This is a genomic window from Planotetraspora kaengkrachanensis (assembly GCF_016862895.1).
GTDB lineage: Bacteria > Actinomycetota > Actinomycetes > Streptosporangiales > Streptosporangiaceae > Planotetraspora > Planotetraspora kaengkrachanensis.
Map to the genome: position 1 here is coordinate 1 of NZ_BONV01000006.1, position 115,343 is coordinate 115,343.

The window sequence follows — 115,343 nt, forward strand, 5'->3', positions numbered from 1 at the left end:
GCACCGTAACCGGTCCGCTACAGATCTCGAACAGAATTTCTATCCGTTCGCTGTGGGCGAGCACGCCGCACGACGTACGAGCGAACATGACCGAGTCGGGATCGCCCGGCCGGGCCGTACACGGGCCACAACGGATCCATGTCAGCGGGCGCGGCGACTACGCAGACGGGGACCGGCCGCCGTATCGGGGCGGCCTATACATGCGGCTGTATGCGCTCAACGTCAGTGCCTGTACACCGCGATCTCGTGTGGCGACCGTTGCCCATCTGATTCACGGGCGGAGGCATCTCCTCCGCCGGTCAGCCGGCCTCTCCGCGTGCACAGCGGAGTGCCTCACGGATGACCGTGACGGGATCGTCGAGGTGATAGATCCTCTCGGAGGGTTCGATGCCGTCCAGGAACTCCTGATAGCGCACCGCGTACACGAGATGGCCGAGCGGCTCACCGATGGTCAGCGCGCGGGCGGGATCGCAGCCGGGAACCCGGGACGTCCAGGCGTCGATCCACGCGCGGGTGGCGACGGGCCGCTTCTCGGCGGGCAGGAAGTCACGGACCCGCAGGCCGTCCAGCACCGGATTGCCGAGATACGCGTCGGCGAAGTCCATCACGACCGGAGGGCCACCGTCGCTGCGCCAGTTTCCCGGGTGGAAGTCGCCGTGCACGATCGTGTCGGGCAGTCCGCACTCGTCCAGCAGCGGCCACCGTTCGACCAGGCCACGTGCGATTCGCAACTCGTCGGAGGTCAGCTCACGGGCGACCGCGCCGTCGAGAAGCGCGCGCACCTGGTCGACGATGACGGGCGTGCGCCGGTCGCGCAAACCGGCCGGGAGCCCGTCCGCCTGCCCGGCCTGCCCGGCGTGCCCGGTGAGCCCGGCGCGCTCGGCCGATTCGTCCAGTTCGGCCAGCGCGGCCTGTGCGGCGACGAGACGGTCGACGGCGCTGATGATCGTCTCGGGGGAGGCCTGCCAGCAGTCCTCGCCGGGCAGGTGCTCCAGCAGGACCCGCCCCCCGCCGGCGGCTATGACCGCCGGGACGAGGCCCGGGTCCGCGCGGGCGAAGGCGGCGATCACGTCGGCCTCGTCCGCGGCGAAGTGCGGTGTCGTCTTCAGCCAGACCGGGCCCTGCGCGGTCGGCAAGCGGAACAGCCCGGCGAGATTCCACGTCTTGTACTGCTCGACCGGCCCCGTGACCGGTCGGCCCGCCGCTACCAGAGCGTCCGATGCCCAGCCGAGGGCCTCCCGCACCCCCTCGATCGCGGCCCACGGCGAACGCAGATCCTCCGGGCTCGTGAGGACGGCGTGATCGACGGGCGACGGGTCCAGCAACCCCGCTGCCGGCCGTTCCAGCACTTCGACGTGGTACGTGACATGTCCGCCGCGGCCGCCTTCCCCTCCGTCGACGTGCAGCAGTCGCAGCACGAAGACCGGGACCCCCAGCACGCGGCGCACGTGCGCGACGACCGGCTCCACCTGCGACCACCAGGGGACGCTCACCGGGAACGGCCCGAGCACGCCGAGCCACTCCTCGTCCGCGGTCACCCAGGCGGTGACGGTCCGTTCCATCCCGCCAGTCTGAACGGCCCCCGGCGGGCGGGCGACCCATTATTCGGGGGAGCCATCTCATTCGGGGGAGCCGTCAGACGTCGGCCCTTCGCAGGTGTTTGGTGTCCACCCGATGGCCTGCCTGCTCCAGGACGGTGACGGCCTCCTCGATACGCGGCTCGGGCACCAGGACCAGATCGGCGTGGAACGTCGAGGCGACGAACACGGGGACGTCCGCCTCGGCCAGTGGTCCAACGACCGCCGCCAGCGTGCCCGAGACGTTCAGTCCCTGTGCCTCGCCGTACAGGCCGATCCACCGTTCGCCTGAGCCCGTCGGCCAGGTCTCGCGTACGACGGTGAGGCCCTCCGGGGCGCGGACGAGCGCGATCCAGTCGTCGTCCTCGGGGAATGTGGCCTGCGGCAGATGCTGGACCACGAACACGGACGGCACGACGCCCAGGTGCTGGGCAGCGGGTGAACTCATGGACGGTGTGTACCACAGACGCCGAACTTCCAGGATTTCTGCAGTCCACGCCAGCTGCGATCGTCTGGGGCCGCGGCCCTGCCGCTCATAGATCTGATTAATCCGCGTCTGGTATGTACGGATATAAGCATATTTATCCGATCTAACGAGGCGAAGTTTCAGATAATTGGCAAAACCTTCTTCTATTCGTCCGAGACTTGGGTGCATACTCTCCTCCGATAGAACAGATCTATCCGTGTGAGGAGTGGGCGATGGCGGCAGGCGCGGGCAAACTCGGCGATGAGCGTGGTGACCCCGACCGTTACCGTCCCGGCTATGAGCTGGTCGCGGAGCAGTTGCTGGCGTACATGGCCGAACACGAACTGCGGCCCGGTGACCGGCTTCCCACGGAGAAGGGGCTCGCCGAGATCCTCGGTGCGACCCGCAATGTGACGAGAGAAGCGGTCAAGGTCCTCGCCGCGATCGGCAGGCTCAGTGTGCGTAAGGGGGCCGGCATCTTCGTCGCGTCCTCAGGGGCGCCCACCGGGCTGACCGATGAGGGGCTGGGGTATTTCCAGCCCACCGACCTGCAGCAAGTGGTGATGCTCCTGGACTACCGCCAGTTGATAGAGGGCGAGACCGCCCGGCGCGCGGCGACCCTCGCCACGCCGATCCAGGTGCGTTCGCTCCGCGGTCACGCCGAGCAGTCCGCCGTGGCCGCGGGCCAGGCCGACGCCAAGGGCTTCGCCGATGCGGACGCGCTCTTCCATGACGCGGTCGGCGCCGCCGCGCAGAACGTCTTCCTCCAAGCCGCCGTCACCAACATCCGCCGGTTCGCGATGCAGTCAGACGTGCTTCTGTTCCACGGCGAGGCGCCCGGATCGCTCGAAGTGGCCGGGGCGCAGCACATCGGCATCGCCGACGCCATCGCGGACGGTGACTCCGAGACCGCCGCGAAGCTGATGATCGCTCACGTTGAGACCACGCGTGACCAGTTCGAACGCCGGATCCGCGACCGCCTGGTCACCCGCACATAACCCGGATCCCCTGGGATCATCCACGCCGTTCCATCCGGCTCAGTTCCGTCCTCCGTCTTGGGTGACGGCCGCCTGATCACCCCTCCTGTTCCCGCATGCGTCCGATTGGGAATTCATGTCGAGATTATCCGCGTCACTTCGTGCTGCCCGCAGAGTGTTCACCGCGGCGGCCGGGCTCGCGCTCGCCGTCACTACGCTGGTGCCCGCGGGTGCCGCGTCGGCCGAGCAAGCGCATTCAGCGGACGTCACCCTCTACGTCTCGCCCGTCACCGGCCGGGACGGCAACCCCGGCACCAAGGCCAGGCCGTTCAAGACACTCGAAGGTGCCAGGGACCACGTCCGGAGCATCTCGCGGAAGGCGCGCGGTGACATCGACGTCGTGCTGGCCGACGGAACCTATCCGCTCACCCGCACCTTCACGCTGACCAGCGCCGACTCGGGCCGGAACGGCCACCGGACCACCTACAGGGCCGCGCCCGGCGCCCACCCGGTGATCAGCGGAGGCACTCAGGTGCGCGGATGGGCGTTGTCGGATCCGGCGCGCAACATCTACAAGGCCCATGTCGGCGACATCGACACGCGCCAGCTGTACGTCGACGGCGAGTTGGAGACGCGCGCCCGTGACCGCGACAACCCGCCGGGCTTCTCGAAGACCGCGACCGGATACGCGATCATCGACCAGAGCCTGCAGCACCTGAAGAACCAGCAGTACATCGAGGTCGACAGCCGCTGGGGCTGGATGCACTACCGCTGCCCGGTGCAGAGCATCACCGCCACGGCGATGACGATGCAGCAGCAGTGCTGGCACAACGCCAACCTGCATGAAGGCCAGGAGATCCAGACCCCGAGCTGGCTGGAGAACGCCTACGAGTTCCTGGACACCCCGGGCGAGTGGTATCTCGACAAGACCACTGGCGACCTCTACTACATGCCGAAGCCGGGCCAGGACCTGGCCACCGCGACGGTGACCGTACCCCGGGTGCAGGATCTGGTCGACCTGAACGGCGACATCGACGACCCCGTGCGGAACATCGGCTTCGAAGGGATCACCTTCTCCTACGCGACCTGGCTCGAGCCCAGCGGGCCGGACGGCATGGTCGAGGGACAGGCCGGCTTCCGCATCACGGGAACCGACAATCCGAACTTCGACTCGACCCGGCTCAAGTGGGTCAAGACACCCGGCGCGGTCAACGTCACCTACGGCCACGACGTCGAGTTCACGGACAACACCTTCACGCACCTCGGCGCGGTCGGGCTGAACCTCAACACCGGCACCCAGGGCACGCTGATCAACGGCAACGTGTTCAAGGAGATCGCGGGAACCGGCCTGCAGGTCGGCGGCACCGACGTGATCGACGCGCACCCCGACGACCCGCGGTCCATCACCAAGGACAACACGGTCACCAACAACGTCGTGACGAACGTGGCCGACCAGTACGGAGGCTCCCTCGGCATCTTCGCCGGCTACACCGATCACACGGTGATCAGCCACAACAAGATCTACGACCTGCCCTACAGCGGGATCTCGCTCGGCTGGGGCTGGGGCCTGACCGACAAGGGCGGCGACACCAACTACCCGGGCAACTCCGGCGTGCCGATCTGGGACACCCCCACGACGGCGAAGAACAACGTCATCACGGACAACCGGATCTACGACATCATGAAGCGCCAGGCCGACGGCGGGGCGATCTACACGCTGAGCTCCAACCCGAACAGCGTGGTGTCGGGCAACTACATCTCCGGCGTGCCGTCGCCCGCCTACGGGGCGATCTATCACGACGAGGGCAGCCGCTACTTCCACACGACGCGGAACGCGTTCTGCGACGTGGCCTTCCAGTGGATGCTCATGAACCACGGCCTGAACATCGACGCCGAGTACAACTTCACCACGCAGCCCCAGTATTCGACCCAGTTCAACACCCTCGACTCGACGGTCGCCGACAACACGACGGTCGACGGCTGTCAGCAGTTGCCCGCCTCCATCGTGGACAACGCCGGCCTGGAACCGCAGTACCGTCACCTCGACCCGGACCAGCCGTCCGGCGACCGCTCCGCTCCGTCGGCGCCCAGCAAGCCTTCCGTGGTGACCGCCTTCCCCACGGTGGCCGACCTGAGCTGGGCCGCGTCGACGGACGACACCGGCGTCACCGGTTACTCCGTCTACCGCGACGGCAAGCTCGTCAGCGCCTCGAAGAACCCGCAGACGCGCGTCACCGGCCTGACCGCGGGACAGAAGTACACCTTCACCGTGACGGCGCGCGACGCGGCGGGCAACGAGTCCCGCAAGAGCCGGGCGATCACCGTGACGATGCCCGCGGGGACCGATCTGGCGCTGCACAAGCCGGTGACCGTCTCGTCGTACTCGGAGCCCAACGTGCCGGACCTGGCCGTCGACGGTGACCTGTCGACCCGGTGGGCACAGGGCCTCGGACTGCCCGACCCGTCATGGATCCAGGTCGACCTCGGTGCGCAGCACGACATCAGCGGCGTGATCACCACCTTCGAGAAGCAGAGCGGGTACAAGTACCGGCTCGAGGCCTCGACCGATCAGAGCCGCTGGGTGACGATCGACGATCACACCGCCGCGAGCACGACCACCTCGGCCGATTACACGTCGCTCACGCAACCGATCGCCGGGCGTTACGTACGCCTGACCGTCACCGGTTCCAACTGGAACGGCGGCAGCATCTACGAGTTGCAGGTTTACGGGACGCCCCTGCCGTCGGGTGCCGACACGCAGGCCCCGGTCCTGTCGGGGAAGCCGACGGCGAACGTGCTCCTGCCGGGCACGCTCGACCTCAGCTGGCCCGGCGCCACCGACGACGCGGGCATCGCGGGCTACACCGTCACCCAGGACGGCAAGCAGATCGCGCTGACCGGGCAGGCGACGCTGCGCGTCTCCGGGCTCGCCCCCGCGACGCCGTACACGTTCTCGGTCATCGCGCGCGACGCGGCAGGCAACGAGTCGGCGCCGATCCTGCTGACGCTGACCACACCGGCGGACGACGACCTGGCCCTGCACAAGCCGGTGACCGTGTCGTCGTACTCGGAGCCGAACGTTCCTTCGCTGGCCGTCGATGGTGACCTGTCGACCCGGTGGGCGCAGGGCCTCGGACTGCCCGACCCGTCGTGGATCCAGGTCGACCTCGGTCAGGCCACCTCCGTGAAGAGCATCGTGACGACGTTCGAGCTGACCAACGGTTACAAGTACCGGCTCGAGTACTCGGTCGACGGGACGGCGTGGTCGACGTTCGACGACCACACGGCCGTGGCCACCACGGAACGGGTGAACACCGCGTTCGCCCCGGCCCCCGTGCAGGCGCGTTATGTACGGCTGACCGTCACCGGTTCGAACTGGAACGGCGGCAGCATCTATGAGCTTCAGGTCTACGGCAGCTTCTGAAGCCCACCCGGGGCGAACGGCGCCCCTTGAACAGAGAGTCAGTATGAAGATCACACATGTTGAGGTCCACCGGATCCATGTCCCCGCGGCCGACCCGCCGTTCCGCTGGCGGCACGGGCTGGGCGGCAGCGCCCCCGCGGGCGAAGGTGCGGTCCTGCGCATCGGCACCGACGAGGGCGCGGAGGGCGTCGCCCTGTTCGCCCGCCCGGGCGCGGCGGTCATGCTCGACGACCTGGCGGACCGCGTGTTCCGCGAGGAGCTGATCGGGCAGGACCCGTTCCAGCGTGAGTGGCTGTGGCACCGGGTGTGGGAGTTGGACCGGATCCAGGAGCTGCCGCTGCCGACTCTCGGTCTGATCGACATCGCCTTGTGGGACCTGGCCGGCCGGGTGGGCGGGCAGCCCACCTGGCAGGTGCTCGGCGGGTTCCGGACGGAGATCCCGGCGTACGCGTCGACGTCGACTTTCGCGACCACCGAAGAGTTCCTCGACGTCGCCGATCAGTGCCTCGAACTCGGATACCGGGGCATCAAGCTGCACGCCTGGGGCGACGCCGCCCGGGACGCGGCGCTGTGTGTGGCGCTTCGTGAGCACGTCGGACCGGATGTTCCGCTGATGTACGACGGTTCGGCCGGCTTCGACCTGCCGGATGCGATCCGGCTCGGTCGTGCGCTCAGCGAGGCGGACTACCTCTGGTACGAGGAGCCGATGCGCGAGTTCAGCATCACCGCGTACCGGCAACTGGCCGAAGCTGTGGACGTCCCCCTGCTGGTGGCCGAGACCTCCGACGGTGCGCACATGAACTCCGCCGACTTCATCAAGGCGGGCGCGGCGACGTTCGGAGTGCGCACGAGCACGACGCTGCGCGGCGGCATCACCGGCGCGATGCGCACGGCCCACCTGGCCGACGCATACCGGATCCGCGCAGAGGTGCACGGTTCGGACATCCCGAACCACCACCTGTGCATGGCGATCTCGAACACCACCTATTACGAGTCGCTCGTGACCGCGCGCACCGTGGTGCGAGAGCGGCACGTCGACGCCGCGGGGCTGGTGCACGCTCCGCAGGGGCCGGGCATCGCCCTGCCCGCCACCCTCGACTACGGGCCTGAGCTGCGGCGATTCGTCGAGCCGGGCGCCTGACCTCCCCCGTAAGACCCAGAAAGGCGGCCCCCAATGAAGTCACCCGAGTCATCGAAGCCGAGCGCGCGGCGCCTCCGGTCGCGCAGCGCCTTGGCACTGCTGTCGCTGGCCACCGCCGCGGTTCTCGCCGGCTGTGCCAGCGCCGAGCAGTCGACCCCCGCGGCCAGTGCGTCACCTGCCGGTTTCCAGCCCGTCGCGCAGACCGACGGCTCGCAGATCACGGTATGGGCGGACTCGACCCGGCTCCCCGCCGTGCAGCAGTACCAGAAGTCGCACCCCGCGGTGAAGATGGACATCGTCACCTACGACGGCAGTGCGAACGGTTCGACCTACCTGCAGACCAAGGTTCAACTGTTCGACCGGACCGGAAACGGCTGGCCGGACGTCGTCTTCGGCAGCCCGACGGACGTCACGTGGGCCTCCCGGCCGACCGGCCCGTCGGCCACGGCCTTCGCCGCCCCGCTGGACCAGAACCTCGTGCCGAAACAGACGCTCGACGGCTTCGCGAAGGGTTCGCTCGAACCGTGCCAGGCGAACGGCCACACCTACTGCATGCGTAACGACATCGCGCAGGTCGTGCTCTGGTACAACAAGGCGCTGATGGACAGGTTCGGCTATGAGGTGCCCACCACCTGGGAGCAGTACGAGGCGCTGGGTGAGAAGGTCGCGAAGGAACACCCCGGCTACCTGGTCGGCTCGATCGGAGACACGAACTCGCAGGAGTCCTACTTCTGGTCGAGTAAGTGCCCGGCGTTCAACCTCGTGGGCCCGGACACGCTCAAGGTCGATCTGGCTGACGCGAACTGCACCCGGATGGCGACCCTGCTCGACAAGCTGATCGCCGCCAAGGCGGTGACCACGCAGGGTTTCTTCAGCCAGGGCTTCGCGAAGGAGGGCGGCGGCAAGGTCCTGATGGCCAACGGCCCGTCCTGGTACGGGCAGTACCTGTTCAACTCCGCCTTCAAGGTGCCGGCCGGGCAGATCGCCGCGGCGGCACCGCTGACCTGGGAAGGGGAAAGCGACGGGGCCACCGGCAACGTGGGCGGCGGGGTCTGGATGGTGTCCTCGCACAGCAAGAACCTGAAGGCGTCAACCGACCTGGTCACCTGGCTCACCACCTCGGATGAGAACCAGGCGAACGCGCCGACGTACCCGGCCTACGTCCCGGCGGCGAAGGCGTGGCTGGCGAACCCGGTCAACAAGGAGTACTTCGCGACCGACATCGGCGACGTCTTCCAGAAGGCGGCCGACCTGGTCTGGACGGGCTGGTCGAACACGAGGTTCAGCGACGCCACCGCCTGGTCGAGCGTGGTGCTGCCGGCGTTGACCGAGGGCAAGACTCTCAGCGAGACGCTCCCGCAGTGGCAGACGGCGATCATCGACGAGGCGAAGTCCGTCGGGTACACGATTGCGGCCAAATGACCAAGGTGATCACCGGGCGCGAAGCTGTGCCCTCCGCCATGCCGGTTCCCCGTCGCGCCACCGCGCGGCGGGGAACCGGCCTGGCCGGTTACCTGTTCGTCTCCGGCTACGCGATCCTTCTGCTGGCCTTCGGGGTCTTCCCCACGGTGTACGCGTTCTTCCTCGCGCTGACCAATGACCGAGGCCAGTTCACCGGGTTGAACCAGTTCGTCAAGGTGGCGCAGGACTACCGGTTCGGGCCCGCCTTCCTCAACATCCTGCTGTACCTGGTCATGTGGCTGCTGTCGCTGGTGGTGCTGACGGTCGTCGTGGCGGTGGTGCTGCGCGGCCGGATGAGGCCGAGGCTTTCCGCGATCTTTCGATTCCTGTACTACCTGCCGGGTGCGCTCGCCGGAGTGGCGAGCGTGCTCGTGTGGCTGTTCATGCTCGACCCCGCGGTCAGCCCGGTGTCGTGGCTGCTGAGAACCATGGGCTTCGACAACTTCGCCGCGGTGTTGTCGCCGGGAGATCTGCCGGTGATTCTCGTGCTGATCGCATTCTGGACCGGCGCCGGTGGCTGGATCGTGGTGATGTACGGCGCGCTGAACAACATCCCCGACGAGGTGCTTGAGGCGGCCCGGACGGACGGCGCCGGCCCATGGAAGACGGCGTGGCACATCCAGATTCCGATGATCCGCAAGTGGATCGCGTACATGGCCATTCTCGCCTTCGCCGCCGGCACGCAACTGTTCGTCGAGCCGCAGCTGCTCCAGACGGCGAGCCTCGGCCGGGTCAGTCCGACGTGGTCGCCCAACCAGCTCGCCTACGTCTACGCGTTCCAGCACGGCGACTTCAACGGTGCCGCCGCGATCTCCATCTTCCTGCTTGCGCTCGGGCTGATCTGTGCCGCGCTGCTGGTGACCCGCTCCGACCTGTTCAAGGTGGACGAATCATGACGAACACCTCTCCCGTATCGGCGGCCCGGCGCCGCCGGTCGTCGTTGGTGCCGAACCTCATCGTGATCGTGCTGTTCGCGGCGCTGCTGCTGTTCTTCATCGTGCCGGTGATCTGGCTGCTGCTCGCCCCGACGAAGACGGCGAGCGAGTTGATCCACGATGGTCCGCTGTCGTTCGGGTCGCTGGCCGATCTCAGTGCGGCCTGGCGGCACCTGATCGCCTTCCAGGATCATGCGCTGTTGGTGTGGCTCCGCAACTCCGCGGTCTACTCCATCGGGGCGCTCGTCCTCACCATGGCCACCAGCATTCCCGCCGGATACGCGCTGGCGCTGACAAGGTTCCGCGGGCGGAAGACCCTGCTCGCGATCACGCTCGTGGTGATGATCATGCCGTCGGCGAGCCTGGTGCTGCCGATCTTCCTCGAGCTCAACGAGCTGGGGCTGATCGGCACGGTCTGGTCGGTCATCCTGCCGTTCTCGTTCTACCCCTTCGGCGTCTACCTGGTGTACATCTACTTCGCGACGAGTCTGCCGAGGGAGATCCTGGACGCGGCGCGTATCGACGGATCTTCGGAATGGCGGCTGTTCACCCGGATCGCGCTGCCGCTGGCGAAACCGGTCGCCGCGCTCGTCGCGTTCTTCAGCTTCGTCGGGAACTGGAACAACTTCTTCCTTCCATACCTGGTGTTGCCGAACAGCGACCAGTTCCCGATCCAGGTCGGGCTGAACCAGCTGCTGTCGTCCACTCCGTCGTTCAACCCCGTGGCGGGCGCCGGCCTGAACATCACGAGCCCGGAACTGGCGCTGGCGATCATCATCGCCATCGTGCCGGTCCTGGTCCTCTTCCTGTTCTCGCAGCGCGCTCTGGTCTCCGGCATGCTCGCGGGTTCCACCAAGGGATGACCCGGAAGAGGGGTCGGGCCGTTCACGGATGCATCGCGGACGTACGATCGCCGCGCTCGCGGTGTCGTCATCTTGTTCGGTGCTTCAGCGCTCGATGCCTTTCAGGATCACCTCGTCGAGCACGATCGAGGCGGTCGGCTGATCTGACCTGTCGTACTGCCCGGCCGTGACGGCGACCACGAGGTCCAGGATCGGCGACACGTAGACGCGCTGGCCGCCGTTGCCGAACCCGCCGATCCACGTGTCGCCCACGTACCACTGGTAGCCGTAGTGGAAGCCCTCGCCGATCCGCACGTGCGGGCGCAGCGTCGTCGCCAGCCAGGAGCCGGGCACGATGTCGCGGCCACCTTCGAGCACGAGCCGCCCGATCGTGAGGAGGCCGTGAGGGGTGAGCCGCAGCCCGGAGGCGGCCACGGCCACCCCGTCCGCGCCGGTCGACCACTCCGAGCACGTGATCCCGAGCGGCTCGAAGAGCCTGGTGCGCGCGTAGTCCTCCAGCGCCAGTCCGGTGCCCTTCTCGATGAGCCGCGCCACCAGCGCCGAGGCGCCGCCGCAGTAGGACCATCGGGTGCCGGGCTCGTCCACGATCCGCTGCCCCAGGACGTGGCGCCAGCGGTCGGGGGCGAGTTCCATCGCGATCTCGCTGTTGGCCGCACTCGTGTACGGGACGTCCTCGTTCCACTCCAGCCCGAGCGTCATCGTGAGCGCGTGCTCGACGGTCAACGCCGCGCGCCGGGGGTCCTCCGCGAGGTCCGGATACTCGGCGAAGTGCCGCAGCAGCGGCTCGTGCGGCTCCGGCACCCGGCCGTCGGCCAGGGCGATGCCGTACAGGAGGCCGACGACGCTCTTGGTGACCGAGCGCATGTCGTGGAGCGTGTCCGGTGTGAAGCGCACATGGCCGAGAGGCTCGTTCAGTTTGAAGTCCGCCCCTTCGCCGTAGTGCTCGAGGACCACCTGTCCGTGATGGAGGGCGACCACGGCGTGGAGGTCGGGTACTCGATTCCGTTCGACGGTCAGGGCGAGGAGGTCGGCGAGGGGATGGATGCTCATGGTCCTCTTCTACGGCCTGCCACCGTGTCAGGGCCAACCGGCCGGACGGGCGCGGCGACCCGATGGAACTCCTGCGGGACGCCCGTTCGTCTTTCTCGACGATCGAGGTGGCGCGCCGGCAAGCGGATGGGGACGGAGGGTGAGTGCCGGGATCGGCCCGCTACGCTAACCTACGCAAGCGTAGGTTACGAGACCGTAGGTTGCAGATCCGGAGGCCTTACATGCCGAGCACGTCTCGCCCGCTCACCCAGACGGAGCTTCTCATCGAGCTTGAACCCGTGGTCGGGCGAGAGCTGGACCGGCACCTCGCAGTGGCCAAGGAGTGGTTCCCCCACGAGTACGTCCCATGGAGTGAGGGCCGGACGTTCGACGGGATCCTGGACGGCGAGGCGTGGTCGCCGGAGGACTCCGCGATTCCCGAACCGGCTCGTGTCTCGCTCGTCGTCAACCTCCTGACCGAGGACAACCTGCCGAGCTACCACCATGAGATCGCCACGACGTTCGGTAGGGACGGCGCGTGGGGCACCTGGGTGCACCGGTGGACGGCGGAGGAGGGCCGGCACGGGGTCGCCATCCGCGACTACCTCACCGTCTCCCGGGCCGTCGATCCGGTCGCACTGGAGCGGGCCAGGATGACCCACATGCAGAACGGCTTCGCGACGGAGTACGAGGGCATGCTGCGGCAGTTGGCCTACGTCTCCTTCCAGGAGCTGGCCACCCGCGTCGCCCACCGGAACACCGGGAAGGTATCGGGCGACCCGGTCTGCGAGAGGTTGCTCTCACGGGTCGCCGCCGACGAGAACCTGCACATGCTCTTCTACCGGAACCTCCTCGCCGCCGCGTTCGAACTGGCCCCGTCGCAGACCATGCGCGCCGTCACCGATGTGGTGACCTCGTTCCAGATGCCGGGCCAGGGCATCGAGGGCTTCGCCCGCAAGTCCGTGACGATCGCCATGGCGGGCATCTACGACCTCCGCCAGCACTGCGACGAGGTCCTGGCGCCGGTGCTGCGGCAGTGGAGGACCTTCGAGATCGAAGGTCTCGACGCCGAGGGTGAGCAGGCTCGCGGGGAGTTGTCGGCCTTCCTCGACAAGCTCGAAGTGGCCGCGACCCGCTTCGAGGAACGACGGGACGCCCGGCGGGCGAAGTCGGAAGCGGCGGTGTAGCCGAAGCCACTACGACTCTTCCGGATCGGTCCCGGGCCGCGTGGCGAAGGACACGACATCTTCGATGCACGGGTCGTAGCCGTCGGTCGTGTCCACGGCCAATGTCGGGACAGGCAGAGAGATGGGGACCCACGATTCGATCGGGCGCTCACCGTCGGCGATGGCCCGGAGCAGGTCCTGATCGGCGTGCGCGGCCCGGTGCACCTCCTGTGCGGCGCGGAGGGCGATCCGTTCATGGGCGACGTCCGCGCCGACCGTGCAGCGGATGACCCGGATCGCCGCGACCTCGGCGAGAGGCGTCAGGTTCGGCCGCCACAGCTTGTCCTGAAAAGCCGCCTCGGCGACCACGGTCACGCCTGCGCGCAACAGGGTCGACAGGACGTCGAAGAACACCGTGAGCGTCCGCAGGTTCAGCGGGTCGCCGGTGGTGGGCTCGAATCCGGGGGTGGCGTGCGCCATCCCCTGCTTGATCTCGTCGCGGCAGACGGCCGGGCAGCCGACCGACCGGGCGATCTCATGCGCGAGTGTGGTCTTCCCGCTGCCCGGGGGACCGCTCACCACGATCAGCGTGGGCGACGTCACCGCCGCACTCTCGCACTCCGGCGGCCTCCGGGGAAGCCCGGGCCCGTGTCCGCCACTTCCGCGGCCGCTCGTCCGCCGAATGTCGTACGCCTGATGTAGTCATGGAACGTGAGCGTTTCCCTGACCTGGCCGCAGGTCCTCGCCTGGCGGCTCGAGCGTCAGTTCGCGGGCGGCACCGGCTCCGACGCCGTGTCCGTCGTGCGCAGGCTCTGCGGCGTGCAGAGCCAGGTGGCCTCGTCGGCCGAGCTGGCGGTAGCCGTACGGCAGGCCGATCCGCGGCCGGGCGAGATCGAGACCGCCCTCTGGCGGGACGGCACGCTCCGCAAGACATGGCTCATGCGGGGCACCCTGCACCTGGTGCCCGCCGACGAATTACCGATCTATTGCGGCGCACTCCGGTCCCTGCGGTTCTGGGAGACGGGAGTGTGGCAGCGCGGCCACGGCGTCACCGCCGCCGAGATCGGCGCGATCATCGAGACGGTTCCGCAGGTGCTGGCGGATCGGGCTCTGACGCGTGACGAGCTGGTCGAGGCGATCATCGAGTCCACCGGCGACGCCCACCTGAGGGAGGCGCTGACCTCCGGCTGGGGGATGTTGCTCAAGCCGTTGAGCTTCCTCGGCGAGCTCTGCTACGGCCCGCCGCGCGAGGGCCGGGTCACTTTCATGGCGCCGGGCATCGTGCCGCTTCCCACGGAGGAGGCGGGCCCCCTGCTGGTGCGGTCCTTCCTCGGCGCCCACGGGCCGGCCACGCCCGAGATGTTCGACGCCTGGCTGTTCCGCGGCAAGACCCGCAAGGCCGTGCTGCGCGGCTGGTTCCGTGATCTCGGCGACGACGTCACCGAGGTGGAGGTCGAGGGGCGTCCGATGCTCGCGCTCACCGAGCAGGCCGGCGCGCCGGCCGCCACTGGCCCGTCCGACGAGGTTCACCTTCTCCCGGGGTTCGACCAATACATTATGGGCGCGCCACGCGACCTCGAGCCGCTGCTGCCGCGGGCGGCGAAGGCCAAGGTCAGTCGAGCCGCAGGCTGGATCTCTCCCGTGGTCGTCTTCCAGGGGCGGGTCGCCGGGGTGTGGGAGGCCAAGGGAGGCGAGATAGTCCACGAGCTGTTCGAAGACGTGCCGACCGCAGCGCTGGCCCGTGAGACGAGCCGCGTCGCGGCCCTGAGGCCGCACGGTGACCCGCGGTGACCCGCGGGACCACTGAGCCGGCCGCGAGGCCGACGGGAGGCGGCGGTGGAGCCTTCCGGTGGAGTTTCCGGTGAAGCTTTCCGGTCGAGCTTCCGGTGGAGAGCTTTCTGACATGTCGCACCGGGAGCGTCTCACGGCTCACAGCGCCGTCTCCACGTCCCTGGCTCTGCTCGGTGACCGTGAGCTGCGGGAGTGGGTCGACGCGGCGATCCCGATCGGTTCCGGCATCGGCGGGACGTCGGCGCTGCTGGAGGTCGCCGGGAGTCAGGTCTTCGTGAAGCGGGTGCCGCTCACCGACCTGGAGAGACGGCCGGAGAACATCCGGTCCACCGCGAACGTCTTCGGACTGCCCACCTTCTGCCAGTACGGCATCGGCGGGCCGGGGTTCGGCGCCTGGCGGGAGCCGGCCGTGCACACCATGACCACGAACTGGGTGCTCGCGGGACAGTTCGACGGGTTCCCCCTGATGCACCACTGGCGCGTGCTGCCGGACAGCCCGCCTCCCCCTCCCGCGGAGCTGGCCGACGTCGAACGAGCCGTCGCGTACTGGGGAGGGGGGCGTGAGGTCCGGCACCGGATAGAGGCCCTCCGGCAGGCCTCGGCCAGTGTCGTGCTGTTCCTGGAGTACATCCCGCAGAACCTGCACGAGTGGCTGGGAACACGGATGCGCGCCGGCGGACAGGCTGCGGACCAGGCCTGCTCGCTGGCGGAGCGCGGCCTGGAGGCCGGCATCTCGTTCATGAACTCCCGCGGGCTCCTGCACTTCGACGCGCACTTCGAGAACATCCTGACCGACGGGCGGCGCCTCTATTTCGCGGACTACGGCCTGGCGCTGTCCTCCCGGTTCGATCTGTCGCGAGACGAGATCGGCTTCTTCGACCGGCACCGGACGTACGACCGGTGCTACGCGGTCACGCATCTGGTCCACTGGCTGGTCACCGCGTTGTTCGGGCACGGAAGGAAGGAACGCGACGAGCTGGTGCTCGCGTACGCCGAGGGCGAGCGGCCCACGGGCGTCCCGGACCAGGCCGCGGCGATCCTGGCCCGCTACAGCCCGCTCGCCGCGGTGATGGCGGACTTCTATCTCAAGCTCCAGGAAGAGAGCAGACGGACGCCGTACCCGCTGGAGGAGATCGAGCGGGTCATCGCCGCCCACGACCTGTTCAACGGCCACCGATGACCCGTTCGTTCGAGCGATTCAGCCGAGCGCCTCAGTAGCCGGTGTTCCGGTCCAGGGTGACCCGGCAGGCCAGATGGAGGGCGAGGCGGTCGTCTGGGTTGCTCAGGTCCACGGTGAGCAGCTCCTCGATCCGGTGCAGACGCGCCGCGACGGTGTTGCGGTGCACGCCGAGGGTGGCCGCGGTGTCGGCGGCGGACCCGCCGGCGTCCAGGTAGGTGGAGAGCGTGGCGACGAGCTCTCCCGGCTGCGACTCCAGCGGGGCGAGCAGCCGGGTCGCGGTGGGAGCGAAGGTCTCGGTGCTCGCCCAGGCGACCAGCAGCTGGGCCAGGCCGAGACGGTCGATGTGCACCAGGCGCCCGGTCTGGGGGCGGCCGCGGGCGAGCCTGGCCGCGTCCCACGCCTCGGCGAGGCTCCGGGTCAGCCCGCCGGTGTCGGGGTGGCCGCGGCCCACGCCGATCGCGCAGTCGAACCGGCCGGCCAGCCGCTGCCGGACCCGGCGGAGGGCGGCGAGCAGGTCGCGGCTGGCGTCCTCGTCCGGTTCCGTCCTGCTGGTCGTCCAGGCCGACCAGCCGTCGCCGCGTTCCACCACGGTGACGTCGATCCGCTCCGCGGCCACGGCGGACGCCACGGCGTCGGTGTGCCCTAGAAGGTCGACCTGTCCCAGCGCCGCGATGTGGAAGGCCACATGCCAGCCGTCCAGGCGCCAGCCCAGTTCGGCCGCCCGCTCGTGCGCGGAGCCGCCGCTGTCCAGCCTGCCCTCGAGGAGGTCGCCGAACAGCCCCGCGCGCAGCCGGGCGTCCCGCTCGAGGACGACCCGGCGGGTGGCCTGCCAGCGCTGGACGGCGAGCGTCCCGAGCTGGAGGACGTCGCGGACCGTGAGCGTCCAGGCGGCCGGCGCGTGCCCGAGCGCGGCGGCCATCCAAAGGTCGGCGGTCCCGCTCGGCGTTCCCGGCACGGGGACGGCGACGATGGTGTCGCCGTCCACGGCGAGGATCTGGGCCACCGGCACGTGCGGATCGAAGTCGGGCGGCAGCTCGACGGACGCGCGCGTCGTGGTGATCGGGGTGCCGTCGGGACCGAAGACGGCCACCGGCCGGTCGAGGACTCCGCTGAGGGCCCGGGCGACGTCCTGGGGGCCGAGCAGGCGGTGACTCAGCGCCCTGTGGGCGCGCCGCAGATGATCGGCGGCGTCAACGGCGGGGGAGTGCACGAACGCCGCGGCCTTGCCCGCCCAGAGCAGCGGCGGCGTGCCGACGCCCAGGATCGGCAGGTGCAGGTGCCGCGCGAGCCTGCGGCTTCCGTCCAGGGGCGTCTCGCCGGCGGGGTCGGGGAAGGGCACGGCGAGAGCGGCGGCCTGCTGGTCGTACAGGCGGCGGATCGTGGCGTCCAGGCGCCAGCTGCTCAGGTAACCCGCGGGAATCGCCGGGCACAGGGCGATCTCGCCCGGCTGGACGGCCCCGGTCCCGGCCGGGTCGATCAGCGTGATGCCGGTGACGTGCCGATCCAGGTCGTCGTCTCCGGACAGCGGCGTCGCGGCGAGGTGCGGGTGCCCGATCAGCTCGCGCAGGGTCGGCGCGGCGTCCGTCATGACGTCTCCCGCAGCGGGACCGGGTCGACGTCGAGCCCGAAGGCCCGGGGCGCGACGACGTCCACGGCCTCGGGACGCCACCAGAACGGTGGGCCGGGAAGATGCAGCGCGACGACCTCTGCGCCGCCGCGCACGGTGTCACACGAGATGGGCAGACCACTGGTCCGGTCGAGCACGCACAGGATGTCGGGGGTGGAGGCCACGGGCCGGCCGTCGACGAGGGCGAGCAGGTACTCGTTCTCCATCTCCAGCCGCACGAGGGTGCCGTCCAGGCCGCCACGTATGATCACGGACCCGCGGCCGAACCCCGCAGCCGCCCGGTGCCTGACGACCTCGATGACGCGCCCGGTGACCAGGACCCGGGCGCCGAGGGACGCCGCCGCCTCGCGTGGATCGGCGGTTCGCGTCCAGGCCGCGTGCCTGGCACCGAGCCGCAGGGCCCGGCTGAGCGTGCCGAGGATCGTCACGCGGTCAAGCAGCGCCACCGGCAGCGGCCGCAGCGCGATCGCCGCCCATCCGCCGAATTCGGTGAGCGCCGACCGGACGATCCGCTCCGCCGCCTGAGGGGACAGCGAGTCCAGCATGAGCAGCCGGCCACCGGAGTCGCCGATGGCCAGGGGCGTGAGCGGTTCGCCGAGCGCCGCCACGGACATCTGGTCGAGCCGCGGCAGCGCCCGCCCCTGCAGATCCGCGTCGATCACCGGGAGGCCGAGCTCGGCCGCGGCGACGAACACGACGATGCCGTTGACCCCGCCCGCCTCGATCGCGATCAGCCCGGCGGGTCCGATCCCCGTCCGGTTCACGATCGTCTCCAGCACCGGCGCCCATTCTCCGCCGGACGGCAGCCTCTCCGTGAACGCCGACACCGCGCCGACGATCCCCACGGGGAGGACGTGGCCACCGGGGACGGCGTCGCCGCTCAGCAGCTCGATCCGATCGCCCGCGAGGCTCCGCCGGAGCAGGCGGGCCGCCGTGTCCGTCTGCCCGCCGCCGCCCGACCCGAGCAGCGTGGCGCCCCGGGCGAGGTGGTCGACGTCCGGCTCACCGAGGTAGCGGATTGGCATGCACTCAGAGTGACACGAGATCCTCCACCGGCCGGAACTCGACGTCGAGACCGAACGCGCGGGGCCCGAACACGGCGAGAGCCTCCGGGCTGCGCATCAGGTCCGGGGTGCTGATCCCGACGACGACGGCCCGCTGGCCGTACCGCAGCCCCTCGGTGGTGATCGGCTCGCCCGAGTCGGCCTCGAGCACGCAGATCAGGTCGGGGACCACGCACCGGACGTCGCCGTCGGCCCGCGCGACCAGGTTCTCGTTCTGGAAGGTCAGTTCGAGCCTGCCGCCGCCCTCGAAGGCCGCGAGCGTGGCGCTGCCCCGGGCGAACCCGGCCACCGTACGCCGTTCGACGTCGACGACCTTGCCGCGGAACAGCACCCGGACCTTGTCGTAGAGGGTTCCGGACATCGTCTCGGCGAGCGCCTCGACGGGGTCGCGGTGTTCCTCGCGCGCGGTGCGCAGGGCCCGCCCGATCCGCAGCCCCAGGGTGAGCGTGTTCGGGACGGCGGTGCGTTTGACGTCCGCGCCGGTCATCGCGTACTCGGCGATGTGGGCGACTCCGCCGAGCCGGATCGCTATCCCGCGGGCGAGCCACTCGAGGCGCTTGTTGTCCGCGCCCGTGTCGATGACGACGGTCTCGCCGTTCTCGCCGCCGATGGCGAGGGGCGACCCCGGCACGCCGTACACGGAGAAGGTCTCCATCTGCAGTTCGGGGAACGCCCGGCCCATGCCGTCCGCGTCGACGACGGGCAGGCCGGTGCGGGCGGCGACGAGCAGCGGCATCATCGAGTTGATCCCGCCGCACTCGATCGGCATGGTCGCGTCGGCCCGCCGCCCCAGGTGCTCTTCCAGGGCCCGCAGGGCCGCGACCGCCTCGTCGCCCCTGGGGATCTTCTCCACCATCACGGTCGGGGCGCCCATCTGCGCCGTCGGGATGACCACGTCGTCGTCGCCCAGCTCGGCGGGGTCGAGCACGGTGATCGTCCCCGGGCCGTCGCGCAGCGCCTGCTCCACGAGGAGCCGCCCGATGTACGGATCTCCTCCGCCTCCGGTGCCGAGCAACGCGGCCCCGCGGGCCAGGTCGGCGAGATCGGCGATGTCGAGGGTGTAGCTCACGTGAGTGCTCCAGAGCCGACGCGGACGGTGTCGTGGTCGTAGCCGAAGTACCGGGGCCCGACGAGTTCCAGCCCTTCGGGGGAGTGCCAGCGGGGATCGCACGGCGCCGCGATGACCCGCACCCGCTGGCCGTACCTGAGCGTCTCGGTGGTGACGGCCGTGCCGGCCTCGGCGTCGAGCACGCAGATCAGGTCGGGGACGGTGGCGACCACGGTGCCGTCGCGGACGGCGACGAGGTGCTCGTTCTGGAACCGCAGCAGGAACCGCTCACCGGAACTGTCGTTCAGACCTTCCAGCGTCGCCTCGCCGCGGGCGAAGCCGCCCTCGGTGCGCCGGCTGACGTCCACGACCTTGCCGTTGAACAGTTCGGCTCCGCCCAGGTGCCCGACGACGGCCGCGACCGGGTCGCGGTGTGCGGCCCGGGCCTCGCGCACCAAGCGGCCCAGCTCGCCGCAGAGGGACAGGGTGCCGGGGACGAGCGCCTCGCGGGCCTGCGCCCCGGTCATCGGGAAGAGGCTGATCATCGCGGAGCAGCCCATGTCGATCGTCGCGGACCTGGCGAGGCGTTCCGCCCAGTGGTTGTCCACCGTGTCGAAGATGCCGCGGTTGCCCTTCTCGTCGGCGATCGACATCGGGGTGGCGCCGATCCCGTACAACGTGGGCATCACCATCTGCAGCTCGGGGAAGGCCCGGCCCATCCCGTCGGCGTCGATCAGGGGAAGCCCCAGCTGGGCCGCGGCGACGACCGGAACGAGCGCGTTGACGCCGCCGGCCTCCGCGCACACCAGGTGCGTGGGCGACTTGCCCAGGTAGGAGGCGAGGGCCTGGACGGCGAGCGACGCCTGCTCAGTGGAGGGCACCTTCTCCAGCATCACCGTGGGAGCGCCCATCATGGCGACCACCACGGTTACGGCGTCGTCCGGGACGTCCTCCAGCGGGACGAGCCGGGCCGGGCCGTCGGCGCGGACGGCCGCGTGCGCGAGCAGCCGGCCGATGTGGGGGTCCCCGCCGCCGCCGGTGCCGAGAATGGCCGCGCCGACCGCGATGTCCTCCAGGTCCGGACCCGTGATGAGCCGCTCAGCCACGGTCGGCCTCCAGCTGCAGGTCGCCGACCGCCTTGACCCGGATCCGGGTGGCGTTGCCCGGCAGGTACGCCAACGGCACCTCGTCCACCTCGACCACCCGGACGCTGCCGGGCTTGGCCCCGGAGGCGACCGCCTTGTCGACCGCCTCCTGCTTGGCGTCGTCCAGCACCGACTGCCGTTGGCCGGGCTCCACCGGGAAGATCCGGTCGACCTCTCCGCCGATCTGGGCGATGGCGGCGCCGATGGCGTTGGCGACGGCGAAGTGCTCGGGCCGGTGCACCGGCCCCGAGTCGCCGATCTCGTCCGGGAGCAGGATCGACCCGCCGCCGACCGCGACCACGGGAAGCGGTTCGGGGGAGGTGCGGATGCGCTCGATGGCGTCGCCGATGTCGCGGCCGATCCGGAGCAGCGCCGCCTGCACCAGCGACCGGTCCAGCTCCTTCACGAGGGAGGGGTCGCCGATCGCTGCCCGGCCCGCGGCGACCGCGACGTCGGTCGCGGTGAGCGTGGTCCCGCCGAACACCAGGGCCTCCTCGGAGAGGCGGTAGCCGACCGAGTCCGGCCCGACCGTCACCGTCCCCTCGCCGCGGATCCTGCTGCCTCCGCCGATTCCGAGGCTGAGCACGTCGGGCATCCGGAAGTTCGTGCGGATCCCCGCGACGCTCACCTCGGTGGTGGCCTCGCGCGGGAAGCCGTGCTGCAGGACGCCGATGTCGCTCGTGGTGCCGCCGACGTCGACCACCGCGCACGACTCGACGCCCGACAGGAAGGCGGCGCCGCGCATCGAGTTGGTCGGGCCCGAGGCGAAGGTGGCGACGGGGTACCGGCGGGCGAAGTCGACGTCCATCAGGGTGCCGTCGTTCTGGCTGAGATAGAGCGGAGCGCTGATGCCGGCGCCCTCGAGGGACTGGGCGAGCCCGTCCACGATCTGGGTGGCGAGTTCGCGCAGCGAGGCGTTGATGATGGTGGCGTTCTCCCGCTCCAGCAGCCCCATCCGGCCGATCTCTGACGAAAGCGAGACGGCGATCGCGGGCAGCTGCCCGGTGAGGATGTCCGCGGCGCGCTGCTCGAACTCGGCGTTGACGGGGGAGAACACGCTCGAGATGGCGACGCTGCGGATCCCGTGCCGGTCCAGTTCCTCCGCCACCCTCAGGATCTCGTCCTCGCGCAACTCGGAGATGTGGCGCCCGTCGAACTCGTGCCCCCCGTGGCACAGGTACGGCCGGCCCGCGATGGCCTCGACCAGCCGCTCAGGCCAGTCGACCATGGGCGGCAGTGACGCCGTGGCGGGCAGCCCCAGCCGCACCGCGGCGGTCGGGGCCAGCCGGTCGGCCTCGACCAGCGCGTTGATGAAGTGCGTCGTGCCGATCATCACCGCGTTCACCGCGCGCGGGTCGAAGGCCCGCTGCCGCTTCAGCTCGGCGAGCGCGGTGTTGATGCCGCTGGTCACATCACGCGTGGTCGCGGTCTTGACCGCGGCGAGGACGGCTTGGCCGTCCATGAGCACGGCGTCGGTGTTGGTGCCGCCGACGTCGATTCCGATCCGCATTGCAGGTCCTTTCAGGCGGCCGAGGGCGCGGACGCGGCTGCCTGCCGGTCGTCGGCCGTCTCGGTGTGCGCGACGCCGTAGCCCCGGATCAGGCCGAGCCGGCCCACCACGGCGTACAGCACGAACGCGACGATCAGTGAGTTGATGCTGGGCAGACCCCAGGTCACGAACTTCCCGACCAGGCTCGCGACGAGCCAGATCATGAGGGTCGCCGGCACCCAGCGGGGAGCCTGGGGCGGCACGCCGTCCGCGGCCTTCGCGTCGTCCAGGTCACGGCGCCAGGTGCGCACCACGAAGTATTCGGCGATCATGATGCCGGCGATCGGTGGGAAGGCCACGCCGAGGATCGTGAGGAAGTCGGTGAAGCTGTTGAGGATGCCCGCCGCGGCCAGCACGCTGCCGACGAGGCCGATGAGCAGGGTCACCACGGCGCGGTTGACCTGACGGCCGAAGACGGTGCCGACGAAGTTGACCAGGCCGAGCCCGGAGGAGTACAGGTTCCAGTCGTTGATCTTCAGCGTGCCGACGACGATGACCAGGACCCCGACCCATCCCACCGTGGAGGTGATGATCGTGATGATGTCGGCCGACTTGATCGCGTGCGCCAGCAGTACGCCCACCAGGCCGATCACGTACTCGCCGAGCGTGATCCCGAGCAGGGTCTGCTTGACGACGTCCCCGACCGACCGGTTGAACCGGGTCATGTCCGGGGTGATCACGGCGCCGACGATGAACCCGCCCGCGACCAGCGTGGTTCCCTGCAGCAGGGACAACGACGGGCCGGCGGGGGCGGCCGACGCGAGTTCGGTCAGCGAGCGCTGGGACAGTTCGCTCCCGACCGACCAGGCGACCAGCAGGACGAACGCGGGGACGGTCAGGTAGGCGGTCCAGGCCATCGAGTGGAAGCCCTTGACGACGATGGCCGTCACTCCGAGCCCGAACAGCAGGGACCAGGCCCACACGGGCAGCCCGGGAAGCAGTTGGTGCAGGCCTTCTGCCGACACTCCGGACTGGATGCCGAACCAGCCGACCAGGCTGATTCCGATGGCGAGGCCGATCAGCGCGGACCCGGCCTGGCCGAAGCCGCACCACCGGGCGAGCATGGAGGTCGTCAGCCCCTCCCGCATGCCGATGACGCCGAGCGCGATGGCGACCAGTTCGAGGATCACGGCGCCGAGAGTGATCGCCCAGAACGCGTTCCAGAAGCTCATCCCGAAACCGAGGGTCGCGCCGAGGAGGAACTGGCTGAGGGCGGATATCTGGCCGAACCGCTGGACCGCGACCGATACCCAGGAGTACCGGGCACGGGCGGGCACGCGGGATATGGCGTAGTCGTCGGTGCCGAGTGAAGAAGCCATGATTGCCTCCGAGGGGGGCGAAGCGCTTTCGCCAGGCCAGGGCGGGTGGTGCCCTGAGCGTAGGAACAGGCTCAGCCCTCGTCACGGTGCGATCGGCACAACCCGCAGCCGGTGAGTGTGCACTGTGCACAGAAGACAGGGGGTCGTGGAGCCGCGCCGAACCTCGGTTCGTCGACCTTCATTTCTACAGCACGGAATGTCCGGTTCGGTTCGCGCGGTCTCTCTGCAGGCTCCGCGCAGCTCTGGAGATGGCCGACCTCGATCGCAACATGCGTGCGGTGACCGAGGGCCGGGGCGCGCCGTTCCCCGGCCCGTGAACACCGGCTTCAGCGCTGGAGGAGCCGGGCCGTCTCGTCCCACAGGCGGCCCGCATCGGCCGTGTCGAGCGCGTACGGGGCGACGCCGCGCAGGCCGTCGCCCGGCCCGGTGACCACGTCGGCCTCGTTGCAGTCCTCGAAGTAGCGACCGGTCACCCCCTGGACATGGGGGGAGGCGGCCAGCAGGACGGAGGTGGCCGCGCCCTGCTGCGGGGTCTTCCAGCCCGGAGGCAGGTCGAGGCGGCGGCCCTGCTCGTCCATCGCGCCCACGTAGCGCAGCTGGGCGTCGTCCAGATGCCGTTGAAGGTTGGTCATGATGCCGCCGGGGTGGAGCGCGTTGGCGGTGATGCCGTGGGCGGCCCACTTCGCGGCCATGGCGACGGTGAACAGGATGGCCGCCGTCTTCGACTGGCCGTAGGCGGACCAGGCCTCGTACGTCCGGGAGGTGAAGTGGATGTCGTCGAAGACGACGGGGGACATCAGATGGGCGGCGGAGCTGACGACGACGACCCGGGCACCCCGCGCCGCGGCGAGCGCCTCGTGCAGGCCCAGAGTCAGGGCGGCGTGACCGAGGTGGTTGGTGGCGAACTGCGTCTCCCAGCCTTCCGGGGTCGTGGTCCGCTCAGGCAGGGCCATCACTCCCGCGTTGTTGACCAGGATGTCCAGCGGGCCGCTCCAGCCGGCGACGAAGGCGTCGATGGTGGAACGTTCCAGCAGGTCGAGGGTGACGACGCGGACGTCGTCGCGGCCTGTCGTGGAGCGGATGTCGGCGGACGCCCGCTCGCCGGCGGCGATGTCGCGGGTGGGCAGTGTGACCTGCGCGCCGGCGGCGGCCAGTGCGCGTGCGGTCTCCAGGCCGATCCCGGACGTGCCGCCGGTGACGACGGCCCGCCTGCCGGACAGGTCGACACCGGCGATCACCTCGGCGGCGGTCGACTTCGCGTCGAAGGGAGTGGTGATTCTGGGCATGGCTGTACTCCATCAGTGGACATGTGTGGTGAAAGCGCCGTGAAAGGCGGGGGGAGCGGCGGCGCCGAGGCGTGAGAGTGCGCGAACGCGGGTGCGGGTGCCTAACGCGTGTGCGTGTACGAGTGCGAGTGCGGGTGTGTGAACGCGGGTGCGTGAACGCGTGTGCGGGTGCGAGTGTGCGGGTGTGTGAACGTGCGTGCGGTCAGCCGCCGCGGCTGATCAGCCGAACGGCGCGCCCGACCCGGTCGCGGAACTCGGCACGGTCGGCCGAGGTCTGCTTCCAGGTCAGGGCGGCGGAGAAGAGGAGGTCCATGACGTCGTCGGCGCTCAGGCCGGCGGTGAGCACGCCGGGTGGGGTGAGCGACTCGACCTGCGCGCTGATGGTCGCCCTGGCCTTCTCCTGGTAGTCGTGGAACATCGAGCCCAGTTGCGGCCCGCTGTTCTCCAGCAGTTCGCTGAGGTCCCTGGCCACCTGGGTCTCGACGTACTGCCCCATCAGCGCGTCCAGCGCGGCGACGGTCCGCTCCTCGAAGCCCAGCGTCTCGTCGGCGAAACACGCCTCCATGGCCTGCTGGGCTCGTTCCATGACGCCCTGCATCGTGGCGCGGTACAGCTGTTCCTTGTTCGGGAACAGCAGGTAGAGCCCCGGCCGGGAGATGCCCGCCGCCTTGGCGACCTCCTCCATCGACGTCTTCTGGAACCCGTACCTGCTGAACAGGCCGAGGGCGGCCGTGAGGACGGCACTGCGCTTGGGGTCGTCCTGCTCGATCTCCGAACTGCTCACGTCTAACAGATTAGACAACGAGCAGAAGTTTGTCTAATCCGTCAGCGGGGCCGCCTGCAGCCTCGAATCGGGATTCGGCACATGATCCTTTGCTAGCGCGACGGGAACATGCCGGACATCTGGCCGTAACTGATCATCTATACGGTCGCGGCATCACCCCTCAAGGAGCATGTGGTGCGCAAACTCCGCCTCGCCCTGGCAGCTCTCGTCTCCCTGTCCCTCGCCGTCCCGCTGACCCCGACGACCGCCGCGGCCAAGACCCGCCGGCCCCCTGTGCTCGACCTGGAGAAACTCACCGGCGCCCAGGCCGAGGCCATGATGGCCAAGGGACAGCTCACCTCCGTCGAGCTCACCAAGGCCTACATCGACCGGATCGAGGCGCTGAACAAGCGCGGTCCGGGGCTGAACGCCGTGACGCAACTCAACGAGGACGCGCTGCAGGAGGCGGCGTGGGCCGACCGGATGCGTGCCAAAGGAAAGGTCCTCGGGCCCGCCCACGGCCTGCCCATTCTTCTGAAGGACCTCGTCGACGTCACCGGCATGTACACCTCGGCAGGCAACTACTCGCTGCGCGACTCGTATCCGGCGACGGACGCGGGCATCACCAAGAAGCTGCGTGAGCGCGGGGTCGTCATCCTCGGCAAGGTCGGCCTCTCGGAGTTCGCCAACAGCTTCGGCAGCCAGCCCTCCGGCTTCGGCAACCTCACCGGGCAGGTACTCAACGGCATCGACGCCGACCAGAACCCCAGCGGCTCGTCGTCGGGAACCGGTGCGGCCATGGCCGCCGCGATGGCCACGCTCGGCATCGGCACCGAGACGTCAGGCTCGATCATCAGCCCGTCGAGCACACATAGCCTCGTCGGGCTCCGGCCGACCGTCGGGCTCGTGCCGGGGTACGGCATCGCGCCGATCAGCGCGTCGCAGGACACGGCGGGGCCGATGGTCCGCAGCGTGTCGGACGCCGCGATGACGCTCGCCTCGATCGCCGGGCCCGACCCGGACGGCGACGCCGAGTACCGCGCCATCTTCGGACCCGACTACCTCGCCACAGGCGTCATCCCGGCGCTGCCCGCGAAACTGCCGGACTACATGAAGGCGCTCGACCTCGGCTTCGTCAAGGGCAAGAAGATCGGCTTCAACGGCACGCTCACCGACGGCAGCCCGCTCAAGATCGCATATGACGTGCTCACCGCGGCGGGCGCGATCATGGTTCCGCGACCGACGACCAGTGTCGGCACGCTGCCGAGCCTGCCCAGTGGATATGAGCAGCACAAGACCATCGACGAGTACTACGGGCGGCTCGGCCCGCAGGCGCCGATCAGGTCGCTGGCCGACGAGGTGGCCGACAACCAGGCCAACGCGCAGCAGGCCCTGAAGTTCGGCAACAACAACCACCTCAACGCGCTGGCCGCCGACATCACCCCCGGCGGGGCCAACGAGACCGCTTACCGGGCGAACCTGCCCGTACGCAAGGCCGCCTGGCACAAGGCCATCGACGACATGATGACCTACACGAACTCCGACCCGGCCCAGCCCGCCGACCCCGTGATCGCGATCCTCGGCAGCGTTCCGAACGGGCCGCAGGCCGGGTATCCCTCGATGACGATCCCCATGGGCTACGCCGCCACGACGCGCCGCGCGCTCAACGTACAGATCCACGGCGGCGCGTACGACGAGTACGACCTGATCGGCACCGGCTACGTAATCGAGCAGGCCACCAAGCTGCGGCAGACGGCCGGTTCGGTCAACCCGAGCATGTACCGCTGTGCGAGGACGGTCCCGGCCGAGCCCTTCGCCGGGCGCGGTCACTGCAACCCCGACTACGACACGATCATGCGGGCGCTCGGCCACGCGCCGAAGCCGCTGCCGTTCTCCCTGGAGACCGAGTCGGCGCGGAGCCTGAGCGCCCGGCTCGCCGCCGGCACGCTGACCTCGGAAGAGCTGGTCAAGGCCTACCTCTACCGGATCGCGCTGACCAACGCCGAGGGACCGGCCACCCAGGCGGTCCGCGCCGTCAACCCGGATGCGCTGAAGGAGGCCCGCGCGATCGACCGGGAGCGCGACAAGGACAGGAAAGACAAGAGGGACAAGAAGCAGCGCGGCCCGCTGTTCGGCCTTCCCGTCCTGCTGAACGACGGGTTCGACGTGGACGGCATGGCCACGACGGGCGGCTCCATCGCGCTTCAGGACCGCAAGCCGTACGGCGACTCCACCGTGGTGGCCAAACTCAGGGCCGCCGGGGCGATCATCCTCGGCAAGACGAACGTCTCCGAGCTGAACGGCGTCTTCGACGCGAACATGCCGAAGGGCTACTCCTCCCTCGCCGGGCAGGTGCTGCTGCCGTCCGACACCGACAAGACCCCGGCCGGTTCGTCCGGCGGTTCCGCCGCGGCGACGGCGTCCGGGCTGGCGGCGATCACCGTCGGGATGGAGACCTCGACCGACTCCGCCCAGCTGCTGGCGCCAGCGGACGCGGCGGGCGTGGTCGGCCTGAAGCCGACGGTCGGCCTGGTCAGCCGAGCCGGCGTCCTTCCGGTCGCCCGGTCGCAGGACGCGCCCGGGCCGATCACCCGCACCGTGTACGACGCCGCGAGCACGCTCACGGCGATCGCCGGACCCGACCGGTCCGACCCGGCGACCGCGGGCGCACCCGTGAAGGACTACGCCAAGGGGCTGTCCACGACCGCGCTCACGGGGAAGCGGATCGCCGTCGTGGCGAGCACGGCAGCGCCGTACCCCGCGACGGTGTCGGCCCTCCAGGCACTGGGGGCCACGACGACGCAGGTGACGGTCGGCTCGCCGAGCCCCGACCCGGCGAGCGTCGTGACGCGTGAGTTCGAGCGCGACCTGAACGATTACCTGGCCGACGGCAGGCGCGGTCCCGGAGCCCGGTCGCTGCAGGGCGTCATCGACTACAACGACGCCAACCCCGTGGAGGGACTGAAGTACCAGCAGGGCCAGCTGCTGTCCGCCCAGGCCGTCGACCTGTCCGATCCCGCGGCCGGCGCGGCCTACAAGGCCGACCTGGACGCGGGCAGGGCGTCCAACCGGGCGGTGATCGACGGCATCCTCACCAACGGAACGCCCGGCGACCCGTCGGACGACTTCGACGCCGTCGTCGTGCCGACCGGCCACGCGCTCGTCGGTTACGCCGACCGCGCGGGCTACCCGGCGCTGACGCTGCCGGCCGGGTACGGTGCGACCGCCAGTTCGGCGGGCCACAACCCGATCGGCGTCACGCTCGTCGGCACGGCCTTCAGCGAGACGACCCTTCTCGCCGACGGCTACGCCCTGGAGCAGGCGACGAACGTCCGCCTCGCCCCCAGCTCAACCAACCCGAGCATGTGGCGGTGCGTGCCCGGCAGCACGTTCTTCACCGGGGAGCTGTGCAACCCCGGTGACCGCCTCCTCGAATTCCGTTCCGGTCACTGACGTCGACTGACCGTAGAGGTTGAGGGGCCCGTGCCGGACGACGGCGCGGGCCCCTCGCGTTGTGGCCGCAGGCCATCCGGGGCCGGGTCAGGCGGCGCCTACGTATGAGGACGCCGCCCGCGACAGCGGGGACTCAGCCGTTGGCAAGGAGTTTGTGCAGGTGACGGACTTGCTCCTCGACCTGGAAGGGGCCGCCGCCCTCGTGGTTGTTCCACGGCCACACGGTGATCTCCTTGGGCCCCTGCCAGTGGTTGTAGCCGCCGAACACCGTGGACGGCGGGCAGATGTCGTCCATCAGCGCCACCGAGTACAGCGCGGGCACCCGGCCACGGGCGGCGAAGTTGAGGCCGTCGAAGTACGAAAGCGTGCGGAACACCTGCTCGGGCGTGCCGCGCTGGGAGGCGAGGAAACGGACGAGTTCCTGGTAGGGGTCACTGCCCGTGATCTCCACGGCCCGGCGGAAGTGGGTGAGGAACGGCACGTCGATGAGTGCGGCCCGCACGTCGGTCCGCAGCGCGGCGACGGCCTGGGCGATGCCTCCGCCCTGGCTGACGCCCGAGACCACGATCGCCCGGGGGTCGACCGCGGGGTGTCCCGCCGCCACGTCGACGGCGCGCACCGCGTCGGTGAAGACCCGCCGGTAGTAATAGGTGTCGGGGTCGAGGATCCCCCTGGTCATCATGCCCGGCACGTGCGGGGCGCCGCCCGCGTGCGGGTCGGCGGTGCTGCCCGGGTTCTGCAGATGCGCCGCACCCTGGCCGCGGGTGTCGACCACGAGCGTGGCATAGCCGGCCGACGGCCAGATCAAGTGATCGTGGGCGAAGCCCCGCCCTCCGCTGTAACCGATGTACTTCACCACGCACGGCAGCGGGCCGTCCGCTCCGCGCGGGACCAGGAACCAGGCGTTCACCCGGTCGCCGCCCCAGCCGGAGAAGGCGGTGTCGTAGACGTCGACGGAGGTGAGGGGGAGGTCGTACGGCGTGAACACGGGGGCCAGGTCGTGCTCCGCGGCCTCGGCGAGGGTCCGGGACCAGAAGGCGTCGAAGTCCGCGGGCTCGTCGCGTTCCGGGAGGTAGTGACGGAGCTCTTCGAGGGGCAGGTCGAACAGCGGCACAACGATCTCCAAACGTTAGACGTGTCCGGACATTTCACCCCATCGCCTGCTGCGAACGCCATCCCGGGCGCGCGGATCGTGTGTCGTTCCCGGCCTGCGGGCCGGTGGCATGGGCGATCCTGTCGGCAGGGGGACGCGGCCCCATGTCGATCTCGGTCGGGCAGGGGCATCTGGGCGTTCGCAGTTTGCGAAAGGAGCCTAGGGGTGTTTTTCGGGCCGCTACGCTCCGTTTGGGGGCGATGTGAACGCCCAGGTTGGAGGGCCTGGTGGTAGAGGACGGAGCGCAGATCCTCGCGTCGGCGAACGGATCCGCGTCGGCGAACGGATCAGCGTCGTCGGGCACGGCGGTCGGGCGGGTGCTCGGCACTCAGGCGGCGTCGCCGCTGTCGTTCTGGATCGGCGTCGAACCCGGACAGGCCGTGCAGCTCGACGAGGTCGTCATCACGCGGCGGGATGTGCCGGGGCACGGTCCCGTGCTGATGGCTGGGGTGGTCACGACGGTGGAGGCGCGGCACGAAGGCGCCAGCTACGACTCGGACGTGTTCCTGATCGCCGACGGGACGCTGCCGGCCGCCGTGGTCGAATGCGCCGAGGTCCGGGTCACGCGGGTCGAACCCGAGGTCTTCGTGCCCCCCTCGCCGGGAGCGGTCGTCTACCGGGCCCAGGCCGCCGATCGTGATCAGGCTCTCTACTTCGACGTCATGGACCGCCGCATCCCGATGGGGCTCGGGCGGGACGGGCACCCGATGTACGTCAACTTCGACTTCCTCGACGGCACGCGCGGAGCGCACGTGTCGATCTCGGGGGTCTCGGGTGTGGCGACGAAGACCTCCTTCGCCACGTTCCTCATCTATTCGATCTTCAATTCCGGGGTCCTGGACGCGGAGGCGGCCAACACCAAAGCGCTGATCTTCTCGGTCAAGGGCGAGGACCTGCTGTTCCTCGATCATCCCAACGCCCGGCTCGACGAGGCCGCCACGGGCATGTACGGCAGGCTCGGTCTGCCCGCCCGGCCGTTCCACAGCGTCCACGTGTTCGCGCCGCCGCGCCCCGGCGACCCCAACGGCGTCCCGCACGTGTCCTCACGGACGCAGGGGATAAGCGCCTTCTTCTGGACGTTGGCCGAGTTCTGCCAGGAGGAACTGCTCCGGTTCGTCTTCGCCGACGCCGACGACGAACGTGCCCAGTACTCCCTCCTCGTGGGCTCGGTCGCGGCCCGGCTGCAGGCGTGGGCGGCTCCCGCCGGCGACGGGGGAGCGGTCACGATCACGCCCCCCGGAGGGAGCGGTGTCACCTGCCGCACCTTCGCCGACCTGGTCGATCACATCGCCGACCAGCTCACCGACGACGGAACGCGGTCGACCTGGGCGGGCGCGCAGGTGCCGCTCGGAACGGTGAACGCGTTCCTGCGCCGTCTCCGCGGCGCCGTACGCGCGCTGTCGCCGATCGTCCGCGGCGACCTCCCGCCCGGGCGGCGGCACTCGATCAGCACCTCGGACGCGCAGGTCTCGATCGTCGACCTGCACAACCTGCCCGAGAGGGCACAGCGGTTCGTCGTCGGCGTGGTCCTGCGCGGCGAGTTCGCCCGCAAGGAGAGCAGCGGCACGGCTCGGCCCCTGCTGTTCGTCGTGCTCGACGAGCTGAACAAGTACGCGCCGCGTGAAGGCGACTCACCGATCAAGGAGATCCTGCTCGACGTGGCCGAGCGCGGCCGCTCGCTGGGGGTGATCCTCATCGGCGCCCAGCAGACGGCCTCGGAGGTAGAACGGCGCATCGTCGCGAACTGCGCCGTCCGCGTGGCCGGGCGGCTCGACCCCGCGGAGGCGTCGCGTCCCGAGTACGGCTGGCTGCCGGCGATCTCCCGGGAGCGTGCCACCATCGCCAAGCCGGGCACGATGTTCGTCGCCCAGCCCGAGATCCCGGTGCCTCTCGCGGTCACCTTCCCGTTCCCCGCATGGGCGACGCGGCCGTCCGAGGCGGATCCCGCCCCCACCGGCGCCGCCCGTCGCACGGTCGCCGACCCGTTCGCCGGGCTGCCCGGGGCCGACGACGACATTCCCCCTTTCTGAAGGAGCCGGATGAAAATCCTGCACACCGCCGACTGGCATGTCGGCAAGGTGCTCAAGGGCCGACCCCGGATCGACGAACACCGCGCCGTGCTGCGGGAACTGGTCCAGGCGGCCAGGGAGGAGGACGTGGACGCGGTCATCGTGGCCGGCGACGTCTTTGACACCTCCGCTCCCACGCCGGAGGCGCAGTCCCTGGTGATGCCGACCCTCATGGCGTTGCGTGAAGAGGGACGCGACGTGGTCGTGCTCGCCGGAAACCACGACAACCCGCACCTGTTCGACGTCTACCGGCCGGTGCTCGGGGCGCTGGGCATCCACGTCGTCGGCACGTTCCGGCGGCCCGACCAGGGCGGAACCCTGTCGTTCACGGCGCGCTCGGGCGAGCCGGTGCGGTTGGCCGTCCTGCCGTTCCTGTCGCACCGGTACGTCGTCCGCGCGGCCGAGGTCCTGTCGGGTACCGCCGCGGAGCACAATCGCGACTACGCGGAACGGGTCGCCATGTTGATCGGCGCCCTCACCGGGGGCTTCTCCGCCGACACCGTCAACCTGGTCACCACGCACGGCACGCTGCCCGGCGGAAAGCTCGGCGGCGGCGAGCGCGAGGCACAGTCGATCTTCTCCTATTACTTCGAGGCGACCGCCTTCCCCGCATCGACGCAGTACGTCGCTCTGGGGCACCTCCACCGGCGTCAGCAGATCCCCGGGGCCTGCCCGATCTGGTACAGCGGGTCTCCGCTCGCGGTCGACTTCGGGGAGGAGCGCAACAGCCCCGGGGCCCTGCTCGTCACGGTGGAGCCGGGCCGTCCGGCGATGGTCCGCGACCTCGCCGTCGACTCGGCCCGCGCCCTGGCCACGGTGAGAGGCTCGCTGGACCGGCTCGAGGCCATGGCGGACGAGCTCGGCGAGGCCTGGCTGCGCGTCGTCGTCGAGGAGAAGCCCAGGCCCGGACTCGCGGAAGCGGTCCGGGAGATCCTGCCGAACGCCCTGGACGTCGACATCGACGAGCGCTTCCGCCCGACGCGCGCGCAACGCAGGGGAAACGCGGACGCCGGGTCTCCGCGCAGTCCACGCGAGCTGTTCCGCGACTACCTGACGGACACGGGCAGGGATGACGCCGAGGTCGCCGCGCTGTTCGACCGGCTCTACGACGAGGTGACGAGCTGATGCGCCCCCTGCGGCTGCACCTGGACAACTTCGGCAGCTTCCGTGAGGCGGTCACGGTCGACTTCGCCGATGTGGACTACTTCGCGCTGGTCGGACCCACGGGAGCGGGCAAGAGCACGATCATCGACGCGATCTGCTTCGCCCTGTACGGCACGGTCCCGCGCTGGGGCAAGGAGAACGTCATCTCCCACGCGCTGGCGCCCTCGGCGACCTACGGCAAGGTCGCGCTGGTCTTCGAGTCCTCCGGACGCCGCCATGTCGTGGTGCGGTCTCTGCGGCGCGACGCCAGGGGCACGGTGCACACCAAGGAGGCCAGGCTCGACGAACTCGACCCCGGCGTGCCTTCGACCGCCGAGCTCACAGAGATGCTGGACGCGGTCGTGCGCCCGGTCGCCGAAGGAGAGGCGGTCGGCGACGAGGTTCAGAAGATCACGGGTCTGGAGTACAAGTTCTTCACCCAGTGCGTGGTGCTCCCGCAGGGCAAGTTCGCGGAGTTCCTGCACGCCCGCCCACGCGAGCGGCAGGACCTGCTGGTGCAGTTGCTCGACGCGGAGGTCTACGAGCGCATCCAAAAGCGCGCCGGGCGTGAGGAGGACCTGGCCAGGCAGGCCGCGGAGTTCGCCAGAAACGAGCTCTCCGGTCTCAGCGGCGCCGGCGAGGACGACGAGCGTGCCGCCGTCGAGCGGCTCGACGCGCTGCGCGCCCTGCGCGACCGCATCCAGGGCGACCTCGACACGCTGCGCGCCAATGAGGAATCGCTGCAGAGGAAGATCCGCGACCGGGACGCGATCGCGGGAAGGCTGGCCACGCTCACCGGTCTCAGCATGCCCGGCGACGTCCCGACCCTGGCGGGGGAACAGCGCGAAACAGAGGAGCGGGTCGCCGCGCTCGGCGTCGAGGTCGGGCGCATGGAGGCCGAGGAACAGCGTGCCGACGACGAGCTGACCGCTCTGGGAGACAAGTCGGCTCTCGTCGCCGCGCTGGCCGCCCTCGACGAACAGGCCCGGGGGAGAGCCGAGCTCGCGCAGGCCGAAGCGCAGTCGGAGGAGGCGCAGGCCACGCTGGAACGGCTCGCCGACGAGGCGGGGCAGGCCGACGCGGCGCTGGCGGAGGCCGAGCGCGCCTGGGAGGCGCTGCGTGACGCCCATGCCGCCGCGGCGCTCGCCGGGAGACTGGTCGTCGGAGAGCCGTGTCCCACCTGTCTGCGCCCCGTCATCGACCTCCCCCGGCACGCCGCCCTGTCCGATCTCCACACGGCGGAGCATGAGGTTCAGGCCCGCAAGAAGCACGCGGCCCAGGTCACCGCCCGGCACCGTCAGGCCGAGAACGACACCCACCACTTCGCGAAGCAGGTGCAGATCTGCCGTGCACGGCTGGCGGAGTCACCCCAGGTCACGCAGGACCGAGCCGATCTCGAAGCGGGCCTGATCGCCTGCCAGAAGGCCGAGCTCCGGGCCGCCGAGTCCAGGAAGAGCACACGGGAGATCCGGGCGAAACTGGCCGAAGCCGAGCGGCGCGCAGGAGAGTTGCGGAACAAGGCCGATCTGTCGTGGCGTCACCTGGACGCCGCTCGCGACACCGTCGTGGCCTTCGGCGCACCGCCCCTGGATCGGAAGGATCTCGGGCGGGCGTGGGCCGACCTGCTCGCCTGGCGTGATCAGGTCGTCGTCCGCGAGCGGGACGCCCTGGCCGTACAGGATGGGGAGATCGACGACGGGGGCCGGCGGCTGGACGGGGAACGGGCCGCGCTGCTGCGGCGGTTGGCGGAACACGACGTCGCCGTTTCCGGTGCGGTCGCACCCGGCGCGATCGGCGAGTCCGTGACCGCCGCCGTCACTCAGGCGGGAGCGCGGCTGGACCGGGTCAGGGAGAACCGCGAACGTGCCAGGCACCTGACCGAGTTCGCGGCCGCGAAGGAACAGGAGGCGAGGGTCGCCCACGAGCTCGCGCTCCGGCTGCGTGCCGACGCCTTCGAGCGCTGGTTGTGCTCCGAGGCGCTCGAATTGCTGGTCGCCACGGCCTCCGGCACCCTGCGCGACCTGACCGACGGGCAGTACGAGCTGACCGTGAGCACACGCGGCGACATCGAGGTCATCGACTACGGCGAGGCGGGGATGCGGCGCAGCGCCCGGACGCTGTCCGGCGGGGAGACCTTCCAGGCCGCGCTGGCTCTCGCGCTGGCCCTGTCGAGCCAGGTGGCGGGGCTGTCGGCCGCGGCCGCCCGCAGTCTCGACTCGATCTTCCTCGATGAGGGGTTCGGCACCCTCGACCCCGCCACGCTGGACACGGTCGCCACGACGCTGGAACGCCTGGCCTCGAGCGGGAACCGCATGGTCGGGGTGGTCACGCACGTGCCCGCACTGGCCGACCGGGTACCGGTCCGTTTCGAGATCACCCGGGACGCCAAGGGATCGCATCTGACGAAGGCGGCGCAGTGAGCATCGCGATCGGACACGGCGGGTTCACCGTCGACGCGTGGGACCCCGGGTACTCGGCGGCGCTGGCCGCCGACGCGCTCGCCGAACTGGGCGCGACGAGCGCGGAGCTCGACCTGGACGTCGAAGTCCCCGCCGCCGACTGGCGTCCCGTCAGTCCCGCCCCTGACGCCGCGCCACCCGCGGTGATGTCGATAGCCGATGGCGTCCGCCGCATCGACGCCCGCGTCTGGAGCCACGACGCGGGGGTCGTCCCGCCCTCGCCGGGCATCGCCGCCTCCTACGCCGCCGGGATCGTCCGGTGCACACCCGGCGATGGCGCACCCGCGCAACTCGCCGCCGTCGAGGTGCGCCGATCTCTGTTCACCGCCTCGCCGTACGCGTCGGACATCAAGACGACCGCCGGCGTCTATCGAGTGGAAGCCGCGGCCGACGACTCGATGGACGGACTTTCCCTCGCTCTTCAGCAGCGGCTCACCGAGCTCGAAGTGGATCTGTCGATTCGCGCCCGCGCCGATGACGCCGGTGCGGACGACCTGCTGCTCGTCGACGGGCCGCTCCGCGGTCGCACCCACCTGCCGCGGACCGTGGGCTACATCAAGACGCACCACACGGCCTATCTCCCTGCGCCCCAGGCCGCCGTGGTCTCCGCGCTCGGCCCCGGGCAACGCACGCCGGTCTTCCTGATGGGTACCAGCTGGCGCCGGCACGCCTGGTATGTGGCCCTGCCGGTCCGATCGGCCGCGCCCTGGGCGGGGGTCGTGCGGTGTGAGGGCGGCGCGGACATGAAACCGGACGAGGCGGTGCGGCTCGCGGACTCGGTCACGCTCGCGCTGCCGTCCCTCGCGGGCGTGGATTACAAGGACCCGCGCGCCCCCCAGAACCTCGTTCCCATCGGCGGACTCGAGAAGCTGCTGCGGCACCGGCTCGGCGATCCCCGTCTGCTCTACCGATCCCTGCGCGCCGCCGCCGACCGCTGAAACCTCCGGGGGTCCAGGCAAGGCCCGCACCGGCCGTACCTCGCGCATGTGAGATCCATTGACACCGGATGGCCTCAGCAGTACGTTGCGCCACATACCGGACGGTCGGTACGAACGGAGTGGGAGCGCCATGAGCTTCAACCTCGCCACGATCCTCCGCGAATCGCGGCAGTCCGACCCCGGCAAGACCCTCTGTCACATCGGCGAGCTGAGCTTCACCTACAGCCAGGTCGACGAGATGTCCGGACGCGTCGCCGCGAGTCTGCGCGGCCTCGGGCTGCGGCCCGGCGACCGGGTGGCCGTCCATCTGCCCAACCTCCCCGAATTCCTGTTCAGCTACTTCGCGATCCTCAAGGCGGGCCTGATCATGGTTCCGCTCAACCCGCTGCTGCACGCGTCGGAGATCGCCTACCACCTGGAGGATTCGGGCACGCGCCTGCTCGTCACGTTCGCGTCGATCGCGGAGCAGGCGGCCAAGGCCGCCGGGCCCATTCCGATCTACGTGGTGAGCCCGCCCGGCGACGACGAGCGCCCCGAGGGGACCCTTCCTTTCTCTGATCTGTACGCCGCGGCCGACACGGGTGAGATCGAGACGACCGACGCCGACGACACGGCCGTCCTGCTCTACACGAGCGGAACGACCGGGCGGCCCAAGGGCGCTGAGCTCACCCACTTCCAGCTCTACATGAACTGCACCGTCGGCGGAGAGCTGTTCGGGTTCCGCGACGACGACATCGGCCTGGCGGTCCTGCCGCTGTTCCACGTATTCGGACTGTCCAGCGTCCTCAACGTGGCCGTGCGGTTCGGCGGGACGATCGCGCTCGTGCCGCGCTTCGAGATCGGGGCGGTCGTCGACGCCCTCGAACGGCACCGCTGCACGATCTTCTCGGGCGTACCGACCATGTACTTCGCCCTGCTGCAGGCCGACACCTCGGGCCGGGACCTGACGTCCCTGCGCGTGGGGGTCTCGGGCGGGGCGGCGATCCCCGGCGAGATCATCCGGGCGTTCGAGGAGGAGTTCCCCGGCGTCGTCATCCTGGAGGGGTACGGCCTGTCGGAGACGGCCAGCACCACCACGTTCAACATCAGCGCCGAGCAGCGCAAGGTGGGCTCGATCGGCAAGCCCATCTGGGGAGTGCAGACGATGATCGTGGACGAGGAGGACCGGCCCCTGCCGTCCGGACCCGGTCACGTCGGCGAGATCGTCGTGCGCGGCCACAACGTCATGAAGGGCTACTGGAACCGGCCGGAGGACACCGCCGAGGTGTTCCGCGGCGGCTGGTTCCACACCGGCGACCTGGCCCACGCCGACGACGACGGCTACCTGTTCATCGTGGACCGCAAGAAGGACCTGATCATCCGTGGCGGCTACAACGTCTACCCCCGCGAGGTGGAAGAGGTTCTGTACACCCACCCGGCGATCGCCGCGGCGGCCGTCATCGGCCGTCCCGACCCGCGGCTCGGCGAGGAGGTCGTCGCCTGCGTGACGCTCCACCCGGACGCGGCCGTCACCGAGCAGGAGGTCGTCGCCTTCTGCCGGGAGCATCTCGCGGCCTACAAGTACCCACGGGAGATCCGTTTCCTCGACGCCCTGCCCATCGGTCCCACCGGCAAGATCCTCAAGAAGGAGCTGCGCGCATGAGCCTCGTCAACACCGTCCAGGGCGCCGTTGACACCGCCGAACTCGGCCGGACCTACATGCACGAGCACATCTTCGTGCTCACCGCCGACGTCCAGGTGAACCACCCCGGCGAATGGGGCGACGAGGACGAGCGGGTCGCCGACGCGGTAGCCAGGCTGCGCGCCCTGGCCGCCCAGGGTGTCAAGACGATCGTCGACCCGACGGTGATCGGGCTCGGCCGGTACATCCCCCGGGTCCAGCGGATCGCCGAGCAGGTTCCGGAGCTCAACATCGTCGTGGCGACCGGGCTCTACACCTACGACAGCGTCCCGTTCTACTTCACCTACCGCGGTCCCGCTCTGAGCGCGATGCTGGGCACCGACTTCCCGGACCCGATGGTCGACATGTTCGTCGCCGACCTCACCGACGGCATCGCCGGCACCGGCGTCAAGGCCGGGATGCTCAAGTGCGCGATCGACCACGAGGGGCTGACGCCGGGCGTCGAGCGGGTGATGCGCGCCGTGGCCCGCGCCCACCAGGCCACCGGAGCGCCGATCACCGTCCACACCCATCCGGGATCCCGGACCGGGTTCCTGGTCAAGAAGGTGATGTGCGACGAGGAGGGCGTCGAGCCGTCCCGCATCGTCCTCGGGCACAGCGGCGACACCACCGACTGCGATCAGCTGGCCGAACTGGCCGACGCCGGGTTCGTCCTCGGCATGGACCGGTTCGGCATCTACACGGACACCACTCTCGAGGCGCGCGCAGACACCGTGGTCGAGATGTGCCGCCGCGGCTACGCCGACCGCATGGTGCTGTCGCAGGACGCGTCCTGCTACATCGACTGGATCGACCCGAACGTGATGCCGTTCCTGACCCAGTGGCACTACCTGCACCTCGGCGAGGACGTGCTGCCGTACCTGCGTGACAAGGGCGTGGCCGACGAGCAGATCGACACGATGCTCGTGGACGTGCCGCGCCGATTCTTCGAAGCGTCCTGAGTTCCGGTTCTCGGGGGAGACAACCCAGGGAGTCCAATGTGACTGTTTCGACACCCACCGACGACGCCGCCACACCAGGTCTCGCGGGGCGGCTGTGGCACCGCGACCTGGCGCACTACCCCGAGACCCGCCGACGATACGTCTATCTCGCCATCGTGGTCGTGACCACGATCGTCCTGTACTACCTGCTCTACATCCAGTACGCCGTCGCGACGTCGATCATCACGCACTTCGGGATGACCTTCAGCTATTTCATCTGGCTGTCGGTCGTCGGCAACGCCGTCGGCGCGTTCTCGTCGCTGCTCGCCGGGCTCGCCGACCGCTGGGGGCGCGCGAACCTCGTCGTCTACGGCCTGCTGGTCGCCGGGGTGCTGGTCCTGGTCCTGCCGAGTTCGCCGGACAAGAACGTCTACCTGGTGCTGTTCGCCGTGCTCAGCTTCATCGAGGGCATCGTCCTGGTCGCGACCCCCGCGCTGATCCGCGACTTCTCCCCGCAACTCGGCCGCGCCACCGCGATGGGCTACTGGACGATGGGCCCGGTCATCGGAAGCCTCGTGGTCACCAGTGTCACCAGCGCGACCCTCGGCAGCTCGACCTGGCAGGACGAGCTGCGCTACTCCGGGATCAGCGCCCTGGTGGTGTTCGTCGTGGCGCTGTTCGGGCTGCGTGAGCTGTCGCCGCGGCTGCGCGACCAGGTCATGGTCAGCATGCGCGACCGCGCCCTCATCGAGGCCCGCGCCCGGGGCATCGACGCCGGCCGGCAGGCCTCCGGGCACTGGCGGCAGATGCTCCGGCTGGACGTGGTCGGCTCCGCCTTCGCCATCAGCGTCTACCTGCTGCTGTACTACGCGGCCGTCGGCAACTTCGTCATCTACTTCTCCTCGACGTTCGGCTACAGCGAGCAGCGCGCCAACGGGCTCGCGAACTGGTACTGGGCGGCCAACGCCGTCGCGCTCGTCCTGGCCGGGCTGCTGTCCGACCGGCTCGGCGTGCGCAAACCGCTGATGCTCATCGGCGGCATCGGCTCGGCCGTCATGACCGCGATCTTCGCGACGCTGGCCACCCACCCCGACACCGAGTACGCCACCTTCGCCGTGTTGTTCGTCGGGATCGGCGTACTCGGCGGTCTGACCTACGCCCCCTGGATGGCGAGCTTCACCGAGACCGTCGAGAAGCACAACCCCGCCGCGACCGCGACCGGTCTCGCCGTCTGGGGATGGATCCTGCGGGTGGTCGTCGCCGTGTCCGCGGTCTTCGTGCCGATCGTGGTCACCTCCGTGACCCCGATCGTGGAGCACGGGGCCGAGGTGCAGGCCGCGCAGGCGCAGGCGGGCCCGGCGCTCGCCATCGTGAACGCCCATCCGCAGATCTTCGCCGAGCTGGCCGAGCACCCGGCGGACGCGGTTCCGCCCGACCTCGCTGCGCGGGCGGCCCAGGAGGTGGGCGCCGCCGACCTCGCCGTCGTACAGCAGGCGGGGCCGCAGCTCGCGATTTTGCGGGAGCACGGAGCCGAGGTTCAGAAGGCGGCGGAGGAGGGCCCCGGCCAGTGGCAGACCTGGTGGTGGGTGTGCCTCGCCGGCCAGATCGTCTTCCTGCCGTTCATCTTCGTCATGACCGGGCGCTGGAGTCCCCGGCGGGCCCGTCAGGACGCGGAAGAGCACGAGCGCGCCGTCGCGCGCGAGCTGGCCGCCCTCCGATCCGAGACCTGACCGCCCCTTCCGCCACCCTTCCGCCGGCCGGGGCACCCCGGCCGGGGGCCTGGCGGGCGATCTCTTCAGTACGGCGGGAACGGCATCTCCAGCGTGGGAACCGCCGGAGCCTGATTGAGTTTTCGTTTCTCATGATCTCGGGCGGGGCGACCGCCCGTGAGCAGGGCACGGAAACGGGTCGAGGCCTCCCCGCCGGCTGCCGGGGAGGCCTCGGTCACATCGTTACGGAAGCAGCGGCGGGGTCGTCGCGACCCCGCCGTAGTACGGGGACTCCGCCTCGGCCTTGGCCTTGGAGTCCGTGTCCTGCTTCTGCTGCGGCAGGGCGTCGTTCTCGCTCTTCTGGAACGGCGTCACCACCAGGGTGAAGTCGCGCAGCAGGTACTGACGCTGGTGCTGGTGCTGGCGCTCGTGCTGACGCGCGCGGTTGTGGTTCCAGTTGTGGTTCCGGTTCCGGTGGCCACGGCCGCCGCCGCCGCCGCAGCCGCAGCCGCCGCCGCCGCCGCCCATGACGGTGGTGGCGTTGGCGGTGCCGGCGGTGACAGCGGTACCGAGGGCGACGGCTCCGCCGGTCAGCGCGGTGCTGATGGCGAGAACCCCGACGAGGCTCTTGAAGTTGGGCATTTCATTTCCCCCTTGAAAGGACTTGCCCTATGCGCTGACATTTTCCAAATAAACTGGAAAATGCTTATCTGGCGATCCTTGGTGGATCATCCCTGCATTGTCTTGTTTTCCTCGCCACCTGTGTGACAAACGGTGTTCGGCGGCTTTTGCGCACTGCTTATCTCTTTATTGACGGAGTTAAACCGCTAGAGAGCGTTTTGTAGTGAATTGCTGATTATGCACCATTTGTCATGTCGGAATGGGGAGGATATGTCTTATTCGGTTATTTCGTCTTCGTCGCCCGGGGCGGCGGAATCCTCGCCTCCGCCGAAGGTCTGGAGGTCGTAGGGAGACGCAGAGCGCAAAGACCACCCCGCAGTACGGGGGTCCCGAGCGGGCGAGAGGGGCCGGGGGAGCGGGGCCGGGGGAGCGGGGCCGTACGGGCAGGAGAGGCCACAGGGCGAACCGGCGGAGCCGGAGACGGTGCGACGGCTTGGGCGCCGGACGGATGGCCCGCCGGGTCGGTTCGGGTGGCGGCGCGCGGTCGGTTCGGGTGGAGGCACGGGTGGCTGCGCGGGCGTCGGGTGGCGGCGCGGGTGCCTGATCGGGATCGATGCTTGGAAGGCGCGCAGGGTCATGTGGCGGGTGGAGTTCAGGCCCGGGTGCGCGGGACGGGGAGTCGCCGGGGGGCGGTGTCGGGTGCTCCGGGCGGGCCTCTCGGAGGGTGCCGAGGTCCCGTCGCTCCATCGGAAGTCCGGGGACGCGAAAGCCGACCGCCGACGGGTCGAAACATTGATCGTCGGCGGCCGGCCTCGTGGGCGATCCGGGAAGGACGGCGTGAGCCGTCAGGCCGGCCCTCCCGGATGCGACCGGGTACGGCGCGTCACGGCTCGAGCGTCAGCTCAGACCGGTCACCGGGGCGTGCCGCTGCCACGGAGTGGTGTGGTCGTTGCTCGCCTGGAAAGGTGTCACGATCAGCGTGAAGTCACGCAGCAGGTGCTGGTTCTGGTGCTGGTGCTGACGGGTGTGCTGCCGCTGGTGGTTGAAGTTGCGGTTGTGGGTGCGGTGTCCGCGGCCCCATCCGCAACCGCCCCCGCAGCCGCCGCCACCGCAACCCATGACGGTGCTTGCGCTCGCGGTGCCGGCGGTGACGGCGGTGCCGAGGGCGACGGCTCCGCCGGTCAGCGCGGTGCTGATGGCGAGAACCCCGACCAGGCTCTTGAAGTTGGGCATTTTTCCCCCGTGAAGGTTTGATTCCCTACGCTTCGACGCTTCCCAATGATGTGGAAAATGTCCGCAAGGCAACCCTTTTGTGAGTGTTGCCTGCTTTGTCTAAATTTCCAGGCCGAGCGTCGGATAAACGGTGATAACAGGAGATTGGCACAGGCTTATCTCTATATTAACGGCTTTCGACCGATCTTGATCATTTTGACATATAATGTCGCTTATGTCTGCTTTGAATATGTATGCATATGTGCGATATGCCCGATTCCAAAAATGGTCGGGAGTTGTCGCCGTCCGCTGTCATCCGGCGGCCGGACCGCGTGCCTCCAACGCATTTCGCGGTCGCCTCGGCGGGTGAGGCCGGTCGGCGGCGGCCACGTACGCCGCCCGCACGGTGTACGCCCACGGGAGGTCGGCACCTCCGGGGCGGCCCCGGCAGGGCTCGTCCGCGTTCCGGCGTAAACACCATCCCGATCAAGGAGGTGTCCGGGTCGGCCGTGCCGGTCGGTTCATCTGACGTCGTGTTGTGAGCGTCCAGGCCGGGCGGCGCGCCCCGGCACGGTCCGCTCTGAAATCGTCGGATTGTCCATCCCGCAACTATGAAGCCCCATGCCGCCGAGGACGGGACGACCTATAGCGTCACCCTCACACAGCGGGTCATCTCCCTTTGAACAACCCTGCGGCATCCGATGGAGCACTGTTGAGCGACGACGTACGCCCCCTCCCCGAGGCGCACACAGGCCCGGTGGGCACGGGCGCGGTGAGCGCCCTGATCCGTGCCGCGGGCACGGGCGTGGGGCTGACCGTCACCTGGCAAGGCGAGGTCGTCGTGGACGACGTTCCGCTCGGGTTCACGGTCGACGGCGCGGACCTCGGCGTCGACGCGGAACTCGTGCACGTCTCCGACCGCACGGTGGGCGACCGGATCAGGCTCCGGTCCGGCAAGGCCGTCGGCGACCACGACTACGAGCACCACGAGCGCGTTCACACCTTCCGCGAGGCCTCAGGCGTCGAATGGCAGGTCATCCTCCGCACGGCACGCGACGGCGTCGCGATCCGCTACGCGATGCCCGCGCTCGACGGGACGGCCTGCGTGACGGCGGACCGCACCGCCGTCACGCTTCCCGCCGGGTCGAGAAGCTGGGTGCTCGACTACCAGACCTGGTACGAGACGCCTCGGTGCGGCGCGGACGCCGCCGAGCTGCCGAGCGGCGCCTACGGCTTCCCGTACCTCGCCAGGCTCGACGCGGCGACCCACCTCCTGATCACCGAATCGGGGATCGACGGTCGCTTCTCGGGTGCCCACGCCGAAGTGGGCGGCCCCCTCGCGGACGGCGGCCGGACCCTGCGGTTCACCCTCGCCGACGACGCCGTCGAGGTCACCCGCGGGATCGTCACCCCGTGGCGCGTCTTCCTCATCGGCGGGCTGCCCGAGCTCGTGTCCTCCCTGTTCGTCGAGGAGCTCGCGCCGGCCGCCGCGCCCGAGCTCGAGGACGCCGAGTGGGTACGGCCCGGCCGCGCGGCCTGGTCGTGGTGGTCGGACTTCTACTCGGGCGCGCAACTGGACAAGCAGCGGCACTTCGTGGACGTCGCCGCCGACCTCGGCTGGGAACACCTGCTCATCGACTGCGGATGGGAGGAGACCTGGGTCCCGGAGATCGTCGCCTACGCGAGCCGGCGCGGCATCCAGGTGCACCTGTGGACCATCTGGCGCGACCTCAACAGCCCGGAGGACCTCAGGAGGCTGGCGCTGTGGCGCTCGTGGGGCGTCGCCGGGATCAAGGTCGACTTCATGGAGTCGGAGTCCAAGGACCGCTACCGCTGGTACGACACGATCCTCGCGGAGACCGCGCGGCTCGGCCTCATGGTGAACTTCCACGGATCGGTCATCCCGCGCGGGTGGGCGCGCACGTTCCCCCAGGTCATCGGATACGAGGCGATCCGCGGCGCCGAATACTACGTGTTCTTCGAGAACCAGGCCCTCACCGCGTCCCACAACGTGATCCAGCCGTTCACCCGCAACGTCGTGGGCGCGATGGACGCCACGCCGGTCGCGTTCGGCGCCGCGAACCGCACGACGAGCGACGGTCACGAGCTCGGGTTGTCGGTGGCGTTCGAATCGGGCATCACCCACTTCGCCGACCACGTCGACGCCTACGTCTCGCGGCCTCTCGCCGCCCGGTTCCTCGCCGAGCAGGCACCGGTCTGGGACGAGACGGTCCTGCTGACGGGTGACCCCGACAGCCACGCGGTCGTCGCCCGCCGCTCCGGCGACAGGTGGTTCGTCGGCGGCATCGCCACCGGTGAGGCCCGCGCCGTCCGCGTGCCGCTCGGCGCGCTGGGAGCGGGCCCCGACGCCCAGGTCTGGGTCGTCGGCGACGCGGCGCCGTCCACAGACGAGGTGCCCGCGACCGGACTCGCGGAGACGACCACGTCCGCGAGCGACGCGATCGAGGTGACGGTCGCCAGGGACGGCGGCTTCGCCGCGATCGTCGCTCCCGCGGGCACGGACCTGTTCAGGGCCGTGCCCCGTTCGCGGCACCCCGCGCCGGTCGTGGACCCGCCCGTCGCCGAGATCGGAGCGGACGGGACCGCGTCGCTGACGACCGACCCCGACGCCCGGCTGCGCCTGCCCGCGGGATGGTCCGCCGAACGCGTCGGCGAGGCCGGCTGGGCCGTACGTCCCGACCGTTCGCTGCGGCCCGGGCGGCTCGGCGTCGTCACGGTCGAGCGGGACGGCGACGGCGTGGTCCCCGTCGTCGCGCACGCCCGGGTCGTGCGGCCCCTGACCCCCGGCGAGCACGCGCTGCCGGACCTGCCGATGATCGCGTTCGTCAACGACGACGGCCCCGTCGAACGCGACCAGTCGAACGGCGCCGGCAACCCCGGCGACGGCCGACCCCTGCGCGTCGCGGACCAGGAGTTCGAACGCGGCCTCGGCACGGCGCCGTACTCCGAGGCGCTGTTCCACCTCGGCGGGCGCGCCGAGACGTTCATGGGCGCCGTGGGCGTCGACGACGAGTCGGCCGGGCGCGCCAGAGTCGGCGTCCTCGCGGACGGCGACGAGATCTTCACCGCCGTCGTCGAGGCCGGCAAGCCCGTCACGGCCTTCTCCCTGCAAGTCCGGGGTGTACGGACCCTGTGCCTGCGCAGCGAGGCCGTGGCTCCTGACGACGCCGGCGTTCACGTCGACTGGGTCGACACCACGGTTCACGTCACATCCGTCAGCGGATGACCCCCCGGTGCCGGTCCCGCACGACCGGCACGCAACACGATCAGAGGAACACCATGAAGCGCAAGTGGATCGCCGCCACGGCAGTCGCCGTGACGGCCGGCCTCCTCACCGCCTGCTCGGGCGGCTCCGGGGACACGCCGAAGAACGAGAAGGTCACGCTCACGTACGCGAACTGGAGCGAGGACCAGAGTCCCGCCATGAAGCAGATCGCGGCCGAGTTCGAGAAGGCGAACCCGAACATCACCATCAAGGTGCAGACCCTGCCGTGGCCCGAATACTGGTCCACGCTTCAGGTCGGCGCCGCCGGCGGAACCGCGCCGGACGCGTTCTGGATGCTGGCCGACCACTTCCGCGAGTACGCGAAGGGCGGCCAGCTGCTCGACCTGACGGACACCATCACGTCCAACAAGATCGACATGAACGTCTACCCCAAGCCGGTGTCCGACTCCTACACCTACGAAGGCAAGGTCTTCGCGCTGCCGAAGGACTTCGACACCAACGGCCTCTGGTACAACAAGGCGCTCTTCGACGCGGCGGGCGTCAAGTACCCCGATGACACGTGGACCTGGCAGGACGTCCAGGAGGCGGCCAAGAAGCTGACCGACCCCAAGAAGGGCGTGTGGGGCATCGCCGCGCCGATCGACGCGCAGGGCGGCTTCTACAACACGATCCTGCAGGCCGGCGGCAACATCATCAACCCGGACGGCAGCGCGTCCGACTTCGCGAGCCCGGCCGGGATCGCCGGTCTGAAGTTCTGGACCGACCTTCAGGCGGCGGGCGAGTCGCCGACGCTGAAGCAGCTGTCGGACACCGAGGCGGTCTCGATGTTCGAGAACCAGAAGGTCGCCATGTACACCTCCGGCGCCTACTGGGCCCTGCGGTTCTACAAGAACCCCGACCTGAAGGACAAGGTCGACGTCGCGCCCCTGCCGCAGGGCGTCAAGCGCGCCACCGTCACCAGCGGCATCGGCAACGCCGGATACGCGGGGAGCAAGCACCCCGAGGAGCTCAAGAAGTTCCTCGCCTTCCTCGGCGGGACCAAGGCGGCCGAGATCCAGGCGGCCACCGGAACGGTGCTGCCCGCCTACCAGGGCACGCAGAAGCCGTGGCTCGACTCGATGCCCGAGTTCCACCTGCAGGTGTTCATCGACGCCATCGACTACAGCGTCCCGCTCCCGGTCGCGGGCAACGCGTCCGAGTGGCAGGGCCTGGCCCCGCAGTTCCTGACCCCGGCATGGGACGGCAAGAAGCCCGTCGAGCAGGCGGCGAAGGAATACCAGGACGCCGTCGACCAGGTGCTCGCCAAGAAATGACGACAGTCGCGACGAAGCCCGTGCGGCGGCCGACCGGCCGCCGCACAGGCGTCAGCAAGCCCAGCGGATGGTGGGGGCTCGCGTTCATCGCCCCCGCGACGATCGGCCTGATCGCGCTCTACGCGTGGCCGTTCGTGTCCACGCTGCTCAAGAGCTTCCAGGACGTGCCCGCCTTCGGGCCCGCCACCTTCGTGGGGCTGGACAACTACACCACGCTCATCGGCGACGGCGACTTCTGGAAGGCGTTCAGGAACTCGGCGCTCTACACCGTGATCATCCTGCTCGGCATCCCGCTGGCCGTCGTGCTCGCGTCGCTGATCGAGCAGGTCGGCCGAGGCCGCGCGATCTACCGGGTGCTCTTCTTCCTGCCGGTAGTCACCCTGCCCGTCGCCATCGGCATGGTCTGGCGCTTCATCTACAACGGTGACTTCGGGCTGCTCAACTACGTGCTGTCGTGGTTCGGGATCGACGGCCAGTTCTGGGTGGCCGACCCGCGGTTCACGATCTACGCGTTCGGCGTCGTCGGCATCTGGATGGGCCTCGGCATCAACCTGATCATCCTCGGCGCCGGCCTGCAGGCCATACCGAAGGCCCTCTACGAGGCCTCCTCCCTGGACGGCGCCGGCCGGGTCAGGCAGTTCTTCCACATCACCGTGCCGCTGCTCAGCCCGAGCATCTTCTTCGTGACGATCCTCAGCGTGATCTCCGCCCTGCAGATGTTCGACCTGCTGTTCATCATGTTGCGCGGGGTGAACAACACGGCCCTCACCGACTCAAAGACGATCGTGTACCTGTTCTACGAGAAGGCGTTCGTCCAGTTCGACCAGGGCTACGGCGCCGCCATCGCGATCGTGCTCCTCATGGTGATCATGATCGCGACGGCACTCCAGTTCCGTCTGCAGAGATCCTGGGTCTTCTATGGCTGAGTCCACCGTCCGCCGCACGTCACGCGCCCGCCGAGGGGGCAGGACAGGCTCCACCTGGCCGATCCACGTGCTGCTCGTCATCGCGGTCGTCTTCATGGTGGTGCCGTTCGTCTGGCAGCTCCTCACCGTCTTCAAGACGACCGCCGAGGTGACCAGGATCCCGCCGACGATCCTGCCCGCGGATTTCAGCCTGCACTCGTTCGAGACGTTCTTCTCGACCGTGCCGTTCTGGTCGATGTTCGCCGTCTCCGCCGGGTCGCTGGTCCTTCGGGTCGCCGGCCAGATCGTGGTGGCCGCGCTCGCCGGCTACGCGTTCGCGCGCATCCCCTTCCGCGGCAGCAAGGTGCTGTTCGGGCTGTTCATCGTCATGCTGATGGTGCCGAGCCAGCTCTTCCTCATCGGCCAGTTCCAGCTCATCCGCGACCTGAAGCTGCTGGACACCCTGCCGGCGCTCGCCATCCCCGGCCTGTTCTCGGCGTTCGGCACGTTCCTGATGCGGCAGGCCTTCCTCACGATGCCGGGCGACTACGAGGAGGCGGCCCGGCTCGACGGCGCCAACACCTTCCAGGTGTTCTGGCACGTCATGCTTCCCATGGCCCGGCCGATGCTCGCCGCACTCGCGGTGCTGACCGGTCTCTACTCGTGGAACGACCTGCTGTGGCCGCTCATCGTCTCGCCCTCCGGGGAGAACCGGCCGCTGCCGGTGGGCCTCGCCGGATTGCAGGGACAGTTCGGCACGGACTACCCGACCCTCATGGCGGGTGCGCTCGTGTGCTCGATACCTCTCGTGATCGTCTTCCTGGCGCTCCAGCGCCAGTTCTTCGCCGGCATCGCGAGCAGTGGACTCAAGGGATGACAGGAAAATTGAACGACGCCAGCCACACACCGATTCATCTGCGCTCCGGAGGCACCAGCCTGGTCGTCGCCGTCGACGGGGGACGGCTCCCGCGCATCCTGCACTGGGGGCCGGATCTCGGCGCGCTCGGGGACGATGCCCTTGCCGACCTGCGGCGGGCGGCCCTTCCCGCCATCGGGGACAGCGCGGTGACCTATCCGCAGCCCGTCCCGATCCTCCCGCAACTGGCGGAGGGCTGGCTCGGCCGTCCGGGCCTGGTCGGCGACACCGGCGGCCGCCGCTGGGCCCCGAAGTTCCTGGACGCGACACACGAGGTCGTCGACACCGGCGAAGGACCCGTGCTGCGCACCACGGCGCTCGACCCGGAGTACGGCCTGACCGCCGAATTCGAGATCCAGGTGCTCGCCGCGAGCGGGCTCGTCCGCCAGCGGGCCACAGTAAGGAACGACACGGCGGAGCCGTACCGGATCGACTCCCTCGAACTGGCTCTGCCCGTGCCGCCGGAGGCGTCGGAGATCCTCGACCTCACCGGTCGCTGGGCGCTCGAGCGGGTCCCGCAACGGCGGCTGTTCCACGTGGGGGAGTGGGTCAGGGCCTCGCGGGGCGGCAAGCCGGGGCTCGAGCACACGATGCTGCTGGTCGCCGGAGAGGCCGGGTTCGGGTTCCGTGAGGGCATGGTGTGGGCGACCCACCTCGCGTGGAGCGGCAACCAGGTGCTCGCCGCCGAGCGGACGCCGGCGGGCACGCGGCACCTCACCGCGGGCGAGGTGCTCCTGCCCGCCGAGGTGGTGCTGGGCCAGGGCGAGTCGTACCGGAGCCCCTGGCAGTACGGCTCCTGGGGAACCGGGCTCGACGATCTCGCCGCGCGGTTCCACCGGCACCTGCGGTCGCGGCCGCGGCACCCCCGCTCGCCCCGTCCCGTGGTGCTGAACACGTGGGAGGCGGTCTACTTCCACCACGACCTGGACACCCTGACCGCGCTCGCCGAACGCGGGGCGCAGGCCGGCGCGGAGCGGTTCGTCCTCGACGACGGATGGTTCCTGGGCCGCCGCGACGACACCAGTTCGCTCGGCGACTGGACGGTCGACCCGGACGTCTGGCCCGACGGCCTCGGACCGCTCGTCACCCGGGTGCACGACCTCGGCATGGACTTCGGGCTCTGGTTCGAACCGGAGATGGTCAACCTCGACTCCGACCTGGCCCGCGAGCACCCCGAATGGATCTTCGACGGCGGGCACGGACCCGGCCTCGCCTCCCGCCACCAGCATGTGCTGGACCTCGGGCATCCCGGCGCGTACGCGTACCTGTTCGAGCGGATGAGCGACCTCATCGGGACGCTCGGCATCGCCTACATCAAGTGGGACCACAACCGGTACCTGCTCGACGCCGGCCACACGCCCGACGGCCGGCCGGGAGTGCGCAGGCAGGTCGAGCAGGCCTACCGGCTGATGGCGGAGCTCAGGGCCGCCCACCCCGGGCTCGAGATCGAGTCGTGCGCCAGCGGCGGAGGACGCGTCGACCTCGGCGTACTCGAGTTCGCCGACCGGATCTGGCCCAGCGACTGCAACGACCCGCACGAGAGGCTCGAGATCCAGCGCTGGACGGGGCTGCTGGTGCCGCCGGAGATGCAGGGCACGCACATCGGAGCCGCCGAGTCGCACACGACGCACCGGACGCATCCGCTGGACTACCGCGCGGAGAAGGCGCTGTGGGGGCACCTCGGCGTCGAGGTGAACCTGCTCGAGGCCGACGACGAGACCCGCGCCGCGCTCGCGCGGTGGATCGCCTTCCACAAGGAGCACCGGGCGCTGCTGCATTCCGGCGAGGTCGTCCACGCGGACCTCGCCGACGCGGCGCTCCGCCTGGAGGGCGTCGTGGCGGCCGACCGCGGTGAGGCGCTCTACGCGTTCAGCGTCGTCGAGCGGCCCTCGACGTGGCCGCCGGGGCGGATCCGGCTGCCCGGGCTCGACGACGAGCGCCACTACACCGTCGAAGCCGTCCACCCCGGCTCCCCGCCGGCGGCCGGAGCGGTGCTCCCGCCGTGGCAGCGGGAAGGAGTGACGCTTCCAGGGCGCGTGCTGCGACTCGTCGGCATCGAGGCGCCGTCCCTGGACGTCGACAGGTCGGTTCTGCTGCGGGTCGTGAGCGCGTCGGCGACGTGACGAGGAGAACGCGACCGCCGCGGAGGGAGGAGCCGCTCCCGGGGGCTCACCCCTTCGCGCGGTTGCGGTACTCGGTCGGGCTGGCCTCGTGCATCCGCTTGAAGTGGCGGGAGAAGTAGAACGGGTCGGGGTAGCCGACCTCCCGTGCGATCTTCGCCACCGTCGCGTCCGTCGTGTCGAGGAGGTTGCGTGCCTGCGCCATCCGCAGCGCGGTGTGGTGCGCGAGCACGCCGCCTCCGGTGGCACGGCGGAACAGCGCGCTCAGATGAGAGGGGGAGACGCCGACCAGGGCGGCCAGGTCGGCGACCCGGACAGTTCTGTCCAGCCGTTCGGCCAGGTAGGCCATCGCGCGCTGCAGGGGGTCACCGGGCACCGGCATGGTGCGGTCGACCACGATCTGGGTGAGAAGTTTCCACGCGGCGCCGGCCGCGCCCATCAGGCTCGCCGGCGAATGATCCCGTTCAAGTATGGTCACGATCTCGTCGAGCAAGGCGATCGCCCGATCGAGGCGGCCGATCGGGATCACGGGTCTGGACGCGCCCGCCCCGATCTCCTCGATGAGCTCCGTCAGGTCGGCGCCTCGTAAGTGGCACCACCAGATCGTCCAGGGATTGTCGGCGGACGCGCCGTACGCGTGCGGGACGCCGTGGGGGATCACCAAGGCCGTGTTGGCTCCGACGCGGTGCTGCGCCCCCCCGACGTTCGCCCACCCCGTGCCGGCCGTGCACAGGATGAGGATGGTCTCCTCGATGCCGCCCAGCCTTCTCATCAGGTGGTCCGCGGCGTTCGGATAGTAGCCGGTATCGGTGACCATGAGGCGTCTCGTGACCGGGCGGGAGCTCGCCTCGGCGACGACCCGGCGCGGCACGACGGTCAGCCGCTGGTTGCGGAAGCCCTCCTGCATCGGCATCGACCCAGTATGGCAGAAACCAGCGAATCGTCCAGGTGACGGCGAACATCGAACATTCCCCGTCGTCACCCGCGGGTGTTGACTTGGTCGCGACGTACGACGACGACGCCCGGCCTCACCCGTGCTCATGGGAGAGCGTTCCCGGGCGTCACTCACCATCGGGGACAACGTGCAGACAATGGGACGCGGACTGCTGTCCGGAAAGGTCGCCGTGGTGACCGGCGCGGCCTCGGGCATCGGCGCCGCGGTCGTGGACCGGTTCCTCGCCGAGGGCGCCGACGTGCTCGCCGTGGACGTCGCCGCGCAGACCTCCGACCGGCCGGGCGCGCTGGCGGTGACCGGCGACGTGTCGCAGGCCGCCACCTGGCGGCGGATCGCGGAGACCGCGCGCGCGGAGTTCGGCCGGCTGGACGTGCTCCACAGCAACGCCAGCGTGGTGGTCCGGGCGCCCGCACACGAACTGGCCGAAGACGACTGGGACCGGCAGATCGCGGTCAACCTCAAGGCGGCGTACCTGGCGGCCAACGCCTGCGTCGGGCTGCTGCGGGAGAACCGGGGCGCCGTCGTCCTGAGCTCCTCCGTCCACGCGATGTTCGGCCTGCCCGCGCATCCCGCCTACGCCGCCGCCAAGGGCGGCCTCGTGTCGCTCGGCCGCCAGCTCGCGGTGGAGTACGGCCCGGACGTGCGGGTCAACACCGTCCTGCCAGGGCCGATCCTCACCCCCGCGTGGGACGGGATCGGCGAGGAGGACCGCCTGCGCAGCGTGGCGGGCACCGCCGCCGGCCGTTTCGGCCGGCCTGACGAGGTGGCGGCCGCGGTCACCTTCCTCGCCTGCGCGGAGAGCTCGTACATCACCGGAGCGTGCCTGGTGGTGGACGGCGGGTGGAGCGTGATGAAGGACTCCGCCTGACCACGCCTGACCACGCCGCCGAGGCACACGCCCTGATGGGAGAGCCGATGTTTTCGATCCCGCTGCGACCCCGCTTCGACCTGGGGATGGGCGGAAGGTGGACGTCCCTCGCCGGCGGCGGCCGCGAGTGGCTGTGGTCCCGTCCCGACCCCGAGCGGGCGACGGTGGTTCCCGGTGTGGCGTTCGTCGACGCCGGCGGCCTGGAGGAGTGCCTGCCCACGGTGCGCGGCCTGCCCGACCACGGCGACGTGTGGAGCCGCGCATGGACCGGCTCCGCCGCCGAGAGTTCCGTACGCGGTGCAGGCTTCGAGCTGCTGCGGAAGGTGGCGGACGAGGCCGGGACCGTGGTGGTGACCTACCGACTGGCCGCCGACCCCGGGCACGCGTTCGTCTGGGCCGCCCACGCGCTGCTCGACCTCGGTGAGGACGCCCGGCTCGTCGCTCCCTCCGAGACCCCGGTGCGGGTCTTCCCCGAGGCCGCGCCGATCCTCGGCCGTCCCTGGCCCACCGGCGCCCCCTACGTCGAGGGCCGCTGGCCGGAGCCGCTCGGCCTGCCTCTCGACCGGTTCGGGCCGTGCGACGGCACCGCGGTCGGAGCGGTGCTCCGGTGCGATGCCGTACGCGTGACGGACGGCCCCGACGTGCTCGACCTGCGCGTCGAGGCCCCCGGAGAGGTCCCGGTCTCCGTCGCCCTGTGGCGCAACCTCGGTGGTTTCCCCGATCACGCGCCGTACCGCAGTGTCGGCGTCGAGCCCATGCTCGGCGCGGTCTTCGACCTGGCCGAAGCGGGACTGGGAGACGCCGCGGTGGTCCCGGCCTCCGGCGAGCTGACGTGGCGGCTCGTCCTGGCCGCGGGACGGCTGGGCGGCGACTGAGCGGCGGCCGACGGGGACACCCCGGGTCACTGGAAGAGGTTGTTGACCTCGGTGTTCACGGCGGGAAGCGCGGTGGAGGCGGTGGCCTTGCCGAGCATGACGCTCTCGTAGGCGGCCAGGACGAGTTGCTCGACCTTCGCGGCGTTGTCGGTGATCGGGTAGAGGAAGGTGCCCTGCGGGTCGTTGGCCTCCTCGACGAACGCGCTGACGTCGCGCCCCGCGGCCTTGTGCGCGGCCATGGCCTTGTCGGCCGAGGTGGTGATCGCGGGGAAGACCACCGCGTTCTGCGCGATCAGGTCCTGGCACTCGGCCGAGCCGAGGAAGCTGACCCACTTCCAGGCCTCGTCCTTGTGCTGGGTGCCGGCGTAGATCGAGTCGGCCAGGCCGTTGATCATCGTCTTGCGTCCCTGCGGGCCGACGGGGAGCGGCGCGAAGGCGAAGTCCTTGCCCCAGCTGGAGATGGTCCAGGAACCCGTGGTGACCATGGCGGCCTTGCCCGCCTCCATCATCGGGGTGACGCCGAGCTTGCCGGCCTGGTCGTAGGGCGGCATGTAGCCCTTCTTGATCAGCCCGGCGTACCAGTCGATCGTCTCGGCCAGCTTGGGGTCGTCGTAGTTGTACCGGGAGCCGAAGGGGTTCTTGTCGGTGAAGACGAAGCCGTCACTGGCCGCGAAGTGGCTCCACTGGCCCTGGCCGTAGGCGCCGCCCCCCGTCTCCAGAGCCAGGCCGTAGGTCTTGACGTCATTCTTGTCGAAATCGGGGTCCAGGCCGTTGCGGCCCTTGCCGTCGACGGTGAGCTTGGCGACCGCCTTCTCGAAGTCGCCGCCGTCGGTGGGGTTCCACGTCCAGGTGGCGAACTCCGCCGGGTCGATCCCGGCCTTCGCCACCTGCTCGGTGTTGTAGACGACCGCGATCGTGTCCCAGTCCTTGGGCAGGCCGTACCTCTTGCCGTCGCGCACCCAGAGGTCGGCCAGGCCCTTCTGGTAGATCGACAGATCGAGCTTGTCCTTGTCGACGTACGGCTGGATGTCCAGGACCTGGTTGTTCGCGGCCAGTTCGGGATAGCGGGACAGGTGGTCGGTGAACACGTCGGGCGCGTCGCCCGCGACCAGCTTGGCGGTCAGGTCCGTCCAGTACTGGTCCCAGCCGGACTGGGTGATCTTGATGGAGATCCCGGGGTTCTTGGCCTGGAACGCGTCGGCGCACTGCTGGTAGGCGGGTTGCTGCCGGTCGTCCCACAACGCGTAGGTTAGCGTGACCTTCCCGTCGGCCGCGGGAGTCTCCGAGCCGCCGCCACCACAGGCGGCGACGGCGAGAGTGCTGAGGGTGAGCATGGTCGCGAACAGCGTGCGACGGGAGGTCTTCATGGTCTCTCCAGGGGGTTACTTGATGCCGGTGAAACGGATCGAATCGACCAGTCGGCGGCCGAAGAGGATGAGCAGCAGGAGGACGGGCAGGACGGCGAGGGTGGCGCCGGCCATGAGGCCGGCCCAGTCGGGGGTGGCGTTCGGCGTCTGCTGCTGGAAGATCGCCATGGCCGTGGTCAGCACCCGGACGTTCTCCTGCTTGGCGACCAGCAGCGGCCACAGGAACTCGTTCCAGGTCTGCACCGCCGTGATGATGGCCAGAGTGACCAGGGGGCCCCTGTTCATCGGCACGACGACCTGCCAGAAGATGCGCCAGCGGCTCGCGCCGTCGAGCCCGGCCGCCTCCTCGATTTCGCCGGGCACGCTGAGGAAGAACTGGCGCAGGAAGAACACCGCGAACGGCGTCATGAAGAAGTACGGCGCGACCAGACCCCAGAAGGTGTTGACCCCGCCGAGGCTCTTGATGAGCACGAAGTTGGGCAGGACGGTGAAGATCGGCGGGATCATCATCGTGCTGAGGAACAGGTAGAACAGCACGTCACGGCCGCGGAAGCGCAGGCGGGCGAAGGCGTAGGCGGCCATCGCGCTGAAGGTGACCTGCCCGGCGACGACGGCCGCGGCGAACACCACCGAGTTCTGCAGGTAGCGCCAGAAGTCCATGCTGGCCGAGGTGCCGCCTGCGGCTCTGGCCTCCTCGGGTGAGGCCAGGCCGAGGATCCGCTCGAAATTGATCATCGTCGGGTCGTCGGGAAGGAGCGAGTAACTGCCGTTGAACAGGTGCGCGTTACCGGTCAGCGCCGTACGGACCATCCACCAGAAGGGGAACAGGGTGATCGCGAGCGCTGCGAGGAGACCCGCCCAGGCGAGCAGGCGGGCTGGGTTTTTCCGCATGGTTCCGCCCTAGGCGAGATCTGAGGTCGAGGCGCGCAGCAGCCGCATCTGCAGCAGGGTCAGCGCGACGAGGAGCAGGATGAGGAAGACCGACATCGCCGAGGCGTAGCCGAATTCGAACTGCGTGAAGGCCTTCTCGTAGATGTAGTAGTAGATGACCCTGGACGCGTTGACCGGCGAGCCCTCCGTGGTCACCGCCACGGTGTCGAAGATCTGGAACGAGCCGATCAGCGAGACCACGAGCACCAGCGCGAGCACGGGGCGCAGCAGCGGCAGAGTGATCCGCTGGAACGTCCGCCATTCGCCGGCGCCGTCGATCCTGGCCGCCTCATAGAGGTGCCTGGGGATGAGCTGCATGCCGGCGAACAGCAACAACGCCGTGTAGCCGACGTGCCGCCAGGTGTTGATCGAGGCGATGGTGAGGATGCTCTGGTCGGGGCTGAACAGGAAGCCCTGTTTGGCCAGCCCGATCTGCTCCAGCACGTGGTTGACGAAACCGACGTTGGTGTCGAGCAGCCACATCCACAGCAGCGCGATCGTGACGTTCGGCACCAGCCATGGCAGCAGCACCATCGCCTTGATCATGACCGACCTCGTCAGCCGCTCCATCAGGACGGCGAGGCCGAGGGCCAGCACGGTCTGCGTGGCGACGTTGAACACGACGTAGACGCCGGTCACCTTGAGCGCGTTCCAGAACACCTGGTCGCTCAGCACCTCGCCGTAGTTGTCCAGCCCGACGACGGCCGGGTCGGACAACAGGTTGTAGTCGGTGAAGCTGAACCACAGGCCGCGCACGGTCGGCACCAGGTAGAAGACGGCGAACCCGATCAGCGCGGGCGCGAGGAACACCAGTGCGATCCTGCCGTGGCCACGCTGCCACGACGGCCCCGCCCGCCGCGCCGTACGGCGTCCGAGCGGCCGCGCCAGGAGGGTGGCGGCCATCACGCCTCCTCGCAGATCTCGATGTCGAGGCCGGCCTCGCGGCACTCGGCGACCGCCTGGGCGTCGGCGGAGGCGCCGGTCAGCAGGAGATCCGCCTCGTCGATCGGGCAGATGGGAGCCAGCTCGACGCGGCCCACCTTGGAGCCGTCGGCGACGAACATCCGGCGGCCCGCCGAGTTGATCATGGCCTGCTTGAGCTCGGCCTCGGGCAGGTTGAGGTTGGTGAAGCCGGTCCTGGGATGGATTCCGTTGCAGCCCAGGAAGAGGGTGTCGGCGTTGATCTGGGCCAGCATGCTCACCCCAAGCGGGTTGACCAGCGAATGTTGCAGCGGGCGGAGGGTGCCGCCGGTGACGATCACGGTGAAGCGGGGGATCGCCCGTTCCAGCTCCAGCGCGATCGACAGGCCGTTGGTGAAGATCACCACATCACGCAGGTCGGCGCGCTCGACGAGTGCCCTGGCCACCGCCATCGTGGTGGTGCCGGCCTCGAGGATCACGCTCTCGCCCGAGGTGATCAGCTGCGCGGCGGCCCGGCCGATGAGCGTCTTCTCCGTGGCGGAGGCGTCCATCGCGTCCTCGAACGACGACTCGATGAGGCCGCCGGCCCGGCTGGCCGGCAACGAGCCGGGCCGCGCGTCGGCGAGTGCGCCGCCGCGCACCCGTTTGAGCCTGCCCTGCTTCTCCAGGAAGTCGAGATCGGCGCGGACGGTGACCCTGGAGATGCCGAACGCCTCGGCCAGATCGCCGATCCGGACGAACGTGCGGTCGGCGACCAGGGCGGCGATGCGCTCGCGGCGCCCTTCGGTGGGGACGCCCTCAGGCTCGGGAACCATGGCCGCCATGCTGCTAACACTTTCCAAATCTTGTCAATCGGCAATTTGTAACGCTTCCGAAACGCAAGATCCTTTCCCTTTGGAAAGGATTGCTTTCCCATTGACAAGCTCGCCCGTGTTCCTCACCATGAGCGACGTCGGACGTCGTGAAGGGGAGAACGTGACACTCGGGGCAACGGTCAGACTGCCGGTCGAGGACGGCGAGTACTGGTGGGGCGGCGCCGCGGCGGACGGCATCGAGATGCCGTTCACCGACGGATACCGCGCCGACCTGCGCGACCTGGGCGGCAACCAGGGCATGCCGATGCTCCTGTCCAGCAAGGGGCGCTACGTCTGGTCGGATCGCCCGTTCGCGATCGAGATGTCCGGCGGCGAGCTGCTGCTGCGTGCCGACGTGGCCGCGGGCATCATCGTCGGCGGCGGTCACGGCGACCTGCCGGGGGTCTACCGGCAACTGGCCGAGGACCGTTTCCCGCCCGACGGGCGGATGCCCGACCCGCTCCTGTTCACCGCGCCGCAGTACAACCTGTGGATCGAGACCCTCTTCGAGCCGACCCAGGACAACGTGCTCGCCTACGCCCAGGCCGTGCTCGACAACGGGTTCCCGCCCGGCATATTGATGATCGACGACCGCTGGCACGAGGAATACGGCCAGTGGACCTTCCACTCCGGCCGCTTCCCCGACCCGGCGGCGATGGTGGCCCGGCTGCACGAGATGGGCTTCAAGGTGATGTTGTGGCTGGTGCCCTACGTCACCCCCGACTCGCTGGTCTTCCGCAGACTGCGCGAGGAGGGCCTGCTGATCCGCGACCGCCGCGGGCGGCCGGCGATCGGCGAGTGGTGGAACGGGTTCGGCGCGGCGCTCGACCTGCTCAAGCCCGAGGCTCTGCGGTGGCTCTCCGGAGAACTGAGACGGCTGCGCCAGGACGTCGGAGTGGACGGGTTCAAGTTCGACGGAGGTGAGGCGGCCTTCTACGCCGACCTCGGATGCCCGGATCCGCAGGCGTACACGATCGCCTGGAACCGGTTCGGCCTGCCGTACCCGCTCAACGAGTTCCGCGACGCTTGGCTCGCGGCGGGGCTGCCGCTGGCCCAGCGCCAGCGCGACAAGCACCACGCATGGGAGGGCCGCGACGGGCTGGCCAGCCTCATCCCGAACGCCCTGGCGCAGGCGCTCACCGGGCACGCCTACACCTGCCCCGACATGATCGGCGGCGGCGAGTACCAGTCGTTCGGCAGTGCCGACTTCGATCCCGAGTTGTTCGTCCGCTACGCGCAGGCGTCCGCGCTGTTCCCGATGATGCAGTTCTCCGCCGCGCCCTGGCGGTTGTTGTCCGCCGAGCATCTGGAGCACTGCAGGTCGGCCGCCTCCCTGCACGAACGGTTCGGTCCCGAGATCCTCGCGCTGGCCAAGGACTCGTCCCGTACGGGCGACCCGATCATGCGGTCGCTGGAGTTCGCGTTCCCCGGACAGGGCCACGAGCGGGTCGCCGACCAGTTCATGCTCGGCCCCGACCTCCTGGTGGCGCCCGTTCTGGTCAAGGGCGCCACCTCACGCGAGGTCGTGCTGCCGCCGGGCGACTGGCAGGCCGACGACGGCACCCTCCTGCACGGACCCGACATCGTGACCGTCACCGCGCCCCTGTCGCGACTGCCCTGGTTCCGCCGCCAGGGCTGACGGTCACGATGTCGATCCGCAGAGAGGCGGCGCGCGGCCGGGAGGTCACACGGGGGTGTCGCCGCGGGCGTTGTTCGGCGTGCCGAGTCCCGCCTCCCGCGCCCGGACGATCGCCGTGGGCCGGTCCACGACTTGTAACTTGGCGAAGATGCTCGACACGTTGTTGCGGATCGTCTTCTCGGTGAGAGCCAGCCGGGCGGCGATGACGGCATTGGAGTGACCTGCCGCGATGAGGTCGAGCACGTCGCGTTCGCGGGAGGAGAGTGCGGCGAACGGATGGGCCCCGCCGCGCGGGCCGGTCGCGAAGAAGTGCGCCATGCGCGTGGCGAGGGCGGCACCGAAGATGGCCTCACCCGCGGCGACCGAGACGATGGCGCGGACGATCTCGTCCGGGGCCGCGCCCTTGAGGATGTAACCGCGGGCGCCGGCGCGCATCGCGGCGAAGACGGAGGTGTCGTCCTCCAGCATGGTGAGCATGAGGACGCCGATCGCGGGCTGCCCGGCCAGGATGCGGCGCGTGGCCTCGACACCGCTGGTGCCCGGCATCCGGATGTCCATGAGGATGACGTCGGGCTGAGTCTCCGCACAGATCGCGAGGGCCTCCTCGCCGTCTCCGGCCGCGCCGGCGAACTCGAGGTGCGGGCTCTCCTCGACGAGCGTGCGCAACCCGGAGCGGAACATCGGGTGGTCGTCGGCGATCGCGACGCGGATCGGCTTGTCGGCGGTCATTCAGGCTCCAGCGGGATCGTGGCACGGACCAGGGTGCCGGTGGGGGTCAGCCGCTCGATCGTGCAGACGCCGCCGAGTTCGGTCGCGCGTTCCCGCATGGACGAGATGCCGACGCCGGCCCGGAACTCGCGGGGAAGCCCGGCGCCGTCGTCGGCGATCTCCAGATGCAGGGCGCCGTCGATGTGCACCCGGACCGTGCACGTGGCGGCGCGGGCGTGGCGGGCGGAGTTGGTCATCGCCTCCAGGGCGATCCGGTAGGCCGCGACCTCCACGGCCGCGGGCAGGGCCGGCGACCGGTCAGGGCCGTCGACCGTGATTCCGCCCAGCACACGGGCATGTTCGTGGAGCGCGCCGACGAGGCCGAGCTCGTCCAGCGCGGGTGGGCGCAGGCCGTAGACGAGCCGGCGCACCTCGGCGACGGCCTGCTGGGTCTGATCGGTGAGCTCGTCGAGCTGACTCGTCGCGGCGGCCGGGTCCGTGGCGAGATGCCTCCGCGCGCGTTGCAGTCCGAGGACCACGCCGGCCAGCCCCGGCCCCAGACCGTCGTGGAGGTCGCGCCTCAGGCGGCGGCGTTCCTCTTCGGTGGCGGCGACGAGCCGCTCGCGGGAGCGGAGCAGATCCGCGGTGACCGAGACGGCGTGCCCGGCCGCTGCGATCTGGCGCGCGATCCCGGCGAGCAGCCGCCGCTCCTCCGCGGTGAAGGGTCCGCCCGCCTCACGAGGCTCCGCGATGAGGGTTCCGATGGTCTCGCCGGCGAAGACCAGGGGGAACTCCTCGGGGCGCGTGCCTGCGGAACGGCCGGCGGCCGCGACGGTCTCGTCGCCGATCTCGACGGCCACGTACGGGAGGCGCAGCACCTCCCGTACGGTGCGCGCGACCGCGGGGAGCACCTCGTCGGAGGCCGCGGCGTCCTCCAGCCGGCGGCCGAGCCGCACCAGCGCCTCGTAGGGGCGGTCGCGATAGCCGTAGACCAGGCGGTTGGCCGCCCGCTGCAACAGGTCGCGGAGGGGCAGCGCCACCAGCACGGCGACCGCGACGGCGACCGGATGGCTCACCGTGTCCGACGCCAGTCGCTCGCCACCGGCCGCGACTCCCAGGTACAGGGCGATCACCGAGGCGGTCAGCGTGCCGTACACCAGGGTTGTGCTGACGACCAGGCGGGCGTCGAACAGGCCGTACCGCCGGATCGCGATCCACGCGGTCACCGCGAGGCTCACCATGGCGACCGCCTCGTACGGCAGTGCGTTGATGCTGTTGTCACTCGCGACGCTGATGGCGATGCAACTCCACCAGGACGCCGCGATCAGCCAGGCGGCCGGTGTGACGAGTGCCAGAGCGGCGGCGTCGGCGGTGCCGGCGGCTTTGTGCCGGCGGAGGTGGACCGACAGCGCGGTCAGCGTGGCGAGCGGCGCGATCAGGATGATCGTGCCGCCGAGGCCCTGTGCGAACGCGCCGGCGGGACCCGGCAGGCCGGTCGGGTTGTCCTGCCCGGGGTAGTCGAGCAACCCGGGCGCGAAGAGCGTCGAGGCCAGTTGCGCACCGATGACCGCGGCGCAGCCCCACGACACGGGGCGCCAGCGGCGGGAGGGCAGGCGGCCGTCCGGGAACAGCAGGAGGCCGAAGGTCGGCACGAGTGCCACGGCGAACACCCAGGGCCAGCCGTCCAGCCAGCCCGCCAGCCGAGCACCGGGCAGAGGGACGCCGTGCGCGTACGCCGCCTGCGAGTAAAGGTACGCCCCGACCACCAGCGGCATCGCGATTCCGGCGGCCAGGAGGATCCAGCCGACGGCGTTGGACGGGTCGGCCCGGGCCACCGCGCCGCCCACGATCGGCACGGAAAGGAAGCCAACCGCGATGGCCGCGAGCACCAGGTCCAGCACCTCGTACCGGTAGAGCAGCGCGACGGCCACCGCCGCCAGGGCCAGGAGTCCGGCCATGGCGACGGCGGCTCGGGTGATCGCGACGAGAAGTCTGGATCGGTTCATCGAGATCCATTCATACGTCGAGCGACGCGCCCACGCATCCTCAGGTGGCCCTGAGGGTCGTCGCCGCGACCGGTCCTCCCGCCGCCGCGGACACGCCGGTCCCAGGGAGACCTGTGCGGACCAGGGCCACCGCGCATGCGCCGAAGGCCACGACCAGCAGGGCGTAGCCGGCGGCCGCCAGCGCGGACGTCCCCGAGGCCTGTCCCGCGATCTCCGCGACCGGCGACACGCACAATGCCACCCCCGCCCACACCGGCACGGCGCGGGCCCGGGTGAGTGCGATGCCCAGCAGGATGAACCCGACCGCATGACCCAGCAGGTAGGCCACCAGCAAACCGCTGACCAGCCCGTTCGCCTGGTAGGCCGCGACCAGGGGAGCGCTTCCCGCCTGGTCGGCCCGCAGGGCGGCCTCGTAGTAGAGGGCGTCGCCCGCCACCAGGACGATCGCGCCGAGCGATGTGAGGAACGCCAGCACCGTTCCCGCGGCGGCGAGCCGGGACCTGCCCGCGACCGCCCCGACGTACAGGACGGCGGGGACCACCAGGAGGACCGCGAGGTCCAGCCACAACGCGAGCCGCATCTGCGGCAGGTGCGCCGCGACCTCGCGGATCTGGTCGGCGGCGGCGGCGTCGCCGCCCAGGACCGGCGTCACCAGATACTGCGCGAGTTGCCCGACAGACCCCACCAGCAGGCAGGCGACCCCTGCCGCGACGCGCCACCTCGAATCAACCATGCCGCGCTCCCTTCACGAGTTCTCGCACCGAGGACCGGTGCAGCAGAATCGTGGCGTCCGGCGTGATCCCGGAGACAGAGACCGGCGTCCCGCGTGGCGGGGATTTCGGGACGGGAGCGCACGACGGTGCGCCCCGGTCCGACTCCTTCGTGGTGACGCCGGGGTCCCGCGTCACTCCGGATCGCGCCGGGCGATCAGGTGAGCTCCTGCACCGCGCGCGCGGCCTCGTCGATGGCGGCGTGGGTGTAGCCGAAGGCCCCGGCGTCGGAGTTGGCGATGGTGATGTTCCCGAACGGACGGCGGGCGCGGACGAACGGCTGCTCGGCGACCGGCTTGAAGATCACCGGGTCGGCGATGGAGTTGTACTCGTACGCGTACCCGTGCGACCAGCGGTTCACGGTGATCGCCATGATGTCCTTGGCGGCGCGGAAGCCGCTCGGGCCGAGCGCGCGTTGCATGAGGTCGCGGATCTCGCGTTCGAAGTCGCCGAAGGACGTCTCGAGCAACTGGCGGCGCCCGGCCCTGTGCTGGTCCCGCGTGATCGGCAGGCCTGGCTGGTTCGGCGTCTTGGAGAGTGAGACGACGATCGGCTCGTCCGACTTGCGGGCCGACGCGTATTTGCCCTGGTGGGTGTTCGTGGGGAGGGAGCAGCTGTCCCAGAACGTGTCGTACGGCGTGATGCGCGAGATGCCGGCCCGTTCCCAGGCCCGCCAGTCACGGAGTGCGACCCTGGCGTAGACCAGCGGCACCTTGACCCCGTAGCGCATGGCCTCGACCTGGGCGGCGGGGAGCCCGGGAACGATGTAGGAGGCCACGCTGTTCCAGCAGGCCATGACGACGTGTGATCCGCTCACCCGGTACGTCCTGCCGCCGCTGACGTATTCGACGTCGACCGGCCCGCGGGTGCCGCGCCGGTGACGCACGTCGGTGGCCATGGCGTTGAGCCGGATCCGCACGTCGGAGCCGGCCTTGTCGAGCCTGCCGTAGTCGCCCTGGGCTGTGATGACGCTCTCCATCGTCTGGTGTCCGGAGAAGACCCCGGGGACGAGCCGCGACACCAGCAGCCGCGACACGGTGGCGCCGCCGTCGGGGAAGTAGTAGAGCTCCTCGTCGGTCGTGGTGAGCGACATCGCGGGGGTGCGCCCGATGCCGTTGTACGGAGTCGGCTCGAGCGCGAGCCCCCTGAACCCGGGTAGGCCGGTTCCCCAGCAGTCTCCGGCGGGGACGGCCTCGATGCCGGTGCCCCACAGTCCGTGCGTGCGGCGCTGGTAGAAGACGAGCGCCTCCTCGCCGACGCCGACGTGGCGGCGCAGGTAGTCCGCGTAGCTGATCCGGGCGAGGCGCTGCTTCTTCTCCGCGTCGCTGAGACCGGGGAAGTAGTCCTCCGTCGTGTTCTCCACCTTGAGGATGTCCGCGCGCGCCGCCTCCGACAGCGGCAGCCGGGCGATCAGCGTGCTGAGCGGTTCGGTCGCTCCGCGCGTGACCAGTGTGTCCGCGCCGAAGTTCTCCTCGGGGAAGAAGTAGCCGGTGCCGAGCCCCTGGGAGGTGTAGTAGCCGGTGTCGACGCCCTCGGCGAGTTTCGCGAAGTCGATGCCGAGGTCGTCCATGAGGCTCAGCGATGGGGAGTTCCAGGTGTCGGGGCTGTCGAGGTTGACCATGCCGCCGTTGCTGAGCAGCGTGCGGCCCCTGACCCGGAACTCGTTGCGGTGCTGGTGGCCGCCGAAGTCCGCGAGGGCTTCGAGAACCAGGATGCGGGCGCGGGAGCCGAAGGCCTTCCGGTAGAACCACGCGGCGGCCAGGCCGCTCACGCCGCCGCCCACGACCACCAGGTCATAGTGTTCACGCAGGTCACGAGCCGGCCCGGGGTCGGCGCCGCCGAAGGTGACATCGTGGCCTACCGACCTCGCGGCGTCCGTCTGGCCGACGATGCCGTTGCTGGTGGGCGGATACGGGGAACCGCCGCCGTGGCCGGTGGACGCGTGCGCCGCGCCCCCCGGCAACGCGGCCAGCGCCGCCGCGCCGCCGCCCACCAGCATTCCGTTCAGAAGGTCCCGCCGGGTGATTCCCCGCTTCATGCCCAACTCGTCGTCGGTGAACTTGGCCACGTGCACCTCACCATGTCGTGATGATCGGCGGATGCTGCGGACGCTAGAAGCACACAACGACCGAGTCAATGAATCTTTCGAGACATCCGTAAATGACGACGAAATCCGTATTTCGGAGCGTTGAGAACGACGGATAACCAGGGTGACGCCCGGCTTGACCATTTCTGAGGTGCGAGGTACACGCGCGAGCGCGAGGGGCCCCTGGGGAATCAGTGCGGTGCCCGGGTGCCCGGGTTCCGGTACGCGCCGAGTGTGACGCCGATGCCCGCGATGAGCGCGTCCAGCCCGGTCTCGTATCCGTCGTCGAGCGAAGGATCGGCCGCGAGCTCACCCGCGAGGGCCCGCAGCAGGGGCAGTTCCGCCGTCTGTTCCGGGGGCGGCGCGAACTCCGGCTGGCCGGCTTCGAGCGCGGCGCTCAGCATCAGGTTCTCGGCCGACAGGAAGATCTGCCAGGCGAGCCCGAGGGGCCAGCCGCATTCGGTCAGGCGCCCGAGCATCGTCTCGTACCCCCGCAACGTCGACTGCCTGGTGGCGGCTCCGAGGGCCATGAGGCCGATGGCCCTGGGATGGCGGGCCATCGCGCTGAGGGCGCCGTCGACGTAGCCGCGCAGAATCCGCTCCCAGTCACCGGATTCGATGTCGGCCAACCGGGTCTCCACGCCCGTCCAGATCTCCGTCGCGATCCGATCCCTGACCGCCTCGAGCAGGGAGTTCTTGTCGGCGAAGTAGTGGTACAGGGTCGGCCCGCGGACCCCGAGCTCGGCCGCGAGCCTGCGGGTGGACAGCGCCTCGAGCCCCTCCGCGTCGATCAGGGCGACCGCGGCCTCGACGATCTGGCTGCGCGTCCGCTCCGAGTGATTGGGCCGTGGCATGGGTCTATTATCGCGGCCCCCGTTTCTCTATCATCGCTAAAGAAATGAGGTGGATCATGCCCGAACGATCCGACGACGAACTGGGCATGCGGCGCCCCATCAGCCGCCGCGACTTCATCGACGGAGTGGCGGTCGCGGTGGGCGCGGCCGCACTGGGTGGTCTCGGCGCAGGCGCGGGCGTAGCCGCGGCCGACACCGGGAGGGAGGCGGGGGGCCCGTATCCGCCGGCGCTCCAGGGGATGCGGGGCTACACGAACGACTCCATGACCGTGCCGCACAGGCTCCGCGACGGCACGTTCTGGACGGACGCGGGTGAGCCACGCCGTACCGGCGAGGAGTACGACCTGGTGGTGGTGGGCGGCGGCATCAGCGGACTGTCGGCGGCCCGCTTCTACCAGCGGGAGTTCGACCGGGACGCCCGCATCCTGATCCTCGACGCGCTCGACGACGTCGGGGGCCACGCGCGCAGGAACGAGTTCCGCGCACACGGGCGATTACTCATCGGGTACGGCGGCTCGCAGTCGCTGGAGTCACCTTCGACCTTCAGCCGCGAGGCCCGGTCGCTCATCGAGGACGTCGGGATCGAGGTCAAGCGCTTCAAGAAGTACTTCGACTCCGGCTTCGACACCAGGCACGGGCTCGGCAGGGCCCTGTACTTCGACAAGGAGTCATGGGGACGCGACCACTTCGTGGCCTACCGGCCAGGCACGGAGTACGCCGAGATCCTCAAGGACGCCCCCATGGCGGGCCGGGCCAAGACCGACCTGAGCAAGATCTACGACGCCCCCGAAGACTGGATGCCGGGGCTCACCGACAAGCAGAAGAAGGACCGGCTCGCCCGCATCACCTATCGGGAGTACCTGACCGAGCACGTGCGGGCGCACCCGGACGCCGTCAAGTTCCTGCAGACCACGCCCAACGGCAACTGGGGGTACGGCGCGGACGCGGTCGGAGCCCTCGACGCCTCCATCGAGTTCGCCGGCTTCGACGGCCTCGCGCTGAACTGGGACGAGCCGGACCGGCGGCTCGCACCGACCGGTCAGAAGCTGTGGACCTCGGAGGACGACTACATCTACCACTTCCCCGAGGGCAACGCCGGCGTCGTACGTGCGCTGGTCCGCACGCTCATCCCTGACGCGCTGCCGGGGCACGGGATGGAGACCATCACGACCAGCCGGCTGCATTATGACCGGCTCGACCGGAAGGGCGACCGGGTCAGGATCCGCCTCGGCGCTCCGGCCGTCCGCGTCAGGCACGTCGACCACGCCCGGCGGGTCGAGATCGCCTACGTCCAGTCCGGCGACCTCCGCACGGTCCAGGCCCGCCATGTGGTGCTGGCCTGCAACAACCAGATGATCCCGTACCTGACCGAGGAGATCTCCGCCGAGCAGCGCGCGGCGCTGCGGTACGCGGGCAAACTCTCCCTCGTCTACGCCAACGTGCAGGTCCGCGACTGGACGGCGTTCGACAGGCTGAAGATCTCCAGCGTCCGGTACCCGACGATGTACTGGGGGAGCGCGGGCCTGGACTTCCCGGTCAGCATCGGCGACTACCGATTCCCCGACGATCCGCGTGAACCGGCGATCCTGCACCTCGCCAAGACGATGTGCAAGCCCGGGCTGCCGCCGCGCGAGCAGGGCCAGGCAGGCCGGCGGGAACTACTGGCCACGACGTTCCAGGACATGGAGCGGGCGATCCGCGACCAGCTCGCACGCGCCCTCGGGAAGGGCGGGTTCGACCCGGCCCGCGACATCGAGGGCATCACGGTCAACCGCTGGTCCCACGCGTACGCCTACGAGTACGGACTGCCCTGGGACACGTTCTGGCCCGACGGAGAACTGCCCAGTCACGTCGCGCGCCGCAGGTGGGGCCGCGTCGCGGTGGCGAACTCCGACTCCGCACCCCGCGCGTACGTGGACTCGGCGATCGACATGGCCTACCGCGCCGTCCGCGACCTGGCGGGAAAGCCGAGCGACTCGGTCTCCCGCGGCGTGGACGGCGTCGCACCGTAGCCGGCATCCCAGGCGAGCATGGAGGTCTCTGGTGAGAAAACCGCTTCGTCCGCTTCATTCGCTTCATCCACGGATCGCGTACCGCGGCCGCGGCGACACGGTCCGGCGGCGGCTCCTGATCACGGCGTCCGCCGCGGCCGTCGCGCTCAGCTCGACGATCCTGCCGGGCTCGCTCGCCCTGGGCGAGTCAGGCCACGACACGGTGTCCGACACCCCGTTCGGGACGCCGACCGACGCCAAGCCCGACCCGGGCCGCTCCATCACGGCCGTGCGCGGTGACCGCGCCAGCAACTGGGCCGAGCAGACCGGCTCGGAGGTACTGGCACGGCACGGCATGGTCGCGACGAGCCAGCCGCTCGCGGCGCAGGCGGGGCTCGACATCCTCAAGCGGGGCGGGAACGCCGCCGACGCCGCGGTGGCGACGGCCGCGATGCTCGGCGTCGTCGAGCCCTACAGCGCGGGCATCGGCGGTGACATGTTCATGCTCTACTACTCCGCCAAGGACCGTCACCTGTACGGCCTGAACGCGAGCGGTTGGGCACCGCGCTCGTGGACCCCCGACTACTTCAAGAAGCTCGGCTACGACGCGGACACGGGCGTGCCCCTCTACGGAGTGCACAGCATCACCGTCCCGGGGGCGGTCGACGGATGGGACCAGCTGCTCAGTCGCTTCGGGACCATGGACTTCGACCAGGTGCTCAAGCCCGCGATCACGACGGCAGAGCAGGGTTACGGCCTCACCGAGCGGATCCACCGCGACTGGGAGTACATGGAGGAGGACCTCGCGCAGGATCCCGACTCGGTCAAGACCTTCCTCGTCGACGGGAAGGCGCCCCCGCTGTACAGCAACGTGCGCAACCCTGACCTGGCGAAGGCCTACCGCACCCTGGCGAGCCGTGGGCGGGACGCGTTCTACAAGGGGCCCATCGCGGACGCCATCCTCGCCAAGGTCAACCGCCTGGGCGCGAAGTGGATCCCGTCCGACCTCGCCGATTTCCGTTCGGAGTGGGTCACGCCGATCTCCACGACGTACAAGGGCTACGAGGTCTTCCAGACGCCGCCGAACTCGCAGGGCTTCGCCACACTCGAAATGCTCAACATCGTCGAGCAGTGCGGCCCGCGCCTGGGCTACGACCTCGCGGCGCTCGGCCCGCGCTCGGCGACGTTCTGGCAGGTCCTCGTCGAGGCGAAGAAGCTGGCCTTCTCCGACCTCGAGGCCTACAACGCCGACCCGCGGTTCGCGCGCGTCCCGCTGGAACGGCTGCTCTCCAAGCAGTACGCCGCGTCGTTGTGCGGCAAGATCTCGCTGACCGAGGCGCGGGCGCCGGAGATCAAGACCGTCCACCACGGTGACACCGTCTACCTCACCGTCGGCGACCGGTGGGGGAACATGGTGTCGTTCATCTACAGCATCTACGACTACTTCGGGTCGCAGATCACCGTGCCCGGGTACGGCTTCCCGCTGCAGGACAGGGGCAACCTGTTCTCCCTGGACCCGGCGAGCCCCAACGTGGTCGCACCGCGCAAGAGGCCGTTCCACACGATCATTCCGGCCTTCGTCATGAAGGACGGCAAGCCGTTGCTCGCGTTCGGCACGATGAGCGGCGACGAACAACCGCAGGCCCAGGTCCAGGAGATCGTCAACATGGTCGACCTCGGGATGAACGTGCAGGCCGCAGGGGACGCGGCGCGGTTCCACCACGACCAGGCCACGGACGAGCTCGATCTCGAGTCCGGCCTGTACGACCTGGTCGGGGAACAGCTGGCGGCGTTCGGGCAGAAGCCGGTCCGCGCCAACGGCGACCTCATGGGCGGTTACCAGGCGCTGCTGTTCACCCCGGATCCGACCGCCAAGCCGCCGCGGGGCGGCGGGATCGAGGGCGATCCGCCCGTCAACGGCATGTACCGGGCGGGCTCCGACTTCCGGAAGGACGGGCAGGCGGTCGGCTGGTAGGTGCTAGGTCAGCCTCTCGACGACGGTGGCGTTGGCGAGGCCGCCGGCTTCGCACATGGTCTGCAGCCCGTATCGTCCGCCGCTGTCGGCGAGCGCGTGGACGAGGGTGGTCATGAGCCGGGCTCCGCTCGCGCCGAGGGGATGGCCGAGGGCGATGGCGCCGCCTCGGACGTTGACGCGTCCGAGGTCGGCGCCCGTCTCCCTGGCCCAGGCCAGCACGACGGAGGCGAAGGCCTCGTTGACCTCGAACAGGTCGATGTCGTCCAGCCCGAGCCCGGCCCGCAGCAGGACCTTGCGCGTGGCGGGGACGATCGCCGTCAGCATGTACAGGGGGTCGTCGCCCGCGACGGCGAAGCTGTGCAGGCGCGCCAGCGGGGTGAGCCCGAGTTTCGCGGCGATCTCGCTGGTGGTGATCATCACCGCCGCGCTGCCGTCGTTGATCTGGCTCGCGTTGGCGGCGGTGACGTTCCAGGTGATCTGCGGGAACCGCCGGGCCATGTCCTCGTCGTAGTAGGCGGGCCTGAGGGCGGCGAGGGTCCGCAGGTCGCCGCCCGTGCGGATGCCCTCGTCGCGGTCGAGCCCGGCGAGCGGCGCGAGCTCACGCTCGAACAGGCCGTTCCCGGTCGCCTTGGCGGCCCGTTCGTGCGAGGTGAGGGCGAACTCGTCCATCTCGGTCCGGCTGAGGTTCCACCTGGCGGCGATCAGCTCCGCGGCGACGCCCTGCCCGACCAGGCCGTCGGGGTAGCGGGCGGCGAAGGCCTCGCCGTACGGGTCGGCGGCGCCCGCGAGGTTCGCGCCCATGGGGACGCGGCTCATGGATTCCAGGCCGGCGGCGACGACGATGTCGTACGCGCCCGCGATGACGCCCTGAGCGGCGAAGTGGACCGCCTGCTGACTGCTGCCGCACTGACGGTCGACGGTCGTCGCGGGCACGGACTCGGGGAAGCCCGCGGCGAGAGCCGCGCGGCGGGTGACGTTGGCCGCCTGCTCCCCGGCCTGCGTGACGACGCCGCCGATGACGTCGTCGACGAGAACCGGGTCGATCCCGGTGCGGTCGACGATCGCGCGCAGGCTGTGGGCGAGCAGGTCGACGGGATGGATGCCGTGCAGGCTCCCGGTGGCTCTGCCCTTGCCGATGGGAGTGCGGACTGCTTCGACGATGACGGCGTCTCTCATCGGGCCGCCCTTTCCTGATGTGTGCTCGACAGTGGTGGCGCCGGCGCCTGGACGGGCGCGCGGCGGGTGGAGATCCCGAGTGCGGTGACGGCCGACAGGAGGCCGACGGCGGCGACGATCCACCAGGCGGTCCGGAACACCTCAGGAGATGCGGCGGCATCCGTGCCCGAGCCGAGGATCGCGACGAAGGCGCTGACGCCGACGACGGTGCCGATCTGCCGGCTCATGTTGATCACCGCGCCGCCGGTGGACGCGGAGTGAGGCGGCAGCGCCGCCGTGGACGACGTGAGGATGGCCGGAATCGTCAGGCCGACGCCCACGCCGGCCACGAGCCATCCGGGAAGGACTCCGGCGGCGTAACCGGATGTGGAGCCGACGCCTGCGAGGATCGCGACGGTGCCCGCGGCCCACAGGAGGGCGCCGGCCGCGGCGGGGTAGGCGGCGGGAACGCGGCCGAGCAGACGCTGCCCCCCGACGGCGAACAGCGGCACCATGAGCGGGCCGGGAGCGATCGCGAGCCCGGCTTCGACGGCGGTGTAACCCCAGACGTCCTGGAGCCAGACGACAAGGGCGAGCAGCCCCGCGGCGAACGAGGCACTGAACAGCGCCATCGCGGCGTTCGCCCAGGCGAACGTGCGCACCCGCATCACCGTCGCGGGGATGAGCGGGGCCGCGCCGCGCCTGCTGTCCCACGTCAGGCCGGCGGCCGCCGCGACGCTCACGAGCAGGCACACGATGGTCGGCGGGGCGCCCCACCCCCAGGAGCCTCCTTCGACCAGCGCGAGCGAGAGCGCACCGGCCCCGACGGCGGCCAGCAGGGCGGCGACCAGGTTGACGCGCCCGCCCGACGCGTGACCGCCTGCGGGTATGGTCCGCGCGGCCACGATGAGGAGGACGACGCCGATCGGCGCGTTGATGAGGAAGACCCATCGCCACGACAGCTCCACCAGCAGGCCCCCGATGACCGGTCCGAGTGCTGAGGCGATCGCGCTGGACGCGGCCCACAGCCCGACCGCCAGTGCCCGTCTGCTCGCGGGCGCCGTCCGCACGAGCAGTCCGAGGCTGGCGGGTGTCAGGGCCGCCGCGCCCACGGCCTGGGCGACCCGGGCGGCGAGGAGCATCGGAAGGCCGGCGGCGACGGCGGCGATCACGCTCGCCAGCGTGAACAGGGACAGGCCGAGAAGGAACACCCGCTTCGCGCCGACGGCGTCCGCCCAGCGCCCGAGCGGGATCAGCAACGCGGCGTAGACGATGGAGTAGCCGTTGAGGACCCAGCTCAGATCTCCCAGGGAGCTTCCGGCGAAGTCGCGCCCGATCGCGGGGAAGGCGAGGTTGACGACGAAGACGTCCAGGGCCGCCATGAACGGGGCGCCGCACAGCACGGCGAGAAGGAGGAGGAGGGGACGCCGCTCCGCCTTCTGACTTGATGATCCCATAGCCAGACCATAACAGCCTGGCTATGGGATGGGCCAGCCAGGGATAGGATCGGCCTCATGGCGATGACTTTCGAGGGGCTCCTCGCGGACAGATCGCGCTGGCGGACCGACGACTGCTCGATCGGCAAGGCCATGGACCTGATCGGCACGCGGTCGGCCGTCCTGCTGATCCGGGAGGCGTACTACGGGACGACGCGGTTCGACGACTTCGTCGAGCGGGTCGGCATCACCGACGCGGTGGCGGCCGCGCGCCTGAAGCAGCTCGTCGCCGCGGGCGTTCTCGAGAAGCGGCCCTATCAGGAGCCGGGGAAGCGGACGCGTTACGAGTACGTCCTGACTCGGATGGGCGAAGACCTCCTGCCCGCCGTCCTCGCCCTCATGCAGTGGGGCGACACCTACCTGCAGCCTTCGGGCGGGCCGCTCACGGTCGTGCAGCGCGAGACGGGGTCTCCCGTCACGATCCGGCCGAGGAGCCGGTCCGGAGACGACCTCGGCCTCGACGATCTCGCCATCGTCTCCAACGATGACTGGGTCGCGGCCCGCCGGGAGGCGGCTCAGTAGCGGGCCGTGCTCTCCAGCAGGGGCGGATAGGCGAAGGTCCGCTGCCCGTCGACGGTGGCGCCCGAGTACTTCAGCATGGGCGCGACCTGGCGGTTGAGCTCGGCGGGGAAGTTCAGCGTCGGAGCCGACACCTCGTCGAGGACGGCGGTCTGCTCCTCCGTCAGGCGCACCTCCAGACCGGCGAGGTTCGCCTCGAGGTGGTCGAGCCGCCGGGGCCCGATGATCGTGGAGCTGATGCCGGGGCGGCTCTGCACCCAGGCGAGGGCGACCGCGGCGGAGCTCGCGCCGACCTCCTCGGCGACGGCGGCGAGCGCCTCGATCACCGTGAACTGGGCCTCGCTGGGTGCTCCGAGGACCGCCGAGCGCCGGGTGCCGGCGGGGACGCCGTTCTCGCGGGTGTACGCCCCGGACAGGTAACCGCTCTTGAGCGGGCTCCAGGGCAGCACGCCCATGCCGGCGTCCTGCGCCAGCGGGATGAGCTCGCCCTCGATCGTGCGCTCCAACAGGGAGTACTCCATCTGCAGGGCGGTGATCGGCGTCCAGCCGCGCAGCAGTGCCATCGTGTGCGCCTTCGCGGTGAACCATGCGGGGGTGTCGGAGAAGCCCACATAGCGGATCTTTCCTGCGGAGACGAGGTCGTCCAGCGTACGCAGGGTCTCCTCCACGGGCGTCGACCAGTCGTGGTTGTGCAGCCAGTAGAGGTCGATGTAGTCGGTCCGCAGCCGGCGGAGCGAATCCTCCACCTGCCCGAGGATCGCCTTGCGGCCGGCGCCGCCGCCGTTGGGGTCGCCCAGGTGCAGATTGCCGAAGAACTTGGTCGCCAGTACGACGCGGTCGCGCAGTCCCGGGCGCCGGGCGAAGAAGTCACCGACGATCTTCTCTGAATGGCCGTTGGTGTAGAAGTTGGCGGTGTCGACGAAGTTCCCGCCCCGATCGAGATAGGTCTGCAGGATCTTCTCCGACTCCTCGACGCTGCAGCCGAACCCACCGTCCTCGCCGAAGTTCATCGCCCCCAGGCAGAAGGGGCTCACCTTGAGTCCGGACCGGCCGAGGCTGACATAGGAATCGAGCGGCATGGATGTGCTCCTGTGCTCAGGTGTGAAAATCAGACGCTTCGAGTAAAGCGCGATGACCTGCGAAGACGTTAGATCGATCCTGCCCGTGCCTTGCACGATCCTCGCGAATTCGCCAGGGCCGCACGTTTCATGATCAGGTTACGTGCGTGTGCCGGCTGAGCTGGGTCCCACTCAGCGCCGGCTGGCAGACAACCTGGCCAGGGCGTCGTCGGATGGGGTGCCGGGCTCGGCATGTGCGACAAAGAGTCGCTGGCCGGGGGCACCGTCGATGGAGAACGTCGCATGCCAGAGAGTCAGATCGCCGACGCGATGATGGTGGTAGCGCCCTATCTGATGCGGTTTGACCTGTATTTCATGACTTTCCCATATTCGGCGAAAGTCCTCGCTTGCGAGCGATAACTCCTCCACCAGGGTGAGAACCGATGGGTCGCCGAGGTCCGCACCGACCGCAGCGCGCATATGGGCGACCTTGAACCGTGCCTCCTGTTCCCAGTCGAGGAAGAATTCGTGTGACGCCGGGTTGAGGAAGGTCAGTCGAAGCAGGTTGTCGCTATCGGACAAACCCTCGAGAAAGGCTGTGGTCGCGGCGTTTTGCACGAGCATGTCCAACCGGCGGTTCACCACAAACGCCAGGGCATGCTCCCAGTTGTTCACGAGGCGGAGAACGGACGGGGAGACGCGGTCGGCCACATGCGTACGTCTGAAACTTCCTCGCGGTGAACGGGCAAGCTCGTACAGGTGTGCTGTGGCCTCGTAGTCAAGGCCGAAGACCTCGGCCAGGGCGTTCAGCACAGCATCGGAGGGGCTGCGTTCCCTTCCCTGCTCCAGTCGCATGTAGTAGTCGACGCTGACTCTTGCCAGCATTGCGACCTCGTCGCGGCGCAACCCTGGCGTGCGGCGGCTGCCCGCACCTCGCGGTAGCCCCGCCCGTTCGACGGTTGTCGCCTCCCGTCGGGCACGGAGGAACTCACCTAAGAGGTTCTCCACGCCAGACACAGTAAGAAGTTCCATGGCAAGGTATGGCAAAGCGGATATCTACCGTTCGGTAACTTGCGGGAATGGGTTCGATTCTCGTGAGCGATCTTCCGGGGCCATGGCGGGCCCTTGGTTGTGAGCTTCGCCAGGTGCCCGTGCTCGCCGACTGGTCATGGTGTCCAAGGCACCAGGACGCCGGCGGGCACGGGCGTGGTTTGTTCGGCGCTCACGACCTTGCGGACGAACGCCCGCGCCACTGGTCGCCGTGTACCTAGATCACGGAATGGCCGAGTACGTGGCCGTCGGGATGCTTTCGGCCTCCGCCTTTGCCTTGGAGTCGGTGTCCTGCTTCTGCTGCGGGAACGCCTGGTTGTCCGACTTCTGGAAAGGGGTGATGATCAGCGTGAAGTCACGCAGCAGGTGCTGACGCTGGTGCTGGTGCTGACGCGCGTGCTGCCGCTCATGATTCCTGTTCCAGTTGCGGTTGTGGTTCCGGTGGCCACGGCCCCAGCCGGAGCCGCCGCAGCCGCCGCCGCCGCAGCCCATGACGGTGGTGGCGCCGGCGGAGGTGCTGGTGACAGCGGTGCCGAGGGCGACGGCCCCGCCGGTCAGCGCGGTGCTGATGGCGAGAACCCCGACGAGGCTCTTGAAGTTAGACATACTATTTCCCCTTTTGAGAACTTTACCTTTGCGCTTACTTTCCCTGATGATTTGGGAAACATGCTTATGGCGACGCTTAGTGCGCCATAAACGCATTGCCTTATTTTCCGTGCCATGTGGTCGACAAACGACAGTCGATGGCTTTTGTTATTCGCATATCTCTTTATTGACCGCGCCGACCAATAGTGGGCGCTATTGATGCGAAATGCACTTTATGTCGGATATTGGGCAGGTGGTGCCGTCGGCGATGTCCGTGCGGAGGGCCCAGGCGGCGGCGAGTGAGTGATCTTGGTTCTTCGCCGGAGGCGTGGGTGCGATGCCTCGCGCGGTACGGGCCGTCCCTGGACGAACTGCGTTCCCTGACCCGCCCCACGCCGGGCGTCCTTCCCGCGCCGTCGGCGGCGTCCTGCTGTATGCGGTCGAGCGGCCGACTCCTCCCACGACCACCGTCACGGAGCCGACGCTCGCCGTGGTCGCCCAGGGCGCCAAGCGCCTCAACCTGGGAGACCAGATCTACGACTACGGTGCGGCGAACCGGACGCCCAAGGCGCCGCCGGTCAGGCCCGGGCGGGGCCCTGCGGGAAGTCCCTGCTGACCGCGATCCCGTGGGCGGCGAGCTCCACCGCCAGCCAGCCTGGTTCGTCGGGCGTGACCACCGGGAGGATCCTGCGCCCCAGGTCGATGACGAACGCGGCCTTCTTCCCCGGCCGGCGCGCGTCGAGGTTGAACCAGTGCACGAAGTCGCCGGAGCCCCAGATCCGCAGGCTTCCGTGGGAGAGCGGCCTCCAGCTCACCCCCCGGATGCCGGAGAGCGGGATCCGCTTGGCCCAGCCGAACGGGAAGTAGTACCTGTTGATGATCAGCTCTGCGTCTGTACACGTCACAAGGCCGTCGTCGTACACGGAAGCAGAATAGGACGCCCCTCGTGCGTCACGGCGACCTGGCTGGGGCGGTGGTCATGGGCGTTCGCCGGGCTGGTTGATCACGCGGCCCGGGTTTCGGGGTGTCCCGCTGAAATCCTGATCCCGCCGCCGGCGGGTTCAGCCGACTGCGGTACGGGAAGCCGGGCCGGCGATGGACATGGATGTCGTGTCGACCGGCACCGCCGGAACGCGCAGCAGGCGGGCGGCCCAGCCGGGCAACCACCAGTTCCACCGGCCGAACAGCGACACCGTGGCCGGCACCAGCAGGCTGCGGACCACTGTCGCGTCGAGCAGAATGCCCGCGCCCAGTCCGGTCGCCAGGATTTTGATGTCGGTGTCCGGCGCCGTGGCCAGCGATACAAAGGCAAGGAAGAGGATCAGCGCGGCGCTGGTGACCAGCCGTCCGGTGCGACCGAGGCCTTCGACGATCGCTGTGCGGGTGTCCGCGGTGCGGTCGTACTCCTCCCGCATCCGGGCGAGGATGAACACCTCGTAGTCCATGGACAGCCCGTAGAGGAATGCGAAGCCCATCAGCGGTACCCAGAAGGTGATCGCGCCGGTTGCCGGTACCCCCCAGATGGCGTGTGAGCCGTGGCCGTTCTGCCATACGAGGACCAGCACTCCATAGCTGGCGGCCAGGGACAGCAGGTTGAGCACGACCGCCTTGAATGCCAGCAACACTGAGCGGAACGCCCTGGTCAGCAGGACGAAGGTGATCAGTCCGATGAGTGCGAGCAGCAGCGGGAACGGTCCGTAGAGCACGTTTTCGGCGTCCTCCTCCAACACGCCCAGTCCACCCGCCTGCGCGCCAGGCACCTCGTGCAGCACATCGCGTACCCGGGTGATGGTGGCCTTACCGGCGTCGCTGCTCGCCTCGTCGCCGGGGAGCACGACCAGCAGTCGCGTCGCGGCCTGGCTCCACGCGGGGTCGGATGGCGCGACCGCCGCGTAGGTGCCGGGCAGGCCGTCCAGCGTCGACGGTGGCTGTGTGCCGGCGGGGATGAGCACTTCGATGGGGGTCAGCACGCCGCTGGGTATTCCGGCCCGGGTCAGGTCGGCCAGTCCGGCTGCGGCGGACGGCCGGGCCGAGCGAGCGAGCGCGTCGCTGTGGGCGTCGCCGAGCTTGATGTCCGAACCTGCGACGGCCAAGCCGCCGAGGACCAGCAGCGCGCCGGCGGCGGCGAGCCATCGGGCGCGGACGACGCCACCGGCCCACGCCCGCCAGGCGCGGCCGGCCGACTCCTCCCGGCGGACCCTGGGCCAGTCCATTCGGTGCCCGACAGTGGCCAGCAGCACCGGCAGGAGGGTGAGGGTGACCAGCACGCTGACCAGGGGGACGAGCATCCCGCCGTATCCGACGCTGCGCATGAAAGGTACGGGTAGAACCACCAGCGCGATCAGCCCGATGGCCACGGTCACCCCGCTGAACAGCACGGCCCGCCCGGCACTGGCCATCGCGCGGTGTACGGCCTCGTCGCCGGAGTAGCCGTGGGCCCGCTCCTCCCGCCATCGGGTGACCAGCAGTAGCGAGTAGTCGATGGCCACGCCCAGGCCGATCAGCGCGACCAGGAACTGGACGATGAAGCTCACGTCGGAGACGTGGGTCAGCGCGAGCACGATGAGGAACGTGGTGAGGATCGACACGGACGCCACCAGCAGCGGTACCAGGGCCAGCAACGAGCCGAAGACGAAGGCCAGCACCACGAGCGCACCGACCCCGCCGATCAGCGTCTCGGTCAGAACACTGCTGCCCGAGCCGGTGCCGTCCACCGTGGACAGCTCGCTGATTCCGGTCACGTGCACCGTCGCGCCCGCCGGGAGGACGCTCGACATCGCCCGGGTGATCTGCCCGCCGTAGTCGGGTGGTGTGGACGCGCCACGGGCGGGCGGTGTGAAGATCAGCCCGAAGACGGTCCGCCCGTCGGCGCCGACGAACCGGTGGTCGCCGGTGGAGGGATAGGACACCACCCGCATCCGCGTGATGACGGCCGCCGCTTTGAACGCCCGTTTGACCGCCGGGTCGTCGGCGGTGGTTCCGTCGGGGAGGACGACCACGGGAACCAGCGGGTATGCACTGGCTCCGGTGCCGTACGCGGTCAGGATGGCGTGGTTCGCCTTGTCGCCGGCCGCGTTCGGAAAGGAGAAGTCATGGGAGAGGTGGCCCGACAGCCGGCCGGTGGCCGCGCCACCGGCAAGGAAGAGCACGAGCCAGGACAGTGTCACCGCCAGCTTGTGCCGCAGTACGAAGCGAGAGAAGCGGGTGATGGCCGGGCTGCGGGCTTCGGCGCCGGTGTTCATGCTCGCGACGCCCCGGGGTGGACGGCCTCGTTCGGCCCGTCGTTCAACGCATTGTGGCGCTCATGATGGTCGACCCGATGGTGGCCTTGGAAACTGTTCCGGGGATCGGCCTGATGAGTGTCGAAGGTGACCGGCATCGCATCTCCTTTGTTGATGGCATAGGTGGGCAGGGCGTCGATGGACGGCCCGGTGGCCGGGTGCGGTGGCGTGCGGTGTCCGATGGTCGGGTCAGTTTCCGATCGAGATCGCGGCGTTGATCGGGTCGTGGTCGACCAGGCAACGCAGGATGCAGTCGGCGAGATCGGCGCGCGAGACGCGCATTCCGCCGCGTACGTTGCGGTCGACGGCGCTGCGATAGGCGGCGGTTCGGGGCCCGTCGGTGAGCATCGGCGGACGCACGATCGTCCACTCCAGATCACTGGCGCGGACGACGTCCTCCATCCGGCGCTTGTCGGCGATGGTGTGCTTGAGCACGTTGCCCAGCATCGGTTTGAGGATCAGGCGGGTCAGTGGTCCGTCGCCGTCGGTGGTGAGGGTGCCGGCGCTGACCACGACGAGTCGTCGCACGCCTTCGGTGTGCATGGCCTTGATGACGCTGAGCGTGCCGTCGGCGCAGACGGTGGTCGGCACCCGCCCGTCACGGGAGCCCAGCGCCGACACCACGGCGTCACGCTCGTGGATGGCCGGGCCGATCGCGACGGGGTCCATCACCTCGGCCTTCAGCACCGTCAGGCGGGGATGCGTTTCGGTGAGCCGGGCCGGGTCCCGCACCACCGCGGTGATCTCATGGCCCGCGTCGCAGGCCTGCCGGATCACGTGACCGCCGGTGCCTCCGGTCGCCCCGAAGAGGGTGATCTTCATGTCTTTTCCCCTTTCGAACCGGTGGAGCTGTAGACGCGGCACGCCGGCTCGGGTCTCCTCAACGGATGACGAGTCCCCAGCCGGCGCTCCACCCGCGCCGTCCGTGTGATGAGTCACGATGTCGGTCGCAAGCGGTCACGGTCGTCAGGCGGAGGAAGGCTCTGCCGCTACCACGGGCGGCGTAGGCCGGCGGAAACCGCATCCGGTCAGGGATGTAGCACTGTGCCCTGCCGTGCGTCTGGTGGTTACGAGCTCACTGCGGGTGTGGTCGCACCGGGCGCGCTGAGGGCCGCGAGCAACGTCGCCGCGATGATCCGCGCCGCGTCGCCGGTGTCCAGCTTGCCCGCGGCGCTGTCTTCGGCTGCGGCATGCATCAGGCTGAACACGACGGTGACGAGCCACTCCTCGGGGAGGTCGTCGCGAAAGACGCCGGCCCGTCGCCCGCGGTCGATGATCGTCTGGATGCGACGCAGGATCCGGTCGTGGACGGCGCGGATCCGTTCTGCGGGAAGTTCGTGCTGGGCGGCCTGAAGCACGGACCGGAACTGGTGGACGATCTGCCATGAGGCGCCGACGAGCCGGGTCAGCGCCTGGCGTGGGTCACCGGCCATGTCGATCGTGTCGAGAGTGGCGTCGGCCTGCTCCGCGGTGCGCGTCAGCACCGCGTCGACGAGGTCTGCGCGGGTGCTGAAGTGCCCGTAGAGCGTGACCCGGCCGACACCGGCCGCCTTGGCGATGTCGGCGACGCTGGCGTCGGCGTCGCGGGAGAGAAGCAGCACGGCCGCGTCCAGGATGGACGCGATGTTGCGCCGGGCGTCGGCCCGCCGCTCCGTGAGCGGCGCCGCCGCGCGCTGCGCGGACCTGGGCCTGCCGCCGGCGCCGCGCGGAGTGGCTGCCATTCCTACTCCTGTGAGCTGATCGCCGAGTAACTCGAACAGTGTAGTTCATGTTCCGCACCTGTGTTCTCGTCCCGTAGGCGGCGTGGAAGGAGCGTCGGAAATGTCCGGCCCTCCTGGTGGCCATGTACTGCTTCGCCATGGCTTGAGTTAATTCGAACAATGGTGTACGAGTTAGTACTACCGTTTAACCCGAACAGACATGTTCAAGTTAGTCCTACGGGGGCCGATCGCGTACGCGGCGGCCGTTGACACAGAGGAGGGAACAGGCCATGGCGGCTACGTCACCGTCGCCCATCTCCAATGATCGGGAGCACACCGAACCGCCTGACGCGCGGCGGTGGTGGCTGCTGGGACTCTTGAGCGTCGCGCAGTTCATGCTCGTTCTCGACGTGACCGTCGTGAACGTGGCGCTGCCCGACATCGGCGTCGACCTGGCGCTGCACCGGGGCGTCATGCCGTGGGTGCTGACGACGTACACGTTGGTCTTCGGCGGTCTCATGCTGCTCGGCGGCCGCGCCACGGACATGTTCGGTGCTCGCCGGGTGCTCCTCAGCGGTCTGGCGATCTTCATCGTCGCGTCCTTGGCCAGCGGACTCGCGGCCGACGCGGGGATACTTCTGGCCGGCCGTGCGGCGCAGGGAATCGGCGCGGCGTTGATGTCACCGGCAGCGCTGTCGGTGGTCACCACGACCTTCGCCGGCAAGGACCGGGCAAGGGCGCTGGGCATATGGGCGGCGATCGCCGGTGCGGGTTCGGCCCTGGGCGTGATACTCGGCGGCCTGCTGACGTCCGGCCCGGGCTGGCGGTGGGTGTTCTTCATCAACGTGCCGGCCGGGCTGATCGTCCTGGCGCTGACGCCCATGGTGATTCCCGCCAGGTGGCGACACCGGTCCAGGCCGGTCCAGGTGGATGCGGCCGGGGCGCTCTCGGTCACCCTCGCCACCGGCGCCGCCATATACGGGCTGGTCAACGTCGGCGGACACGGTTGGCTCGCGGTGTCGACGCTCGTGCCGTTGGCCGTGGCGGTTCTGCTGTACGGGGTGTTCGTACTGGTCGAGCGCGTGGCCGTCGCACCGCTGATGCCGTTGCGGGTGCTGACCGGTCGTCCGGTGGTGGCCGGGGTGATGCTGATGCTGGTCGCCACCGGCCTGTTGGTGGGCGCGTTCTACCTCGGGTCGTTCTACCTCCAGCGTCTTCACGGCTACAGCGCCGCGGGGACCGGTCTGGCCTTCTTGCCGATCGCGCTCGGCACGATCATCGGGGCCCACGGCGGCAGCCGGGCCGTCACGAAGCTCGACGGGCGCGTGCTCGCCGCCGGCTCGTTGGTGGTCGCCGCGCTCGGTTCCGGGCTGGCGGCCGCTGCGGGCGGCCCGGTCGGTCTGGTCGCCGGGCTCAGCGTGTCGGCGATCGGCGTCGGCGCCGCGCTGGTCACGGCGGTCACCGCGGCGCTGAGCGGGGTCGCCCCCGACGAGGCGGGCACGCGTTCGGGAATCGTGAACACCTTCCACGAACTCGGCGGCGCATTCGGGGTCGCCGTCCTGTCCAGCGTCGCCGTCGCCGGCGTGACCGGTGACATCAGCACGTCCGGCGTCACCCACGCCTTCACGGTGAGCGCTGTCGCGGCCGTGGCCGCGGCCGTGCTGGCCGCGATCATCGTGCCCGCGGGAGTCGCGCCCGCCGGTGCGATTCCGCACGCCCACTAGTGCCACGCGCCGGCTGCGCACCGCCTACCTGGCCACCCATGCCCATGAGCGGTGTGAACGAACACAGAGCCCACCCGCACGCAGGCGAATCGACGGCACATCGGCCTGAACCAGCAGATGAGGAGAACAAGGATGACTGTCCACCGCTCGACGCAAGGTGCCGGCGGCACGATGACGCCCCGAGGCCGCCTTCGTCAAGGCGATACCGAGGACGACACTCGGCATGTACGGATGATGGTGAAGATGACCGCGATGATCGGGGGGCCGCTCTTCCTGCTCACCGTCATACTGCATCCGGCGCGCGACGGGCATGCCATCGCGGCGCATGCCGAGTGGTACGCGTTCACCCATTCCATGGAAGCGATCAGCCTGCTGGTGCAGGCGACCTGCCTGGCCGGTGTTCTGGCTCTGGGCATGCGCGGGTTCGGTCCGCGAGGACTCGCGGCGCTGTACACGGCTCTGGTCGGGACCATTTTCTGGTTCGGTCTCATCGTCTTCGACGGCGGCCACAACCCGGTGGCGGCCAAGTACGCGCCCGAGATCGTGCACACGTCCGCGGATCTCGACATCGAGGGCGGCATCATTGTGCTGGCGGCCAACGTCCTGTTCCCTTTGGGGTACGTGCTGGTCGCCCTTCTGCTCAACCGGTACGGCCAGCGGTGGACCGGTCTGCTGCTGGGATTCGGTGGAGTGGTGTACGCGCTCGGTGGCACTGCGGCGCTGTTCGGCTTCGGGCCGCATTCAATGATCACATCGCTTTTCGAGATCGTCGGTGCCGCACCGTACGCGCTCGGATACGTCCTGCTCGGCAGCACCTTCGGGCGGGGCCGGCACCTGTCCGGCGGAACAGCGCCTGTGTGAGCGCGAGTAGGAGCGGCCGGTCACGCCAGAGCGCGCAGCGCCGCCAGAGTCCTTTCCCCACCTGGGTCGTCGGGGACGCTGGCGGCCACCATCGCCACCTCGTCGACGCCCGCGGCCGCGTACTCGGCCAGCCGGGAGCGCATGGTGGCGTGGTCCCCGACGAGCCCGATCGCCGCGACCAGTTCCCGCGGGATCTCGGCGAGTAGATCGCGCGGGTGTGGGCGGGTTCTGGCGAACCGCACCAGGTCCTCGAAGCCCGCCTCGGCGAACATCTCGCCGTAACCGGGGGCGGCGAGATAGGCGACGACGGCGCGGCGGATCTGCTCGATCGCCGCGTCGGACGGGTCGACGGCCGCGGTGACCCAGGCGGCCACTCTCGGCACGGCGCGGTCCGCGCGCTTGGCCTCGTCCCGCATCCGGTCGACGAGCGCGGCCGCCGAGCGCGGGGTGATGAGGTTGAGCACCATCCGGTCGGCGTGGAGCGCCGCGGTGCGCACGGCGGACGGGCCGAACGCGGCGACGGTGAGCTCGGACTCCGGAGCGGGCAGTCGCAGGTGGTAGCCGCGGGTCCGCACCACCTCGCCCTCGAACGTGGTCTTGTGCCCGTCGAGCAACTGCCGCAGCGCCACCGCGGACTCCCGCAGGGCAGTGCCCGCCCGGCGCCGGTCACGGCCGTGCCAGTCGGCGACGACGACGTCGCTGGACGTGCCGACGGCGACGCCGACCGCCCTGCCGGTGAGCCCGGCCACCGACGCCACGCCGCGCGCGATCGTCATCGGGTCGCGGACCGACACGGGCAGCGGGCCGATGGTCAGCGAGATCTGCCCGGTGACTTCGGCCACCCTGGTGGCCAGGGCGAACGCGTCGTAGGTCGCCATCTCGCCGATCCACAGCTCGCCGTACCCGAGCCGGTCGGCGACCTCGGCGGTGACCAGCGCCTCCTCCGGCGGCCGGTCCTGCCAGTAGCCGAGAGACACGGATAGCCGGGGGATCGTCATGCGACACGCTCCAGGACGGCGGTGGTCATCGAGGTAGCCCGGACGGGCGCAGTTGGTCGGCGCGCACCCAGGTGGCGTGGAAGCCGCTCGGAACGCGCTGCGGGAGCAGCACCCGCCCGACGGGGCCCGCGGCGATGTCCTCCGCGTCGAAGACCGCCACTTCCGCCCGTCCCTCGCGTTCGTCGTTGATGAAGCTCACGACGTAGCCGTCGGTCTCGCCGGTTGAGCCGTCACGGGGGGCGAACGGCGCCTCGGCGCCCCACCTGCCCGGTCCGAAGAAGTGCTCGTGCTTGGCCCCGGTGACCGAGTCGAACCGGACCAGCCCGTCGAAGAGCAGGGTCTCCTCGGTGGCCAGGTGCATGACGTAGGAGTACCGGTGCGGCCTGCTCGTCACGCGCGTGTCGACGCTGGGGAACTCGATGTTGTCGTCGTCGAGTCTGCCCTCCGTCGTCCTGCCGGTGACGAGGTCGAAGCGGTAGCGGTAGATGTGGGCGTCCAGCCGCAGGTAGGCGAGCATCTGGGCCAGCGGCGACCTGAACGTGGCCTTGTGCTGCGGATTCTTCACGCGGCACACGTCGAGCACGATCTCGTCGCCCTCCTCCCACGCGTTGACGACGTGGTAGATGTAGCAGGGCTTCGCCTCAAACCAGCGGATCGTCGTCCCGTCCCCGTGTCGGGGGATGACGCCGAACCGCGAGGGCAGTGAGCGCTCGAAGCAGATGCGGTACTTGCCGGCGGCGCGGGCCGCCTGGTCCTGGATCAGCGGCAGGTCCATCAGGATCGAGTGGTTCGCGGTGATCGCCATGTCGTGGGGCAGTCGCGGCCCCGGCAGTTCGATGTCGGTGACGTGATCGACCGTGCCCCGCGACCCCACCACCCCGTAGCGCATGTACGGCGGCTGCGGGCCGTAGTCGAACCAGAACAGCTCGCCCGTCGCCTCGTCGACCTTGGGGTGGGCCATCATGTCGCCGTTCAGGGTGCCGAGGAAGTCCTCCGCGCCGATCGTCTCCAGTGAGAGCGGATCGACGGCGTACGGCGAGCCGCAGAGGTACCACGTCGCCAGGACCCTGCCCCTGTGGAAGATCACATCGGTGTTCGCCGAGTCCTTGAGCCCGAGGCCGTGGCCGTTGCCGAACGGGTTGTCCCCCGGGTTCTCCATGACGCCGGTCCACAGGGCGCGGCCGGCGGCGGACTCCTCGTGGAATGCCTGCGTGCGCACGTAGCGGTTGCGGTAGCGGACCCGGCCGTCCTCGAAGTGCACCGCGTGGATCATGCCGTCGCCGTCGAACATGTGGTACCTGCCTGGCGCGTCGAACCGCCGGTTCGGCCCGTTGCGCAGGTACACGCCGTTGAGGTCCCGGGGGATCTCGCCGACGATCTCGAGGTCGTCGGCCGTGATCTCATCCTTCACCGGCGCGAACACGCCCATCAGGTAGGGATTGGGCTCGTGTCCGCCTCCGGCGTCCCTGGCCACCGCGACGGGCCTGTCGGCGAGCGTCATCGCGCCTCCTGGAGTCCTTGCCCGCAAGCTACTGTAAAAGAAGCCAGTTCTCAACGCCCTACCATGTGACCCCTCAGGGCGGACCGGTGCGGAGGTGCGGCATGGGCATGGCCGGGGCGCCTTCCGGCGGCGTCGGGCAGGCACTGCTGGCGATCGGCGACCAGTGGGCGTTGCTGATCCTGCAGCGGGCCTTCCTCAAGCACACCCGGCGCTTCGCCGAGTGGCGCGACGAGCTGGCCGTGTCGGAATCGGTCCTGGCCGGGCGCCTGAAGGAACTGGTGGCCGCGGGCCTGCTCGAGCCGTCCCCGTACAAGGGGGAGGGGCGCGCCCGGACCGAGTATCTGCTGACCCCCCAAGCGCGCGAGCTGTGGACGTTCCTGATCGCGATCTGGTCGTGGGAGCGTGTGTGGGTCGACCGGCCTGAGGGTCTGCCCGACCTGGTGCACGAACGTTGCGCCAGGCGCGTCGGCGCAGAGCTCGGCTGCGCGGCGTGCGGGAAGGCACCGCTGACCACGCGCGACACGCGGACCAGGGGAGGCGGGGCCGGTACGTTCGCTGACGTCGCCGTGCATCGGCTCCACCGGCGCACGGCCCGCGGCCACGCCGCCCGCGACCCTCTGTCCTACTTCCCCGAGACGCTGGAGATCCTGGGCGACCGATGGAGCACCGTTGTCATGGCGGCGGCGTTCCTCGGGGTGCGGCGGTTCACCGAGTTCGAGAGCCGCCTCGGCGTCGCCCCGTCGATCCTGAGCGACCGGCTGAGCCGCTTTCGCGAGCTGGGCGTCCTCGGCCGGCCCGAAGATCCCGGCGGGAGCCGCGAATACCGGCTGACCGACAAGGGCAGGGCGTTCTTCCCGGTCTTCGCCTTCCTCGTCGACTGGGCCCAGCGCTGGTACGCCGGCCCGCCGGAATCCAAGATCACGATCATCCACTCGGCCTGCGAGAAGCCGTTGGTCCCGTTCCTGCGGTGCGGCGAATGCGGTGAGCGGCTGGTTCGCCAGGAGGTGCACTTCGACCTGTAGCGGCCGGCGCTCCCCGGCATGGGCGGCCGGGGAGCCGCTCTGCGAAACCGCACCGGGTCCGGAAAGCCTCGGTGTCAGGTTCTGTAACAGAAGTCAGGTTCTCCGGCGCCTCGGTGGTCGGCTCATTCGCTCGAACGCCTGACCTTGAGCACGTTGTCCGTCCGCGTGGCGAGGCTCCCGTCGGGGGCGGTCTGCAGCCGCTCGTGTTCCTCGCAGAGCAGGACCTCCCACCGGCCGTCCGGGAGCCCGAGGGACTCCAGGACCTCCTCCGGCGTCGGAAGCACCACGTGGGCGTGGTCGTGCTCCCACGGGGGAGGCCCCGCGTGCCCGACGATCAGCAGCGTGCCCCCGGGCGCGACGGCGTCCGCGGCGTTCCTGAGGATCCGCTCCCGCGGCATCTCCGTTGGCGAGTGCAGGAAATGGGCCGAGACGAGATCGAACTCCCCTGAGGGGAAGGACACGCCGAGGTCGTGGTGCCGCCAGTCGACGAGGTCGGCGACCCCCTCGGCCTCCGCCTGCCGGGCGGCACGGTCGAGGACGACGCGGGAGACGTCCGTCGCGGTCACGCGCCACCCCTGACGGGCGAGCCAGATGGCGTCGGCTCCCTCGCCGCATCCGAGGTCCAGGGCTCGGCCCGGTTCGAGTCCGGTGACCTCGCGGACCAGGATGACGTTGGGATTCCCGCTCCAGATCCGCCCGGCTCCGCCGTAGCGGGCGTCCCAGAACTCCTCGCTCGACATGGTGTCCTCCGTCATCGCCGTCCGTCCTCCTGTGCGTCGTGCCGATGAATACGCATGCTGCTGCCGTACGCCGCCAGTTGACAAACTTCGTTGCCGGACCGGCAAATAGAGGGATGGCAGACGAACTCGCGAGCGTGCTGACCGCGGTCGGCCCCAGGCTGCGGGCCCTCCGGCGGGAACGGGACACCACCCTCGCCCAGCTGAGCGAGACGACCGGCATCTCGCTCAGCACGCTGTCCCGCCTCGAGTCCGGGCAGCGCAAGCCGACGCTCGAGCTCCTGCTGCCCCTGGCCAGGGCGTACGGCGTGCAACTGGACGAGCTGGTCGGCGCGCCGATGACCGGCGACCCCCGCGTCCACATGCGTCCCTTCACCCGGCACGGCAGGACCTTCGTGCCGCTGACCCGCCACTTCGGCGGGCTGCACGCCTACAAGGCGATCATCCCCGCCGGATGCGGGGAGCCGGGGGAGCCGGAACAGGAGCTGGAACAGAAGGTCCACGAAGGCTACGAGTGGCTCTACGTGCTCTCCGGCCGGCTGCGGCTGGTCCTGGGCGAGCACGACCTCGTCCTCACCGCGGGGGAGGCCGCCGAGTTCGACACCCGCACGCCGCACGCGTTCGCCAACGCCGGGCCGCGGCCGGTCGAGGTCCTCATGCTGTTCGGCCCCCAGGGGGAGCGGCTGCACGTACGGGCCCGCCCCAAGAGCTCCTGACAGGCGAGAGGCCGCCCGGCGACGACGGCCGGCGGCGGGACGCCCACACCCTCGCACGCGACGCGCACCGGAGCCGGCGAACGTACCATCGCGACATGGCGATCACGGATGAGGTGGTGGTGGTCGGCGCAGGCGCGAGCGGGCTGAGCTGAGCGAGCGGATACTTGAGCGGCCACGCCGCCCGCGAGCCCGCCCTGAGCGCCCCCGACATGCGGTCCCGTGCCGGGGGTGTGGTTTTCCGCACCCCCGGCGTTCCGGTCATCCGTCGGGGGTCCGGCGGGCGGCCACATGGTCCACGTGTCCGGGCGCTCATAGGTTCGTCTCATGAACGCAGCTGATCTCGAGGGAGCCACCGGATGGGCGATCGGACTGATGGAGGGGTTCGGAGCGCCGGGTGCCGGTCTGGCGATCGCCCTGGAGAATCTCTTCCCCCCTCTGCCCAGTGAGGTGATCCTGCCGCTGGCCGGCTTCACCGCCAGCAGAGGCGACATGAGCCTCGTCGCCGCCCTGTGCTGGACGACCCTGGGATCGGTGATCGGAGCCCTGGCCCTCTACTGGGTCGGCGCGCTGCTCGGCCGGGACCGTACGGTGGCCATCGCGGCGAGGCTTCCCCTCGTCAAGGTGAGCGACATAGAGAAGGCGGAGGCGTGGTTCGCCCGGCACGGCACGAAGACGGTGTTCTTCGGACGCATGATCCCGCTGTTCCGCAGTCTCATCTCGGTTCCCGCGGGGGTCGAGCGCATGCCGCTGGGCACCTTCCTCGGCCTCACTCTCTCCGGGAGCCTCATCTGGAACACGATCTTCGTGATGGCGGGATACCTGCTCGGCGAGAGCTGGCCTCTGGTGGAGCAGTACGTGGGTGTCCTGTCCAAGGTCGTCGTCGTGGCGGTGGTCGTGGCGGTCGTCTGCTTCGTCGCCGTACGGCTCCGCGAGCGGCCCCGGGCGGGCAGGCACGCCCGGTGACCCACACCGGGGACAGCGTGCGCGGGACGACCACCGGGCACCGGATCGTCCATGTCTGAGCAACCGGAACGCGTGATCACGCGGGTGACACGGGCGGGGCGGGTGCTGGCGGCGCTCGTCCTGGGGACGCTGACCGCCGCGGTCGAGATGGTGTTCCTCCTCGTGGCCGGTCCCGTCCTGCTCGTGTCGCTCGTCCATCGGCGGCGGGGCCCCGCGCCCGCGCGGTTCGTGCTCCTCGCCGCCGGCGGGCTGGCCGAACTGGAGGTCCGCCGCCTCGGCCTGTTCGGCGGCCCGGTCGTCTCCGAACGCCGAGGCAGCCGGGTGATCGCCTACCTCGCCGTCCGATGGCTCGTCGGCGTGCTGGGCGGGCTGGTGCTGTTCCTGCTCGGCCTCGGCGCCGCCACCGCGGTGACGCTCGTGGTGGGCTGGTCGCGGGGACAGAACCCGGACGGCATCCCGCCCACCCCCTGGATCGTGGCCTACCTCGCCATCGCCGGGGCGGTCATGCTCTTCCTCGACATCATGGGCATCGTCGGGGTCGCGGCCCTGGAAGTGGGGATCGCGCGGCGCTTCCTCGGCCCGAGCTCCACGGAGGCGCTGGAGCGGCGCGTCGCCGAACTGGCCGAGAGCCGGGCCGGCATCGTCGCCGTGGTCGACCAGGAGCGGCGCAGGATCGAACGGGATCTCCACGACGGCGTCCAGCAGCGACTCGTCGCCCTCGCCCTCCTGATCGGCCGGGCCCGCCGGGGCCGTTCGCAGGAGAACCTGGACGACCTCCTCCGCCAGGCCCAGCAGGAGGCGCAGGAGGCCCTGAGCGAGCTGCGCGAGGTGGCCTGGCGGATCTACCCGACCGGACTCGACTCGCTCGGCCTGCACGACGCGCTGTCGGCAGTCGCGGGACGTGCGGGCGTCCCGGTCACCGTCCGGTACGGTCTGGCCCGGCGGCCCGCGGGCATGGTCGAGACCGCCGCCTACTTCGTCGTACGGGAGGCCGTGACCAACGCGGCCAAGCATTCGGGAGCGGGGGAGGTCGTCGTCGAGATCGAGGAGGAGGGCGAGATGATCGTCGTGCGGGTGCGGGACGACGGGTCAGGCGGCGCCGACCCGTCCGGCGGCGGACTGTCCGGGCTGGCCCGCAGGGTCGCCGCGCTCGACGGGCGCCTCACCGTGGACAGCCCCCCGAGCGGCCCGACGACCATCACCGCGGAGTTCCCATGCGGTTGATCCTGGCCGAGGACTCGACGTTGCTCCGCGAAGGGCTGGTCCGGCTGCTCGAGGAGGAGGGCCACGAGGTCGTCGCCGCGGTGGGCGACGGCCAGGCACTGCTCGACGCCGTCGGCACGCACACCCCGGACCTGGTGGTCGTGGACGTCCGCATGCCGCCGACGCACACCGACGAGGGGCTGCGGGCCGCGCTGGAGATCCGGCGGCGCCTGCCGGGCGTCGCCGTGCTGGTGCTCTCCCAGTACGTGGAGAAGCGCTACGCCACGGAGCTGATCACCGCGGACAACGCGGGCGTGGGATACCTGCTGAAGGACCGGGTCGCCCAGATCGGCGAGTTCATGGACGCGCTGGAACGGGTCGGGGCGGGAGGCGCGGCCTTCGATCCGGAGGTGGTGCGGCAGCTCCTGGCCAGGACGACCCACACCGACCCACTGAGCCACCTGACGCCGCGGGAGAGGGAGGTGCTCGACGCGATGGCACAGGGCTACACGAACGCGTCCATCGCCGAACTCCTCCACGTCTCCCAGAGCGCCGTGGAAAAGCACATCAGCGCGATCTTCGACAAGCTCGACCTGTCGCACATCTCGGGGTACAGCCTGCGCGTGCTCGCCGTCCTGCGCTATCTCGGCAGCTGACGGCCGGCCTCCTGCCTCCGCCCGGCGGGGGCGGTGCACCCGAGCTCGGGCGGAGGCAGAGGCCGCGGGTCAGCGCGGTGCGCCACCCAGCGGAGGCAGGGGCCGCGGGTCAGTGCGGCGCGTTGCCTGCCACCTCGGGCGCGGGCGGCTCGGCCTCGACGGCGGGGGTCCCGCCTTCGGCGGCGGGGGTCCCGCTGCCCTCTCGGTCGTCCCGCCTGGACTTGTGGAGGCTGGCCAGCGTGGTCACGGCGAGCACCGACACGATGACGCCGAGGGAGACCCAGTTGTTGATCTCGGGCACCCAGGTGACGTGCTCGCCGCCGTTGATGAACGGCAACTCGTTCTCGTGCAGGGCGTGCAGCACCAGCTTCGCGCCGATGAAGCCGAGGATGACCGCCAGGCCGTGGGACAGGTAGACCAGCTTCTCCACGAGCCCGCCGAGCAGGAAGTAGAGCTGCCTGAGCCCCATCAGGGCGAACGCGTTGGCGGCGAAGACCAGGAAGGCGTCCTGGGTGATGCCGAAGATGGCCGGGATGGAGTCGACGGCGAAGACGAGGTCCGCCCCGCCGATGGCGACGATGACGATGAACATCGGGGTCGCCCAGCGGCGGCCGTCCCGCTTGATCGTCAGGTGTGACCCGTGGTAGTCGTCCGTCACCGGGAACAGCTTGCGCACCAGCCGGACGAGGCCCCCGTTGGGGTCGTACTCCTCGGACTCCTGCTTGTCGGTGGCGAACTTCCAGGCGGTGTAGATGAGGATCCCGCCGAAGATCCAGAAGATCCAGCTGAAGTTCTGGACGGCCTGGGCGCCCACGGCGATGAACACGCCGCGCATGACGAGCGCCATCATGATCCCGATGAGCAGCACCCGGTGCTGGTGGATCGCGGGCACCGCGAAGTTCGCCATGATGATCATGAAGATGAAGAGGTTGTCGACGCTCAGCGAATACTCGGTGATGTATCCGGTGGCGAACGCGGCCGCCTGGTCGCTGCCTCCGAAGATCCAGACACCGACGCCGAACGCCACGGCGCAGCCGATGTAGAACACGACCCACTTCGCCGCTTCACGCACGGTGATCTTGTGGGGTTTCCGGTCCACCACGACGAGGTCGAGCAGGATCAGGGCGAGCAGACCGGCGAGGGCGGCGGCCCAGACCCAAGCGGGCACGGACATAGGTGGTGGCATGCGTGATCCTCCGACTGGGCGTTTGGTACGTCTGTCGGAGGTCTTCTCCGCTCGCCTCATGCGAGCCGACCGCGCCGGGACGTGACAGTCCGTGATGACGACGGGCCGCGAAGGAGTACTCCCCTCCAATGTCTCGCGCCTATTTTCTCCGTAACACGCGGCGCAGGTCAAGGCAGGCGGACACGGTGTGCCCGTCGCCGACCACGGTGCGTGGCCGAAAGTGCCGGTCAGAGCGGTCGGAAGGCCCCGGTCGGAGCCGCGGGAACGCGCCGGTCCGAGCGGCCGGTCCCCCGGTCACGAGCGGCCGGTCCCCCGGTCCGAGCGGTCGGAACGCGCCGGTCCGGGGGACCGGCGCGTCAGCGGCCGGCGGCGGACATGACGACGTCGACGAGCCGCTCGGCCGCGTCCGGGCGGCCGTGTTCCCGCGCCCGCGCCGCCATCGCGGCCCGCATACGGGGGTCGGCGAGCAGCGGGGCGACCGCCTCCTGCAGGCGGGCGGGGGACACCTCGCCGAGCAGGGCGATCGCGGCCCCGGACTCGTGCAGGTGCCGCGCGTTGTGCGCCTGCTCCCCGCCGGCCGAGCTCGCCAGCGGCACGAGCACCGAGGCCTTGCCCAGCGCGGTCAGTTCGGCGATCGTGCCCGCCCCGGACCTGGAGACGACCACGTCGGCCAGGGCCAGGACGTCGGGCAGTTCGGGGCCGATGTAGTCGGTGAGGTGGTAGCGGGCCGCCAACGCGGGCGGGAGCCCGGCGACGCGGCTCCGGAGATCCAGAAGGTTCGCCGGGCCGCACTGGTGGATCACGTTGGCATGGGCGAGCAGCCACGGCAGCACGGCCAGGATCAGCCCGTTGATCTGCTGCGACCCCTGCGCGCCGCCGGTGACGTACACGGTGGGCCGGGCGTGGTCGAAGGCGAAGCCGTGCGGGCGCAGGACGTCGATGGCCTTGCCCGGATGGCCGGTCAGCACCTCGGGACGCACCGGGTTGCCGGTGACGACGGCGGCCGGCCGGGCCGAGTCGGGCAGCAGCGGCAGAGTCGAGTCGGACGACACCGCGACGCGGGTCGCGGCACGGGCGAGCATCCTGTTCGCCAGACCCAGCCGGACCGTCTGCTCGTGGACGACGAGGGGCCGGCGGCACATCTTCGCGGCGAGCCCCACGGGGACGGCGACGTAGCCGCCGGTGGCCAGGACGACGTCCGGGCCGAAGTCGGAGACGATCGACCGCGCCTGCGCGACGCCCAGCGGGACGCGGCCCATGTCCTTGACGTTGGCGGGCGAGACCAGCTTCAGCGGGTTGCGGGAACGGCGCACCTTCCCGGTCGCGACCTCCGCGAACGGAATGCCTTCACCCGCCGCGACGCGGGCCTCGAGACCGTTGGCCGTGCCGACCCACAGCACCTGCAACGTGCCGCCCCTGGCGGCGAGCCGGGCATGCAGGGTGCGTATCGCGGTGAGGGCGGGGTAGGTGTGGCCGCCCGTCCCGCCTCCGGTGACGATCAGGCGGAAGGGCCGCTCCGGGCTGTTCATGAGGCTCCGACTCTGGAGACGCGATGGACGCAGCAAAGGATACGGGCGACGCAGTGCCGCCGTGTCCGGGTCGTCGCCGCAGGCGGCCGCCGAGCCGGTCCTCCTGTTCCCGTGCGGAGGAGCCTGCCGGCCGGGGCCGGCAGGCTCACACGCGGTTTCTCAGGAGGGGTCGCGGCGCAGGCGCAGGGTCAGCACCTGGAACGGCCGCAGCCTGAGCGGGATGCCGCCGTCGGCGTCCACGGTGACCTGCTCGCCGGCCAGCGGCCGCTCCAGCAGGTCGTCCACCTCCACCGCCGAGACGGGGAAGGCCGGGAGGAGCCGGGTGACGCCCCTGCCGCCGAGCGACTCGTAGACCCGGACGATCACGTCGCCCGAGCGGTCGTCCGCCAGCTTTACCGCCTCGATCCGTACGGCACGGCCTTCGGCGGTCACCAGCGGCACGGGGGTCTCGCCCGCTCCGCCCGCGGTCACGCGGAGCGGCATGTTGAGGGCGTAGCCCGCCGCCACCGCGTCGGCGACGGCCGCTCCCGGGACCAGCGCGTAGTTCAGGCGGTGCCTGCCCTGGTCGGCCTCGGGGTCGGGGACGCGGGGCGCCCTGACCAGGCTGAGCCGCGCGGTCGTGGTCGTCCCTCCGTCCGGCCGGGTGGTGCGGCCCACGTCGTGGCCGTAGGTGGAGTCGTTGACGACGGCCACGCCGTACCCGGGCTCGGACAGGTGGATCCACCGGTGGTTGGAGACCTCGAACCGGGCCACGTCCCAGCTGGTGTTGGTGTGGGTGGGACGGAAGATGTGGCCGTACTGGATCTCGGCGGCCGAGCGGTCGGCGTGCACGTCCAGCGGGAAGGCCGCCTTGAGGATCTTCTCGCGCTCGTGCCAGTCGATCTCGGTCTCGATCTCGATCCGCGCACTGCCCGCCTTCACCCGCACCGTCTGGACGATGCGGGAGGCGCCGAAGGAGCGCTCGATCCTGACGGCGGCGAGAAGCGGCCCGCTCTCGGCGACGGTGATCGAGTCGACCTCGGTGAGGTCGGTGTGCCGCCGCCGGTAGTGGCGGTCGATGTCCCAGGCGTCCCAGTGGTTCGGGAAGTCGGTGTGGAGCTGCAGCAGGTTGCCCCGGGAACCCGGAGCCAGGACCTCGCGGCCCGCCACCAGGTCCCTGACCGAACTGAACAGTCCCGCCTCGTCGATCTCCACCCGGACCACGCCGTTGTCGATGGTCGTCCCCGTCACGGTGACGGGGGCTGCCGGCGTCGCCGGGGCGCCGAGACGCACCGCGCCCGAACCCGGCACCTCGGCGAAGACGGCGGCGGAACCGTCGGAGAGGACCTGGCCGGCCTCGGCGCCGAGCTCCGCGGGGACCGTCACGACCTCGGCGCGCGCCTCGGGGCTAGTGTTCAGCACCCAGGCGGACCGACCGGCCCCGGCCAGAGCCCCGGCCGCCGCCGTGGTGATCGCCTCGAGGTCGGCGCGGACCTGGGCATAGGTCGCCTCGGCCTCGCGGTGCACCCACGCGATCGAGCTGCCGGGCAGGATGTCGTGGAACTGGTGCAGCAACACGATCTTCCAGAGCCGGTCGAGCTCCTCGTGCGGGTAGTCGAATCCGGCGTGCACCGCGGCCGTCGCCGACCACAGCTCCGCCTCGCGCAGCAGGTGCTCGCTGCGCCGGTTGCCCGCCTTGGTCCTCGCCTGGCTGGTGTAGGTGGCGCGGTGCAGCTCCAGGTAGAGCTCACCGGACCAGACGGCCGCGTCGGGCTGCTCGGCGCGTGCGGCGGCGAAGAACTCGTTGGGGTCCTCGATCACGACCCGCGGGGAGCCCTCGAGGTCGCGCAGGCGCCGGGCCTTCTCCAGCATCTCGCGGGTGGGGCCGCCACCGCCGTCCCCGTGGCCGAAGGGCAGCAGCGAGCGCACGCCCGCGCCCTTCTCCGCGTAGTTCCGCACGGCATGCGCGAGTTCCTCGCCCTTGAACGTGCCGTTGTAGGTGTCCGCGGGCGGGAAGTGCGTGAAGATGCGGGTGCCGTCGATGCCCTCCCACCAGAACGTGTGGTGGGGGAACTTGTTGGTCTGGTTCCAGGAGATCTTCTGGGTGAGGAACCAGTCGTTCCCGGCGAGGCGGGCGAGCTGCGGGTACGCGGCGGTGTAACCGAAGGAGTCGGGCAGCCAGACGCCGCGGGTCTCCACTCCGAACTCGTCCATGAAGAAACGTTTGCCGTGGACGAGCTGCCGGGCCAGGGCCTCGCCGCCGGGCAGGTTGCCGTCGGCCTCCACCCACATGCCGCCGACGGGCACCCACTGGCCGGCCTTGATCGCCTCGCGCATGCGCTCGAAGACCTCCGGGTACCGCTCCTTGGCCCACGCGTACTGCTGGGCCTGCGGGCCGGAGAAGACGAACTCGGGGTAGTCCTTGGCCAGCGCCGTGACGTTGGAGAAGGTCCGGGAGGTCTTGCGCTTGGTCTCCCTGATCGGCCACAACCACGCGCTGTCGATGTGCGCGTGCCCGGTCGCGGAGACGGTGTGGGCGCTCGCGTGCGCGGGTGAGGCCAGCACGTCGACGAGGAGCGCCCGGGCCTGCTCCGCCGTACCCGAGACGTCCTGGATGTCGATGACGTCCATGCAGCGCTCGAGCGCGCGCAGGATCTGGTGCCTGCGCGGGCTGTCGACGGGCAGTTCCGCCATGAGCTCCTTGAGCACCTCGATGTCCAGCCGCAGGTGCCAGACGTTCTCGTCGAGGACGGCCAGGTCGGCAAAGGCGAAGCGGTAGAGCGGCTTGTCCCCGGCCGTGGTCTTGTCGCCCAGGGGAGTGGGGAGGAAGTCGCCGGCCAGGATGTCGGGGTTGGCCGCCATCTCCAGCAGGAGCCCGACCTGCTCGCCGCCCTGGCTGGGGGCGGCGACCGGGACGTACTGGTTCTGCGGTTCGATCCCCTTGACGGGCCGTCCCTCGAGGTCGTAGACGAGAGCCTCGGCCTGGCCGCCCGGCCAGTCGCCGATGAAGCCCAGGTCGAAGACGGCCTCGACCCGCCGGCCGGCCCATTCGGCCGGCACGGTGCCGGTCGCGCGCAGCCAGGTGGTGGACCACGGGCGGCCCCAGGCGGTGCCCGCCTCGAACGGCTCATAATCCGCGGCCAGCGCCTCCGCCACGGGCACGGGCTCGTCGGGGACGTGCCACGCCGCCAGTGTCAGCGGAACGCGCTCGGCGTGGACCGCGGGGGCGATGCGCTGGCGCAGCACCCGGTCGATCCGCGCCTCGACGAGCTCGCGGTCATCGTGCATCGGTGTTCAGTTCCTTCCGCGAAGGTAGCCGAGCTGAGGGAGCTCCTGTTCGTAACGTTCCAGGAGCCGCCCGGCAAGTTTGACGGAGTCGACGAGCGGGTGAACGGCCAGGGCGCGCACAGCGGACTGGCGGGAGCCGGTGGTGGCCGCCTCGATGACCGCGCGCTCGACCGCCTTGACGCTACTGACCAGGCCCTGGGCGTGGTCGGGGAGCGGGTCGACGGCCACCGGCCTGGCTCCGTTGGCGTCCACGAGGCAGGGCACCTCGACCACGGCGTCGCCGTCCAGGGCGCCGAGGGAGCCGCGGTTGCGGACGTTGAGGATGAGCGTCGTGCGCTCGTCGAGCGCGATCGCCCGCATGAGCGCGAGGGCGACCTGCTCGTAACCGCCGGACTCCAGGTCGCAGGACTCGCGTTCCCCGGCGCCGACGGCCTCGCGGTTCTCGGCCATGTACGTGGTCTCGCGCTCCAGCCGCGTGGTCTCCCACAGGCCCAGCGCGGAGCCGGTCGTCTCGCTGTAGAAACGCCGCTGCTGGTCGATGAGCAGCGCGCCGCGCGTCTGCCTGGCCGCTCGCGCCGCCGTCACGGCCTCGCGGTTGAAGTAGTAGTAGTGCAGGTACTCGTTGGGGATGGCGCCGATCGTGCGCAGCCACTCGGCGCCGAAAAGCTTGCCCTCCTCGAAGGAGGTCAGGGCGTCGTCGTCCTGGAGCAGGCCGGGGAGCAGGTCGCGGCCCTCGACGCGTACGGCGCGCAGCCAGCCCAGGTGGTTGAGGCCCGCGTAGTCGAGCCAGACGGCGGCCGGGTCCACCCCGAGCGCGGACGCGACGCGGCGGCCCAGGCCGACCGGCGAGTCGCAGATGCCGATGACGCGGTCGCCCAGGTGACGGGACATCGCCTCGGTTACCGTGCCGGCCGGGTTGGTGAAGTTGATGACCCAGGCGTCGGGGGCGACCGCGGCGACCCTGCGGGCGATGTGGTCGGTCACGGGGAGCGTGCGCAGGCCGTAGACGATGCCGCCGGCCCCCACCGTCTCCTGGCCGAGCACGCCCTCCTCCAGAGCGATCCGCTCGTCCACGGCACGGCCCTCGAGCCCGCCGACGCGGATCGCGGAGAAGACGAAGTCGGCTCCGGTCAGGGCCTCGTCGAGGTCGGTGGTGACGTGCACCTCCGGGGCGTCGGCGACGCCCTCCGCCTGCTCGGCGAGCACCCTGCCTATCGTCGCGATCCTGGAGGCGTCCAGGTCGTACAGGGTCACATGGGTGACCCTGCCCTTCCCCCTGTCCGCCAGGAGCGCCCGGTAGACGAGCGGGACCCGGAAGCCCCCGCCACCGAGAATGGTCAGCCTCATACCTCGATCACCTCTACCCCCGCTTCGCGCAACGCGGCGCCGGTCACCGGCTCCACGGGCGCGTTCGTCACCACGATGTCCAGATCACCTGGCTCACAGACCTTGGCCATGCCCGTACCGGGGAACTTGCCGACGTCGGCGACCAGGACCACCTGGTCACTCGCGGCGATCATGGCCCTTTTGACCGGGACCTCCACCACGGTGGTGTCCATGACGTGCCCACCGGGACGGACCCCGCTGGTGCCCAGGATCAGCCGATCGGCGTGGACCTGCCGCAGGTTGTCCTCGGTCAGGAAGCCGACCAGCGACCGATAGTCCCGCCGCAGCATCCCGCCCAGAAGCATGACCTGGACGTCCTCCTCGTCGTGGAGCTCGTCCAGTACGGCGAGGCTGCTCGTGATGACCGTCAGCGAGCGGCCCTTGAGCTGCCGGGCCACCCGGTGCGCGGTCGTGCCTATGTCGAGCAGCACGGTCTCGCCGTCCTTGACGAGCTCCGCGCAGCGCCGTGCGATCGCGTCCTTCTCCGCCGACCTGACCTCCGCGACGTCCACGAACGGGTCGTCCCTGTCGTCGATCGGCATCGCGCCGCCGTGCACCCGCCTGAGCAGCCCCTCCTCGCCGAGCTGCACGAGGTCGCGCCGGATGGTCGCGTGACTCGCGTCCAGCCGTTCCGCGAGCAGCTCGACCGTGGCCGGGCCATCGGATCGGAGGATGCGCAATATCAACTCGTGCCGTCGGTCCCTGAGCATGTCAGCGACCTTAGCGTGCAAAGTCGCTCACATCCATAGGTCAATCTGAGCAATTTCAGTCAGACTCTTGCTAAAGGAGTGCTCATGGGTGCACGATCCTGCGTACTCGGTTGGCTCGATCCAGCCCAAATCAGTTCATTATTCTCACAAGGTGGGTAATGCCGCATGACCGCAGACGTGGACGTGTTCCTGTCTGGGCTGCTCTTCTACGACCTGGTGTTCACCGGTCTTGAAGGTGCGCCCAAGCTGGGCACCGAGACGTGGACCACGGGCATGGCGTCGGGGCCCGGCGGCATCGCCAACTTCGCCGTCACGCTCGGACGGCTCGGGTTGCGCACGTCCCTGGCGGCCGCGTTCGGAGACGACTCCTACGGCCGCTACTGCTGGGACACCCTCGAGTCCGAGGGCGTCGACCTGTCGCCGTCGCGCCGCCTGACCGGCTGGAGCACACCGGTGACCGTCTCGCTGGCCTACGAGGGGGACCGGGCGCTGGTCACCCATGGCGCGGAACCTCCGGCAGGCCCCGACGGGCAGTTGGGCGAGCCGCCCGCGGCACGCGCGTCGATCGTCCATCTCGGCACGGGACCCGCCCGCGGAAGCGGCCTGATCTTCGCCGACCTGGGCTGGGACCCCTCGCAGGAGTGGTCGCCGGAGATGCTGGATCAGCTCGCCGGATGCCACGCCTTCATGCCCAACGCGTACGAGGCGATGAGCTACACCCGGACCGACACGCCCGAGGCCGCGCTGGCGAAGCTGGCCGACCTGGTTCCGCTGGCGGTCGTCACCTGCGGAGTCGACGGCGTGATGGCCGTCGACGCCACCACAGGGGAGTCCGCCCGGGTCCCGGGCCTCACCGTGGCCGCGATCGATCCGACCGGCGCCGGCGACGTGTTCGGTGCGAGCCTCGTCGCCGCGACGCTCGCCGGCTGGCCGCTCGCCGACCGCCTGCGGTTCGCCAACCTGTCCGCCGCGCTGTCCGTGCAGGGCATCGGCGGATCGCTGGCGGCTCCCGGCTGGTCCGGAATCGCTCGCTGGTGGCACGACGTCACCGATCCGGAGCTGCGTCGTGCGTACACATTTCTTTCCGATGTCATCCCTGATGAAAGGCCCTGATATGGAACTCTCCCGGAGAAGGCTTCTTCAGGTCGCGCTTCTTTCCGCCGGTTCGGCCGCGCTGGCCGCGTGCGGTTCCGGCTCCGGTTCGGGGTCGGACGCCAAGGAATTGACGCTCTGGTACTGGGGCGGCGGTCTCAGCGACAAGGTCGTCGCGGACGCGGTGAAGCACTTCACGCAGACGACGTTGAAGCCCTCGGTCATCGGCGGCGACTTCAAGCAGAAGCTGGTGACCACGCTGACCGGCCGCCGGTTCGTGCCGGACATCACCGGCGTCAAGGGCGAGGACATCGCGTCCCTGCTGGTCCAGGCCGACCGGTTCATCGACCTCAACACGCTGGGCGCGGACAAGCTCGCGTCCCAGTTCGTCGACTGGAAGTGGAAGCAGGGCTCGACCAAGGACGGCAAGCTCATCGGCTTCCCGATCGACATCGGCCCCACCGCGATGTACTACCGCCCGGCCGACTTCGAGAAGGCGGGCCTGCCCTCGAAGCCCGAGGACGTGGCCGCGGCCATGTCCACCTGGGACGACTACTACGCGGCCGGCGTGACGATGAAGCAGGCGAACACCGGCGCCAGCATGGTCATGGACATCCCCACGATCTTCCAGATGGTCATCGGCCAGGGGACCAAGCGCTTCATCGACGAGAACGGCAAGTTCATCGGCGACCAGGATCACGTCCGCAACGCCTGGGACGTGGCGATCAAGCCCATCCAGCTCGGCATCGCCGCCCCGCAGGCCGGCGAGTCCGACCAGTTCACGGCAGCCAGCAGGGGCAAGTCGCCGTCCCTGTTCGGTGCCGCGTGGCGCGGGCAGGACCTCAAGAACGCCCTCCCCGACGACACGGGCAACTGGCGGGTGGCGGCCATGCCCGGCGGCCCCTCCAACTACGGCGGTTCGTTCCTGGCCCTGCCCAAGGAGTGCCGCAACCCCCAGCTGGCCTTCCAGATCGTCACGTGGCTCCTCAGCCCGGAGAACCAGGCCCGCGGCTTCACCGACGCGGCGCTCTTCCCCTCCAGCCCGGCCGCCTACACGCTGCCCGCGCTGACCGCTCCCGACCCGTACTTCGGCGGGCAGAAGACCGTCGAGGTCTTCGGAGAGGCCGCGCAGAAGATTCCGGTCAGCTACGAGGCGCCGGCCGACGCCGCGGTGTCCGCGCCGTACTTCGACGAGGTGCTCAGCGTCTGGGCCAAGGGCAAGAACCCCGACACCGCCTGGGCCGACGCGGTGAGCAAGGCCAAGGAGATCGCCGAGCGTCAGGGTGTGAACTGACGTGACGGACACCCGCACGACGCCTCCCCGCGAGGCTCCCCCCGGGCCGCGCCCCGCGGCGGGGCGCCGGCGGGGGGCGCTGAGGACCTACTGGCCGCACTACCTGGCCATCTCGCCGTTCTACCTGCTGTTCCTTGTGTTCGGCCTGGTGCCGGTGCTCTTCTCGCTGTACCTCGCGTTCCAGCACTGGGACGGCATCGGCGACATGCAGTTCGTGGGACTGCGCAACTTCCAGTTCCTCATGAAGGACTCCACGTTCTGGCTGTCGCTCTACAACACCTTCGTGATCTGGATCATGTCCACGGTCCCGATGTTGTTCCTGGCACTGGTGGTCGCGGTCCTGCTCAACTCCAGCGTCCGCTTCACCTCGTTCTATCGGATCGCGTACTTCATCCCGAACGTCACCTCGCTCGTGGCCATCGCCATCGTCTTCGGCGCGGTCTTCAGCACCAACCAGGGCCTGATCAACGCGATCCTGGGCTGGCTGCACATCGGCGCGGTGCCGTGGCTGAGCAACGAGTGGACGATCAAGGTCGTCATCGCCTCCCTCATCACCTGGCAGTGGACGGGCTACAACGCGATCCTCTACCTGGCCGGCCTGCAGGCGATCCCGACGGAGATGTACGAGGCCGCCAAGATCGACGGAGCGGGGCCGGTCCAGACGTTCTTCCGGATCACGATCCCGCAGCTGCGGCCGATCATCCTGTTCACCGTCGTCGTCTCGACGATCAACGGGATGCAGACCTTCACCGAGCCGCAGGTCCTGTTCGGCGGCAACGCCTCCATCAACCCCAACTCGGGCGGGCCGGGCCAGGCGGGCCTCACCGCGATCCTGTACTTCTACCGCGAGGCCTTCAGCAACAACGACTACGGATACGGCGCCGCCATCGCCTGGGCCGTCTTCGTGGTGATCCTGCTGTTCACGGCCATCAACTGGCGCCTCGTGCAGCGCCGCGAGAAGGGGTCGGCGTAGTGACCGCGACACGGCTGAAGAAGCTCGCCCTGCACCTGGCGATGCTCGTGGGCGTCCTCATCTCCCTGTTCCCGTTCTACTGGACCGCCGTCATGGCGACCAACACGACGCGGGACATGTACCGGACGCCGCCGAAGCTCGTCTTCGGGCCCGAACTGTTCTCCAACATCGCCCGGGTCTTCGAGAACATCGACTTCATGGGCTCGCTGCTCAACACGGTCATCGTGGCGTGCTGCACGACCGTGCTGGTCCTGTTCTTCGACTCGCTCGCGGCCTTCACCTTCGCGAAGTACCAGTTCCCCGGGAGCCGGGCACTGTTCGGCGTCCTGCTGCTCACGTTCATGCTCCCGGCGCAACTGTCGCTCATCCCGCAGTTCGTCGTCATGGTGAACATCGGCTGGGTGGGCACCATCAAGGCGCTCATCATCCCGGCCTCGGCCAACGCCTTCGGCATCTTCTGGATGCGCCAGTACATCAAGGGCGCTGTGCCGGACGAGCTGATCGCCGCCGCGCGGCTCGACGGCGCCGGGTTCTTCCGGCAGTACTGGAACGTCGCGCTACCGGTGATCCGCCCCGGCCTGGCGTTTCTGGGCATCTTCACCTTCATCGGCGCATGGAACGACTACGCGTGGCCGCTGATCGTCTTGACCGACCCGTCCAACGTGACCCTCCAGGTGGCGTTGTCGCAGCTCAACACGTCGCACAACACGGACTTCAGCATGGTCATGGCCGGTGCGCTCCTCGCCATCGCGCCGCTCGTCGTGGTGTTCGCCGTGTTCGCCCGCAGCTTCGTCGCCGACGCCATGAAGGGGGCGCTGCGTGGCTGACACACCCGCCTGGTCCTCCCCGGAGATCAGCGGATGGCGCCGCCTGCCCGCGCACGCCGTACCCCGCCGGGGGATCGCGCTGGACGGCCGGTGGCGCTTCCAGCTCCTGCCGCATCCGGACGCGGACCTGTCCGCCCGGTGGACGGAGATCGAGGTCCCCGGCTGCTGGACGATGCAGGACTTCGACGACATTCACGGTGTGGGAGACCTGCCGCAGTACACCAACTTCGACATGCCCTGGCCGGACCTTCCGCCGCGCCCCCCGTCGGCCAACCCGACGGGCGTCTACGAGCGGGAGGTCGACGTGCCCGCGGAATGGGCGGGCCGTCGCGTCGTCCTGCACGTCGGCGCGGCGGAGAGCGTCCTGATCGCCAGGGTGAACGGGATCGACGTCGGCATGGGGAAGGACTCTCACCTCGCTGGGGAGTTCGACGTGACCGGCGCCGTGCGGCCCGGCGAGTCCAACACCATCGGGCTCACGGTGGTCAAGTGGTCCGACGCCACCTTCGTCGAGGACCAGGACCAGTGGTGGCACGGCGGCGTGACCCGCCCCGTGCACCTCTACGCCACCGACCCGCTGCACCTCGACGACGTCCACATCAGGGCGGGCCTCGCCGACGGAGGGGCCGGCGACCTGGCGGTGGAGGTCAGGGTCAGATCGGCTGACGGCCTGCTGCCGGAAGGCTGGCGCGTGTCCGCCTGGCTGGACGGCCCCGAGGCCGAGGTCGAACTGCCGGTCGACGAGGAGTTCGCGGCGCTGCTCGCCGAGCGGGAGCAGGTCTCCCGCTGGCTGGGCCGGATCCGGCTGCGCGCGACCGTGCCCGCCGTACGGGCGTGGAGCGCGGAGACGCCGGAGCTGTACGGCCTCACCGTGCGCCTGTTCCGCCCCGACGGCACCGTCGCCGACGAGTCGCGGCACCGGGTCGGGTTCAGGACGGTCGAGATCGTGGGCACGGACCTGCTGGTCAACGGTGTCCGCGTCTACATCAGAGGGGTCAACAGGCACGACTTCCACCCGCGGACCGGCCGGGTGGTCTCGGCCGAGGACATGCGCGCCGACCTCGTGACCATCAAGAGGTTCGGCTTCAACGCCGTGCGCACCGCGCACTATCCGAACGACCCCGTCCTGCTCGACCTCGCCGACGAGCTGGGCCTCTACGTCGTGGACGAGGCCAACGTCGAGAGCCACGCCTACGCCACCGAACTCGCCGACGACCCGTCCTACCTTCCCGCGTTCCTGGAGCGGGTGTCGCGGATGGTGCGCAGGGACAAGAACCACCCCTCCGTCATCATCTGGTCGCTCGGCAACGAGAGCGACTACGGCGTCAACCACGACGCGGCGGCCGGCTGGCTGCGCGGCTACGACCCGACGCGCCCGCTGCAGTACGAGGGCGCCGTCAGGTACGACTACGAGCACGGCAAGACGGCGAGCGACATCGCCTGCCCGATGTACGCCTCCATCGACGACATCGTCGGGTACGCCCGCTCGGGCAGGCAGACCCGGCCGCTCATCCTGTGCGAGTACTCGCACGCCATGGGCAACAGCAACGGCTCGCTGTCGGACTACTGGGCGGCCATCGAGTCCACCCCCGGTCTGCAGGGCGGCTTCATCTGGGAGTTCTGGGACCACGGCCTGCTGCAGCGCGTCGCCGACGGCCGTCCCGCGGCCGACGGCGCCTACGCGGACGGGGTGACCGGGCCCGGCTACCGCTGGGCGTACGGCGGCGACTTCGGGGACCAGCCCAACGACGGCAACTTCTGCCTCGACGGAGTGGTCTTCCCCGACCGCACGCCGAAACCGGTCATGTTCGAGCACCGCGAGCTCGCCGCCCCCGTGCGGATCGAACTCGCGGAGGACGCAGGCCCGGAAGGCCGGGTACGGGTGCTGGTGCACAACCGCCAGCACTTCCGCGACCTCTCCTGGCTGACCGCCGAATGGGAGCTGACGGAGGCCGGTCGCACAGCGGGGGCTGCCGACCGGCCCCGGGCCGTACCGGCCTGGTTGCCGCCGGTCCCGCCGGGCGGTTCCGGTGAGGTCGAGGTGCCGTCCGAGCTGCTCGCCGAGATGTCGGGGCTCGGGCTCGGAGAGGTGTGGCTGACCCTGCGCGTGACCACCCGGGACGACCTGCCCTGGGCGCCCGCGGGAACCACGGTGTGCCTGCCGCAGGTACGGCTGCGCGACGAGAGCCGCGACCTGACCACCCGTGCGGGCGACCCGGCCACCGGCGCGGGCTCCGCTCCGATCGAGGTCGACGAGGAGGGACTGCTCATCCATCCCCTGCTGACGAGCCCGCCCGTGCTCAGCCTCTGGCGTGCGCCGACCGACAACGACCGCATAGGCGGGCTCGCCGCCCGCTGGGAGGAGCAGGGCCTGCACGAGCTGAAACGCGAGCTCGTCGAGGTCGTACGGCAGAGCGGCCGGGTCGTCGTCCGCGCCCGCTACACGGCGGCGGGCGGCGTGTCGATCGCGCACGAGCAGGTCCTCACGCCGGCGGCCGGCGGAGTCCTGATCGAGGAGACCGCCGTGCTGCCCGACACGCTGACCGACGTGGCCCGCGTCGGCACGGTGTGGGAGACGGCGGCCGGTTTCGACGACGTCGAGTGGTTCGGCCAGGGGCCCTGGGAGACCTATCCCGACCGGTGTGCGGGCGGCCCGATCGGCGCGTACCGTGCGAGGGTGGACCGGCTCTTCACGCCGTACGCCCGGCCGCAGGAGAGCGGCGGCAGGCACGCGGTGCGCCGGTTCGCGTTGAGCGGCGGCACGGCACGGCTGGCCGTACGTCTCGACGAGCCGCGCCAGGTGAGCGTCACCCGCCACCGGGACGGCGACCTCGCGGCGGCGCTCCACCATGACGAACTCGTCCCCCTCAGCGGATGCGTCGTGCACATCGACGCCGCCCACCGGGGCCTGGGTACGGCCTCCTGTGGGCCCGACGCCCTGGCGCCCTATCTCGTCGGTCCCGGCACCCATTCCTGGTCCTGGGTCCTGTCCTTCACGTGATGCGGAGGAGTCTCTTGGAAGTCACGACGACGCGGGTGGCGAGCGCCCCCGTGAACTTCGGGATCTACCGGCACGACACCGACCTGATCGGCGCCGGCGAGCTGCTCGCCGGAATGGCCGAGGCAGGCTACGACGGGGTCGACTCCGGCCCGATCGGTTACCTGCAGGCGGGCGACCTCGCGAAGGCGGGGCTCGGGCTGGCGGGCGGCTGGGTCGACCTGAGGTACGGCGACGCCGCCGGGTTCGACGCCGACCTCGCCGGCCTGCGCGCGGCGCTCGACGTCTTCACGAGCGTCCCCGTGGACGACCCCCGGTTCGCCCCACGGCCGACCCTGGCCTGCCCGAGCAACGTGGAGAGGTTCGCGCGGCCCGGCGGCGGGGCCCCCGGGATCCCCGACGAGGCCTGGCCGGGCTTCGCCGCCCGCGTGCAGGCCGCGGCCGACGTGTGCCGCGAGGCCGGGCTCGAGCCGACCTTCCACTACCACCTCGGCACCGACGTGGAGACTCCGGAGGACGTCGAAAGGCTCCTCGAGCTCACCGACGTCGGGATCTGCCTCGACACCGGCCACCTCTGGCTCGCGGGCGGCGACCCCGTCGCCGCGCTCAGGGCCTGGTCGGGGCGGGTCACGCAGGTCCACGTGAAGGACGCCGACCGCGCGGTCCTGGCTCGGGGCGGCGACCTGACCACGGCGGTGGCGAACGGCTGCTTCCCCGCGCTGGGACAGGGCGAGGTGGACATCGCGGGTTTCGCCGACGTGCTCCGCGAGGTCGGCTACCAGGGCTGGATCGTGATCGAGCAGGACGCGCCCGCGACCGGCCAGGATCTCGGCGCGATCCTCGCCGACCAGCGGGCCAACCGGGAGTTCTTGAGGAGCGTGGGCCTGTGAGGCTCAAGGTTGCGGTGGCCGGGCTCGGCGTCATCGCGCAGACGGTGCACCTGCCCCTGCTGGAGCGGCGCGGCGACCTGTTCGAGGTGGTCGCCCTGTGCGACCTGTCGGCCTCGCTGACCGCACGCCTGGCCGACCGGTACGGCGCGGCAAGGCGCTACACCGACGTGACGGAGATGCTCGACGCGGGCGGATTCGACGCCGTGCTGGTGCTGACGTCGGGCTCGCACGGACGGGTCGTCGTCGACGCGCTCCGCAGGGGCTACGCCGTACTGTGCGAGAAGCCTCTCGCCTACACCCGCGCCGAGGCGGCCGAGATCGCGGCGATCGAGGATCCCGATCGGCCCCGGCTGATGGTCGGATACATGAAGCAGTACGACCCCGCCGTCCAGCGGGTGGCCGGACGGCAGGTCGACCTGCGCGCCGTCCAGGTGACCGTCCTGCACCCGAGCGACCAGGCGCAGCTCGCGTTCGCCCGGCTCCCCGAGCCGCCCGGCGACGTGCCGGCCGAGGTGATCGACCGGCTGCGCGCGCAGGACGACGAACTGGTCCGCGCCGCCATCGGCGAGGCCACGCCCGAGGCGCGCGGGCTCTACATGACCATCCTCAACAGCATCTGCCACGACCTGTCGCTGCTGCGTCTGCTCGCGGGCGGGCCGGCGGGAGTCGACCACGTCGCGACCTGGCCGGGAGCAGGCGGGCGTTCGGTCGAGATGTCGGGGGAACTGCGTGCCGGCGGGCGTTACGCCGTCCACTGGCACTATCTCGGGGACTACCCCGCCTACCGGGAGACCGTGGCCCTGCACCACGCCACCGGCTCGTTCGAGGTGGTCTTCCCCACGCCGTACCTGCTGGGTGCGGCGACCCGGCTCACCGACGTGAGCGCCGACGGGCAGTTGGAGTTCGGCGACGTCACCCCGTCCTTCGAACGCGAACTGGTGGCCTTCCACGAGATGGTGACCGCAGGGGTGCCGCCTCTCACCGGAGTGCCGGGAGCGTTGGAGGACATCGTGACCGCCCAGCAGGCCGTGACCAGGCTGCTGGCGAACGAAGGCCTCACCCCCACCGGCGAATCCGCCACCTCCATGTGACCACCCACCCCTGCGCGTGATCATGCACAGGTTCGGAGAAAGGCGTCCCGACCTGCCCCACCCTTCAGCGTGATCATGCACCAGTTCGCGGATGCGCGGCCCGACCTGCTACGACCATGAGCGTGATCATGCACGGATTCGTGATCAGCGCCCTTGACCAGCTCGAACTCCAGTCGTGATCATGCACAAGTTCGTGCAGGGCTGCGGCGATCAGGGGAAACCTCACTCGTGATCATGCACGGCTGGCACCTGCTGTCGCCATGTGCTCTCGTCGGCTCCCGACCGTGCGTACACGCCTGCATGATCACGTATGCCGTCGGCGCAGGTCGGGGGTGTTCATCCGAACGTGTGCATGATCACGAAGCGAATCCGCGCTGGTCACGTGCGCGGATCGCGAGGTTGTGCATGATCACGGGATGGGGCCGCGCTGGTCGCGTGCGCCTTTCGCGACGTTGTGCATGATCACGCCCTGGGGCCGTGCTGGTCAGGGGCGCGATTCACGAGGCTGTGCATGATCACGCGCAGGGGTGCATGATCACGCTCATGGGCCCGCGTTGTGTGTGATCACGCGCAGGGGCGTGTGATCACGCTTGGGGGGCGGGGGCGGGGGCGTCGGCTAGGAAGGTTCTGATCAGCGCGGTGACCTCATCAAGGGCGCTTTCGAGGAGGAAGTGACCGCCCTCGAGCAGGTGGATCCGGGCATCGGGCAGATCGTCGGCGAAGGCCCGGGCTCCCGCGGGGCCGAAGATCTCATCTCCCTTCCCCCATACGGCGAGCAGGGGCGTCTGCCGCGCGCGGAGGTATTCGTGCAGGCGCGGGTAGAGCGGGGGGTTGGTCGCGTAGTCGAGGAAAAGGGCCAGCTGGACGCGGTCGTTGCCGGGACGTGAGACCAGGGCGAAGTCGTGATGCCAGGTGTCCGGGCTGACCACGGTCTCGTCCGGCACGCCGGTGAGGTACTGCCACTTGATCGCGTCGAGGGTGAGGGCCTGCCGGATGGCCGTCTCGGTTTCCTGGGTCTGCTCCCGGTGGTAGGCCCAGACGGTCTCCCAGAAGCTCGGGACGAAGCCCGCCTCGTAGCCGTTGCCGTTCTGGGTGATGATCGCCGTGATCGCGTCCGGCCGGTTCAGGGCGAGCCGCCATCCGACGGGTGCGCCGTAGTCCTGTACGTAGACGGCGTAGCGGGTGACCCCCAACTGGCTCAGCAGTCCCTCGGTAAGCCCGGCGAGCGCGTCGAAGGTGTAGTCGAACTCGTCGGCGGACGGCGCGTCGGACAGCCCGAAGCCCAGGTAGTCGGGGGCGATGACGTGGTAGCGGTCCGCCAGGGCCGGGATGAGGTCCCGGAACATGAACGAACTGGTCGGGAAGCCGTGGAGCAGCACGAGCACCGGCGCGTCCGCCGGTCCGGCCTCGCGGTAGAAGAGCCGGTGCCCCTCGACGACGGCGTAACGATGATGAACGTTCATAGCTAACCCCCTTGAGCGGTTTGTACGGTTAGAGCAAACCAAGTGAAGGTGTAACCTGTCAAATAAGGAAGAGAGGTTAGACATGTTCGTGTCGACGACGCGGGCGGACGAAGACGCGCTCGTGGACCTGCTCAACACCACGCCGCTCATCGACGGCGTCGTCCGGGACCGCCTGGGCGACGTCGCGGAGGCCCGCGCGTGGCTCCGGGAACGAGGCGGGAGCGGGTCGCCGGCCGACTGGGACGCCGCGCGGCAGGCGCGTGACGCGATTCAGGCGGTCGTACGCGGTGAGCGGCTGGCGACCGTGCTGACGCCGTTCCTCGAGGGGGTCGCCTACCGTCCGATCGTGTCGGAACACGGGGTGGAGTGGCGTCTCGACGCGCCGGTGGAGCGTGCGTCGGCGGTCAGAGCCGTGCTGTCCTGGAGCGCTCTGGAAAGGGCGAAGCCGGGACGGCTCAGGCCGTGCGCGAACGACGAGTGTCACCTGTTCCTGCTCGACCGCAGCAAGACCAACCAGGCCCGCTGGTGCTCGATGGCCGTGTGCGGGAACAGGATGAAGGCCAGGCGGCACTACCAGCGGGCACGCCAGGCGCAGGACGGCTGAGCCGGAACTCCCGGCCGGTTTCCGATCACGCCCTCGACCGTCGACCATCGAGAGGAGTCGTGATGCGCGCCATCGTCATCGAGAGGTTCGGCGGGCCGGACTGCCTCGTCTACACGGAACTGCCTGAGCCCGAGCCCCTGGCCGGTCATGTCGTCATCGAGGTCAAGGCGTTCGGCCTCAACCATGCCGAGATGCACATGCGCAGAGGGGAGTGGGCGGAGGCCGCGAGGGTCAGCGGCATCGAGTGCGTCGGGCTGGTGAAGGCCTGTCCCGGCGGGGAGTTCCCCGTCGGCGCCAAGGTCGCGGCGCTGATGGGGGGCCTCGGGCGGACCATCGACGGCAGCTACGCGGAATACACCAGGGCGCCCGCGTCGAACGTGGCGCTCATCGAGTCGGAGCTGCCCTGGGCCGAGCTCGCCGCAGTACCGGAGACCTACGCCACGGCGTGGACCTGCCTGTTCCGTAATCTGGAGATCACGCGAGGGCAGACGCTGGTCGTCCGGGGCGCGACCTCCGCCTTCGGCCAGGCCGCGCTCAACCTCGCGGTGGACGCCGGAGCGCGGGTCGTCGCCACCACGCGCGACCGGGGGCGCTTCGCCCTGCTGGAGGGGCTCGGCGCGGACCGCGCCGAGATCGAAGGCCCGGGGCTCTCCCAGCGCATCGACGAGGCCAAGAGGATCGACGCGGTGCTCGACCTCGTGGGCAACAGCACGATCCTCGACTCCCTGGCGATGTTGCGCCGGGGTGGACGCGCCTGCCTGGCCGGCTGGCTGGGAGGCCTCGATCCGATCGCCGGCTTCGACCCGCTGTCGCAGATGGCGAGCGGGGTCCATCTGACCTTCTTCGCCAGTTTCGTGTTCGGGACGCCGGGCTTCCCGCTGTCCGACGTGCCGCTGCAGGCGATCGCGGAGCAGGTGGCGGCGGGCCGGCTGAAGGCCGGGCCGTCGCGCGTGTTCGGCTTCGAGGAGATACGCGAGGCGCATCGGGTGATGGAGGCCGGCGAGGCCGTAGGCAAGATGGTCGTCGTGGTCGCCTGACCGGACGGTTCCGGAGGACGGGTTCATGTCGGACGGCCGGGTCGAGCCTGCGGGGGCGTATCGTCCGGAGGGGCGTCCGACGTGCTCGCCGCCCCGGTCCTGTACGCGGCGGCGCTTCCGGCTCGCCGCGCGATCGCCACGCCGGCCGAGGGGAGCAGGCTTGGACAGCTTCGGCGACGCCCTCATCGGCGACTGGCATCGCGCCGTCTACGCCGCCGTGAAGGCGGTCGCCTTGTTCGTCACCGCGGCCGTGGCGTTCCGGCTCACTGAACGCAGGACCATGGCGGAGTTCGCCCCGTTCGACTGGGTCGCGGCCGTCGCGGTCGGCGCCCTGGTGGGGCGGACCGCCACCGCGACCGACGCCGCGTGGCTGACCGGCGCCGCCGCGCTGGTGGCCCTGCTCGCGGTCCACGCGGCCGTCACCAGGCTGCGCCTCCTGCCGGTGATCAGCCGCCTGGTCGACCCGCCGTTGCGCGTCCTCATCCACGACGGTCAGGTGAACAGGCGCAACCTGCGCCGGTGCGGGCTCACCGAGGCCGACCTCGACGCCGTCCTGCGTCAGCACGGGCACGCCGGTCCTTCGGGTGTCCACCTGGCGATCTTCGAGGCCAAGGGCGCCGTCTCCGTCCTGCCGCACCCGGACGCGCCGTCGCCGCCAGGCGGCGCCCTCCCACGTTAACGATCACCACATGTCCGGATTTTGATACGAAGCCTCTTGATATATGGACATATGAGATGATCGCCGTGCGTTGTGGACATGGAAGGCGACGATCGAGATGACCTCTCCCATGAACGACACCCGCGCGTACGCCCGGCGACTGGCCGCGCAGTACGTCGAGCAGGGCGACCCGACGGGCTGGTTCGAGCCGCTGTACGCCGCGGCCGACCGCGGGGAGACCGTGGTGCCGTGGGCGGACCGCGAGCCCAACCCGCACCTCGTCACCTGGGCCGGGTCGCGTGGCCTGTCCGGAGCCGGCCGTACGGCCCTGGTCGTCGGATGCGGCCTCGGCGACGACGCCGAGTACCTCGCCGGGCTGGGCTTCGCGGTGACGGCGTTCGACGTGGCGCCGAGCGCGATCGAGGGGGCGCGCCGCCGCTTCCCCGGCTCTCCGGTCCGCTACGTCGCGGCCGACCTGCTGGCGACGCCGGAAGAGTGGCGGGCCGGGTTCGACCTCGTCGTCGAGATCTACACCCTGCAGGTGCTGACGGGGCGGTCCCGCGAGAACGCCATCGCCCGGGTCTCCTCGCTCGTGGCGCCGGACGGCACGCTCCTGGTGATCGCCAGGGCCAGACTCGACGACGAGCCCGCGGGGGAGATGCCGTGGCCGCTGACCCGGGACGACATCGAGTCGTTCACCGGCCACGGCCTCGAGCCCGCCGAGATCGTCGACTTCGACGACGACGAGGATCCTCCGAAGCGGCGCTGGCGGGCCGAGTTCCGCGCCGCCGGATAGCGCGCGCCGGGAGGACGCCGCCGGATAGCGCGCGCCGGGAGGACGCCGCCGGTCACGGCATCGTCCACCGCCGCCGGGCGGGACGCGGCGGCCGCGGGTCATCGCCTGCCTGGCCGTCGGGACGGGGCAGGCCGAGGCGGGCACGCAGGCCCGCCGTGCCGTACCGGTGCCGGAAGACGCCCCTGGCCTGCAGTTCCGGCACCAGCCCGCGGACGATCATGGACAGGTCGTGCGTGAGCACGCCGGGGTGCAGGCGGAAGCCGTCCAGCCCCGCCGAGCGCCAGTCCAGCATCAGGCCGACGAGGCCCGTGGGGGTGCCCGCGTAGACGAGGGCGTCCGAGGTGAACTCCACGCCGTCGAAGTCGTCCAGCCGCGCCTTCCTGCCCGCGGCCACCCCGGGATGGAGGTCGAGGAAGACCACGAGGTCCGCGAAGATCTTCAGACGGGCCCCGGTACGGCCGGCGGCCCTCTCCGCGGCGCGCACCTCGTCCACGATCATGGTGGCGTCCAGCCAGTCCCGCGGGGTCACGTGGACGACGTCGCAGCTCCGCGCGGCGAACTCGTACGGCGCGGGGCCGCGGGCCAGTGAGATCACCGGCGGCTGCCCGTCGGGGAAGCCGTCCCACGACCGCCGGACCTCGTTGACGACGCCGGACGCCTCTCCGGGGCCGCCGGAGACCCCCGGGTGCCATCCCGCGCGCCCGTTGCTGAGGCGGTCGAGCGTGGCGATCGCGTGGGCGACGTGGTCGTGCCGGCCGGCGATCGCGCCGGTGGCGGGGATCAGGCCGATCCTCGAGGACAGCGGCGCGACCTCGGTCGCGATCAGAGTCGGGTCCGGTGCGCCGCGGCCGTGGCCGGAACCGCGTGACCAGCCGGATCCGTCCCGCGAGGACTCGGCTGACCACCCGGGTCCGGCCTCGGGCCCGCCGAAGGTGACGTAGTCGAGCAGGCCCTGCTCGGCCTCCTTCACCAGGCGGACCCAGTATCCGGCGCTGAACGGCACGTCCGGCCGCAGGCCCGGTGCGCGCCACGCGGCCGGATGTCCGCCGGCGCCGTCCAGTGCCGCGGCGAGATGCAGGTTCATGCTCTCTCCTGGGACGGGTGGCGTGACCGAGATCGCGGTGAATCCGCCTGCGGTAACGAGAACGCCGGCCGTCGGCAGGAGGCGATACGAATGCCTACTTTTATAGCAGGAAATACATGCTTTTGGTGATCTTGTCAGGCCGCGCTCTCCAGCGCCAGCAGCGCCCGCTTGGCGTCGGGGCCGCCGGCGTACCCTCCGGGGCTGCCGTCGGAGCGCACCACCCGGTGGCACGGCACGACGACGGGGAGCGGGTTCGTGGCACAGGCGGTGCCCACCGCGCGGACCGCGCGGGGACTGCCCGCGGCGGCGGCGACCTGGGCGTAGCTCTCGGTACGGCCGTAGCCGATGTCGCGCAGGTGCGTCAGCACCTCACGCCGGAACCCCTTCGACAGCCGCCAGTCCAGCGGGAGGTCGAAACGCGTCCGGCGTCCGGCGAAGTACTCCTCCAGTTGACGGCTCACGCCGTCCAGGCGGGCGGGCGCGGCCAGGATGCGAGGGCTGACCTCGTCGGCGAGCCGCTGCAGCACGGCGTCGTGGTCCTGGACGGCGAAGGCGACCTTCACCAGCCCCTCGACGGTCGCGGCCAGCAGGAGCGACCCGACGGGGGTGTCCAGTGTCCGGTAGGCGACGTCGAGGACCCCCTCGCGCCGCGCCTGATCGACGAGGCGTTCGTGGAGCCGGGCCATCGCGGGCGCGTCCTGGACGGGAAGCGCCGCGAACAGGCGCCCGTGCCGCGGGTCGGATGCGGTCGTCATCGAGCCACT

Annotated in this window: 93 protein-coding genes (1 of these 93 running past the window's edge); 47 read left to right on the top strand and 46 right to left on the bottom strand. The window is 70.1% G+C overall.

The window, feature by feature from the left end; genetic code table 11:
- Positions 1-299 precede the first annotated feature (299 nt).
- Complete coding sequence (locus Pka01_RS09885) at positions 300-1,562, bottom strand: aminoglycoside phosphotransferase family protein (protein WP_203882353.1); 1,263 nt, start codon at positions 1,560-1,562, stop codon at positions 300-302.
- Positions 1,563-1,635: 73 nt separating this feature from the next.
- Positions 1,636-2,025 (bottom strand): ACT domain-containing protein, encoded by a 390-nt coding sequence (locus Pka01_RS09890; protein ID WP_203882354.1) that lies wholly within the window; start codon positions 2,023-2,025, stop codon positions 1,636-1,638.
- Between the two features lie 251 nt (positions 2,026-2,276).
- On the opposite strand from Pka01_RS09890, the gene Pka01_RS09895 reads away from it, so the two are divergent.
- The 6 genes from Pka01_RS09895 (at position 2,277) to Pka01_RS09920 (ending at position 10,844) form a co-directional block, all read left to right on the top strand.
- Positions 2,277-3,041: a FadR/GntR family transcriptional regulator gene (locus Pka01_RS09895; protein WP_203882355.1), complete on the top strand. Its 765-nt coding sequence runs from the start codon at positions 2,277-2,279 to the stop codon at positions 3,039-3,041.
- Positions 3,042-3,195: 154 nt separating this feature from the next.
- Positions 3,196-6,444 (top strand): discoidin domain-containing protein, encoded by a 3,249-nt coding sequence (locus tag Pka01_RS09900; protein ID WP_203882356.1) that lies wholly within the window; start codon positions 3,196-3,198, stop codon positions 6,442-6,444.
- A 43-nt stretch (positions 6,445-6,487) separates the two neighbouring features.
- Positions 6,488-7,585: an enolase C-terminal domain-like protein gene (locus Pka01_RS09905; protein ID WP_203882357.1), complete on the top strand. Its 1,098-nt coding sequence runs from the start codon at positions 6,488-6,490 to the stop codon at positions 7,583-7,585.
- A gap of 33 nt (positions 7,586-7,618) precedes the next feature.
- On the top strand, positions 7,619-9,007 hold the full coding sequence (locus Pka01_RS09910; RefSeq protein WP_203882358.1) for an ABC transporter substrate-binding protein: 1,389 nt from the start codon (positions 7,619-7,621) through the stop codon (positions 9,005-9,007).
- Positions 9,004-9,942 (top strand): carbohydrate ABC transporter permease, encoded by a 939-nt coding sequence (locus tag Pka01_RS09915; protein WP_203882359.1) that lies wholly within the window; start codon positions 9,004-9,006, stop codon positions 9,940-9,942. The genes Pka01_RS09910 and Pka01_RS09915 overlap by 4 nt, the downstream gene beginning before the upstream one ends.
- Complete coding sequence (locus Pka01_RS09920) at positions 9,939-10,844, top strand: carbohydrate ABC transporter permease (protein WP_203882360.1); 906 nt, start codon at positions 9,939-9,941, stop codon at positions 10,842-10,844. Before Pka01_RS09915 ends, Pka01_RS09920 begins: the two co-directional genes overlap by 4 nt.
- Before the next feature lie 84 nt (positions 10,845-10,928).
- On the opposite strand, the gene Pka01_RS09925 is transcribed toward Pka01_RS09920, so the two are convergent.
- On the bottom strand, positions 10,929-11,894 hold the full coding sequence (locus Pka01_RS09925; protein WP_203882361.1) for a serine hydrolase domain-containing protein: 966 nt from the start codon (positions 11,892-11,894) through the stop codon (positions 10,929-10,931).
- A 221-nt stretch (positions 11,895-12,115) separates the two neighbouring features.
- On the opposite strand from Pka01_RS09925, the gene Pka01_RS09930 reads away from it, so the two are divergent.
- A complete protein-coding gene (locus Pka01_RS09930) occupies positions 12,116-13,060 on the top strand; it encodes an acyl-ACP desaturase (protein WP_203882362.1) in 945 nt (314 codons plus the stop codon).
- A 9-nt stretch (positions 13,061-13,069) separates the two neighbouring features.
- Here the strand turns inward: Pka01_RS09930 and Pka01_RS09935 are convergent, their stop codons facing one another.
- Entirely contained in the window at positions 13,070-13,642 is a 573-nt protein-coding gene (locus Pka01_RS09935) for a P-loop nucleotide/nucleoside kinase family protein (RefSeq protein WP_203882363.1), read from the bottom strand.
- Positions 13,643-13,750: 108 nt separating this feature from the next.
- Between Pka01_RS09935 and Pka01_RS09940 the strand changes: the two genes are divergently transcribed.
- Both Pka01_RS09940 and Pka01_RS09945 read left to right on the top strand, forming a co-directional pair.
- Entirely contained in the window at positions 13,751-14,830 is a 1,080-nt protein-coding gene (locus Pka01_RS09940; protein ID WP_239114869.1) for a winged helix DNA-binding domain-containing protein, read from the top strand.
- Between the two features lie 112 nt (positions 14,831-14,942).
- On the top strand, positions 14,943-16,010 hold the full coding sequence (locus Pka01_RS09945; RefSeq protein ID WP_203882364.1) for a protein kinase family protein: 1,068 nt from the start codon (positions 14,943-14,945) through the stop codon (positions 16,008-16,010).
- Positions 16,011-16,041: 31 nt separating this feature from the next.
- On the opposite strand, the gene Pka01_RS09950 is transcribed toward Pka01_RS09945, so the two are convergent.
- The 8 genes from Pka01_RS09950 to Pka01_RS09985 form a co-directional block, all read right to left on the bottom strand.
- A complete protein-coding gene (locus tag Pka01_RS09950) occupies positions 16,042-17,598 on the bottom strand; it encodes a helix-turn-helix domain-containing protein (RefSeq protein ID WP_203882365.1) in 1,557 nt (518 codons plus the stop codon).
- Entirely contained in the window at positions 17,595-18,662 is a 1,068-nt protein-coding gene (locus tag Pka01_RS09955) for a DUF917 domain-containing protein (protein WP_203882366.1), read from the bottom strand. The genes Pka01_RS09950 and Pka01_RS09955 overlap by 4 nt, the downstream gene beginning before the upstream one ends.
- A 4-nt stretch (positions 18,663-18,666) precedes the next feature.
- Positions 18,667-19,770 carry an S-methyl thiohydantoin desulfurase family protein gene (locus tag Pka01_RS09960; RefSeq protein ID WP_203882367.1) on the bottom strand — a complete coding sequence of 368 codons (1,104 nt, stop codon included), beginning with the start codon at positions 19,768-19,770 and terminating at the stop codon, positions 18,667-18,669.
- Positions 19,767-20,855, bottom strand: a complete 1,089-nt coding sequence (locus Pka01_RS09965) for an S-methyl thiohydantoin desulfurase family protein (protein ID WP_203882368.1) — start codon at positions 20,853-20,855, stop codon at positions 19,767-19,769. The genes Pka01_RS09960 and Pka01_RS09965 overlap by 4 nt, the downstream gene beginning before the upstream one ends.
- Complete coding sequence (locus Pka01_RS09970) at positions 20,848-22,404, bottom strand: hydantoinase/oxoprolinase N-terminal domain-containing protein (protein ID WP_203882369.1); 1,557 nt, start codon at positions 22,402-22,404, stop codon at positions 20,848-20,850. The genes Pka01_RS09965 and Pka01_RS09970 overlap by 8 nt, the downstream gene beginning before the upstream one ends.
- An 11-nt stretch (positions 22,405-22,415) precedes the next feature.
- On the bottom strand, positions 22,416-23,762 hold the full coding sequence (locus Pka01_RS09975) for a purine-cytosine permease family protein (RefSeq protein ID WP_203882370.1): 1,347 nt from the start codon (positions 23,760-23,762) through the stop codon (positions 22,416-22,418).
- Between the two features lie 326 nt (positions 23,763-24,088).
- Positions 24,089-25,048, bottom strand: a complete 960-nt coding sequence (locus tag Pka01_RS09980) for an SDR family NAD(P)-dependent oxidoreductase (protein WP_203882371.1) — start codon at positions 25,046-25,048, stop codon at positions 24,089-24,091.
- 202 nt (positions 25,049-25,250) lie between these two features.
- On the bottom strand, positions 25,251-25,832 hold the full coding sequence (locus Pka01_RS09985; RefSeq protein WP_203882372.1) for a TetR/AcrR family transcriptional regulator: 582 nt from the start codon (positions 25,830-25,832) through the stop codon (positions 25,251-25,253).
- A gap of 174 nt (positions 25,833-26,006) precedes the next feature.
- Between Pka01_RS09985 and Pka01_RS09990 the strand changes: the two genes are divergently transcribed.
- The gene (locus tag Pka01_RS09990) at positions 26,007-29,264 is read left to right on the top strand and encodes an amidase family protein (protein WP_203882373.1); all 3,258 of its coding nucleotides are present in this window, start codon (positions 26,007-26,009) and stop codon (positions 29,262-29,264) included.
- Positions 29,265-29,397: 133 nt separating this feature from the next.
- Here the strand turns inward: Pka01_RS09990 and Pka01_RS09995 are convergent, their stop codons facing one another.
- On the bottom strand, positions 29,398-30,378 hold the full coding sequence (locus tag Pka01_RS09995; protein ID WP_203882374.1) for an acetylxylan esterase: 981 nt from the start codon (positions 30,376-30,378) through the stop codon (positions 29,398-29,400).
- 266 nt (positions 30,379-30,644) lie between these two features.
- Between Pka01_RS09995 and Pka01_RS10000 the strand changes: the two genes are divergently transcribed.
- The 7 genes from Pka01_RS10000 (at position 30,645) to Pka01_RS10030 (ending at position 41,357) form a co-directional block, all read left to right on the top strand.
- Positions 30,645-32,447, top strand: coding sequence for an ATP-binding protein (locus Pka01_RS10000; protein ID WP_239114870.1), 1,803 nt, complete (start codon positions 30,645-30,647; stop codon positions 32,445-32,447).
- Between the two features lie 9 nt (positions 32,448-32,456).
- On the top strand, positions 32,457-33,611 hold the full coding sequence (locus Pka01_RS10005) for an exonuclease SbcCD subunit D (protein WP_203882375.1): 1,155 nt from the start codon (positions 32,457-32,459) through the stop codon (positions 33,609-33,611).
- The gene (locus Pka01_RS10010; RefSeq protein ID WP_203882376.1) at positions 33,611-36,049 is read left to right on the top strand and encodes an AAA family ATPase; all 2,439 of its coding nucleotides are present in this window, start codon (positions 33,611-33,613) and stop codon (positions 36,047-36,049) included. The genes Pka01_RS10005 and Pka01_RS10010 overlap by 1 nt, the downstream gene beginning before the upstream one ends.
- A complete protein-coding gene (locus Pka01_RS10015; protein ID WP_239114871.1) occupies positions 36,046-37,026 on the top strand; it encodes a hypothetical protein in 981 nt (326 codons plus the stop codon). The genes Pka01_RS10010 and Pka01_RS10015 overlap by 4 nt, the downstream gene beginning before the upstream one ends.
- 130 nt (positions 37,027-37,156) lie before the next feature.
- A complete protein-coding gene (locus tag Pka01_RS10020) occupies positions 37,157-38,668 on the top strand; it encodes a long-chain-fatty-acid--CoA ligase (RefSeq protein WP_203882377.1) in 1,512 nt (503 codons plus the stop codon).
- Positions 38,665-39,648, top strand: a complete 984-nt coding sequence (locus tag Pka01_RS10025; RefSeq protein WP_203882378.1) for a phosphotriesterase family protein — start codon at positions 38,665-38,667, stop codon at positions 39,646-39,648. The genes Pka01_RS10020 and Pka01_RS10025 overlap by 4 nt, the downstream gene beginning before the upstream one ends.
- Before the next feature lie 38 nt (positions 39,649-39,686).
- Positions 39,687-41,357, top strand: a complete 1,671-nt coding sequence (locus tag Pka01_RS10030; protein ID WP_203882379.1) for an MFS transporter — start codon at positions 39,687-39,689, stop codon at positions 41,355-41,357.
- Positions 41,358-41,579: 222 nt separating this feature from the next.
- On the opposite strand, the gene Pka01_RS10035 is transcribed toward Pka01_RS10030, so the two are convergent.
- Both Pka01_RS10035 and Pka01_RS10040 read right to left on the bottom strand, forming a co-directional pair.
- Positions 41,580-41,978, bottom strand: a complete 399-nt coding sequence (locus Pka01_RS10035; protein WP_203882380.1) for a hypothetical protein — start codon at positions 41,976-41,978, stop codon at positions 41,580-41,582.
- Positions 41,979-42,854: 876 nt separating this feature from the next.
- The gene (locus Pka01_RS10040) at positions 42,855-43,190 is read right to left on the bottom strand and encodes a hypothetical protein (protein WP_203882381.1); all 336 of its coding nucleotides are present in this window, start codon (positions 43,188-43,190) and stop codon (positions 42,855-42,857) included.
- A 691-nt stretch (positions 43,191-43,881) separates the two neighbouring features.
- Between Pka01_RS10040 and Pka01_RS10045 the strand changes: the two genes are divergently transcribed.
- From Pka01_RS10045 to Pka01_RS10065, 5 genes are read left to right on the top strand one after another with little or no spacing between them, the layout of a single operon-like run.
- Complete coding sequence (locus Pka01_RS10045; RefSeq protein WP_203882382.1) at positions 43,882-46,416, top strand: glycoside hydrolase family 97 catalytic domain-containing protein; 2,535 nt, start codon at positions 43,882-43,884, stop codon at positions 46,414-46,416.
- A gap of 53 nt (positions 46,417-46,469) precedes the next feature.
- Positions 46,470-47,729 carry an ABC transporter substrate-binding protein gene (locus Pka01_RS10050; RefSeq protein ID WP_203882383.1) on the top strand — a complete coding sequence of 420 codons (1,260 nt, stop codon included), beginning with the start codon at positions 46,470-46,472 and terminating at the stop codon, positions 47,727-47,729.
- Positions 47,726-48,655, top strand: coding sequence for a carbohydrate ABC transporter permease (locus tag Pka01_RS10055; protein WP_203882384.1), 930 nt, complete (start codon positions 47,726-47,728; stop codon positions 48,653-48,655). The genes Pka01_RS10050 and Pka01_RS10055 overlap by 4 nt, the downstream gene beginning before the upstream one ends.
- Positions 48,648-49,511 carry a carbohydrate ABC transporter permease gene (locus Pka01_RS10060; protein WP_203882385.1) on the top strand — a complete coding sequence of 288 codons (864 nt, stop codon included), beginning with the start codon at positions 48,648-48,650 and terminating at the stop codon, positions 49,509-49,511. Before Pka01_RS10055 ends, Pka01_RS10060 begins: the two co-directional genes overlap by 8 nt.
- The gene (locus Pka01_RS10065; protein ID WP_203882386.1) at positions 49,508-51,673 is read left to right on the top strand and encodes an alpha-galactosidase; all 2,166 of its coding nucleotides are present in this window, start codon (positions 49,508-49,510) and stop codon (positions 51,671-51,673) included. Before Pka01_RS10060 ends, Pka01_RS10065 begins: the two co-directional genes overlap by 4 nt.
- 46 nt (positions 51,674-51,719) lie before the next feature.
- Here Pka01_RS10065 and Pka01_RS10070 read toward each other — a convergent pair whose 3' ends face one another.
- The gene (locus Pka01_RS10070; protein ID WP_203882387.1) at positions 51,720-52,583 is read right to left on the bottom strand and encodes an AraC family transcriptional regulator; all 864 of its coding nucleotides are present in this window, start codon (positions 52,581-52,583) and stop codon (positions 51,720-51,722) included.
- 178 nt (positions 52,584-52,761) lie between these two features.
- On the opposite strand from Pka01_RS10070, the gene Pka01_RS10075 reads away from it, so the two are divergent.
- Together Pka01_RS10075 and Pka01_RS10080 are read left to right on the top strand one after the other, a co-directional pair.
- Positions 52,762-53,493 (top strand): SDR family NAD(P)-dependent oxidoreductase, encoded by a 732-nt coding sequence (locus Pka01_RS10075; RefSeq protein ID WP_203882388.1) that lies wholly within the window; start codon positions 52,762-52,764, stop codon positions 53,491-53,493.
- Complete coding sequence (locus Pka01_RS10080; RefSeq protein WP_203882389.1) at positions 53,466-54,368, top strand: hypothetical protein; 903 nt, start codon at positions 53,466-53,468, stop codon at positions 54,366-54,368. Before Pka01_RS10075 ends, Pka01_RS10080 begins: the two co-directional genes overlap by 28 nt.
- Positions 54,369-54,394: 26 nt before the next feature.
- On the opposite strand, the gene Pka01_RS10085 is transcribed toward Pka01_RS10080, so the two are convergent.
- From Pka01_RS10085 to Pka01_RS10100, 4 genes are read right to left on the bottom strand one after another with little or no spacing between them, the layout of a single operon-like run.
- Positions 54,395-55,735 (bottom strand): ABC transporter substrate-binding protein, encoded by a 1,341-nt coding sequence (locus Pka01_RS10085; RefSeq protein ID WP_203882390.1) that lies wholly within the window; start codon positions 55,733-55,735, stop codon positions 54,395-54,397.
- Positions 55,736-55,750: 15 nt separating this feature from the next.
- A complete protein-coding gene (locus Pka01_RS10090; RefSeq protein WP_203882391.1) occupies positions 55,751-56,626 on the bottom strand; it encodes a carbohydrate ABC transporter permease in 876 nt (291 codons plus the stop codon).
- Between the two features lie 9 nt (positions 56,627-56,635).
- Entirely contained in the window at positions 56,636-57,568 is a 933-nt protein-coding gene (locus Pka01_RS10095) for a carbohydrate ABC transporter permease (RefSeq protein WP_203882392.1), read from the bottom strand.
- Positions 57,568-58,401 carry a DeoR/GlpR family DNA-binding transcription regulator gene (locus Pka01_RS10100; protein WP_203882393.1) on the bottom strand — a complete coding sequence of 278 codons (834 nt, stop codon included), beginning with the start codon at positions 58,399-58,401 and terminating at the stop codon, positions 57,568-57,570. Before Pka01_RS10100 ends, Pka01_RS10095 begins: the two co-directional genes overlap by 1 nt.
- Positions 58,402-58,561: 160 nt before the next feature.
- On the opposite strand from Pka01_RS10100, the gene Pka01_RS10105 reads away from it, so the two are divergent.
- Positions 58,562-60,079, top strand: coding sequence for a glycoside hydrolase family 31 protein (locus tag Pka01_RS10105; protein WP_203882394.1), 1,518 nt, complete (start codon positions 58,562-58,564; stop codon positions 60,077-60,079).
- Positions 60,080-60,124: 45 nt separating this feature from the next.
- Here Pka01_RS10105 and Pka01_RS10110 read toward each other — a convergent pair whose 3' ends face one another.
- The 5 genes from Pka01_RS10110 to Pka01_RS10130 all read right to left on the bottom strand — a co-directional run bounded on the left by Pka01_RS10110 (position 60,125) and on the right by Pka01_RS10130 (position 66,503).
- Complete coding sequence (locus Pka01_RS10110) at positions 60,125-60,808, bottom strand: response regulator (RefSeq protein WP_203882395.1); 684 nt, start codon at positions 60,806-60,808, stop codon at positions 60,125-60,127.
- Positions 60,805-62,793 carry a sensor histidine kinase gene (locus tag Pka01_RS10115; RefSeq protein WP_203882396.1) on the bottom strand — a complete coding sequence of 663 codons (1,989 nt, stop codon included), beginning with the start codon at positions 62,791-62,793 and terminating at the stop codon, positions 60,805-60,807. The genes Pka01_RS10110 and Pka01_RS10115 overlap by 4 nt, the downstream gene beginning before the upstream one ends.
- Before the next feature lie 40 nt (positions 62,794-62,833).
- Positions 62,834-63,526 carry a hypothetical protein gene (locus Pka01_RS10120; RefSeq protein WP_203882397.1) on the bottom strand — a complete coding sequence of 231 codons (693 nt, stop codon included), beginning with the start codon at positions 63,524-63,526 and terminating at the stop codon, positions 62,834-62,836.
- 194 nt (positions 63,527-63,720) lie between these two features.
- The gene (locus Pka01_RS10125) at positions 63,721-65,631 is read right to left on the bottom strand and encodes an NAD(P)-binding protein (protein WP_203882398.1); all 1,911 of its coding nucleotides are present in this window, start codon (positions 65,629-65,631) and stop codon (positions 63,721-63,723) included.
- 209 nt (positions 65,632-65,840) lie between these two features.
- Positions 65,841-66,503, bottom strand: a complete 663-nt coding sequence (locus Pka01_RS10130) for a TetR/AcrR family transcriptional regulator (protein ID WP_203882399.1) — start codon at positions 66,501-66,503, stop codon at positions 65,841-65,843.
- Between the two features lie 56 nt (positions 66,504-66,559).
- Between Pka01_RS10130 and Pka01_RS10135 the strand changes: the two genes are divergently transcribed.
- Positions 66,560-68,515, top strand: coding sequence for an NAD(P)-binding protein (locus tag Pka01_RS10135; protein ID WP_203882400.1), 1,956 nt, complete (start codon positions 66,560-66,562; stop codon positions 68,513-68,515).
- A gap of 31 nt (positions 68,516-68,546) precedes the next feature.
- Positions 68,547-70,469 (top strand): gamma-glutamyltransferase, encoded by a 1,923-nt coding sequence (gene ggt / locus Pka01_RS10140; protein WP_203882401.1) that lies wholly within the window; start codon positions 68,547-68,549, stop codon positions 70,467-70,469.
- Positions 70,470-70,472: 3 nt separating this feature from the next.
- Here the strand turns inward: ggt and Pka01_RS10145 are convergent, their stop codons facing one another.
- Both Pka01_RS10145 and Pka01_RS10150 read right to left on the bottom strand, forming a co-directional pair.
- Complete coding sequence (locus tag Pka01_RS10145) at positions 70,473-71,645, bottom strand: acetyl-CoA C-acyltransferase (RefSeq protein WP_203882402.1); 1,173 nt, start codon at positions 71,643-71,645, stop codon at positions 70,473-70,475.
- Positions 71,642-73,081 carry an MFS transporter gene (locus tag Pka01_RS10150; RefSeq protein WP_203882403.1) on the bottom strand — a complete coding sequence of 480 codons (1,440 nt, stop codon included), beginning with the start codon at positions 73,079-73,081 and terminating at the stop codon, positions 71,642-71,644. The genes Pka01_RS10145 and Pka01_RS10150 overlap by 4 nt, the downstream gene beginning before the upstream one ends.
- 57 nt (positions 73,082-73,138) lie before the next feature.
- On the opposite strand from Pka01_RS10150, the gene Pka01_RS10155 reads away from it, so the two are divergent.
- Positions 73,139-73,642, top strand: a complete 504-nt coding sequence (locus Pka01_RS10155) for a winged helix-turn-helix transcriptional regulator (protein WP_203882404.1) — start codon at positions 73,139-73,141, stop codon at positions 73,640-73,642.
- Here the strand turns inward: Pka01_RS10155 and Pka01_RS10160 are convergent.
- From Pka01_RS10160 to Pka01_RS10170, 3 genes are all read right to left on the bottom strand, one after another.
- A complete protein-coding gene (locus Pka01_RS10160) occupies positions 73,636-74,718 on the bottom strand; it encodes an aldo/keto reductase (RefSeq protein WP_203882405.1) in 1,083 nt (360 codons plus the stop codon). The two genes, Pka01_RS10155 and Pka01_RS10160, sit on opposite strands and share 7 nt — an antisense overlap.
- Before the next feature lie 171 nt (positions 74,719-74,889).
- Positions 74,890-75,705, bottom strand: coding sequence for a helix-turn-helix transcriptional regulator (locus tag Pka01_RS10165; RefSeq protein ID WP_203882406.1), 816 nt, complete (start codon positions 75,703-75,705; stop codon positions 74,890-74,892).
- Between the two features lie 264 nt (positions 75,706-75,969).
- Positions 75,970-76,353: a hypothetical protein gene (locus Pka01_RS10170; RefSeq protein ID WP_203882407.1), complete on the bottom strand. Its 384-nt coding sequence runs from the start codon at positions 76,351-76,353 to the stop codon at positions 75,970-75,972.
- Between the two features lie 316 nt (positions 76,354-76,669).
- On the opposite strand from Pka01_RS10170, the gene Pka01_RS10175 reads away from it, so the two are divergent.
- Positions 76,670-76,948, top strand: coding sequence for an AraC family transcriptional regulator N-terminal domain-containing protein (locus Pka01_RS10175; protein ID WP_203882408.1), 279 nt, complete (start codon positions 76,670-76,672; stop codon positions 76,946-76,948).
- Here Pka01_RS10175 and Pka01_RS10180 read toward each other — a convergent pair.
- From Pka01_RS10180 to Pka01_RS10195, 4 genes are all read right to left on the bottom strand, one after another.
- Positions 76,911-77,255, bottom strand: coding sequence for a hypothetical protein (locus Pka01_RS10180; protein ID WP_203882409.1), 345 nt, complete (start codon positions 77,253-77,255; stop codon positions 76,911-76,913). The genes Pka01_RS10175 and Pka01_RS10180 overlap by 38 nt on opposite strands.
- A 138-nt stretch (positions 77,256-77,393) precedes the next feature.
- A complete protein-coding gene (locus Pka01_RS10185; protein ID WP_203882410.1) occupies positions 77,394-79,574 on the bottom strand; it encodes an MMPL family transporter in 2,181 nt (726 codons plus the stop codon).
- Positions 79,575-79,802: 228 nt separating this feature from the next.
- Complete coding sequence (locus Pka01_RS10190; protein ID WP_203882411.1) at positions 79,803-80,435, bottom strand: NAD(P)-dependent oxidoreductase; 633 nt, start codon at positions 80,433-80,435, stop codon at positions 79,803-79,805.
- A 245-nt stretch (positions 80,436-80,680) separates the two neighbouring features.
- A complete protein-coding gene (locus tag Pka01_RS10195) occupies positions 80,681-81,334 on the bottom strand; it encodes a TetR/AcrR family transcriptional regulator (RefSeq protein WP_203882412.1) in 654 nt (217 codons plus the stop codon).
- 269 nt (positions 81,335-81,603) lie between these two features.
- Between Pka01_RS10195 and Pka01_RS10200 the strand changes: the two genes are divergently transcribed.
- Positions 81,604-83,037, top strand: a complete 1,434-nt coding sequence (locus Pka01_RS10200) for an MFS transporter (protein WP_203882413.1) — start codon at positions 81,604-81,606, stop codon at positions 83,035-83,037.
- A gap of 243 nt (positions 83,038-83,280) precedes the next feature.
- Positions 83,281-83,898 (top strand): hypothetical protein, encoded by a 618-nt coding sequence (locus Pka01_RS10205; RefSeq protein ID WP_203882414.1) that lies wholly within the window; start codon positions 83,281-83,283, stop codon positions 83,896-83,898.
- Between the two features lie 20 nt (positions 83,899-83,918).
- On the opposite strand, the gene Pka01_RS10210 is transcribed toward Pka01_RS10205, so the two are convergent.
- The gene (locus Pka01_RS10210) at positions 83,919-84,896 is read right to left on the bottom strand and encodes an LLM class F420-dependent oxidoreductase (RefSeq protein WP_203882415.1); all 978 of its coding nucleotides are present in this window, start codon (positions 84,894-84,896) and stop codon (positions 83,919-83,921) included.
- Positions 84,897-84,921: 25 nt separating this feature from the next.
- The gene (locus tag Pka01_RS10215; RefSeq protein WP_203882416.1) at positions 84,922-86,397 is read right to left on the bottom strand and encodes a carotenoid oxygenase family protein; all 1,476 of its coding nucleotides are present in this window, start codon (positions 86,395-86,397) and stop codon (positions 84,922-84,924) included.
- A 107-nt stretch (positions 86,398-86,504) separates the two neighbouring features.
- Here Pka01_RS10215 and Pka01_RS10220 point away from each other — a divergent pair, with 107 nt between their 5' ends.
- On the top strand, positions 86,505-87,419 hold the full coding sequence (locus Pka01_RS10220) for a winged helix-turn-helix transcriptional regulator (protein WP_203882417.1): 915 nt from the start codon (positions 86,505-86,507) through the stop codon (positions 87,417-87,419).
- A gap of 122 nt (positions 87,420-87,541) precedes the next feature.
- Here Pka01_RS10220 and Pka01_RS10225 read toward each other — a convergent pair whose 3' ends face one another.
- Positions 87,542-88,174, bottom strand: coding sequence for an SAM-dependent methyltransferase (locus Pka01_RS10225; RefSeq protein ID WP_203882418.1), 633 nt, complete (start codon positions 88,172-88,174; stop codon positions 87,542-87,544).
- Positions 88,175-88,272: 98 nt separating this feature from the next.
- On the opposite strand from Pka01_RS10225, the gene Pka01_RS10230 reads away from it, so the two are divergent.
- From Pka01_RS10230 to Pka01_RS10245, 4 genes are all read left to right on the top strand, one after another.
- Positions 88,273-88,872 carry a helix-turn-helix domain-containing protein gene (locus tag Pka01_RS10230; protein ID WP_203882419.1) on the top strand — a complete coding sequence of 200 codons (600 nt, stop codon included), beginning with the start codon at positions 88,273-88,275 and terminating at the stop codon, positions 88,870-88,872.
- A 324-nt stretch (positions 88,873-89,196) separates the two neighbouring features.
- Complete coding sequence (locus Pka01_RS10235) at positions 89,197-89,835, top strand: DedA family protein (RefSeq protein WP_203882420.1); 639 nt, start codon at positions 89,197-89,199, stop codon at positions 89,833-89,835.
- 51 nt (positions 89,836-89,886) lie between these two features.
- A complete protein-coding gene (locus tag Pka01_RS10240; protein ID WP_239114872.1) occupies positions 89,887-91,059 on the top strand; it encodes a sensor histidine kinase in 1,173 nt (390 codons plus the stop codon).
- Positions 91,050-91,694, top strand: coding sequence for a response regulator (locus Pka01_RS10245; RefSeq protein WP_203882421.1), 645 nt, complete (start codon positions 91,050-91,052; stop codon positions 91,692-91,694). Before Pka01_RS10240 ends, Pka01_RS10245 begins: the two co-directional genes overlap by 10 nt.
- 109 nt (positions 91,695-91,803) lie before the next feature.
- Here Pka01_RS10245 and Pka01_RS10250 read toward each other — a convergent pair whose 3' ends face one another.
- The 5 genes from Pka01_RS10250 to Pka01_RS10270 form a co-directional block, all read right to left on the bottom strand.
- Positions 91,804-92,868 carry a TerC family protein gene (locus tag Pka01_RS10250; RefSeq protein ID WP_203882422.1) on the bottom strand — a complete coding sequence of 355 codons (1,065 nt, stop codon included), beginning with the start codon at positions 92,866-92,868 and terminating at the stop codon, positions 91,804-91,806.
- Positions 92,869-93,236: 368 nt separating this feature from the next.
- Positions 93,237-94,409 carry a UDP-N-acetylglucosamine--N-acetylmuramyl-(pentapeptide) pyrophosphoryl-undecaprenol N-acetylglucosamine transferase gene (locus Pka01_RS10255; RefSeq protein ID WP_203882423.1) on the bottom strand — a complete coding sequence of 391 codons (1,173 nt, stop codon included), beginning with the start codon at positions 94,407-94,409 and terminating at the stop codon, positions 93,237-93,239.
- A 159-nt stretch (positions 94,410-94,568) separates the two neighbouring features.
- Positions 94,569-97,676 (bottom strand): alpha-mannosidase, encoded by a 3,108-nt coding sequence (locus Pka01_RS10260; protein WP_203882424.1) that lies wholly within the window; start codon positions 97,674-97,676, stop codon positions 94,569-94,571.
- Positions 97,677-97,682: 6 nt separating this feature from the next.
- The gene (locus Pka01_RS10265) at positions 97,683-99,023 is read right to left on the bottom strand and encodes a 6-phospho-beta-glucosidase (protein WP_203882425.1); all 1,341 of its coding nucleotides are present in this window, start codon (positions 99,021-99,023) and stop codon (positions 97,683-97,685) included.
- Positions 99,020-99,772 (bottom strand): DeoR/GlpR family DNA-binding transcription regulator, encoded by a 753-nt coding sequence (locus tag Pka01_RS10270; protein ID WP_203882426.1) that lies wholly within the window; start codon positions 99,770-99,772, stop codon positions 99,020-99,022. Before Pka01_RS10270 ends, Pka01_RS10265 begins: the two co-directional genes overlap by 4 nt.
- A gap of 165 nt (positions 99,773-99,937) precedes the next feature.
- Here Pka01_RS10270 and Pka01_RS10275 point away from each other — a divergent pair, with 165 nt between their 5' ends.
- The 7 genes from Pka01_RS10275 to Pka01_RS10305 are packed head-to-tail and all read left to right on the top strand — an operon-like array spanning position 99,938 to position 108,937.
- Positions 99,938-100,885 (top strand): carbohydrate kinase family protein, encoded by a 948-nt coding sequence (locus Pka01_RS10275; RefSeq protein ID WP_203882427.1) that lies wholly within the window; start codon positions 99,938-99,940, stop codon positions 100,883-100,885.
- A 1-nt stretch (position 100,886) separates the two neighbouring features.
- Positions 100,887-102,158, top strand: a complete 1,272-nt coding sequence (locus Pka01_RS10280) for an ABC transporter substrate-binding protein (RefSeq protein ID WP_203882428.1) — start codon at positions 100,887-100,889, stop codon at positions 102,156-102,158.
- A 1-nt stretch (position 102,159) separates the two neighbouring features.
- Complete coding sequence (locus Pka01_RS10285) at positions 102,160-103,131, top strand: carbohydrate ABC transporter permease (RefSeq protein WP_203882429.1); 972 nt, start codon at positions 102,160-102,162, stop codon at positions 103,129-103,131.
- Positions 103,131-103,958 carry a carbohydrate ABC transporter permease gene (locus Pka01_RS10290; protein WP_203882430.1) on the top strand — a complete coding sequence of 276 codons (828 nt, stop codon included), beginning with the start codon at positions 103,131-103,133 and terminating at the stop codon, positions 103,956-103,958. The genes Pka01_RS10285 and Pka01_RS10290 overlap by 1 nt, the downstream gene beginning before the upstream one ends.
- Positions 103,951-106,959, top strand: a complete 3,009-nt coding sequence (locus Pka01_RS10295; RefSeq protein ID WP_203882431.1) for a glycoside hydrolase family 2 TIM barrel-domain containing protein — start codon at positions 103,951-103,953, stop codon at positions 106,957-106,959. The genes Pka01_RS10290 and Pka01_RS10295 overlap by 8 nt, the downstream gene beginning before the upstream one ends.
- A gap of 14 nt (positions 106,960-106,973) precedes the next feature.
- Entirely contained in the window at positions 106,974-107,846 is an 873-nt protein-coding gene (locus Pka01_RS10300; RefSeq protein ID WP_239114873.1) for a sugar phosphate isomerase/epimerase family protein, read from the top strand.
- The gene (locus tag Pka01_RS10305) at positions 107,843-108,937 is read left to right on the top strand and encodes a Gfo/Idh/MocA family protein (RefSeq protein ID WP_203882433.1); all 1,095 of its coding nucleotides are present in this window, start codon (positions 107,843-107,845) and stop codon (positions 108,935-108,937) included. Before Pka01_RS10300 ends, Pka01_RS10305 begins: the two co-directional genes overlap by 4 nt.
- A gap of 584 nt (positions 108,938-109,521) precedes the next feature.
- Here Pka01_RS10305 and Pka01_RS10310 read toward each other — a convergent pair.
- The gene (locus Pka01_RS10310) at positions 109,522-110,400 is read right to left on the bottom strand and encodes an alpha/beta fold hydrolase (RefSeq protein WP_203882434.1); all 879 of its coding nucleotides are present in this window, start codon (positions 110,398-110,400) and stop codon (positions 109,522-109,524) included.
- A gap of 82 nt (positions 110,401-110,482) precedes the next feature.
- Here Pka01_RS10310 and Pka01_RS10315 point away from each other — a divergent pair, with 82 nt between their 5' ends.
- From Pka01_RS10315 to Pka01_RS10330, 4 genes are all read left to right on the top strand, one after another.
- Positions 110,483-111,004, top strand: a complete 522-nt coding sequence (locus Pka01_RS10315) for a CGNR zinc finger domain-containing protein (protein WP_203882435.1) — start codon at positions 110,483-110,485, stop codon at positions 111,002-111,004.
- A 62-nt stretch (positions 111,005-111,066) separates the two neighbouring features.
- Positions 111,067-112,041, top strand: a complete 975-nt coding sequence (locus Pka01_RS10320) for a zinc-binding alcohol dehydrogenase family protein (protein ID WP_203882436.1) — start codon at positions 111,067-111,069, stop codon at positions 112,039-112,041.
- A 160-nt stretch (positions 112,042-112,201) separates the two neighbouring features.
- The gene (locus Pka01_RS10325; protein WP_203882437.1) at positions 112,202-112,720 is read left to right on the top strand and encodes a YetF domain-containing protein; all 519 of its coding nucleotides are present in this window, start codon (positions 112,202-112,204) and stop codon (positions 112,718-112,720) included.
- A gap of 97 nt (positions 112,721-112,817) precedes the next feature.
- Complete coding sequence (locus tag Pka01_RS10330; RefSeq protein WP_203882438.1) at positions 112,818-113,495, top strand: class I SAM-dependent methyltransferase; 678 nt, start codon at positions 112,818-112,820, stop codon at positions 113,493-113,495.
- A 52-nt stretch (positions 113,496-113,547) separates the two neighbouring features.
- On the opposite strand, the gene Pka01_RS10335 is transcribed toward Pka01_RS10330, so the two are convergent.
- The 3 genes from Pka01_RS10335 to Pka01_RS10345 form a co-directional block, all read right to left on the bottom strand.
- Positions 113,548-114,579 (bottom strand): LLM class oxidoreductase, encoded by a 1,032-nt coding sequence (locus Pka01_RS10335; protein ID WP_203882439.1) that lies wholly within the window; start codon positions 114,577-114,579, stop codon positions 113,548-113,550.
- Positions 114,580-114,713: 134 nt separating this feature from the next.
- On the bottom strand, positions 114,714-115,334 hold the full coding sequence (locus Pka01_RS10340; RefSeq protein WP_203882440.1) for a methylated-DNA--[protein]-cysteine S-methyltransferase: 621 nt from the start codon (positions 115,332-115,334) through the stop codon (positions 114,714-114,716).
- A protein-coding gene (locus Pka01_RS10345; protein WP_203882441.1) for an RNA polymerase sigma factor crosses the window boundary here: on the bottom strand, positions 115,331-115,343 show its 3' portion. The gene runs 482 nt beyond the window's last position; only the last 13 of its 495 coding nucleotides appear in the window; its start codon lies beyond the right edge, outside the window; it ends in the stop codon at positions 115,331-115,333. The genes Pka01_RS10340 and Pka01_RS10345 overlap by 4 nt, the downstream gene beginning before the upstream one ends.

Coding starts and splice junctions, on each gene's coding strand:
- Pka01_RS10190 (WP_203882411.1), bottom strand. CDS start 80,435: ATGAAGATCACCCTCTTCGGGGCGACCGGAGGCACCGGCGGTCACGTG.
- Pka01_RS10130 (WP_203882399.1), bottom strand. CDS start 66,503: ATGCCACGGCCCAATCACTCGGAGCGGACGCGCAGCCAGATCGTCGAG.
- Pka01_RS09945 (WP_203882364.1), top strand. CDS start 14,943: ATGTCGCACCGGGAGCGTCTCACGGCTCACAGCGCCGTCTCCACGTCC.
- Pka01_RS10210 (WP_203882415.1), bottom strand. CDS start 84,896: ATGACGATCCCCCGGCTATCCGTGTCTCTCGGCTACTGGCAGGACCGG.
- Pka01_RS09910 (WP_203882358.1), top strand. CDS start 7,619: ATGAAGTCACCCGAGTCATCGAAGCCGAGCGCGCGGCGCCTCCGGTCG.
- Pka01_RS10225 (WP_203882418.1), bottom strand. CDS start 88,174: ATGACGGAGGACACCATGTCGAGCGAGGAGTTCTGGGACGCCCGCTAC.
- Pka01_RS10275 (WP_203882427.1), top strand. CDS start 99,938: ATGACCGCAGACGTGGACGTGTTCCTGTCTGGGCTGCTCTTCTACGAC.
- Pka01_RS10075 (WP_203882388.1), top strand. CDS start 52,762: ATGGGACGCGGACTGCTGTCCGGAAAGGTCGCCGTGGTGACCGGCGCG.
- Pka01_RS10230 (WP_203882419.1), top strand. CDS start 88,273: ATGGCAGACGAACTCGCGAGCGTGCTGACCGCGGTCGGCCCCAGGCTG.
- Pka01_RS09970 (WP_203882369.1), bottom strand. CDS start 22,404: ATGCGGATCGGAATCGACGTCGGCGGCACCAACACCGACGCCGTGCTC.
- Pka01_RS10040 (WP_203882381.1), bottom strand. CDS start 43,190: ATGCCCAACTTCAAGAGCCTGGTCGGGGTTCTCGCCATCAGCACCGCG.
- Pka01_RS09955 (WP_203882366.1), bottom strand. CDS start 18,662: ATGCCAATCCGCTACCTCGGTGAGCCGGACGTCGACCACCTCGCCCGG.
- Pka01_RS10195 (WP_203882412.1), bottom strand. CDS start 81,334: ATGGCAGCCACTCCGCGCGGCGCCGGCGGCAGGCCCAGGTCCGCGCAG.
- Pka01_RS10150 (WP_203882403.1), bottom strand. CDS start 73,081: ATGGGATCATCAAGTCAGAAGGCGGAGCGGCGTCCCCTCCTCCTCCTT.
- Pka01_RS10235 (WP_203882420.1), top strand. CDS start 89,197: ATGAACGCAGCTGATCTCGAGGGAGCCACCGGATGGGCGATCGGACTG.
- Pka01_RS09890 (WP_203882354.1), bottom strand. CDS start 2,025: ATGAGTTCACCCGCTGCCCAGCACCTGGGCGTCGTGCCGTCCGTGTTC.
- Pka01_RS10160 (WP_203882405.1), bottom strand. CDS start 74,718: ATGCCGCTCGATTCCTATGTCAGCCTCGGCCGGTCCGGACTCAAGGTG.
- Pka01_RS10260 (WP_203882424.1), bottom strand. CDS start 97,676: ATGCACGATGACCGCGAGCTCGTCGAGGCGCGGATCGACCGGGTGCTG.
- Pka01_RS10035 (WP_203882380.1), bottom strand. CDS start 41,978: ATGCCCAACTTCAAGAGCCTCGTCGGGGTTCTCGCCATCAGCACCGCG.
- Pka01_RS10145 (WP_203882402.1), bottom strand. CDS start 71,645: ATGAGAGACGCCGTCATCGTCGAAGCAGTCCGCACTCCCATCGGCAAG.
- Pka01_RS10155 (WP_203882404.1), top strand. CDS start 73,139: ATGGCGATGACTTTCGAGGGGCTCCTCGCGGACAGATCGCGCTGGCGG.
- Pka01_RS10005 (WP_203882375.1), top strand. CDS start 32,457: ATGAAAATCCTGCACACCGCCGACTGGCATGTCGGCAAGGTGCTCAAG.
- Pka01_RS10095 (WP_203882392.1), bottom strand. CDS start 57,568: ATGGCCGCCACCCTCCTGGCGCGGCCGCTCGGACGCCGTACGGCGCGG.
- Pka01_RS10060 (WP_203882385.1), top strand. CDS start 48,648: ATGGCTGAGTCCACCGTCCGCCGCACGTCACGCGCCCGCCGAGGGGGC.
- Pka01_RS10270 (WP_203882426.1), bottom strand. CDS start 99,772: ATGCTCAGGGACCGACGGCACGAGTTGATATTGCGCATCCTCCGATCC.
- Pka01_RS10315 (WP_203882435.1), top strand. CDS start 110,483: ATGTTCGTGTCGACGACGCGGGCGGACGAAGACGCGCTCGTGGACCTG.
- Pka01_RS10135 (WP_203882400.1), top strand. CDS start 66,560: ATGCCCGAACGATCCGACGACGAACTGGGCATGCGGCGCCCCATCAGC.
- Pka01_RS10240 (WP_239114872.1), top strand. CDS start 89,887: ATGTCTGAGCAACCGGAACGCGTGATCACGCGGGTGACACGGGCGGGG.
- Pka01_RS10250 (WP_203882422.1), bottom strand. CDS start 92,868: ATGTCCGTGCCCGCTTGGGTCTGGGCCGCCGCCCTCGCCGGTCTGCTC.
- Pka01_RS10330 (WP_203882438.1), top strand. CDS start 112,818: ATGACCTCTCCCATGAACGACACCCGCGCGTACGCCCGGCGACTGGCC.
- Pka01_RS09950 (WP_203882365.1), bottom strand. CDS start 17,598: ATGACGGACGCCGCGCCGACCCTGCGCGAGCTGATCGGGCACCCGCAC.
- Pka01_RS10320 (WP_203882436.1), top strand. CDS start 111,067: ATGCGCGCCATCGTCATCGAGAGGTTCGGCGGGCCGGACTGCCTCGTC.
- Pka01_RS10065 (WP_203882386.1), top strand. CDS start 49,508: ATGACAGGAAAATTGAACGACGCCAGCCACACACCGATTCATCTGCGC.
- Pka01_RS10120 (WP_203882397.1), bottom strand. CDS start 63,526: ATGGTTGATTCGAGGTGGCGCGTCGCGGCAGGGGTCGCCTGCCTGCTG.
- Pka01_RS10100 (WP_203882393.1), bottom strand. CDS start 58,401: ATGGTTCCCGAGCCTGAGGGCGTCCCCACCGAAGGGCGCCGCGAGCGC.
- Pka01_RS10205 (WP_203882414.1), top strand. CDS start 83,281: ATGACCGCGATGATCGGGGGGCCGCTCTTCCTGCTCACCGTCATACTG.
- Pka01_RS10025 (WP_203882378.1), top strand. CDS start 38,665: ATGAGCCTCGTCAACACCGTCCAGGGCGCCGTTGACACCGCCGAACTC.
- Pka01_RS10110 (WP_203882395.1), bottom strand. CDS start 60,808: ATGACCGCCGACAAGCCGATCCGCGTCGCGATCGCCGACGACCACCCG.
- Pka01_RS10220 (WP_203882417.1), top strand. CDS start 86,505: ATGGCCGGGGCGCCTTCCGGCGGCGTCGGGCAGGCACTGCTGGCGATC.
- Pka01_RS10090 (WP_203882391.1), bottom strand. CDS start 56,626: ATGCGGAAAAACCCAGCCCGCCTGCTCGCCTGGGCGGGTCTCCTCGCA.
- Pka01_RS10200 (WP_203882413.1), top strand. CDS start 81,604: ATGGCGGCTACGTCACCGTCGCCCATCTCCAATGATCGGGAGCACACC.
- Pka01_RS09915 (WP_203882359.1), top strand. CDS start 9,004: ATGACCAAGGTGATCACCGGGCGCGAAGCTGTGCCCTCCGCCATGCCG.
- Pka01_RS09920 (WP_203882360.1), top strand. CDS start 9,939: ATGACGAACACCTCTCCCGTATCGGCGGCCCGGCGCCGCCGGTCGTCG.
- Pka01_RS10175 (WP_203882408.1), top strand. CDS start 76,670: ATGCCTCGCGCGGTACGGGCCGTCCCTGGACGAACTGCGTTCCCTGAC.
- Pka01_RS10215 (WP_203882416.1), bottom strand. CDS start 86,397: ATGACGCTCGCCGACAGGCCCGTCGCGGTGGCCAGGGACGCCGGAGGC.
- Pka01_RS10335 (WP_203882439.1), bottom strand. CDS start 114,579: ATGAACCTGCATCTCGCCGCGGCACTGGACGGCGCCGGCGGACATCCG.
- Pka01_RS10245 (WP_203882421.1), top strand. CDS start 91,050: ATGCGGTTGATCCTGGCCGAGGACTCGACGTTGCTCCGCGAAGGGCTG.
- Pka01_RS09885 (WP_203882353.1), bottom strand. CDS start 1,562: ATGGAACGGACCGTCACCGCCTGGGTGACCGCGGACGAGGAGTGGCTC.
- Pka01_RS10255 (WP_203882423.1), bottom strand. CDS start 94,409: ATGAACAGCCCGGAGCGGCCCTTCCGCCTGATCGTCACCGGAGGCGGG.
- Pka01_RS10280 (WP_203882428.1), top strand. CDS start 100,887: ATGGAACTCTCCCGGAGAAGGCTTCTTCAGGTCGCGCTTCTTTCCGCC.
- Pka01_RS09895 (WP_203882355.1), top strand. CDS start 2,277: ATGGCGGCAGGCGCGGGCAAACTCGGCGATGAGCGTGGTGACCCCGAC.
- Pka01_RS09975 (WP_203882370.1), bottom strand. CDS start 23,762: ATGGCTTCTTCACTCGGCACCGACGACTACGCCATATCCCGCGTGCCC.
- Pka01_RS10265 (WP_203882425.1), bottom strand. CDS start 99,023: ATGAGGCTGACCATTCTCGGTGGCGGGGGCTTCCGGGTCCCGCTCGTC.
- Pka01_RS09925 (WP_203882361.1), bottom strand. CDS start 11,894: ATGAGCATCCATCCCCTCGCCGACCTCCTCGCCCTGACCGTCGAACGG.
- Pka01_RS10340 (WP_203882440.1), bottom strand. CDS start 115,334: ATGACGACCGCATCCGACCCGCGGCACGGGCGCCTGTTCGCGGCGCTT.
- Pka01_RS10115 (WP_203882396.1), bottom strand. CDS start 62,793: ATGAACCGATCCAGACTTCTCGTCGCGATCACCCGAGCCGCCGTCGCC.
- Pka01_RS10170 (WP_203882407.1), bottom strand. CDS start 76,353: ATGTCTAACTTCAAGAGCCTCGTCGGGGTTCTCGCCATCAGCACCGCG.
- Pka01_RS09980 (WP_203882371.1), bottom strand. CDS start 25,048: ATGCCCAGAATCACCACTCCCTTCGACGCGAAGTCGACCGCCGCCGAG.
- Pka01_RS10020 (WP_203882377.1), top strand. CDS start 37,157: ATGAGCTTCAACCTCGCCACGATCCTCCGCGAATCGCGGCAGTCCGAC.
- Pka01_RS09930 (WP_203882362.1), top strand. CDS start 12,116: ATGCCGAGCACGTCTCGCCCGCTCACCCAGACGGAGCTTCTCATCGAG.
- Pka01_RS10185 (WP_203882410.1), bottom strand. CDS start 79,574: ATGAACACCGGCGCCGAAGCCCGCAGCCCGGCCATCACCCGCTTCTCT.
- Pka01_RS10050 (WP_203882383.1), top strand. CDS start 46,470: ATGAAGCGCAAGTGGATCGCCGCCACGGCAGTCGCCGTGACGGCCGGC.
- Pka01_RS10085 (WP_203882390.1), bottom strand. CDS start 55,735: ATGAAGACCTCCCGTCGCACGCTGTTCGCGACCATGCTCACCCTCAGC.
- Pka01_RS10010 (WP_203882376.1), top strand. CDS start 33,611: ATGCGCCCCCTGCGGCTGCACCTGGACAACTTCGGCAGCTTCCGTGAG.
- Pka01_RS09905 (WP_203882357.1), top strand. CDS start 6,488: ATGAAGATCACACATGTTGAGGTCCACCGGATCCATGTCCCCGCGGCC.
- Pka01_RS10310 (WP_203882434.1), bottom strand. CDS start 110,400: ATGAACGTTCATCATCGTTACGCCGTCGTCGAGGGGCACCGGCTCTTC.
- Pka01_RS10055 (WP_203882384.1), top strand. CDS start 47,726: ATGACGACAGTCGCGACGAAGCCCGTGCGGCGGCCGACCGGCCGCCGC.
- Pka01_RS10070 (WP_203882387.1), bottom strand. CDS start 52,583: ATGCCGATGCAGGAGGGCTTCCGCAACCAGCGGCTGACCGTCGTGCCG.